Raw genomic sequence first — 113,584 nt, forward strand, 5'->3', positions numbered from 1 at the left:
ACACCACGGGGTGGCATCATGCAGCCAAATTCAACCAATCAATAAAACAATCGGTATCAACAAACATGGCACACTATTGAGTTCTCAAACAACAGGCGCAATTCGATTTGTCTGTAAATAATCTTTCTATTTACATTTCCTCGCTGCGACTTATCTAAAGTTATTCCATCCGCATTATCTTTGTCAAATCCGCAGTATTTCCAGATTTTACAAAAACAACCGAATGAACCGACGAAAATGTACGGTATTTCTGGCTTCTGTGCTGAGCACACGCCGGATCCACCGATGAACTTTTCGAAGGGGTTGGTTGCCACTCAATGGCGGCAACTCAGAAAACATTACACGTGGATCTGGGTGTTCGCAAATCCTCGTGGGCAGGGCCGAGAAGCCCGGGGCTAGACCGGTGCGACGTCGACCGTGGCGAGCGTGCGCTTGCCACGCCGCAGCACCAAATACCGCCCATGCAACAGCGAATCGGGTCCCATCACCGTGTCCGGATCCTGGACCTTCACGTTGTTGACGTAGGCGCCTCCTTCACCCACGGTGCGGCGGGCCGCGGAGTTGCTGGCCGAGAGACCGCTGGCCACCAACAGGTCAATGATGCCCAGGGCATCCGCCGGAACGGTTGCCTTGGGCAGCTCCGCAATCGCCGCCGTCAGGGTGGTCTCGTCCAGGTCGGCCAGTTCGCCCTGACCGAAGAGCGCCGCCGAGGCAGCGATCACCTTTTCGGTGGCGTCCACCCCATGGACCAGGGAGTTCACCTCAAACGCCAGCGCCCGCTGGGCTTCGCGCAAATGGGGACGCTCCTGCGCAGCCCTGCCAAGTTCCTCGATCTCCTCACGCGTCTTGAACGTAAAGACCTTCAGCCGGCCCACCACGTCGGCGTCGGCGGTGTTGAGCCAGAACTGGTAGAAGGCGTAGGGGCTCGTCAGCTGGGCGTCAATCCAGATGGCGTTGCCCTCGCTCTTGCCAAACTTGGTGCCATCCGAGTTGGTGATCAACGGGGTGCCGATGGCGTGAACGCTTTTCCCCTCGGACCGCCTGATCAGGTCGGTGCCGCTGGTCAGGTTGCCCCACTGGTCCGATCCCCCGGTCTGCAGGGTGCACCCGTAGCTGCGGTACAGCTCCAGGAAGTCCAGTCCCTGCAGGATCTGGTAGCTGAACTCGGTGTAGCTGATACCCGCGTCCGAGTTCAGCCGCGCGCTGACAGCATCCTTGGCCAGCATGGTGCCCACCCGGTAGTGCTTGCCGATTTCCCGCAGGAAGTCGATAGCGCTCAGCGGTGCGGTCCAGTCCAGGTTGTTGACCATCCGGGCAGGGTTGTCGCCGTCGAAGTCGAGGTACTTCTGCACCTGGGCCCGCAGCTTCTCCACCCACTCGGCGACCGTCTCGGGTGTGTTCAGTGCCCGCTCCGAGGTGGGGCGGGGGTCACCGATCAACCCCGTGGAGCCTCCGACCAGCCCGAGTGCATGGTGTCCGGCAAGCTGGAGCCGCCTCATGGTGAGCAGTTGCACCAGGTGCCCGAGGTGCAGGCTCGGTGCGGTGGGGTCGAACCCACAGTAGAAAGTCACCGGATCGCCCGCGAGGGCCTTCTCCAGTTCGTCCTCGTCGGTGGAGACCTGGACCAACCCACGCCACTTCAATTCCTGCCAGACGTTGGCGAAGGATGGGTCGTTGTGCTGGTCGCTCAGGAGTGCGGCGAGGCCGGGGTCTGTGGTTTCAGTTAGGTGGGACACAGACTCTAAATTATCAGTCCTCGATGCCTGCCGGTATTTCTCCGGTGGCAATAAGACGCAGCCGCTGGGTGGGGCGGGTCATTGAGACGTACAGGTCGCCGACCCGGATGGACCGGGGGTCGAGCATTTCCGCTGGTTCCAGGACCACGACGCCGTCAAACTCCAGCCCCTTGGCCTCCCGCGGGGTGGTGACCACAATGTCCTGCCCGGTACTGCCGGCGCCGAACCCGACCCGTTGCCCGTAGACAGCGGTCAGGGCAGAGCGCACCTGAGCATGCACACGCTCAGGGGTGATGACAGCAAGCAACCCGCCCTCAATCGCCGCGAGCTCTTCGGGTACCGCGGTCAGCAGCGCCGGGATGAGCTCGGGAACCCGATCCACTACCGGCGCCCAGCGACCCTCCCGCACTGCCTTGGGTGCCGAGACGACCAGTCCGGCGGCGTTGGCCATCCGCGCGGCTGCCTCAGCGATCTGGGCAGGGGTGCGGTAGTTGACGGTAAGTTCCTCGAGCTGCCACCGGTCCCCCACAAACGGTTCCAGCGCCTGCTGCCACGAGTTGGACCCGGCGGCCGAGCTTGTCTGTGCAATGTCGCCGACAATGGTGAAGGACTTCAGGGGGCAGCGGCGCATGAGCACCCGCCACTGCATGGGGGACAATTCCTGCGCCTCGTCCACCACGATGTGCCCGAAGGCCCACGTCCGGTCGACGGAGGCGCGTTCGGCTGCGCTCAGCCGGGCTTCGGTCACGGCGTTGTGGTCAGCGAGGTCCTCGGCGGTCAGCACGCCGTCGACGCCCGAGTCGGCGAGCGACTCGTTGACGTTCTCGAGCGTGCGCTCGGCGTTCGCCAGGTCCCGGCGTCGTTCCTGATCCCGGGCGGCGTTGTCGCGTCCGGCCGACGGGTCCAGATCTCCGAGCAGTTCGGCGGCCTCGTCCAGCAGGGCCACGTCGGCTTCGGTCCAGGGTGCGTCGGCGGGGCGCGAGAGCGCTTCGACCTCGGCGTCGCTGAAACCCGGAGCGGCGGCCGCCAGGATCCCCGGTTTGGTGAGAAGTTCGGCGACGAACTTCTCGGGGGTGAGGGGCATCCATGCCAGGTTGAGGGCAATCCTGACATCCCGGGAACTGCGGACGTCCTCAGCCAGGTAGGACCGGTCTGCGGTGTTGCCCGCCCCCGACGATTCCTCCAGCTGTTCGGTGAGCTGCTCGGTCAGTTCCCTCAGCAGGATCTTGACGAAGGTGACCCGGGCTTCGTTGTGGGGTTTGCCGGTGGCACGGGCACGTTCGCGGGCCTTGCGCACCTGCCGAGGTGCAAGGGTCAGGATCGTGCCTTCGACGTTGAGCCGTTTGTCCTCCGCCGGGACGCGCTGGCGGTTGGCCAAAGCGCGGCGCAGCACATCCACCATCTCAAGGCGTCCCTTGATTTCGGCGGCAGTCTCGGTGGGCTCCTGGACTGCCGTGATGCCTGGCATCAGGCTGCCGATGCTGGCCATCACCACGCCGGTCTCCCCCAGGGAGGGGAGCACCCGTTCGATGTACTTCATGAACGCATTGGTCGGACCAACCAGCAACACACCGGCTGACTTCAGCCGTTCGCGGTGCGTGTAAAGCAGGTAGGCGGCACGGTGCAGTGCGACAGCGGTCTTGCCCGTACCGGGTCCGCCCTGGACGACGACGACGCCCTGTAGCGGCGCCCTGATCACCCGGTCCTGCTCGGCCTGGATGGTGCCGACAATGTCGGACATTTGCCCGGTGCGCTTGGAGTTGAGGGCGGCGAGGAGGGCTCCTTCGCCCTGCAGGGACTCATCCTCGGTGAGCAGGGCAACGTCCAGGACGTCATCCTCGATGGCCAGGACGTTGCGCCGGGAAAGGATCAGATGACGACGGCGGCGCACCCCCATCCGTTCGAAGGCGGTTGCCTGGTAGAAGGTGCCGGCCTCCGGTGCCCGCCAGTCGACCATGAGCTGCTGTAGGTCTGCGGTAGAGAGGCCGATCCTGCCGATGTAGCGCTCGTCCCCGGTGTCGAGGTCCAGGCGCCCGAACACCAGTCGGTCGTCGACGGCGTTGAGCTGGGCGAGCCGATCCTCGTACATGGTGGCGAAGGCATCGCGTTCGGACCGGTTCTGGTGGGATCCGGCTGACAGGGAACGGCGCACCTCGGCGAGCTGCCCGCGCTTTTCGGAGCGGAGTTCATCAAGCCGTTGGTAGAGCCCCGCGACATAGCCGCGCTCGTGCTCCAGCTCGTTGCGGGCCGTGGATGTGTGATGCATAATTCGTTTCCCTCTCGCCAAAGGCAGACCGTCAATTCTACAGGGACGGTGCCGCTTTTGGCATGGTCAGTGAATCCTAGGCGGAAACGGTGGCGTGGACGCGATACCGCGGCACCCGCGCCCGTCCTGTCAATGCTGCGAGCTCGAGGACCACGGCGCACCCGATGACCTCGGCACCGGCGGTTTCAAACAACCGGGTGGCGGCGCCGAGCGTGCCGCCCGTCGCCAAAACGTCGTCGAGCACCAGGACACGGGTGCCGGGAACGACGTCCCCCTGGTGGATTTCCAGGACCGCATCCCCGTACTCGAGGCTGTAGGACTCGGAGAGGACCGACCGGGGCAGCTTGCCGGGTTTCCGGACTGCCATGACACCGGTCCCCGTGGCGTAGGCGACGGCTGCCGCCAGCAGGAACCCGCGCGCCTCGATGCCGGCCACCAGATCGAACTCCCCCGCGAAGGGGCGGACCAGGTCATCGATCACTGCGCGGAACGCTGCTGGATCCCCAAACACCGGAGTGAGATCGCGAAAGCTGATGCCCGGGCGTGGAAAGTCCTGAACCGTGAGGCAGAGCCGTTCGATGTAGTCCTGCGCTGTGATGTCCGAGCCGGCGGGTACTGAAATATTCACCCATTAACTGTACGGGCTACGCGAGGCTTGGCCGCGCGGTAGCGGGACACCGTCGGATCGTCAGTCAGCCAGTAGCGCCACGGGTACGCCGTGCTGCCACCCGCACCCGCTACTCCAACGCGCGGCCCACTCGAGAACGCTGTCTGGTCCACCGGCGTGGCCGGGAGGGTGAGTGCCAGCGGACCGGCGAACAGGTCGGCGCCGTCGAGCGTGCGGTCCAGGCCCAAGGCCTGCGCCAGCCGGGCCGGGCCGCGGGCCAGATCCAGGTCCAGCCGCGGGGATTTGCGGCGCGCCCGGGCCGTCTCGTGGCCCTCGACGATCTCCCCCGCCCGCAGCAATAACCCGGTGGGCTGGCCCGGCTCACCACAGACCACGTTGGCGCAGTAGTGCATGCCATAGGTGAAATACACGTACAGGTGTCCGGGGGCGCCGAACATGCTCGAGTTCCGGGGTGTCTGGCCGCGGAAGGCATGGGATCCGGGGTCGTCTGCGCCAAGGTAAGCCTCCACCTCGGTGATCCTGACCGTGACCCGGCTGACGCCGTCGTCGTGGCTGAACAGACCGCCCAGCAGGGTCGGTGCGACGGCGGTGGCTGGACGGGCCAGCCGGCTTCGGTCGGTGTTCGTTTCCACAGCACAAGACCGTAGCAAACCGCCCCACCCACTGCCGCCACGGTCGTGTCCGATTCCCGCTAGCTGCCGGTGGCCGAACCTGCAACGATGGGGTGATGGACTTCTGGCAGCGCTATCGGGCGATTGACTCGCGCGACACCCGCTTCGACGGACAGTTCGTCACCGCCGTGGCCACCACGAGGATCTACTGTCGTCCCTCGTGCCCGGCCCGCACCCCCAAACCTGCCAATGTGACCTTCTATCAGACCTCGGCCGCCGCCCATCAGGCCGGCTACAGGGCGTGCAAGCGCTGCCTGCCCGAGGCTGTTCCCGGCACCCCCGACTGGAACCTCCGCTCGGACGCGGCGGCGCGGGCCATGCGGTTGATCTCCGACGGCGAGGTGGATCGGACGGGGGTGCCTGGCCTGGCCGCCCGGCTCGGCTACTCGACCCGCCAGCTACACCGGATCCTGCATCAGGAGCTCGGTGCGGGACCGCTGGCCCTGGCCCGGGCAACCCGAGCCCAAACGGCCCGCTCCCTGCTGACCTCGTCAGGCCTGAAGTTTGCGGACATTGCCTTCGCCGCGGGGTTCAGCAGTGTCCGGCAGTTCAATGACACAGTGCAGGAGGTGTTTGCCCTCACCCCAACCGATCTTCGCGCCCGTGCCCGGACTGTCCAGGAGTCTTCCGACCCGGGAGGGGCGGGCACCACGCTGTCACTTCTCCTCCCGTTGCGCGTCCCCTACGATCCGGGCATCTTCGAGTTCCTGCGGGTTCGAGCCGTCGACGGCGCGGAGCACGCCACCGTCGACCGGTACGAGAGGCTGGTGCAGCTACCTGGCGGGCAGGGCTGGTTCAGCGCCCGGCTTGCGACGGCGCCCCGCGGCCTGCCCGCCCTCGCGGTGACCGTGTCAGTGGAAAGGCTGCCCGACCTGCCGGTGCTGCTGTCCCGGATCCGTCGGCTGTTCGACCTGGACGCGGATCCCCTGGCCGTGGACGACGTCCTCGGATCCGACCCGATGCTCGCCGGCAGGGTGCAGCAGATTCCGGGGATCCGCCTCCCAGGATCCGTCGACGCTCACGAGATCCTCATCCGGGCCATGATCGGACAGCAGATCACCGTCAAGGCGGCACGCACAGCCCTGCACCGGTTGGCCGTCCTTGGCACACCGTCGACGCTGGCGCCCCACCGGGCAGGAGATGCGGAGCTCCACCGGCTGTTTCCGACGGCTGAGCAAGTGGCCGACGGCGGTGCGGGCCTGCTGAAGGGTCCGGCCCGCCGGACCGACAGTATCCTCCGGGTGAGCTCCGCGCTGGCCGACGGTAGCCTGCAGATCGGGGTCGAGGACGGCGTCGCCGACCTCGAACGAAAGCTTCTCCCGCTGCCGGGGATTGGCCCCTGGACCGTGAGGTATGTGGCAATGCGGGTACTCGGCGCCACCGATATCCAGCTGACCAACGACGCGGCAATCCGGAATGGCTGGGCGGCCCTCACCGGGCGGGCCAGCCAGGCCCAACCGGCCAACGTCACGGCCACCCTTGAACGTTTCATCCCGTGGCGCTCCTACGCCACCCTGCATCTCTGGCGGGTCGCCGCCAACCATCCACCCGCCCATCCCCGAGCAAAGGCAACACCTTGATGACGCTTCCCGATCCAGCATTGACCACACGGGTTCCGACCGCACCCGCCGCTTCCGCTTCCCGGCAGACGACGGTTTCCACCCCGGATGGCCCGTTCACCATCCTGGAACTGGACGGCGCGGTGCTTGCCTCAGGGTGGACCTCCGATCTGGCCGACCTGACCGGACAGATTCACCCGGCCCTGCGACCGGCAACGGCGCCGATCGTGGTTGACCCTGGCGAGCTGGGGCCGATCACCGCAGCGGTGAGCTCCTACTACGACGGCGACATCACGGCGATCGATGCGGTCCCGGTCCGGCAGGTGTCGGGTCCCTTCCGCAGCCACGCCTGGGACATGCTGCGCACCGTTACCCCCGGCCGCCCGGTGACCTATGCGCAGTACGCCGGGCTTGCCGGAAACGCCAGCGCCGTGCGTGCCGCGGCCGGCGCGTGCGCCAGGAACGCGGCTGCCCTCTTTGTGCCCTGCCACCGGGTGATCCGCACCGACGGTTCACTCGGCGGCTTTCGGTGGGGCCTGGAAGTCAAGACGAGCCTCCTCGCCCGGGAGGCGGGTCACTCAGCAGCGGTGTTGGCCCGGTAGAAGTCCTCGAGCACCCGCAGCTTACGGACGCTGATGTGCGGGGTGTCGCCGTCGAGGTCCACCCCCACCGCGTCGAGGTGAGCGTGCCAGCTGGCCATCAGCGTGGCGGTCTCGCCCGGGTCCTCGACCACGTGCCGTACGGTGAGCATCGTGACGGGGCCGGTGGCGGTGAAATCCACTTCGGCCTGTTCGACCCGTGTCTGCTGGGACGGGTCCGCGGTGAGGGCGTCCTTGACCTTCGGCAGCCCCGCCTCGAAGCGCCGGTCGAAATGGATCATGGTGACGCCGTCGGTGGTCTCCAATTCGCCCATGGTGTGGGAGAGGTGGAACTCTGCGGCGTAGGCGTCGCGGAGCGTGGCCCAGTCGGCGTCCGGACCCGGTGGCCGTCCGGCGGCGACGTGGTCGAGGGCGTCCAGGATGAGCTGCCATCCGGCAGCGCCCTCGGTGAGGAAGGCGGCGGTTTCCGAACGGGCCCGCAGCTGGAACAGCGCACCGCCGTCGCACTCGAGCACCCGCCATTCCAGCAGCGATTCCAGGCCCATGTTGTCGTCCCAGGTGATCTGGAGGCTGGTGGGCGAATTGAGCTGCAGGACGGTGCCGGCCGATAGATCGCCGCCCATGTCCAGCGAATACTCCTTGCCCAGCTCCCACCCCGGGGTGAGCTTGCCGAGCCACCTGGCCACCTGTGCGGGTTCAGTAAGGAGGTTCCAGACGTAGGAGCGTGGATAGTCGAACTGCCGGTCGAACGCCAGCACATACCCGTCTCTCAGCCGTTCAATCCGGCCCAGCGGTTCGGCACGGTGGGACGCCGCTACACGCTGCAACTCGCCGGTGAGTTGAGATTCCATGCTGCCTCCTGCGACAGGGTGATCCCAACCTACCTCAGGCCCCAACCGTTCCGGAAGGGTTTTACCGGGGTGCCACCGCCGCTGGCCACGGGCCGAGGTCCGGGAGACTTACGGTGTCGGCTGCGTCGGCCGCGTCGGTCGCCTCGAGGCCGCCGACCGGTTCACGGCCAGCAAGCCAGGCTGCGATGTCCTGCAGCGTGCCGGTGACGACGACGGTGGCGGTGGTTCCGGTGGTGCCGGTAGCGCCGTTGCCCGCGTCGGTGGCACGCACAATGATCGGTTCCTGGCCCAGCGGGTGCAGCGTCAGCGCGGTGTCCTCGGGGACCCGGGCGGCGAGGAAATCGATCAGGTAGTGGCAGAAGCGGTCGCTCCAGTCGCGGGAGGTGGTGCCGGCGTCGAGGTCGGTGGCGTGGATGACCAGCTCCCGCCACAGGGCGAGAGCACCGTCGGACACGGTACCGTCCCGGTAGGAGATTTTCGCCTCCCAGTGGTCGCGGGCATGCTCGAACGCGCCGACGGCGGCGTCAACCGCTGCCACCAGCGACTGAACCTGCTCCGCCACGGGACGCTGCGCCCGGGCCTCGATCGCCTGCACCCGGCCCTCAAAGCCGCCGTCATACAGCTCGATCAGGCTGCCCTGCGCGGCGTGTTCCACCTGCCGCTGCATGGCCCGGGAAATCCCCTCCGTATGGGCCACAACGTGGGCCCGCGACCAGCCGGGCAGCGCCGTCGGTTCACCGAACGAGTCTTCGTCCAGTCCCTTGACGGTTGCTTTCAGGTCTTCGCCCGCCACGGCGAGCCCGGCTGATACTTCGCGGATGAGGTGTTCAATCACTGCGGGTCCTCTTCGTCTGGCCCTGCGACGGGCGTGTGCGCACGATCCTTGTTCTCGAGGGTACCCCGCACCGCCGGGAGGAAGCTGGCAACGCCGGCAAGCTCATCGCGGAGGGCCTCCAGCTGGCGTTCCACCGCCGCGGGGGCGGTACCACCCTGCGAGTCCCGGCTGTTCAGGGACCCCTCAACCGTCAGCACCTCGCGGACGCCCGGGGTGAGGTGCACGGAAATGGAGGCGTAATCATCGTCGCTGAGATCCCAGAGTTCCACCCCACGGCTTTCAGCCAGCCGGACGGCAGCGCCGGAAAGCTCGTGGGCTTCCCGGAACGGGACCCCCTGGCGGACCAGCCATTCAGCGATGTCCGTGGCCAGGGCGAAGCCCTGCGGTGCCAGGGACGCCATGCGCTCGGTGTTGAACGTCAGGGTCGCGATCATTCCCGAGACGGCAGGGAGGAGCACTTCGAGGGTGTCGGTCGCGTCGAAGACCGGCTCCTTGTCCTCCTGGAGGTCACGGTTGTAGGCCAGCGGCAGCCCCTTGAGGGTGGCGAGCAGCCCGGTGAGGTTGCCGATCAGCCGGCCAGCCTTGCCCCGTGCCAGTTCGGCGACGTCCGGGTTCTTCTTCTGCGGCATGATCGACGACCCGGTGGAGTACGAGTCGTGCAGGGTGACGAAGGAAAACTCCTTCGTCGCCCACAGGATCACCTCTTCACTGATCCGGGACAGGTCTACCCCGATCATCGACGCGATCCACGCGAACTCCGCATAGACATCCCGCGCCGCGGTGCCGTCAATCGAGTTGTGGGTCGCCGAGGAGAAGCCCAGCTCCGCTGCCACTGCCTGCGGGTCCAGGCCCAGCGAGGAACCCGCCAGGGCACCGGAGCCGTAGGGTGATACGGCGGCCCGCTTGTCCCAGTCCTGCAACCGCTGCACGTCGCGTAGCAGTGCCCAGGCGTGGGCGAGCAGGTGGTGGCTCAGCAGGACCGGCTGGGCGTGCTGCAGGTGGGTGCGGCCCGGCATGGGGACCCGCAGGTGGTCCTCGGCCTGCTGCACCAGAGCCTCGATGGTCGCCAGCACCCCGCCGGCGACGATCCGCGCATGGTCCCGGAGGTACATCCTCCCCAGGGTGGCGACCTGGTCGTTGCGGGACCGGCCGGCCCGGAGCTTGCCGCCGAGCTGGACGCCGGCGCGTTCGATCAGACCGCGTTCCAGCGAGCCGTGCACGTCCTCGTCCGACTCGGCGGGCGTGTAGGCGCCGGAACGGACATCGGCGTCGAGCACGTCGAGGGCCGCGAGCATGCCGGCGAGTTCGCCGTCATCGAGCAGGCTTGCACGGTGCAGGACCCGGGCGTGCGCCCGGGATCCGGCAATGTCGTACAGGGCCAGACGCCAGTCGAAATGGGTCGACTTGCTCAGGGCGGCCAGCGCGTCGGCGGGTCCGCCGTCGAACCGGCCGCCCCAGAGGGCTCCCTCGTTGGTGGAGGCTGAAGCCATTGCTACTGACCCGCCCGCTCGTCGCGGCCGGAAGCCACCTTCGAGGACAGGCCGAAGATCTCGATGAAGCCGCGGGCCATCGACTGGTCGAACGTGTCGCCGGTGTCGTAGGTGGCCAGGCTGAAGTCGTACAGCGAGGTGTCGGACTTGCGCCCGGTAACCGTGGCGCGCCCGCCGTGGAGGTCCATCCGGATGTCACCGGAGACGTACTTCTGGGTGTCCTCGATGAAGGTGTCAAGGGAGCGCTTCAGCGGGGAGAACCACTGGCCGTCGTAGACCAGCTCGGTCCAGCGCTGGCCGACGGTCTTCTTGAACCGTGCCTGCTCGCGTTCCACCGTGACATTTTCAAGTTCGCGGTGCGCGGCGATGAGGGCCATGGCGCCGGGCGCCTCGTAGATTTCGCGGCTCTTGATACCGACTAGGCGGTCTTCGACGATGTCGATCCGGCCTACGCCCTGTGCGCCGGCGCGGCGGTTCAGCTGCTCGATGGCCTGCAGCGGGGTGACGGCAAGGCCGTCGATGGCGACGGGGATACCTTCACGGAAGGTGATGGTCGCCTCGTCGGCCGCCGGGGAGAACTCGGGGGAATCCGTGTACTCGTAGACGTCCTTCGAGGGGCCGTTCCAGATGTCCTCGAGGAAGCCGGTCTCGACGGCGCGGCCCCAGACGTTCTGGTCAATGGAGAACGGGTTCTTCTTGGTGGTCTGGATGGGGAGGTTGTGCTCCTCGGCGAAGGTGATCGCCTTGTCCCGGGTCAGGGCCAGGTCACGCACGGGGGCGATGCAGCGCAGGTCGGGGCCGAGGGTCTGGATACCCACCTCGAACCGCACCTGGTCGTTGCCCTTGCCGGTGCAGCCATGGGCCACGGTGGTTGCGCCGAATTCGCGGGCTGCCGCCACCAGGTGCTTGACGATCACCGGACGGGACACGGCGGACACCAGCGGGTAGGCGTCCATGTAAAGGGCGTTGGCCTTGAGTGCGGGCATGCAGTAGTCGTTGGCGAATTCGTCGCGGGCGTCGGCCACGTAGGCTTCGACCGCGCCGCAGTCGAGGGCGCGCTGGCGGATCTCTTCGAGGGATTCGCCGCCCTGTCCGACGTCGACGGCGACGGCGATGACCTCGGCGCCGGTGGCTTCGGCGATCCAGCCGATGGCTACCGAGGTGTCGAGTCCGCCGGAGTAGGCGAGAACAATGCGTTCAGTCATGGGTGTTGCTCCTGGGGTGTAGGGATGTGATCGGTCAAGAAAACGGTTCGGTAGTGGTTCAAGTGGTGGTTCAAGTGGTGGTACTGGTGTCGGATGGTCAGGAAACGGGTTTGTGCATGGGGTCCTGTGCGAATTGCCGGAAGCGGGCCGCCACATCCGGCCCACCGGCCGGGTCGCGGGTCACCAGCATAATGGTGTCATCCCCGGCGATGCTGCCCAGGACCGAGGGCATCACCGAGTGGTCAATGGCCAGGGCCAGGAAGTTTGCGGCACCGGGCGGGGTCCGCAGCACCACGAGGTTCCCGGATGCTTCGGCGGTGACCAGCAGTTCCGAGCAGAGCCGGGACAGCCGGGAGTCGAGGACTTCCTGGGTAACGCCACTCTGCGGTGTCCTGCCGCCGCCTTCGGCCGGGACGGCGTACACGAGGGTGCCCTCGCTGGCGCGGACGCGCACCGCCCCGAGTTCCACCAGGTCACGGGACAGGGTCGCCTGGGTAACGAGGACGCCGTCGTCGGCCAGGAGGGACGCCAGTTCCGCCTGCGACCTGACCGACTGGCCGGTAAGGATGGCCCGGATCCGGGCCTGCCGTGCCGTCTTGGTGGTGGGCTGGAGCTGGGTCATCGCCGGTCCATCAGCCACACCATCAGGGCCTTCTGGGCGTGCAGCCGGTTTTCGGCCTCGTCCCAGACCACTGACTGGGGGCCGTCCATGACGTCGGCGGCGATCTCGTAGCCGCGGTAGGCCGGCAGGCAGTGCAGGACGACGGCGTCGGGCGCGGCGTGCGCCATCGCCGCCGCGTCCACTCCATAGCTGCTGAACAGCTCATAGGTGGCGTCCTTGGCGCTGGCGCTGTCGGGTTCCTGGCCCATCGAGATCCAGGTGTCGGTGGCGACGACGTCGGCGTCGGCCAGGGCGGTCGCCGCATCGGTGGTGACCAGGACGGACCCTCCGGTTTCAGCGGCCCGGGCGGTGGCCAGGTCGATCACCGACTGCTGGGGCAGGTGCCCCTCCGGGCCTGCGACGCGGACGTGCATCCCGGCGGTGACCCCGGCGAGCAGGTAGGAGTTGGCCATGTTGTTGGCGGCGTCACCCAGGTAGGCGAGGGTGAGACCGGCGAGGGTGCCCTTGTGCTCGCGGATGGTCAGCAGGTCGGCGAGGAGTTGGCACGGGTGGTAGTCGTCGGAGAGGGCGTTGATCACCGGGACCTTCGAGGCGGCGGCCATCTCCTCCAGCCCGGCCTGGGCGTAGGTGCGCCAGACGATGGTGGACACCATGCGATCAAGTACCTTGGCGGTGTCGGTGATGGATTCCTTGTGGCCCAGCTGTGACTCCCCCGCCCCGATGATCAGCGGGACCCCGCCCAGGTCGGCGATGCCGGTGGCAAAGGACACGCGGGTGCGGGTGGAGGTCTTGTCGAAGATCACCGCGACGGTCTGCCGCCCCGTGGTGGCGGCTCCGTCGGTGCCGATTCCGGCGTAGGGGCTCCGCGAGTAGGGCGCCTGTTTGAGCTCGGCGGCGAGGTCCAGCACCTCGGTCTGCTCGGCCTGTGAAAGGTCGGTGTCGATCAGGAAGTGGCGGGTCATGGGGTAATGTCCTTTGCGGTCTTCAGGATGCCGGGCAACGCGGCGATGAACGTGGCCGCCTGGTCCTGAGTGAGGATCAGCGGCGGCGCCATGCGCAGCGTGTTGGGGGTGGGTGAGTTCACGATGAATCCCTGCTGCAGCGCCTCGGTAACGGCTGCGGCCGCGTAGTCGCCTTCCAGGTCGAAGCCGATCAGCAGGCCCTCCCCGCGGACCTCGGTGACCTGGTCCACGGCGGCGAGCCGGTCCCGCAGCCAGGCGCCGACGTCGTGCGCGTGGCTGAGGAGTCCAGTGGTTTCGATGGTGTGCAGGGTGGCCAGCGCCGCGGCGGTTGCGACGGGGTTTCCGCCGAAGGTGGTGCCGTGCTGGCCGGGGGCGAACAGGGACGACACCGTGTCGCCGAACGTGACGAGCGCGCCGATGGGGAACCCGCCGCCGAGTCCCTTGGCGAGGGTCATGGCGTCCGGGACCACCCCGCTGGGCTGGTGGGCGAACCAGGAGCCGGTGCGGCCAATGCCGGTCTGCACCTCATCGAGGATCAGCAGTGCCCCGGCTCTGCTGGTGATTTCGCGTGCTGCCTGCAGGTACCCCGGCGGCAACGGCCGGACTCCTGCCTCCCCCTGAATCGGTTCGATGACGACTGCCGCGACCGTTTCGTCGACGGCGTTGACCAAGGCCTCGATACTCCCGAACGGCAGGTGTTCAACACCGCCGGGCAGTGGTTCGAAGGGTTCCCGGTAGGCCTGCTTTGCGGTCAGTGCCAGGGCCCCCATGGTGCGGCCGTGGAACGCGCCGTCGAGGGCGAGGATTCGGGTGCGTGCGGGTTTGCCGTCCTGAGCGGGCGCGCTGTTACGGCGGGCGAGCTTGAAGGCTGCCTCAACGGCCTCGGTGCCTGAGTTGGCGAAGAAGACCTTCGACCCGGCGGGTGCTGCAGCGAGCTGCAGCAACTTTTCGGCCAGGGCAATCTGGGTGGGGCTGGTGAAGAAGTTCGAGACGTGGCCGAGCGTCGCGAGCTGGCTGGTGATCACCGAGGTGACGAACGGGTGAGCATGGCCGAGCGCGTTGACGGCGATCCCGCCGAGCAGATCGAGGTATTCCTTCCCGTCGGCGTCCCACACGGTGCACCCGGTGCCGCGGACGAGGACCCGTTGCGGAGTGCCAAAGACGCCCAACAGGGAAGCGCTGTACCGGGTGAGCCAGTCGGCGCCCGACGCCTGGTGGTCCAGCACGGCGTCGAGCTGTCCGCTGGGGCTGGGATGGTTCGGGCTGGGTTCATTCTGATGAAGATCCGTCATGATCCGTCCTCGTCCGGTACTACCTGGGTGCCGATCCCTGCGGTGGTGAAGGTTTCCAGCAGCATGGAGTGGGCCAGCCTGCCGTCGACAATATGCGCCCGGGCCACCCCGCCGTCGACCGCTGCGAGGCAGGCGCTCATCTTGGGGATCATGCCGGATTCCAGCTGCGGCAGCATGGTGCGAAGTTGGCCGGCGGTGAGGGAGGAAATCAGCGAGGATTTGTCGGGCCAGTTGGCGTACAGCCCCTCGACGTCGGTGAGAATCACCAGTTTGGAGGCGCGCAGTGCCTGGGCCAGTGCGGCGGCGGCCGTGTCAGCGTTGACGTTGAGCACCTGGTTGGTGCCGTCGCCGTCGTCGTCAATTTCCGGGGCGACCGTTGAGATGACGGGGATCCGGCCGGCCTCAAGGATGTCGAGGATCGCGGCCGGGTTGACCCCCACCACCTCGCCGACCAGTCCCAAGTCCACGTCGACGCCGTCGACGACGGTGCCGGTACGGGTGGCCTGCAGCAGACCGCCGTCCTCACCCGAGAGCCCCACCGCGTAGGGTCCGTGCGAGTTGATCAGTCCCACGAGTTCGCGTCCCACCTGGCCGGTGAGCACCATCCTGACCACATCCATGGTTTCCGGGGTGGTAACGCGCAGGCCGCCCTTGAACTCTGACTCAATTCCGAGCCGCTGCAGCATCGAACTGATCTGGGGTCCGCCACCATGGACGACGACGGGCCGGATGCCTACATGGTGGAGGAAAACAATGTCCTCGGCGAAGGCGCGGCGCAGGTCGTCGTTGACCATGGCGTTTCCGCCGTATTTGATCACCATCGTGGTGCCCGCGAACCGTTGGATCCACGGCAGCGCCTCGATGAGCGTCTCCGCCTTATCCTGCGCGGCAATGACTGAGTTCATGACGTCCTTCTGGTGACAGCTGGGGGCGGATACTCGCTACGACGAGTACGCCGAGTTTTCGTGCACGTACTCGTGCGTGAGGTCGTTGGTCCAGATGGTGGCGGTCTCTGCGCCGGCCCGGAGGTCGATCTCCACCGTGACGTCCCGGCCGGTGAGGTCCACCAGGTCCCGCGAGTCGCCGATACCGCCGTCGCGGCAGATCTGCACCCCGTTCATTGAGACGTTCAGCTGGTCCGGTTCGAAGGCGGCATCGGTGGTACCGACGGCGGCCAGCACCCGCCCCCAGTTGGGATCGTTGCCGAAGATTGCCGTCTTGAACAGGTTGGAGCGGGCCACCGAGCGGCAGACCGTTTCGGCGTCGCGCACGGTTGCCGCGTTGACGGCGGTGACCGCGATGTCGTGGCTGGCACCCTCGGCGTCCTTGATGAGTTGCTGCGCCAGGGAATGGCAGACCTCGGTGAGCGAACGGGTGAACTCGGCGGCGTCGGGGGTGACCCCTGATGCGCCTGAGGCGAGCAGCACCACCGTGTCGTTGGTGGACATGCAGCCGTCCGAGTCGGTCCGGTCAAACGTCAGTCGGGTTGCCTCGCGCAGGGCTGCGTCCAGCTGGCTTGGATCCAGTACGGCGTCCGTGGTCAGGACCACCAGCATCGTCGCCAGCCCCGGGGCGAGCATGCCCGCGCCCTTGGCCATGCCGCCGATCGAGTAGCCCTCGCTGGGCGCGTCGGCCGTGGCAGGGTGGCGGGCCTGCTTGGGCACCGAGTCGGTGGTCATGATGGCTTCGGCCGCTGCCAGTCCGCCGCCGGTGGAGAGTTGCGCGATGGCGTCCTTCACCCCGGGGAGGAGCTTGTCCATCGGCAGCTGCTCACCGATCAGTCCGGTGGAGCAGACGAAGACGTCACCCGACGAGATCTGCAGTGCGTCGCCCGCGTACTCGGCGGTGGCGTGGGTGTTCTGGAACCCCTCGGCTCCGGTGCAGGCGTTGGCTCCACCGGAGTTGAGCACTACCGCGTCCACCCGGCCGTCGGAGACTACCTGGCGGGACCAGTGCACCGGGGCGGCGGCGACCCGGTTCGAGGTGAAGACTGCTGCAGCGTGCTGCAGTGGTCCGTCATTGACCACCACCGCCACATCGGACTTGCCCGACGTTTTAAGGCCAGCGGCGGTGCCTGCGGCCCGGAATCCGGCGGGTGCGGTGATGCTCATGGTGCAACTCCCTGCAGTGTGAGCCCGGCGGTCTCGGGGAGACCCAGGGCGATGTTCATGGACTGGATGGCTCCGCCGGCGGTGCCCTTGGTGAGGTTGTCTATCACGCAGGTGACAATTACGCGGCCGGCGTGGTCGTCGAAGGCGAGTTGGAGGTTGGCGTAGTTGGAGCCGAGGACCGCCTTGGTGGCCGGCCACTGCCCCTCGGGCAGCACCGTGACAAAAGGTTCGTCGTCGTAGGCAGCGGTATAGGCGTCCCGGAGCTGCTCGGCGGTGGTGCCGGGGACCACTTTGGCCGTGGCGGTGGTGAGGATGCCGCGGGCCATCGGCGCGAGCGTGGGGGTAAACGACACCTTCACCTGCTGGCCAGCGGCGAGGGACAGCCCCTGCTCGATTTCGGGGGTGTGGCGGTGGGCTCCACCGACGCCGTAGGGGCTCATGCCGCCCATCACCTCGGAGCCCAACAGATGCGCCTTGACCGCTTTACCCGCACCCGAAGTGCCTGACGCAGCGACGATGACGACGTCGTCGGGCTGCAGCAGACCGGCCGCGTAGCCGGGGGCCAGCGCGAGCAGTGAGCTGGTGGGATAGCACCCGGGGACGGCGACCCGGCGGGCACCGCGCAGCAGTTCGCGGTGGCCGGGCAGCTCGGGGAGCCCGTACGGCCAGGTGCCGGCGTGGACGGAGCCGTAGAACTTTTCCCAGGCGGCGGGGTCGGTAAGGCGGTGGTCGGCGCCGGCGTCAATCACCAGGGTGGTGGCCGGAAGCTGGGCGGCGATGTCGGCGCTGGCGCCATGCGGCAGGGCGAGGAAAACGACATCGTGCCCGGCGAGGTTCTCCACAGTGGTTTCCTCGAGCAGGCGATCGCTCAGTGCATGCAGATGGGGCTGCAGCTCTCCGAGCCGGGAGCCAGCGCTGCTGTGGGCGGTGATCGCGCCGATGGTCACGGAGGGGTGGGACGCGAGCAACCGCAGCACCTCGCCGCCGGCATAGCCGCTTGCCCCGGAAACTGCCACCGAAATAGTCATGACTCAACCCTACAACAGGAATATACACAGTCCCACATAAGTATGCACCAATGCCGTGTGTGAGGTTGCGGTCGATCTAGCATGGGGTGAGAGCTTCAGTTATCCCGATGAAGGAGAGTCACGATGCCCACAGCCATTGTTGCCCAGCAGGCCGGCGGTCCCGAAGTACTGGCCGTGGCCGAGGTGGACAAGCCCAGCCCTGCCGGGTCAGAGCTGCTGGTCCGGGTGGCTGCAGCTGGCATCAACTACATCGAGACCTATCAGCGCAGCGGCTACTACCCGGTGCGGTACCCGTTCACGCCGGGCGCCGAGGCCGCTGGCGAGGTAGTGGCGATGGGCCCCGAGACAACGGGATTCGCGGTCGGCGACCGGGTCGCCTTCGCGGAAGGGGTGGGCACCTATGCCCAGTTCACTCTCGTCGAGGCCGATAAGGCGGTGCCCGTCCCGGAGGGGGTCAGCCTCGAGACCGCCGCGGCACTCCCCCTGCAGGGCATGACCGCCCACTACCTGATCAACACCACGTTCAAGGTGCAGCTGGGCCAGACGGTGCTTACCCACGCGGGCGCCGGCGGGGTGGGGTTGCTGTTGATCCAGCTGCTCAAGGCCAAGGGTGCACGGGTCATCACCACCGTCTCCACCCAGGACAAGGAGGTACTGGCCCGTGAGGCGGGCGCCGACGAGGTGCTCCGGTATGACGGGTTCGACACCGCGGTGCGTGAGCTGACCAACGGCGTGGGGGTGGATGTGGTGTACGACGGCGTGGGCAAGGCGACCTTCGACGGGTCGCTCGCGTCACTGCGGAAGCGCGGCACGCTGGTCCTGTTCGGGGCTGCGTCCGGCGCGGTTCCAGCGTTCGACCCACAGCGGCTGGCGTCCGCCGGGTCGGTCTACCTCACCCGCCCGAAGCTGCTCGACCACCTGCTGAGCGTCGAGGAACGGCGCTGGCGCTTCTCCGAGGTCTTCGCGGCCGTGGTGGAGGGCTCCCTGCAGGTCAGGATCGGGGGAACCTATCCACTGGAAGCGGCAGCCCAGGCACACGAGGATCTTGAGGCACGCAAAACGACCGGGAAACTGTTGCTCATCCCCTAGGGCTGCGTGCATCGGGGATGGCCCCGCGCAGGTTTCCCCACCTTCTCGGCAGACCGCGGCGTGTTGAGTCAAACACGCCGCGGGTCTGCGCTTGATGCCGCACAACCTGGGGAAACCTGCACGCCCTAACAGCAGACCCGACCCGGGAAGCTCCGGCGACCAGCCGTGTACAGGCCACCCCACAACGACCAGCCCCGGACAGGCCAGCCCACAACGACCAACCCGAGAACGACCAGCCCCGGACGGGCCAGCCCACAACCGGCTAGCGCTGAACGGCCCCGTGCCGTTCGGCGGCGAGGTGGACTGCCGCGTCGCGGGAGGCACTTGCCTCATCGGCGGTCAGGGTGCGGTCCGGCGCCCTGAACCGCAGCGCGAATGCCAGCGACTTGTGCCCGTCCTCGATGCCCGCACCGTCGTATACGTCGAACAGGTGCACCTCCTCGAGGAGCTCCCCTGCCCCCTCGCGCAGGGTGGACAGAACATCGTCGGCCGGCAGCGAGCCGTCGACGACAAGCGCCACATCCTGGGTGGTGGCCGGGAACGTCGAGAGGTGCTTCGCCACAATCACGTCCGGAGCCGCTTCGAACAACAGGTCGGCGTTGATTTCCAGCGCCACCGTCCGTGCAGGCAGATCCTGGGCAGCGAGTAGCTTCGGGTGAAGCTCGCCGGCATAGCCGACCAGTTCACCGGTCCGCAGCGAAATCCGGGCCGTCCGGCCGGGGTGGAACGCCTGGTGCTCGCCCTGCGAAATCTCAAGGTCCACACCCACGACGTCGGCCACCAGGCGGACCGTATCCAAGGCATCGGCCCAGTCCCATGGGCGTGGCTGGTGGTTGGCTCCGGCTGGTGAGTCATTGCCGGTGAAGACCGCGGCGATGGTCAGCGGCTGGTCGGGCAGCCCGTCGTAGAGCCCGTCAAGGACTTCCGCGGAGGGTCGGGTACCCAGTGGCGGGATCTCGCTGCTGCCCACGGCACCCTGCGGCAGGAACACCAGCCCGGCCTCATAGAGTGCCAGGTCACGGAACCCGCGTGAGTGGTTCCGTTTGGCCACCTCGATCAGACCGGGAAGCACCGAGCGGCGCAGGAAGCCCAGTTCGGCGCTCAACGGATTGGCCAGCTTGACCGACGGCTGCTCCGACCCGTCGGCCGAACCGAAGGTGGTGTTGCTCTCCGAAGACACGAACGGGTAGGACAGCACCTCGGTCAGCCCTGAGTCGGCCAGCGCCTGCAGGACGCGGCGGCGCTGCACCTGCACACGGGATAGGCCGCTGCCCGGAGGAGCGATCGGAAGCCGGGAGGGGATCCTGTCATAGCCCACCAGGCGGGCAATTTCCTCGGTGAGGTCGTCCTTGATCTGGAGGTCCTGGCGCCAGCTCGGCGCGGTGACGGTGTGGCCGCCGTCGTGCGCTACCACCCCCGCTCCCAGATCGGTGAGCGCGCCGGTGATCTGCTCGTCGGTGAAGTCCATCCCGATCCGGCGGGCCGGGTAGCCGGCGGGCAGATCGATGACGACGGCGCCTGGCTGGGTGCCAACGTCTGTTCCGGCGTCCTCGGCGGTGCCGCCGGCGAGCTCGACCAGCAGGTCGACCACGCGCTGGGCTGCGATGCCTGCGACCTGCCAGTCCACGCCTCGCTCAAAACGTTTCGATGCCTCGGACGGCAGCTTGTGGCGGCGGCGCGACCGGGCGATCGACACCTCGTCGAAGTGTGCTGCCTCCACGAGGACCGTACTGGTGGCGTCGGAGACCTCGGTGTCGGCGCCACCCATGACACCGGCGATGCCGATGCCGCCGGAGGCGTCCGCGATCAGGAGGTCTTCGACGTCGAGCTTGCGGACCTTGTCGTCGAGGGTCTTGAGGGTCTCCCCCGCAGTTGCCCGGCGGACCACGATGCCGCCGGAGAGCTTGTCCTGGTCGTAGCAGTGGATGGGCTGACCCAGTTCGAGCATCACGTAGTTGGAGATGTCCACGGGCAGCGAGATCGACCGGATTCCGGCCAGCCGCAGCCGGGAGGCCATCCACGGCGGCGTGGGACGGGTGGCGTCAACGCCCGTCACTGTGCGGGCCACGAACCTGTCGCAACCGGGGCGGCCGTAGATCGGCGAGTCGTCGCTCAGCGTGACGGGGTAACCACCGGACAGTGTTGTCGGCGCACTGACCCGGGTTGCCGGGTCAGTGAAGGCGGTCCCGGTGGCGTGGGCGTACTCGCGGGCGACCCCCCGGATCGAGAAGCAGTAGCTGCGGTCCGGGGTGACGTTGATTTCTGCGGCCTGATCGTAGAGGCCGAGCAGTTCCATCGCGTCCGAGCCGACCTCCGGGTCCAACCCCAGGGTGGAGAGCACAAGGATGCCGTCGTGGTCGTCACCGATGCCAAGCTCGCGCACCGAGGCGATCATTCCTGCCGAGACGTGACCATAGGTTTTGCGGGCGGCGATGCGGAAGTCGCCGGGCAGCACGGCACCCGGCAGGGTGACCACCACCTTGTCGCCCTCGACGAAGTTGTGGGCGCCACAGACAATGCCCTGCACGCCGGAGGGGTCAATGCCCTCGTTGGACAGGGTCTGGGGCTGTCCCTCGGGGACCACCCGGACCTGGCACCAGTTGATGGTTTTACCGTTGGTCTGTGGTTCTTTGACGATCGAGAGCACCTGGCCGACGACGACGGGCCCGGACAGGGTGTCGGTAGGCCGGTGGACCGCTTCTTCTTCCAGGCCAACCTTAACCAGTTCGGCCATCACGTCTTCGGCGGTGGCACCGGCTGGGACCTGTGCGAATTCACGCAACCAGGAAAGTGGAATACGCATGCTTAGATCTCCATCCCGAAGTGCTCGCTGAACCGTACATCGCCCTCAATCATGTCCCGCATGTCCCCTACCTCGTTGCGGAACATGAGGGTGCGTTCAATGCCCATGCCGAAGGCGAACCCGGAGAACTCCTCGGGGTCGATGCCTGCGGCACGCAGCACATTGGGGTGGACCATTCCGCAACCGCCCCATTCAATCCATTGCGGCCCGCCCTTGGCACCGGGGTGCCAAATGTCGAGTTCGGCTGAAGGTTCGGTGAAGGGGAAGAAGTTCGGGCGCAGCCGGATCTGGGCGTCGTCGCCGAACATCAGGCGTGCGAAGTGCTCGAGGGTCCCGCGCAGATCGGCCATGCTGAGGTTCCGGTCGATGGCCAGGCCCTCGAACTGGTGGAACACAGGCGTATGGGTCGCATCGAGTTCGTCGGTGCGGAACACCTTGCCGGGGCACAGCACGTACAGCGGCAAGGGACGCTCAAGCATGGAGCGCACCTGGACCGGCGAGGTGTGCGTGCGCAGGAGCAGGTGCGCTTCCGGGGGCTCGACAAAAAAAGTGTCCTGCATGTCGCGGGCCGGGTGATCCGGCAAGAAGTTAAGGGCATCGAAGTTGAACCACTCCGATTCCAGCTCGGGGCCTTCGGCGATTTCCCAGCCCATGCCGACAAAGATGTCACTGACGCGTTCCTGCAGGGTGGACAGCGGATGGCGGGCGCCGGCACGACGACGTCGCGGGGCTGCCGTGACGTCCACCGCTTCCTCGACGAGGATGCGTGCGTCACGTTCCGCTTCGAGTTCGGCGGTGCGGGCGGCGAGCGCAGCGTTGATCCGACCGCGGGCCGGGCCGATGTTCTTGCCGGCTGCAGCCTTCTCCTCCTTGGCGAGGGCACCGATGCCCCGGTTCGCGAGGCTGAGAGGTGACTTGTCGCCGGTGTGGGCAATCCGGACCTGCTTGAGTGCGTCCAGGTCGGGGGCCGCGGAGATGTCGCTAAGCGCGCGGTCCACCGTGGCACCGATCGCTTCGGCATCCAGCGGCGAAGGAACGTCGACGACGGCGGACGTCGCGTGGGCGGGTCCGCCCGGCTGTGTGGAGTCAGACATCGAGATGTTCATACCTTCAGTGGTGGTGGGCAACAGGTGTTTCACCGCGGATCCGGTGACCGTTGGCAGACGGTGCAAGTCTAGCTAACACCGGCGCAGAGTCCTTAATGGGCACACAGCGCTGGCCCACAGCACCGGTACTAGGATGGCTGACATGACGCCGGCCCACCAGATGCGATGGCTGCTCAACTGGACGAACCTGTCCACTGGGGCCGGACTTCTCCTTGCGAAGGCCAAGGGCTGCGATATCCGCCGCGGCCCCGAGGGCCTCTTCCTGGCCTTCAGCTACACCGGTACCCTCCCGGTGGCGAGTGCTTTCACCGTGGGCAACACCGTGCTGTTTCGTGCCCCTGCAACCGCAGGAATGCCCCGCCCGGGACTGCTGGCCCACGAAGCCCGTCATAGCACCCAGTACGCGCTCTGCCTTGGGCTTCCCTTCCTCCCCCTGTATTTCGCTGCCGCAGCGATTTCCCTGCTGCGCACCGGCGACCCGGCATCACTGAACATTTTTGAACGCCACGCCGGGTTGGCCGCCGGTGGATATGTCGAGCGTCCCGTCCGGCAGCTCTCGACAACGCTCCAACCGCTTCGCCGTCGGGCGCTGGCGGCCATCAACCGATTGGGTGCCCGATGAACACCAGCACTCCAGGTCCCAGTACTCCGGGTCCGACTATCACTGTGACCGGTACCGGCACGGCGAGCGCTCCACCAGACCGTCTCCATTTGCGGATCGAGGTGGAGGTTCGCCGGCCCACCGCGCCCGATGCCTATTTGCGGGCCGCCGACGCCGCGTCCCGGGTTCTTGGGGCGATCGACGCACACCAGATGCCGTCGCTGAAGCGGTCGACCCGGCAGGTCGGCCTGCGCGCGGAGATTGTCTGGGCTGACAACCAGGAGCAGCGGGTCAGCGGCTACGTTGCCTCGCAGGAGCTTGCCGTCACCATCGATAATCCTGCCTCGGCGTCGGCGGTGCTGGACGCCGTGGTGCATGCCGGTGGCGACGACGTCAGGATCAATTCGCTCGTCTTCGGGTTTTCCGACCCGTCAGCCCGAGCGCGGCTCGCGCAGGAGGCGGCGTGGCAGGACGCCCGCGAGCGCGCCCTCCAGTGGGCACAGCTGGCCGGGTGCACCCTCGGCGTGGTCGAAGAAATAACTGAGGGTGGCGGGACGGCCCCTGCCCCCGTGGGCCGCCACGCGGTGCTGGCCGCCGAACAGTCCATGCCGATTGAACCAGGCGCAGCCGAGGTTGTCAGTACTGTCACGGTTCGCTGGAGGATTGCTCCGGCAGACTAGTAGCGCTGAGATGGGCGGTAGATACTGAGACATGTCGGTAGCGATTGCGCCGTGGTTTGCGCTCGGGATCCACATACGGTGGCGGAATGAACCACGGGATGCCCCGCCGCATGTCGATCGTCCAGTTGCCCTGATCCATCAGGTCATGGTGATGACCGCAGAGCAGTACCCCGTTGCTGATCCGGGTTCGCCCGGATGCCGACCAGGGGTCGATGTGGTGGGCTTCGCACCACACCGCCGGAATCATGCAGTCAGGAAAGCTGCAGCCCTTGTCCCTGGCAATCAATGCCCGACGAAGGCCGGGCCCGAAGAACCTACGCGCACGTCCCACATCCAGGATTTCACCACTGCCGCCCAGCACCACGGGGACGATGTCCGCATCGCAGGCAATCCGCCGGACAGTGCCCGGACTGACCGGACCGGCGAAGACAGCGTGACCGGTTCCGTTCACCCTCCCGAGCAGTTCCTCGAAGCCAATGGTCACCATCACCTGCGGCCGGTGACCACCCGTCGCGGGGAGCTCAGAAGTTGTCAGCGCGAGCCGACAGGCGCCGACCAAGCCGTCGAGGAGCATCTGCGCACGGGTGCGCCCATCGGGGGTACGCACTTCTGGGGTTAGACCGTCTGGGGCGGAACCGGCGTCATGATCTGCTTCCTGCGTCTGATTGATTGCTATCCGAGGGTTGGCCGCCGTGTTCATGGCTGTGGTGAGGACTTCGAATTGCCCTTCGGTGGCAACGATTTCGAGCCGGTGGAGACCGCTCCTCATTCCCTTGAGAAATACTCCCTGGCGACTTCTGAGGAGTTCATCGCTGGGCTCCCGTCCATCCTGATCTAGGGCTGCTTCCCAGTGCCGTGCAACAACCCTCAGGACGTCAGTATCTGATTCGACGGCCTGCGCGGTCAGGGCACGCTCCATCGCCGCCAGCAGGTCCTGTGCCTGTGGCGTCGTCGCTGCTGGGCGCACCCGTTCGATGCTCTCGCTGATGATTACCGCCGCTTGGTCGCCGATCTGCCCGTCACCCATCGCCGCACTGAGGTGCTCCAGACGTGGCGTCCCGGTGGTGCCGTTCAGAAACCGGGGAGGTACTACGCTGGCGGCCAGCCGAAGGCGCCGACGTGCCTCAGACCGCCCGATCAGCAGCCGTGCCCGCAGATAGTCAGGCGTGTCCCGGAATTCGCTCACCGTTTGTCCGCCGCCAGCAGCCGGAATGTTCCAGGTTGTTGTCTGGGCAGACTCTCCAGTGGCTGCGATGTTTTGCCAGTCCACAGCCCGGGCACCAAGGACCTGCAGATACTCGACCACGTGCGAAAGTTTCTCTACCGCTGCGACAGTATTAGCCAGCTCAAGCGTGCTCATGAGGCTTGCCTGGTCCGCGAATTTGCCCGCGAAGGCCAGCAGGGTGTCCCGTAGGGACCCGACGACGTCGGCTGGCCGGGGTTCGACGTCCAGATGAGTGATACTCATACTCTATTTTATTCAAATTTATGTTCTATTACCAGAGATTTGGCGCAGCAATAACAGCCGGATAACACCTTTCGTGCTATCAAGTGAGCGGGGTCGGGCTGAATCGGGTGAATTGTGTGTGAAGTTCCTCGCCGGTCGTGGCGACCATCGCTCACTCCCAAACGACTGGCCCTCGGGCTCTCAGGGGCCACCCTGATCCTCGCCGGAACTCTGTGGCCCTTCGATTCGCTCGGGAGCGGCCTCGCCGGATCAGGAATCCTTGAACTGGGACTTTACGGCCTGGGGCTGATCATCCTCGGTACCGCCCTGATTCTGTCGGCGGTGGTTCTCCCCGCCGTAAAGGAAGTGGAGTTTGGATTTCCTCTTGGGATCCGGGTGACTACCGCAGTCTCCAACCGTGAAGACTCGCTGCGGCAGGAGTTCCAGCGGCAGCGAAGCGACCTTGAACTCTGTGCCCACCTTCTCTGCGACGACCCTGCCATGGCCCAGCGCCTGCTGGAGGCTTCCTGGGCCAAGGCAACCGCGGCATGGAGGGGCCCTGTGACCGGCGACCTGCGCCCCTACGTGATCTGCCTGCTCGTGAAGCTTGTCTCGGCTGACCGTCGGTGGAATCGGCGTGAGGTCCGGTCGAACGGCGGCGGCGGATCTCTTTTGGGCGCCCTGGACCTGCCGGAGCGAATCGCCGTCGTGCTCCACGACTTTGCGGGCCTGTCATCGGGCCAGATTGCAACCCTTACCGACCGTTCGATCGACCAGGTCCGCGCCGATCTGCGCAGCGGTACCGCCAGGGCCGAAGAGCTGCATGGCACTCAATGAACAGGCAACTCCGCGAACACCTCGCAGCGGGTGCAGGCGACCGGGCGCACACCTTTCCTGCGTTCATCGACCGCGCACTACGTGACGGTATGCGGGCCTATCAGCGGCGGATCGTACTGGTGTTCACGGCCGCCGTGTCGGCAGTAATCGTCATGAGTGCGGGGGTTGCCTCCATCCCGGGATGGATCGGCGTGCAAGCGGTGCCCGAGGAGGTCGGCAGTCTGATCATCCAGCCGACGGAGGCGAGAGTGGCCCCGGGTGGGACCGTGAACTTCACAGCGTCAGTCATTCTCGAGGGTGGCATGTCCCGGAGCATCGAGGGCCAGCCGGTGTGGGAATCCCTGAATCCCGGGGTCGCCACCATCGACGGGATGGGGCTGGCCACCGCCGTCAGTCCCGGAACGGCCACCATCTCCGGTTCGTCGGACGGCAGGTCAGCCCAGGCCACGCTGACCGTCCTGCCGGCAGACGTGGCCGTCGAGTCAATCATCGTCACCCCCACCAGCCAGGCAATGGACCTGGGCGTGTCCCAGCAGTATCTTGCAGTGGCGCAGTTCAGCGACGGCAGCGCCCAGGAGATCACCGGGGCCGTGCAGTGGGGGTCAGCTGATCTATCGGTGGCGTCGGTGACGGAGACAGGTCAGGCAACGGGGATTGCACCGGGTAAGACCCAGATCACCGCGGAATGGAACGGGTTGCGGAGCTCGGTACCGCTCACGATCCTGGCTCCACCGGATCCTCCGGTCCGTCTGCTCGTGCAGCCGGCTGCCGCAGAGGTCTGCCCCCCGACAGCTCAGCAGCTGAGCGGGGTCGCCGTCACCGCGTCCGGTGAGCCGGTTGACGTGGGAGCGATCGCGTGGGCGTCGGACCGGGATGATTTTCCCGTGGACGCATCAGGCCTGGTTTCTCCTATTCCTAACGCGGAGGGAGCAGCGGTGATCACGGCACAGGCCGAGGGATTGGTGGGTACCGCGACGGTGACCGCCCGCTGCGAACCGATCATCGAGTAATCCAGCGGAGGTCCACCGGGCAGCACCCTAGTGTTCCGCTCCGGCGGCAAGACGCAGGTCCGACGTCGTCGTCTGACTGGTTTGGGCAATGAGGACCAGCGCGTCGGCCATCTCGGCCACCGGCATTCCCGGCGCGCCGTGGACGGCGGCCTGGTCCGGGGTGTACGGCACGTGGATGAACCCGCCGCGCGTACCGTCGCCGCTGGCGGACAGCAGGTCCATCAGCCCGTAGAACACGTGGTTGCAGACGTAGGTCCCAGCGGTTTGGGACACTTCGGCGGCAATACCGGCGACGGTCAGATCCTGCAGCGCCTGTTTGATTGGCAGGGTGGAGAAATACGCTGCGGGGCCGCCGGGACGGATGGGGCTGTCAACGGGCTGGTTGCCGGCGTTGTCGGGGATGCGGGCGTCGTCGACGTTGATCGCTACCCGCTCCAGGGAAATCCTGGCGCGGCCTCCCGCCTGCCCGACGCAAAGGACCAACCCGGGGCGGTGTTCGCTCACCGCTTCCCGCAGCCTGGTGAGGCTTTCCCCGAAGGTACAGGGCAGCTCAACGGCGACAGCCGCACTGCCCACCGCCCGCAGGGCCGCGGCGGCTTCCTGCGCCGCAAGCCAGGAGGGGTTGAGGGCTTCCCCACCGAAGGGCTCGAATCCTGTGAAGAGAATCATGGGTCAAGCCTAGGCGCTGCCCCAACGAGTGGCGGACCCACAGATGAGTGGCTGCCCGACAGCGCGTTTGCCGGTGCGCCACTTTTCTCTCCCGAACCAGCCTGTACCGGGCTAGCCGAAGAACGCGGTCAGACCCTCGATCAACCGCCGTACGTCGTCGAGGTTCGTGTAGGGCGCCAACCCCACCCTCAAGCCACCAGTGTCTCCGAGCCCCAACACGTTCGACGCCTCAATAGCGTAGAAGTTACTCGCTGGCACCAGGATGTCCCGGCCAGCGAGGAACCGGCTGGCGTCGGCGGCGCTTCGATCGGCAAAGGTGAGAAGCAGGGTGGACGTCCGGACTGCGGCCCGGGAGTGGACCGTCACCGCTGGCATCTCGGCGAGCGCCGCCTCGAGGATCTTCAGCAGTGACGCTTCGTGCGCTCCGATGTCATGGTGGGCCGCCTGGAGTTGCTCCCGTCGCGATCCACCGTCCCCGAGGGCGGCAGTGAAGTCAACGGCCGCCGTCGTCCCGGCCAGCATCTCGTAGGGCAGGGTACCCAGCTCGAAGCGCTCTGGCACCGCGTTGGTGGAGGGCAGCAGCTTCTCCGGGACAAGGGTCTCCAGCAGGGCTGGCGCTGCGGCGAGGACACCGCAGTGGGGGCCCAGAAATTTGTACGGCGAGCAGACAAAGAAGTCGGCGCCCAGCGCCTGCACGTCGACGCTGGCATGGGCAGCATAGTGCACCCCGTCCACGTAAAGGAGCGCACCGGAGTCGTGGGTCAGCTCTGCGATGGCGGCAATGTCAGGCATGGTACCCAGCAGGTTGGAGGCGGCGGTGACCGCGACGAGCCGCGTGGCGGGCCTTAGGGCTGCCCTCAGGCCGTCGAGGTCCAGCTCGGAGGTCTGGGGGTCGAAACTCACCCAGCGGACCACTGCTCCCTGCCGTTCGGCGGCCTGGACCCAGGGTCGGACGTTGCAGTCATGGTCGAGGCGGGTGACGATCACCTCGTCGCCGGGCCCCCATCCGGCGCTCAGGTGTTTGGCGAAGTCGTAGGTCAGCGCGGTGGCGCTGCGCCCATACACGATCCCCAGCGGATCCGCGTTGAGGAGATCAGCCATGGCCTGCCTGAAGCCGAGCACCGCCGCATCCGCATTACGCTCCGACGCGACCGAGCTTCCACGGATGGAGAGCGGGCTGGTCAGGGTATCGGCGATCGCCTGCCCGACGACGCCCGGCGTCTGCGTGCCGCCGGGTCCGTCAAAGTGGGCAATCCCCGAGGACAGTGCGGGGAAATGGGAACGCAGACTTTCGACGTCGAGCGGCATGGGGCCCTTTCGGCTAGCTGGCAGGCGTGGGCTCCAGCCTAGGGTGGAACCGGCAAACCTGACGAATGCGGTAGAGCCCTATCCGCTGCGCTGTGGCGCTTGTAGGCTGTGTCCAGTATCCGTCGATGTCAGGTTGACCCGAGGGCAGCGAGCCCCAGGAACGCCGCGGAAACGGCCGTGTCGTTGTCGGCGGGTGGGTGAACGGACGCGCTATGGCTGAAGCATCAGATCCGATCATCGAGGTATGTCGGCTGGAGAAAGACTTCGGCCGAACCCGCGCGCTGGACGGTCTCGACCTCTCGGTCTCTGCCGGTGAGGTGCACGGGTTCCTCGGACCCAATGGCGCAGGAAAATCGACGACCCTCCGAATTCTCCTCGGGCTCATCCGTCCGACCGCAGGAACTGCAAGCGTCTTCGGGACGGATCCGTGGCAGGACCCCGTCCGCTGCCACCGGGACCTTGCCTATGTCCCCGGGGACGTGAGCCTTTGGCCCAACCTCTCCGGCGGTGAGGTGATCGATCTGCTGACCGGATTGCGTGGTGGCGCGGATGAGACCGAGCGCAGCCGGTTGATTGACGAGTTCGAGTTTGACCCCCGTCGAAAGACCCGCACCTATTCAAAAGGTAACCGGCAGAAAGTGGCGTTGATTGCCGCCTTCGCGCGGCCCGCCAAGCTCTATGTCCTGGACGAGCCCAGCGCCGGCCTGGATCCGATCATGGAGAATGCTTTCCGCCGCGAGGTCCGCCGGGTGCATTCCGAGGGCGCAACGGTGCTGCTTTCGAGCCACATTCTGAGCGAAGTGGAACAACTCTGCGACCGGGTCACCATCATCCGTGCGGGTCGGGTGGTGGAATCGGGCACCCTGGCCGACCTGCGACATCTGAAGCTGACCCACTTTCGGGTGGAGGGCGTCAGTGCGGATCTTCTCGCCGCCCTGCCCGGCGTCCAGGAAATCCACGACGACGGCGGCGCTCTGGAGTTCGAGGTCGAGACTCCCTCCCTACCGACCATTCTGGAGGCAGTTGCCGCCGCACGGCCGAGTGGCCTGTCGGTGTCCCCGCCGTCGTTGGAGTCGCTCTTCCTCCGTCACTATGCCGAACCAGCAGCCACCAGTGGGACCCTTCGCCAGCGTCCCGGCGCGGGACAGACCGGCGCTGGCCGGACCGGTGCGGGACGGGCCGGCGACGGACAAACCGGGCGGGATTGACTCATGCCTGGCCTGCTCCGCCTCGCCGTCGCCCAGGTCCGGCGGGACCGGATCCTGTTGCCGATCTGGATCCTCGGTATCGGGCTGCTTGGCTTCGCCACCGCGGGAGCCGTCTCTTCAGAGTTCAGCGAGGAGGGCGACCGGCGGGCGATTATGGCTGTGGCCACCGCCAACCCGTCCCTGCTGTTTCTTCGCGGTCTCCCCGACGGCTCCGGTATGGGGGCTGTGGTGTTCTTCCAGGGCTATGCCTTCACCGCGTTGCTCGCCGGATTGATGAGTACCCTTTTGGTGGTTCGGCATACCCGGGCCGACGAGGAGTTGGGGAGGGCCGAACTGATCGGTTCCACACCACTCCCCCGCTCCGCATCATTGGGCGCGACACTGCTGGTGGGATGCGCGGCGAACCTTATTCTGGCCGGGTGCGTAGCTGCGGGTTGCACCGCTGCGGGCCTGCCTGGCCCCGGTTCCCTGACGGCTGGGGCCGCCGTCGGGACCGTCGGATTGTTCTTCGTGCCCGTCGCCGGGTTAATGGCGCAGCTAATGCCATCGGGGCGGAGCGCCAATGGGGCGGCGGCTTCCCTGGTGGGGGCGGCGTACCTGCTCAGGGGCGTCGGCGACGCCCTCGGGACACCGAACACGGAGCTCACGCGGGTCACGAGCGGCTGGATCTCGGTCCTGTCCCCCATCGGGTGGGGGCAGCGTTCCCGACCCTTTACCGCCCCCGATCTGCTGCCATTGGTCGCGTTGGCGGTGTCCGCTGCAGTGTTAGCGGTGGTCGTCCTGCTCATCCGGGGACGGCGGGATCTCGGTGCCAGCTTGCTGCCGGAACGAGCGGGCCGACCCCGGGCCGGTGCCGGTGGGCGGTCGCTGATTGGCCTGGCATGGAACCTTCAGCGCTCCACATTGATCGGGTGGTGTGTCGGCGCGGCGGTCATGGGAGGCATCGCGGGTGGACTCGGGCCGGTGGTCACGGATGCCGTAGAGGGCAACAATTCGCTAGCGGAACTGATCGGCCGCCTGGTGCCAGGGATCGAAGCCCAGATTGTCTACGTGTTCACCGCTGCGCTGATTGGCATCGCAGGGGTTCTGGCGGCCGCCGCCGGAATTCAGGGGGTGCTGCGGATGCGCGCGGAGGAGGCCGAGGGGAGGGCTGAACTATTGCTGGCCGTTCCCCTGTCCAGGACCAGCTGGCTGACCGCCAACCTGGTGCTGGCGCTCTCCTCAGCGGCGGCGGTCGCGGCGGTTGCGGGCTGTGCGGCTACCCTCGGATTCTGGCTCGCCGGGATGACCGGCACCCCGGGGACCGAGCTGCTGGCCGCCAGCCTGGCACACGTTCCGGCCGCCGCTGTCTTCGTGGCGGCGCCAGCGATTGCCTTTGCGACGATCCCCCGGTGGAGCGCGCCGGTGGGGTGGGGGTTGCTGGTCGCCGGGTTAATCCTTGGGCAATTCGGAGAACTCCTGGGACTCCCCGAGTGGCTTCAGGCGCTCAGCCCCTTCCACCACTCGCCCGCCATGCCAGTAGAGGCCTTCGACCCGGTGCCCGCTCTCAGCATGACTCTCATCGCGCTGGCAGGCGTGGGTCTCGCCGCCTACCTGATCCAGCACCGTGACCTTACGACCTAGCAGGCACTTCGCTTCCAGCGCCAGATCACGTCGCATCCGAAGGTCACATTCCCACCTCAGAGAACGACGTTAGATACCGACGTCGCGCCGGTTCAGCGCCACCGCGCTGAGACCGGCGAGCGCAGCTGAGATCGCCCACAACCAGAAAGCCGCGCCCCAATCCGCGCCGTTGGCGACCGGTGAGTTGCCGTAGGCCCAGTGATAGGGGGAGAGGTTCAACAGCCACTCCAGATCAGGGCTTTGGCGTCCGACGGCGTTCAACACGTAGCCCAGGACGGCCACTGCTGCGCCTGCGGCGGTCCCGTACATCTTCCTGCCGCTCATCGCCCCGACAAAAAGCGCCGTCATGCCACTGAGCAGCGCGAGCCCCGCGAACAGGACCGTGGCGCCGAACAGGTGCGCGGTGTCTATCTCCAGCTGTGCCGGTCCAATCAGCAGCCAGACCAGGCCAAAGACCACAGCCGAGAGCAGTCCGCACCCCGATCGCCAGCGCCCGCTCTAGTACTACCTGGGGCCTGTTCACTGCGTGGGCGAGCGTGAGCTCAAGTTGGCCGGATTCCTCGTCGCCGGCCACCGCCGAAGCGCCCCAGGACACTGAGGCGATGGTCATCAGCAGAAAGCCGATCAGACCAAAAATTGTGGCCTGTGTGTACCCGGAGCCGGAGGCGATCTGATCATAGTTCAGTGCCCGGGTCATCTCCGGAGGGAGCGCGTTGATCAGGTCCTGCATCTCAGCGCTGTTCCCGAGAGAGGGAAACAGCGGCAGGTACAGCATGATGGCCGCGGCGAGCCCCACCGCCCAGGCCACCGTGGAACGCCAGTGATCGAGGAGTGCCCGTCGGAACAGGGGCAGTGTCGAAAGGGGCAGTGCTGACAAAGGCGGTGTCGACAAAGGCGGTGTCTTGGACCGGTCCCGGGCCGCGGGTGCCGAATGAGTCATGGCAGGGTCCGTTCGCCGCCGCGGGTGCCGGCAGCGCCAGCTGCGTGTGCCCCCGGTGCGCGTTCGGCGCTGCCAGCTGCGATTTCCCCAGCGCCGCCCTTCGCGGTTGAACCGTACAGGGTGAGAACCGATTCCTCGAGATCGGGTTCCTCGATGACCAGATCCGCCAGTTGCAGCGGTGCGAGGGCCTGGATCAGCGGCTGGATGGCTCCCTCATGGGTCGCCGAAACCTCCGTGAGCTCCCCGGCGGCGTGGACATGCTTCAGGTGGAGTCCCGGCACGTCCCGGAGCAGCAACTCCACCTCGGCCGGGGGGACGCCAGTCACCGAAATCCTGACCTGCCGGTGGGCACCCTCCCGCAGGTCGGCGACCGATGAGATGCGCACGATGTCGCCGTCGCGCAGGATGGCCACCCTGTCCGCCGCCTGCTGGACCTCGCTCAGGACGTGCGAACTGAGGAAAACCGTCTGACCGTTGTGCTGGACCTCGCGCAGCAGCGAGCGGAACTCCTGCTGGATCAGCGGATCAAGCCCGCTGGTGGGCTCGTCCAGAATCAACACGTCGGGATCATGCATGAAGGCCTGGACCAGCCCGAGCTTCTGCTTGTTGCCCTTGGAAAGCTTCCGGGTATGGCGGTCCAGGTCAAGATTGAACCGTTCCGCGAGTTCGTCAGCCCGCCCCGGCCGAACCGTGCCGCTGATCGCTGCATAGTGCGCCAGGAGCCGTCGCCCGGTGATCCGCTGCTCAAGGAACAGCTCCCCCGGCAGGTACCCGATCCGGCGGCGGAGCCTCGGTCCGGCTGCGCCGGGGTCCTGGCCCAGGATCCTGATGTTTCCGGAACTGGGGCGAATGATGTCCAGCAGGCACCGCATGGTGGTGGTCTTCCCGGCACCGTTGGGGCCGATGACGCCGAATACCTCTCCACGCTCCACCCCGAAGCCGATGCCATGCAGCACCTCCCGGCGCCCGAACGACTTCCGGAGACCATCAACTTCGATCACCTGGCCCATGGCGCAGACCCCCTTCTTACCCTGGACCCACAGCATACAAGTACGCTCCTATCAAATACATTAGAAGATATGTTCTAATGTATTTATGCGATGGGTTGGGCAGAGTACGACGACGACGGCGCCGGTTCCCCAGGAGGCGCTGCTCCCCCTGAGCGGCCTGGTACGGACAGTCAGGACACCCGACTTCGCCGGGATCACCTTCCACGAAGTGCTGGCGAAGTCGGTCCTCAACAAGGTTCCGGGCACCTCCAGCATGCCATTTCACTGGACCATCAACCCCTACCGTGGCTGCTCACATGCCTGCGTCTATTGCTTCGCCCGCAAGACCCACAGCTACCTGAACCTCGATACCGGGCTGGACTTCGATTCCCAGCTCGTGGTGAAGACCAACGCCGGGGAAGTGGTGCGGCTCGAGGTGTCTCGCCGCTCGTGGCGACGCGAACATGTGGCGATGGGCACCAACACCGACCCCTACCAGCGTGCTGAGGGGCGTTACCAGTTGATGCCCGACATCATCACCGCGCTGGCCGATTCGGGGACACCCTTCTCCATCCTCACGAAGGGGACCTTGCTGGCCCGGGACATCCCGCTGTTGAAGCAGGCGTCGTCCTCGGTGGAGATAGGGATGGGCATTTCGCTCGCGATCATTGACCCGGCGCTGGCCCATGCGGTGGAGCCAGGAACACCTACTCCCAAGGCCAGGCTGGAGCTGATCAGTCGGCTCCGTGATGCCGGCCTGCCCTGCGGCGTCCTGGCGATGCCGATCCTGCCGTGGCTAACGGATAGCGATGAAGCCCTTGCTGCACTGTTTGGGGCCCTGGCGGCGGCGGGAGCCAGCGGAGTCTCGGCGGGTGCGCTCCATCTGCGTCCTGGTGCCCGCGAGTGGTACATGGACTGGCTGGCAGCCAACCATCCACAGCTCGTAGGCCGCTATCAGCGGCTCTACCGCGGAGGCAGCTACGCGTCGAAGGAATACCGGACCTGGCTGTCGGGCAGAATCCGGCACCACCGGGCCAGACACGGGTTCACCTCTGGCGCGCAATTCTTCCGTGAGCTTCAGCCCGGGACACCCGACGACGGTGAGGCGGGTTCCCCGACGGCTCTCTCCCCACCATCACGTGCAGCAGGCTCAGAGCCAACACTGTTCTAGTACGGCCCAGTTCTAAGGCAGCCCAGTTCTAGTAGCGCGCAGATCTAGTGTGGGACGCTTACCTGGGTCAGCAGAGCGTCAACGATGGGACGGTCCGCCGGGATCCAGGCCAGGTTCACCAGTTCGTCCGATCCTCCAAGAGGCACCCATGACAGTAGATCGTGATCCTCAAGCGGCACAGGCTCGCCGGTGGCAACCTCGGCGAGCCAGACCCGCATCACGGCGCGCTCGTTGAGCGGCCAGCCCCCGGGAACGGGCCCAACCACCTCTGCCCCCAGCAGAACTGTCACCCCGAGCTCCTCCAGCAACTCCCGGTGGAGGGCAGCGGTGTCCGACTCCCCCGCCTCCACCTTGCCGCCGGGGAACTCCCACATCCCGGCGAACTGTTCGGGAGCCGTCCGACGCGCGGCGAGCAGCCGGGTGGGGCGGACGAGGGAATCAACGATCGCGGCGCCGACGATCTGGCGCGGTAGGTTCTCTGCAGGCACGAACCGAGTGTAGCTGGCGCGTCCAGCGAGTCCAGTTGTTCGCCGGGCGGCCCCGTCAGAGTGCCCGGACCTGGTTGTTCGGCTGGTCACCCTTCGCGCCAGCAGCCATGATCTTCCTTACATCGACAGGTTCGGTCTGCTGCACAGCCTGGGCCGTTGCCGTCACATGGGAAGGCGGCACCAGCCCAGGCAAGGCTAGAGTTGAAATAGACAACGGCGTCGACGCGTTGCGCCCTACAGGACTTCGCCTCCTTCTTCATCCCATGCCGCCGAATCGAGTTCCATGTCTGATGCCCGACGCACCTCCCCCCTGTCCCCCCGGCAGCTGAACCTTGCCATCCTTGCGCTGGCGATGGGCGGCTTTGGCATCGGCACCACCGAGTTCGCCATCATGGGCCTCCTCGCGGAGATGACCGGGGCCCTCAATATCAGCGACAGCGAGGGCGGACATGTCATCTCTGCCTACGCGATCGGCGTCGTCGTCGGTGCACCCCTGCTCGCCGCGCTGGGGGCACGACTGCCCCGCAAAGGAATGGCCATCGGGCTGATGGTCGTCTTCACCGTCGGCAACCTGTCGTCCTACTTCGCCAGCGAATACGGCTGGCTCCTGCTGTCCCGTTTCCTGTCCGGCCTGCCGCACGGCGCCTACTTTGGCCTGGCTGCAGTGATCGCCGCCTCGCTCTCAGCGCCGACCCGTCGGGCGCACGCCGTCGCGATGGTGATGCTGGGTCTGAGCATCGCCAACGTGATTGGCGTGCCGATCGCCACCTGGCTGGGCCAGCTCTTCGGCTGGCGCACCATGTTCCTGCTGGTGGGAGCAATCGGAGTGCTCACCATCGTGATGATCACGCGGAGCGTCCCCCACCTGCAGGTCAAGAAGGGCGCCTCCATCCGGGGCGAACTTGGCGCGTTGAAGCATCTCCAGGTCTGGATGACCCTGCTGATCGGCATCGTCGGCTTCGGCGGCTTCTTCGCCGTCTACTCCTACATTTCCCCCACCATGACCGAAGTGACAGGGCTTCCGTCGGCAACGCTGCCGATCGTCGTCGCCCTCTACGGTCTCGGCATGGTGACCGGAAATATTGTTGGCGGCCGCCTGGCGGACATTTCCGTGATGGGCACCATCTACTGGGTGATGGGCGTCATCGCCCTCACGCTGGTGGCGTTCTCCTTCGCCGTCCAGTGGGCACCGACGGCATTGCTCTTCGTCTTCCTGGTAGGCGCGATTGGCGCAATGCTCATCCCATCGCTCCAGGTCCGACTGCTCGATGTCTCGCCCGACGCCCCGTCGCTCGCGTCCTCCCTGAATCACGCCGCCCTGAACACGGCGAACGCGTTGGGCGCGTTCCTCGGTGGCGTCGTCATCGAACTTGGGTGGGGCTACACCGCGCCGGCCCTGGTCGGTGCGGTGCTCGCGGCAATTGGTCTCGGTGTCGCGCTGGCCAGCGGCCGTATCGACCGGCGCACCCGGGCGGCAGCGGCCGAGCCTGCCGAGCCGGTGTCGGTCAGCTGAGGCGCTGCGCCCTGGCCGACGCGTAGAGGCAGACGGTCGCTGCCGTGCCGACGTTGAGGCTCTCAGCCCGCCCGTAGATGGGCACCGACACCCGGTGATCAGCCCCCCGCAAAACGTCGTCGGGCAGCCCCTGCGCTTCGTTGCCGAACAGCCATGCCGTCCGCGCCTCCAGTTGTGCCGCGTCAGCACCCTGCCCGTCGTTGCCAGGCGCCAGCCGGCGTCGGGCGCTCCCTTCCTGCAGCACGTCGAGGTCCACGTTCCCATACCCGTCGGCCGCCAATACTGTGATCCCGTGTTCCCTCAGGGAGGAGAGCACCAGTTCCAGATCGGCTCCCATCACCACGGGAAGATGGAACAGCGATCCCACGGTGGAGCGAACCGCTTTCGGGTTGTACAGGTCCACGGACGACGACGTCAGCACCACCGCGTCGGCACCGGCCGAGTCGGCCGCCCGAAGGATCGTACCGGCGTTGCCGGGGTCGCGGACCTCAACCATCACGGCGATCAGCCGTGGTTCAGTCGCGAGCACCGTTTCCAGGGACACGTCGACAAAGGCGCAGACGGCGATGACACCCTGGGGGGTCACGGTCGAGGACATGGCGGCGAGGACCTCCTCGGTGACCAGCCGGGGCGCGGGTTGGCCCTCAAAGAGGCCCAGTTCAGCGTGCCGTTCAAGGCACTCCTCGGTGATGAACAGTTCCTCGACCACCGAAGGCTCACCCGCGGCATGCCGAGCCGAATGCAGGCTCAACGCCTCGCGGACGGACTGCGGCCCTTCAGCGAGAAACCTGCCCTGCCTTAAGCGGGCCGGACGCCCCGCGAGTCGTGCCACTTCCTTCACCCGATCAGCTCGGGGGTTGGTCATGGGCGGTGCCGCGGGGCGTCCGGTGTTAGTCATGTACTGATGTTCTCAGTTATTCAGTTTTCCCAGTAATCCGGTCAACCCGGCAGCTGGGGGGCGTTATGCCCAAGCCGTCAGGCTATGCCTTGGCGGGTGCCTTCTTTGGTGCCTTGGCCGATGAGGCCTCGGCGCCAGCGGGTGCCGAAGTGTCGGCAGGCAGCGAATCCTTGGCAATCTGCACCAGTGCGGCGAACGCATTGGCGTCGGAAACTGCAAGCTCGGCCAGCATCCGGCGGTCAACCTGGATCTCAGCGGCCTTCAGGCCCTGGATCAGACGGTTGTAGGTCAGGCCGTTGGCGCGGGACGCAGCGTTGATGCGCTGGATCCAGAGGCGACGGAAATCGCCCTTGCGCTTGCGGCGGTCGCCGTAGCTGTAGACAAACGAGTGCAGGAGCTGCTCTTTGGCCTTACGGTATAGGCGTGAACGCTGCCCCCGGTAACCCTTCGCCCGCTCGAGAATAACCCGACGCTTTTTATGGGCGTTTACCGCCCGCTTCACACGTGCCACGTGCGTACTCCTTCAGTAGATCTACCGGAACATCTTGGTGTTGCCCTGTCCTGCAAACAGCAGTGCACTGGGCCTGTCCCGGTTAAGTTGGTTGGTGAGTTAGATGCCCAGCATCTTTTTGATGACCTTGGTGTCGGCCTTCGAGACGATCTTGTCGCTGCCGAGACGGCGGGTCAGGGTGGAGGGCTTGTGCTCCAGGTAGTGACGGCGGTTGGCCTGCTGGCGCTTGAGCTTGCCGCTTCCGGTCAGCTTGAAACGCTTTTTGACACCGCTGTGGGTCTTCATCTTCGGCATGAGAACCGATCTCCTTTGGTTTCCGCCCGCGACTGCGGGCGGTTCGTACGGCACCCGCGGGGGTGCCTGCGGGTTTATTAGGGCGCCGGGTGGCTCCGGGGATCTGGATCCCTAGTCGGAGGTTCCTGGCTTAGGCCGGCTCGGCGTGCTCCGGGGAGCAGCCTTGCTGGCAGGCTTTGGTGTTGCTGGCTTGGGCATCGCCATTGGCTTCGGGGTTGCCATCGGCTTCGGCGCCGCGGCAGGCTTGGCGGCCGGCGCTGGCTTCTCTGCTGTCTTGGGCTTGGCCGGGGCTTTGGGTGCGTCGGCGGCAGCCTTCTCAGCAGCCTTCGCCGCCTTCGCGGCCTCGGCTGCTGCAGCTTCCTTGTCCGCCTTGTCCTGGACCGCCTTCTCGCGATCGACGATCTCCTGGGCTGCGGCTTCCTTCGCTGCAACCTCGGCGTCGATCACTTTCTGCGCTGCTGCTTCTTCTGCAGCCTCCTGCGAGGCCGTCGTCGAATAGCCGTCAGGAAGCAGGTCGGCGAGGCTCTGCGTCATTGGCGCCTTGTCCGGAGTGGTGTCAACCTTCTCCGTACCAGCCTTCACAGCCTCGTTCGCTGCCTTGGCGTCGGCACGCTGGGTGGCGCGTCGAGCCTCAGCCTTCGCTTCGGCCTTGTTCTTGACCGGACCGATGACCATCACCATGTTGCGGCCGTCGATTCGCGGAGTCGACTCCACGATGCCCACCTCGGCAACGTCTTCCGCGAACTTCTGCAGCAGGCGGATACCCATCTCGGGGCGCTGCTGCTCACGTCCACGGAACTGGATCATGGCCTTGACCTTGTCACCGGCGCCCAGGAAACGCATTGCATGTCCGCGCTTGGTCTCGTAGTCGTGGGTGTCAATCTTCAGGCGGAACCGGATCTCCTTGAGAACGGTATTCGTCTGGTTCTTGCGCGCCTCACGAGCCTTGACGGCGGCTTCGTACTTGTACTTGCCAAAATCCATCAGCTTGGCAACCGGAGGCTTGGCCTGCGGTGCAACCTCAACAAGATCAAGGTCTGACTCGGAGGCAAGACGGAGAGCATCCTCAATACGGACGATGCCTACCTGTTCGCCCGCAGGTCCTACCAACCGCACCTCAGGGACGCGGATACGATCATTGATTCTTGGCTCGCTAATGTGTTGCTCCTGAAATCTTATGAAGTGTTACCCACCGCAACAGAAGAAGGCCCCCGATTGCAGTGCAATCAGAGGCCTCGATGATCGGTGAGCCCACTACAGTGGGGCCGTACTGACAGGAAAGCAATCCCGCGCCGTACGCACCGACCTATTACCCGGCTGCCACCATGCTTCGAAACGAAACACCTGGCAATCGCGGGTGGGAGAGGACTCCGCTTGCAAACTGGAAGTGATCTTTTTCATGCCCCGTGCGGGCGCAGGAAATAGCGACCTCCAGTCGGTCTGTGACAAGCTTACCAGCATGAGCACCCCCGCCAGTAATCCAGACAGCGCCCGCAATGTCTTCCAGTCCCCCGCCGACAACGGCGATTCCGCCAGCGCAGCCAGCGAACCAACGCAGCCGAGCGCTGCCGGGCAGCCAACGGACGACGACGGCCGCCAGGTCCGGCGCGACATTGCCGAGGTAAGCGCCGTCGAATTGATCATGACCAGCGCCCTGCACCTGATGAGTGCCGCCGCGGTGAAGTGCGGCCTGGCCGAAGGCGACGACGCGGAGGAGCTCAAGGATCTGGACGAGGCCCGGAAAATCATCACCGCCCTCGCCGGGTTTGTCACCGCGGCCGCACCAGAGATTGGCGGCCAGCACGCCGGCCCGCTGCGCGACGGCCTGCGGTCGCTCCAGCTGGCGTTCCGTGAGGCTTCGGTCATCCAGGACGCCCCCGGGAAGGGACCCGGGGAGAAGTTCACCGGGGCCGTCAACTAGCTCTCACGCAGCACGTCGGCGTCGTACCTGCTGGGCGCCGAGGCCGAGGACACAGATGGTGACCGCGACTGACCCCACGGTGGTGAACGCGGCGGAGGGTCCCACCGTGTCAATGGTGATACCCGCCAGCGGCGCCCCGAGCGCCACACCTGAGGTGAGCGCCGAGCCGTACCAGCCCATCGCCTCCCCACGGCGTTCCTCGACCACCAGGTCTGCCACCCGTTCCGATGCGGCGGATAGCACCGGTGCGCACAGGAAACCGGGCAGGATCGACAGGAGACACAGTGCCAGGGTGTTTTCTGCGAACCCCATCGGAATGGTGAACAGCCCCATGAGCAGCAACAGCACCAGGGGTGACACTGGCCGGCGCAGCGCTCCGTAGACCAGCCCACCGACCACCGATGCTGCGCACCAGGCGGCGAAGACCAGCCCGAGTTCGCCCTCTCGCCCGGTTTCCTCGAGCGCTGCCACAATCCCGACCTCGGTCCCGGCCAACACCAGTCCTGCTCCGGCGGCGACCACCAGGACCACCGCAACGGCAACTGAGAGCCAGCCGAAGCTCCCGGCCATCCGGTCCTTCAAAGCCGCTGGCCCGGCGGCGGTACGTCTACCCGGATGAAGTTCAGCCGACGCCTCAGTGACATGGGCCGGGGCCGCAGCGACCAGCGCCCCGACGGCGGCAGCCTCGTCTTCGGCCTCGGTAGGCGCGGCCGCGGAGGCGCCAAGCTGCTCGGTACGGGTCGGCGGGTTGAACCACATCAGGAACAGGCCGGCCCCGGCGGTGGCCAGTCCCACGAGGGTAAGTCCCAGCACCGTGGAGACCTGGGTTGCCAGGATCACGCCCAGCGCCGGGCCCACCATGAAGATCATTTCGGTGCCGATGGCGTCGAGGGTGAACGCGGTACGCCGCTTCTCGCCGGTGACCATGACGCCGAGGGACTGCCTGACCACCGAGAACGCGGGCAGGGTGAACAGGCCGCCAACCAGTGCGGCGAGGAGCAGCCATTCGTAAGACAGTTGGGGAGCAACCGACCAGATCACCGCCTCGGCGATGACCGAGGGGATCAGGGCCTTTCGGAGCCCCGCACTGTCGACCCGGCGGCCCCGCCAGGGCGCACCAACGGCGATCCCAATCGTCAGCAAGGCGGCGACGGCGCCAGCCTCGGCGTAGCCGCGATCGAGGGTCTGCACCACGTGCAGGGTCAGCAGGACGCCCGCCGCTGAATGCGGGAACCGGGCGATCATCCCCACGATGAGCAGGCGCCGCACCGGGACGATGCGAAGGAGCTCCCGGTAGAGGGCAAAGTTCACTGTGTTCCCTCTTCTGCGGGTCCGCCCGCACGTTCTCAGCGGGTCAGCACCACCTCAAGTGAGTCGACCCGTTCCACAAATTCTGTATTGCCGCGCAGGTTGTCCTGAAGCCGCTGGACCACTGTGCGGACGGCGTCTTCGGCCAGTCCGTCACGAAGGGTGATCTGGAGTCGCACCTCTGGCCCCGGGCCGCCGCCGGATGCCAGTGTACCGTCTGCCGCCCGGGCCCGAACCCCGCTGCCAGGGCCCACTGCCGCCCGCAGGATGGCCGGTTCCTCGCCGGTAGCCAGGGCCACCAGTTCGGCAATCCGCGGATCCCTGTAGGCGGGCTCCCAGGGAATCTGTTGGGCCAGTGCCCAGAGGGCCGGCCGGCGGACCACGAAGGTGAAATGCGCTCCGGGATCAATGACCAGCAGTTCCGAGTTGTCAGCCACCGCCGAGAGTGCCGCGCGGGGGGCATAGACCGCCACCGGCCTGGCCTCCGGGTGCCATGCGGTGAGCGCTGCGGTGGAGCTGAACACCGGCAGGGCACTTCGGCCATCAGGTGCCTTCAGGGTCACCAGGGCCATGTCGGCTTCCTTGTCCCCACCATGTGCGGGGTCTCCCCCAGCCACCAGTTGGGCGACCACTGGCACGAAGACACGGACTCCGGCCAGCGCAGCGAGCACCGCCGCCTCATCACCGTCTCCGGTCAACAGCCGGTTGACTGCCGCGGTGTAGGCGGGTGGGGCGGCGCCGTCGTCGTCGTCGAAGTTGTGCAGCGGGTTGCCGTCGCCACTCAGGTCACGGCCTTCCCAGGCCTGCCCGGCCGAGTCGGCGGTATTGCCGGCAAGGGCGGCGGCAATGTGCGCCGGGAGGTGCCGTTCGCTCACACGCGCGGCGCCGGGTGGCCGGCGATGTCTAGCGCCTGGGGCAGGGTGAAAGCCCCCGCATACAGCGCCTTCCCGACAATCGCCCCTTCCAGCCCCTGCGGGACCAGCTGGCGCAGCGCCGCGAGGTCTTCCAGGCTGGAGATGCCACCGGACGCCACGACCGGCCGCGAGGTGCGTTCCAGTACCTGCTGAAGGAGTTCGAGGTTCGGTCCGCGGAGCGTGCCGTCCTTGGTCACATCGGTGACGACATACCGGGAGCAGCCGGCGTCTTCGAGGCGCTGCAGAACTTCCCATAGATCCCCGCCCTCCTGGGTCCAGCCGCGGGCTGCGAGGGTGGTGCCGCGCACGTCCAGGCCGACGGCAATCTTGTCGCCGTAGCGGGCGATGGCGGAAGCGGTCCATTCGGGATCTTCAAGCGCCGCAGTGCCAAGGTTCACCCGGTGCGCACCGAGCTCAAGTGCCGCGTCAAGGCTGGCGTCGTCGCGAATGCCGCCGGAGAGCTCGACTTTGATGTCGAGCTGGTCGACCACGCGGCCCAGCAGGTCCCGGTTGGATCCCCGGCCAAACGCGGCATCCAGGTCCACCAGGTGGACCCACTCGGCACCATCGTGCTGCCAGGCGAGGGCTGCTTCGAGGGCGTCGCCGTAGCCAGTTTCACTGCCCGCCTCGCCCTGGACCAGGCGGACTGCCTGACCATCGACGACGTCAACAGCTGGCAGCAGTTCAAGAATGGGTGATTCGGTAAAGGGGCTCATCAGGTGTTGGGACTCTTTCGTAGCTGTCGGATGTCTTCAGGATCAGATGTCGGTGAGGGTCAGCAGGTAGGCGCCGAGCAGGGCCATTCCGGCAAGCACCCAGAAGCTGATGATCAGGAACTTGGGCAATTCCTGCGCCCGGAAGGAGATGGCCCCACCGATCAGCAGGCCAGCAAGTCCCATCAGCACTATGCTCCACATGGCTAACGGAGCCCTGCTGTCCAGTTCGACAGCAGGGCCGCCCCAGCGTCACCCGACTTTTCGGGGTGGAACTGGGTGGCGCTCAGCGGACCGTTTTCGACGGCCGCAATGAACGGTCCACCATGGTCTGCCCAGGTCACCAGCGGCGGCTTCATGGCCGGCTGGGTGACGTCAAACTTCCACTGCTGCACCCCATAGGAGTGCACGAAATAGAACCGTTCGTTGTCGATCCCCTCAAAGAGGCGGGACCCGACAGGTGCCTTGACGGTATTCCAGCCCATGTGGGGGACGACGTCGGCCTGGAGCCGCTCGACGGTTCCAGGCCATTCACCCATGCCTGCGGAGCGGACACCGTGTTCGACGCCCTCGTCGAAGAGGATCTGCAGTCCGACGCAGATCCCCAGGACCGGGCGACCGCCGGCGACCCGTCGACCGATCATCCGGAGGGCATCGACGTCCTTGAGCCCCTTCATCACCGTCGCGAAGGCCCCGACGCCGGGCACGACCAGTCCGTCGGCGTTGAGCACGTCGTCGGGCTTGGCGCTGAGCGTGACGTCGGCCCCGACGTGCTCAAGGGCACGGACCGCCGATCGGATGTTCCCGGAACCGTAGTCCAGGACGGTGACACGTGGGGCACTCATAGCGCCCCCTTGGTAGACGGAATGCCCTCCACCCGTGGGTCAGGCTCCACCGCAGCCCTGAGGGCGCGGGCAAATGCCTTGAACTGGGCCTCAACGATGTGGTGCGGGTCCCTCCCGCCAAGAACGGTCATGTGCAAGCAGATCTGGGCGTGCAGGGTGATGGCCTCGAAGACGTGGCGGGTCAGCGAGCCGGTGAAGTGTCCACCGATCAGGTGGTACTCCTGGCCTGCGGGTTCGCCGGTGTGCACCAGATAGGGCCTGCCTGAGATGTCGACGACCGCGTTGGCCAGCGCCTCATCAAGGGGAACCGTCGCTTCGCCGAACCGGCGGATCCCGGCCTTGCTGCCCAGGGCCTCCCGGAGCACTTCGCCGAGGGTGATGGCTACGTCCTCGACGGTGTGGTGGACGTCAATGTGGGTATCGCCAGTGGCACGGACCGTCAGGTCGATCAGGGAGTGCTTCGCCAGGGCTGTCAGCATGTGGTCGTAGAACGGCACCGAGGTGCTGATCTCCGCTCGGCCTGTGCCGTCCAGATCCACCTGGACGAAGACCGATGATTCGCTGGTGGCCCGCTCCCGGCTCGCAGTGCGTCCGACGGTGGTTTCCACGCTCATGACTGTCCTTCGGTTGGTTCGTTTCGCTTGGTGCATAGCGGATGGGTGCTGGGTGATGCGGTGGTTCGTGTCGCCAACGCGCGATGCCGCTGGGCACGGTCTCCTACCAGTCTAGGAGACGGTCCTGCCCAGCAACGATCCCAGAGTGTCAAGGAACACTGTGGTTTCGGTCTCGGTACCGGCCGTGACCCTCAGATGGCCGGGGATGCCAACGTCACGGATCAGGACGCCCGCGTCGAGCAGGCCCTGCCAGATGCGTTGTGGATCCTCAAGACCTCCGAAGAGGACGAAGTTGGCGTCCGACGGGACCGGTGACAGTCCCAGACCCCGCAGGCTCTCGACGATCCGGTCCCGCTGCGCCTTGATGTTTTCCACATTGGCAAGCAGCTTCCCGGAGTGGGTCAGGGCGGCGTTGGCGGTCGCCTGCGTCACTGCCGAGAGGTGATATGGCAGGCGGACCAGCCGCAGCGCATCAGTAACCTCGGGTGCGGACGCCAGATAACCGAGACGGGTTCCGGCCATGGCAAAGGCCTTGCTCATGGTGCGGGACACCACGAGGCGCTCGCGGCCCTCCAGTAGGGTCAGGGCGCTGACGGTGCCGGTGTGGGCAAACTCTGCGTAGGCTTCATCGACGATCACGATCGCCTGGGCGTCCTCGCTGGCCTCATAAACGGCTTCCACGACGTCCAGCCCAAGGGCGGAACCGGTGGGATTGTTGGGCGAGCAAAGGAAAACGATGTTTGCCCCGGACTGCTGTACCTGGCGGGCAGCATCGCCGGCACTGAGATCAAACTGCCCGTTTCCTTCCCCGGCGATGTACCGGGTGCCGGTGCTGCTGGCAAGGAGCGGATACATGGAGTAGGTCGGCGGGAAGCCAATCGCGGACCGACCCGGCCCCCCGAAAGCCTGCAGAAGGTGCTGCAGCACCTCATTGGACCCGTTCGCCGCCCAGAGGTTGTCCGGAGTCAGCCCGTGGCCCAGGTACCGGGCCAGGTTGGTGCGGAGCTCGGTGAACTCCCGGTCCGGGTACCGGTTCAGGCCGCCGACCTCATGGCTGATCGCAGCGATGATTGCCTCCCGCACCTCGTCCGGGACCCCGTAGGTGTTCTCGTTGACATTCAGGAGGATCGGGACGTCCAGCTGGGGGGCACCGTAAGGGTGCTTCCCCCGGAGATCGTCGCGTAGGGGCAATCGGCTCAACCGCTCAAACTGTTCGCTCACCTCTCAAGGTTAAGCGCGGAGCCCGCCAGTACAGAATCGGGCCACCTGCAAGTCCGCGCTACCACCTGCAAGGCCACGCTGACAGGCAAGTCCATGTTGGCAGGTAAGCGCACAACCGTTGGCGCACCGCGTCGGCGGCCGAAAGCTGGCGGACCGGGTTGGCTATATTGACGGGCCGGCAGTGACCTGACGGGCCGGCAGTGAATTGCGCTGCGAGGGTGCTTCTGCGAGGGTGCTGCGGGTCACCGTCCGGACGGGATGTCCAGCTGCTGCCCAGCCTGCAGTACCGAGGTGCTGAGGCTGTTCAGTTCGACGATCTCGGCCACGACGTCGCGTGGGTCCCGCTCGGGAGCAAACTCGGTGGCCAGGTGCCAGATGGTTTCGCCGGAGGCTACGCTCACGCTGACGGTCTGGGTGAATTCACCGTGTTCGCTGGAGGCCTTCGCCGGGGAGTTGAAGAAGCCGGACAACATGAGGGCGGCTGATGCCAGCAGCACGATCGGCAGGCCGACCAACAGGAGCCTGCCGCGGCGGGTGAGCCGCAGTTTTGCGCGGCTGGTGTCACGGGCGGGGGAATCTTGGTGTGTGGTGATGACAGACATGGATACACCTCTCTGTACTCGAATCAGTCCATTCGATCCCGGCGCTGCGGCCGGGCCCGGCCAACGGGCCGGGGATCCTGTTCGACTGTAAAACCGGGTGAACCCGTTTTGTTCGAACTTATCTTCGAATTACTGCTTGTTTATTTTTAGCACTCATTGACGAACTTTGTCGAGACACGATCGAACAAATGTTTGAAAACGTGTCCTAACTCCCATACCGTTAGGGCAAGGATGATGGTTTGGTTCCAGCAGAAATCAGCACATCATCCGCCACTGACAAAATAAGCTCGGCCCCTGAAAACATCAGGATCCGCCGGGTCACCTGGATTCTTATCGAAGGGACAGCGACCGTGAAAGAGTCCGACGGACCACTGGATGAACAGACCTCCGACCTGGCTCCCACGGCCCTCCCCGCCCGTGGCCGCCCCCGGGGTCGGCAGGTGCCCAAGGGAATGACCGTCCGGCAGAAGAAAATCCTGGAGACCATCCAGCGGGCGATCGGCACCAACGGCTATCCCCCGTCCATGCGCGAGATCGGAGACACGGTGGGGCTGGCGAGCCTGTCAAGCGTCACCCACCAGCTCTCGCAGCTGGAAAGGATGGGGTACCTAAGGCGGGATCCGAAGCGGCCCCGCGCGATGGAGATCCTGCTGCCCCTCACCCTTGATCACGACCAGAAGGGCGCCGCCGCTGGGACCGCTGCGGGAGCTCCAACCGAGATCGGCGGTGCCATTGACGCTGCAATGGTTCCCATGGTCGGCCGGATTGCTGCTGGTGGGCCCGTCCTCGCGGACCAAGTGGTCGAGGACGTCATGCCGCTGCCGCGGCAGCTGGTGGGCCACGGCGACCTGTTCATGCTTCGCGTTTATGGGGACTCAATGATCGACGCGGCGATCTGCGACGGCGACTGGGTGGTGGTCCGTCGGCAGCAGGAAGCCCAGAACGGTGACATCGTGGCAGCACTGCTGGACGACGAGGCGACGGTGAAAACGTTCCGCCAGCGTGACGGCCACACCTGGCTCCTGCCGCAGAACACCCAGTACGAGCCGATCCTCGGCGATCAGGCCACCATTATGGGCAAGGTCGTCTCGGTGATGCGCGCCCTCTAGCGGGGCTCGCCAGCCAGACGCTCCAGGACCCCTAGCGCCGTCGCGCGATCGGTGGTGGACCAGAACGGGGGAAGTGCGGCACGTAGGAACGAGCCGTACCGTGCGTTGGCCAGCCTGGAGTCCAGGATCGCCACCACCCCCTTGTCTTCGGTCGCGCGGATCAGCCGTCCGGCGCCCTGGGCGAGCCGGACAGCCGCATGCGTCGCGGAAACGCTCATGAAGCCGTTGCCGCCAGCCTTGGCCACCGCCCTCGTCCGGGCTGTCATCAGGGGGTCGTCGGGCCGGGGGAACGGAATCCGGTCGATGGTCACGAGTCGGCAGGACCTGCCGGGCACGTCCACTCCCTGCCACAACGACATGGTGCCGAACAGGCAGGTGTCCGGCTCATCGGAAAACTGCTTGACCAGGGCGGACATCGAGGAGTCGCCCTGGCACAGGATGTCGAAGTCGACCCGGGGTCGCAGCGCCTCTGCCGCTTCTTCCGCGGCGCGGCGGGACGAGAACAACCCGAGTGCCCCACCCCGGGAGGCCTTGAGAAGCACCTCCAGCTCATCGAGTTGGGCCGGCGAGGTGCCACGCTCAGGCTTGGGCAGATCCTTCGCCACGTAGAGCACGCCCTGCTTCGGGTAGTCGAACGGACTGCCGACGTCGACCCCGGTCCAGGAGGGCGCAGACGCCCCGGCAAGCCCCAGCGAACCGGCGACCGGTCCGAACTCGGAACCGATGGCGAGGGTCGCCGACGTCAGCACCACCGTGTGGTCGGCGAAGAGCCCCTCCCGCAATTTCCCTGCGACGGAGAGCGGCGCAATGTTGATCGTGGCGGGCGCAGTGTCGTCAGGCTGCGAATACCCGGTACCCGGAGAGAAGGTGCTGGGCCGTGACGCCCACAGCACTTCCCCAGCGGGGGTCGCGGTGAGCAGTCGTTCACACAGTTCAAAGACCGCCATGACATGGGACTTGGCCATCTGCCGGCCACCGTCCGCCGGGGTTGGGCCATCCCCCTTCGCATCCGAGAGCACCGCGCGGCAGGCCTCACGGACCTGCGTGATGGCGGATTCCTGGTCCTCGGTGAGGCCTGCAGCCATCAGGCCGGAAGGGATGCCCTCGACCGTCGACTCGAAGAAGCGGTTCGCTGAATCCAGGGGTTCAGCGCTCACTGACAGGTGTCGGCGCGCCGCTGAGGCAGCGGCGGAGATCATGCCGGTCGAAAGCTGCCCGGAGACCGCGCCCGTGACCCTGTCATGCAGTTCGTGTGCCTCATCAATGACCACCACGTCGTACTCGGGCAGGACGGCCAGCCCTTCGAACGCGCTGATGGCCAGCATGGCGTGGTTGGTAATGACGATGTCGGCGTCCCCCGCCTTCGCCCGGGCCCGCTCGCTGAAACATTCAGCTGCAACAGGGCATTTCTGGGCTCCCAGACACTCCATGCTGCTCACCGACACCTGACGCCAGGCCTGCTCGCTGACGCCAGGGGTAAGTTCGTCGCGGTCACCCGTCTCAGTGTCCTCCGCCCATTCCCGGAGCCGGACCACCTCGCGGCCCAGCGGTGTGGCCGGGCCTGCCGCCGGGTGGGGTGCAGCGGTGTCCTCACCGAGGCTGAAGAGCGCGTCGGGGGCCCCTTCCTCAGGGAAGCCGCCGCCGGTCTTGTGCTTGCAGACGTAGTTCCCGCGGCCCTTGAGGAGGACAACGTCCACCGGGCGCGGCAGTTTGCCGTTCAACGCCTTCAGGAGCCGGGGCACATCCCGGCCGACTATCTGAGCCTGGAGGGCGAGGGTCGCCGTCGACACGATTGCTGGCTTGTCGTGGGCCAGGGCGTGGGAGATCAGCGGAATGAGGTAGGCCAGAGACTTGCCGGTACCCGTTCCCGCCTGGACCAGCAGGTGGTCGCCGGAATTGAGCGCCTCGGCGACCCGCTGCGTCATCTCGTGCTGGCCGGTGCGGTTCTCACCACCCATGGCTTCGACTGCGGCATCGAGGAGTTCCAGCGGCCCGGTGGCACCGCTCTCAGGCATGCTGGCGGAATTCCTCCAGGTCAGCGGCGAGACCCTCGCGCACCATCACGTCGAGCCGGGTTCCCGACTCCATGTGCTCGAGATTGAGGATCTCGGCGTCGGACTGGTGCAGGCGGCTCACGACGTCGCCGCGCTCATAGGGCACCAGAAGGGTCAGCTTCACACTGGGGCGGGGAATGGCGGCACTGATGGCTTCCAGGAGCTCGGGGATGCCCTGCCCGGTGCGGGCCGAGACCACCACGTGCCGTGGTTCGCGCTGACGCAGGCGCTCGATCACAAACGGATCTGCGGCGTCGGCCTTGTTCAGGACGATGATCTCGGGGACCTTGCGGGCGTCGACCTCGGCGAGGACCTCGCGGACGGCGGCGATCTGGCCCTCCGGGTCCGGGTGGGAGACATCCACGACGTGCAGGATCAGGTCGGAATCGGCGATCTCCTCCAGCGTGGACCGGAACGCTTCGACCAGCTGGGTCGGCAGCGACCTGACGAACCCGACCGTGTCGGCCAGGGTGTAGCCGAGTCCGTCGGCGGTTTCCGCCTTCCGAACCGTGGGATCGAGGGTGGCGAACAGGGCGTTCTCCACGAGCACCCCGGCGTCGGTCAGGCGGTTCAGCAGCGAGGACTTGCCTGCGTTGGTGTAACCGGCGATCGCGACCGACGGAATCTCATTGCGACGGCGGTTCGCGCGCTTCGTTTCCCGGGCCGGCAACATGCCGCTGATTTCCCGACGCAGCTTCGCCATCCGGGTACGGATCTTCCGACGGTCCAGTTCGATTTTCGTTTCACCGGGGCCACGGGAACCCATACCCGCACCGGCGCCACCCACCTGGCCACCAGCCTGCCGGGACATCGAGTCGCCCCAGCCACGCAGCCGTGGCAACAGATACTCGAGCTGGGCGAGTTCCACCTGGGCCTTGCCCTCGCGGGACTTGGCATGCTGCGCAAAGATGTCCAGGATGAGGGCGGTCCGGTCGATGACCTTGACCTTGACGATGTCCTCCAGACCGCGGCGCTGGGAGGGCGAAAGCTCGCTGTCGACGATCACCGTGTCTGCACCGGTAGCCACCACGATATCCTTGAGCTCCTGGGCCTTGCCCGAGCCGAGGAAGGTGCCGGGGTCCGGCTTGAGACGGCGCTGGACGATCCCGTCGAGCACCTCGGAGCCGGCGGTGGCCGCTAGGGCTGACAGTTCCCGCAACGAGTTTTCGGCATCCTCAGCGGTGCCTTCGCTCCACAGTCCAGCCAACACCACACGCTCCAGGCGGAGCTGCCGGTATTCGACCTCGGTGACGTCTTCCAGCTCGGTGGACAGTCCCGCGACGCGCCGCAGTGCGCGACGCTCCTCAAGATCCTGCTGATCGCCGTCGTAGGACGACCGCTCATGATCCTGCCCTGTCGCGGCGCTGGCGAATCGGTTGCCCGCTGCCTTCGCGGACGCTGCTTCGTCTTTCGCCAGGATCCTGTCGATGACTGCCTGGATCTCGGCTGGGCCAATCTCCGGTTCCGGCGTGGCCGGTCCCCCGTTACTCGTGGACATACGCTCCCTAAAGTGGTGTCCTTCAATGGTAGTCGCCCACCCGCGGATCGGGTGAGGCAATTCACTGAGCGCGCAATCGGTCATTTGTTCCACCGGCCCGCCGGGTTGCCGTGGTCCCGGGCTGCCAACGATAGGATCTCGGCATGTATTCGGCCCGCCATCACTCCCTGATCCGGGAGCTTCGCGCCCTGCCAGCGCCCTCCTGGCTGGAGACCGTGCTCCTGTCCTGCCTGGAACGGTTGCGGGATGGCGGTCCCACGGAATGGGAGCAGGTACGGGTCGACGACGCGTGGGTTGACGGGGACACCATCTCGATCGTCTATCTGTCCCCCGGTGGGCAGCAGGCCGGGTTGATCAGGGGCCGGTCGTCCCTTTCGGTCGACGACCCGGTCGAGGCGGGCCGTGACATGGCGGATTATGATGTGGCCGAGCCCCTCGGTTCCGTCGCAGCGGATCTCGTCTACGACGCCCAGGGCGTCGGCTGGTGGGGAGGCTGAGCCCCTGGGGTCGCCCATCGGTCCCGTTGGTTACGTCATACGTGAAAGGGCCGGGTGCTCGACTACGCTGGTTTGTTATGGATTCCCACTACTTCAGCGCCCAGCCGTCCGGCCCGGAAATCCGAAAGCCGCTCCGCACGGTCCTGGCCGGAGTGGAGCGCACCCTGGTGACCTCGTCAGGCATTTTCAGCGCGGACGGCCTCGATAAGGGCACCCGCATTCTCCTGGCTGAGGCGCCCGACCCCGAGGGCACCCGCATGCTGGACATTGGCTGTGGCTGGGGGCCACTGGCGCTGACCCTTGCTCTGAAGGCGCCCGACGCCGAGGTGGTTGCCGTCGATGTGAACGAACGCGCCCTGGCGCTCACTGCCGAGAACGCGAAACTGCTGGGGCTGCGCAACGTCGTCGCCCAACGCCCCGAAGAGGTGGACGCCGGTGCCACCTTCGACACGATCTGGTCAAACCCACCGATCCGGGTAGGCAAGGACGAGTTGCATGCGCTGCTGCTGAAGTGGCTCCCCCGGCTCTCCACGGGCGGGTCGGCTTTCCTCGTGGTGCAGAAGAACCTCGGCGCGGATTCCCTGCAGAAGTGGCTGGGCGATCAGCTGGGAGTTGGGTACGAGGTGTCGAGGACTGCCTCCTCGAAGTCCTTCAGGATCATCCAGGTGGAGCGGCTCAGTTCCTGAGATAACCGGCCGGCTTAGACCGGCCTAGAGGAACGTCCCGGTTGCCACCAGGACGGCCGGCCCGCTAAGGCTCACGTGTTCGCGTCCCTCGGGTCCCGCATGGAAACGGACCCCGACGACGCCGCCCGGCACTTCGACGCTCCAGGCGAGAGGGGCCCCTGCACCGGCCCAGAACCGGGTGGCTGCCGCTGCGGCGCACGCCCCGGTCCCACAGGACAGGGTCTCCCCCACGCCCCGCTCGTGGACCCGCATCCGGACGCGTCCGACGCCGTCGTGAACGAGCGGGTCGTGGGGCACCACATACTCGACGTTGGTCCCCTCAACGGGGGCTGGCTCGACGAGTGGGGGCGTGAACAGGCGCGCGGCATCCAGTTCGGAGGGTTCGGCGAGTGCGACCACCGTGTGAGGGTTGCCCATGCTGATGGACAGGGCCGGCCGCGGCACCTCCAGCCCGTCAGTCTCCACCAGCGAATCGGTGGCCCTGGAGGCCGCCTCCCCCGGGAAGATAAACTCCCAGGGGCCCATGTCCACCGAGTAGCCGTCGGCGGAACGCTCCACCACTTTGATGCCACCGCGGGTGGCAATGGACGCCGTCGCACCCTCGGCGAGGGTGAGGAGCCCGGTGGAGACCAGCAGATGGACGAACACCCGGACGCCGTTGCCGCACATCTCGGAGAGCGAACCGTCCGCATTGCGGTAGTCCATGAACCATTCGGCGGACGGGTCGCTTTGGAGCAGCGCGCGTCCCTCGGGCAGATGGTGGGACCTGATGGCCCGGATCAGCCCGTCGGCGCCGATCCCGCGGTGCCGGTCACAGACGGCGACGACGTCGTCGGGACGGATCTGTAATTCACCGTCGGGATCAGTGACCAGGATGAAGTCGTTGCCGGTGCCGTGCCCCTTGGTGAAGGCCACCCCCGCGAGGGCGCTGGGTGCGGGGGAAAGGAGTGCATCGGGTCGTGTAGTCACCTGTCTAGGATAGGCCGAACGTGTGCCGGATGTGATCTGCGGCCCGGGTGGCGAGGAGCGGGTCCTCCCAATCGAGCCAGGTGATGCGCGGGTCGGCCCGGAACCAGGTGAGCTGTCGGCGGGCGAAGCGACGGGTGGCGTCGATGGTGTCACTGGCTGCCTCGTCTGCGGTCCACTCCCCGTCAAGGACGCGCAGGAACTGGGCGTAGCCGAGGGCCCGTGACGCGGTGCGGCCGGTGCGCAGGCCCTGGCTGTCGAGGGTGGCGACTTCGTCGAGTAATCCGTTGTCCACCATGGTGTGGACCCTGGTGGCGAGCCGTTCCCGCAACAGAGCCCGGTCAACCTGCAGGCCGATCTGCAGTGCCGGCTGGTGGTACCGGCGTTGCGGCATGAAGGAGCTGAACGGTCGGCCGGTGACCTCATGGACTTCGAGTGCGCGGATCAGGCGCCGTGGGTCGAGGTCCCGCCCCGCGGACACCGGGTCGACGTCGGCCAGCCGCTCGCGCAGGGGGTCGGCTCCCGCGCGGGCAAGCTCATCCTCCAACCGGGTGCGGATGGCTGCATCCGTGCCCGGAAACTCCAGGACGTCCAGGGCCGCCCGGAGGTAGAGACCGGATCCGCCGACCAGGATCGGCATCCGGCCGCGCCCGCGGATGTCGTCGACCGCCGCCCGCGCCTGCTCCTGGTACGCGGCCACGCTTGCCTCATCCCGCACGTCGAGCGTGTCGAGCAGATGGTGCGGGACCCCGAGCCGTTCCTCAAGGGTCACCTTGGCGGTGCCAATATCCATGCCGCGGTAGAACTGCATGGAGTCCGCGTTGATGATCTCACCGTCGAACCTGCGGGCCAGATCGATGCCGATCGAGGACTTGCCGGACCCGGTGGGACCGACGACGGCGACCAGGGGCGGACCGGTGGGCTCGGTGGTTGGCAACGCTAGGCGCCGCGGACGGGGAGCGTGGGCATTCCCAGCGATACTGCGGCACCTGGCGAGGTCGTGCCGGGAGTGGGCGCACCGCAGGAGTCGGCCTGTGACCTATCCCACGCATCGCCGGCCCGTGACCGCCTGATCTGGATGTCTGCCGCGGTCGCCGGGTCGGCGACCAGGTGGAATGCTGCCGCCTCGGTGACGGTGACTGTGACCAGGTCGCCCGGCCGGGGAGGCGTGACGCCGTCGGGTACCGAGAAGTGGACCAGTCGTTGGTCGCGGGCGCGCCCGGACAGGCGGTGGGTCTCGCTGGCTTTGCGGCCCTGCTGGGCTGTCACCATCAGCTCGACGCTGCGCCCCAGCTGCATCGCGTTCTCCTCGGCGGCGATGCGGTCCTGCAACGCGGTGAGCCGCTCGAACCGTTCCTGCACCACGGCCTTGGGAATCTGCCCGGGCAGGTCGGCGGCGGGAGTGCCCGGACGCTTGGAGTACTGGAAGGTGAAGGCGGTCGCGAAACGGGACTTCTCGACGACGTCGAGCGTGCCCTGGAAGTCCTCCTCCGTTTCGCCGGGGAACCCCACAATAATGTCCGTGGAGATTGAGGCGTGCGGAATCTTTTCCCGTACCCGGTCCAGGATGCCCAGAAACTTGGTGGACCGGTAGGAACGGCGCATGGCCTTCAGGACGCTGTCGGAGCCGGATTGCAGGGGCATGTGCAGCTGGGGCATCACGTTGGGCGTTTCAGCCATCGCGTCGATGACATCGTCGGTGAACGCCGCCGGGTGGGGGCTGGTGAACCTGACCCGTTCGAGGCCCTCGATGCTGCCGCACGCGCGGAGTAGTTTTGCGAAGGCCCCCCGGTCGCCGAACTCTACGCCGTAGGAGTTCACGTTCTGGCCGAGCAGCGTTACCTCGATGGCCCCGTCGGCGACCAGCGCTTCGATCTCAGCGAGAATGTCCCCTGGCCTCCGGTCGCGCTCCTTGCCACGCAGTGCCGGCACGATGCAGAAGGTGCAGGTGTTGTTGCACCCGACAGAGATGGACACCCAGCCGGAGTACACGGCGTCGCGCTTGGTGGGAAGGGTGGAGGGGAAAACGTCCAGGGATTCGAGGATCTCCAGCTGCGCCTCATTGTTGTGGCGTGCCCGCTCCAGGAGAGCGGGAAGTGCACCGACGTTGTGGGTACCGAAGACCGCGTCGACCCAGGGTGCCTTCGCCAGGATGGTTTCGCGGTCCTTCTGGGCCAGGCATCCCCCGACGGCGATCTGCATGCCGGGGTGGGTTTCCTTCACAGAGGCGAGCATCCCCAGGTTGCCGTACAGCTTGTTGTCCGCGTTTTCCCGCACCGCGCAGGTATTGAAGACGACGACGTCGGCCTGCGCGTCGGTGGCAGCGGTATAGCCGGCGTCCTCCAGGAGGCCCGAGATCCGCTCGGAATCGTGGACGTTCATCTGGCAGCCATAGGTGCGCACCTCGTAGGTGCGCCCTACTTCCGAGGTCGGAGCTTCAGCCGCGCCCGCCGACGTGGCGGGGAGACCGGGGGGAAGGGTCGGGGTAATGAGACTCACCTGTTAAGGGTACGTGCGCCCGGCCGACCCCCACAATCGGATCTCAGCCGATCCGGGCGTCTAGTACCAGTTGACGCGCTGGGAGTGCTGCCAGGCGGCGCACGGGGACCCGTAGCGGCCATCGATGTACCCGAGCCCCCATTCGATCTGGGTGCGGTAGTTGGTGCGCCAGTCGGCGCCGGAACTGGCCATCTTGCTGCCGGGCAGCGACTGCGGTATCCCGTACGCCCCGCTGTAGGGGTTGTTGGCACTGGTCAGCCAGCGGGATTCCTTGTTCCACAGGCTGACCAGGCATTGGAACTGGCCGTTGTCCCAACCGAAGGAGGGTAGGCGCGAGGAAGCGTAGGCCTGGGCGCCGGCGGGGTCGTCAACAAGCGGGCCGGGCGCCGGCGCGGGGGCGGGCGCGGGGGCGGGCGCGGGGGCGGGCACCGGCGCGGGAGCTGGGCCCGGCGCTGGCCTGGGAGCGGGCGCTGGGGCGGGGGCCGGTGCCGGCCTCGGAGCGGGAGCAGGTGCTGGTGTGGTCGGAACGGGCGCAGGCGGGGTGGGGCGTGGAGCGGGCGTCGGCTGTGGCGCTGGGGCCGCCACGGCTGGGGGTGCCGGAGCGCGGGGCGGGGCGATGGTGGCCGATAAAGCAGCTGCAGCCTCACGTGCCTTGGCGGCTGCCTCGGCCGCCGCCTGCTGTTCGAGGAAGGCTGCCTGTTCCGCCAGCCCGGTGATGCGCTCGGCTTCCAGGCTGGCGGTGGTGTCCTTGAGCTCGGCCAGTTGTTCGAACAGCTCGGCGGACCGTGACTGGTGTTCCTGCACCGCTGCCCGCGCCGCGGTGTCGTCCTCCTGGGCGTCGGTGAGCCGTTGGGCGGCCTCGGTGGCAAGTTCCCGGTGCCGGTCGGTGGCAGCGTCGTATTGGTCCCTGAGGGACTCAACCTCACGTTCGGCTGCAACGGCGTCGCTGTAGGACCCGGCGGCGCGGTCGGTCACCCTTTCGAGCACCATCATGCGGTCGAGCAGGTCCATGGCCCCCTCAGGATCCAGCAGGACAAGCATGCCCGTGTTGGCGCTTCCGGTCTTGTAGGAGAGGGCGGCCGCGGCGCCCGCAGCCCGATGCAGGTCTTCCGATTCCGCTTCGGCGCCGGCCAGCTGGACGGCGAGGGTATCCGAGAGCCGCTCACTCGCGCGCAGCTCCTGGGCGGCCTGTGCGTGTTCGGTGGCCGAGTGCACCGCAGCGTCTCCCAATTCGGCTGAGTTGGATTGCAGTCCATCCAGCAGGGATTCGATCTCGACGACCTGGGCCTGCTTGGCCGAGGTGTTGTCCTTGGCGGCGCGGATCTCCTCCCAGGTGGGAAAGTCCTGCGCGGCCGCCGGGGCAATGGCCGTCAGGAGCGAGGCGCCAAGAGCCAGCACGGCCAACGCTGCACCAGCGCCCGTCCGTGCAGCAGTCACCCCGCGCCCCAGCCCGATCATAAGGATGTTCAGCCTACAGTTCGGCGATCTGGGTCCGCCATACCTCACCCGGCGGATTAAGGGAACGAATGGGTAACGGCGCGGCGCATCGGGGAGTGCGTGCAGGCCCGGCACCCGAACCGGCGGCCCGACCTGCGCCGGATCTGGCCTGGCCTGGCCAAACCGAGTCTGCCCTGGCTTGGCCTACCGAAAATCGAGCTCCGAGCTGTCGCTGGCCACCGCGTCGAAGCCCTCGTTCTCGTACTCGTCCTCACGCTCGGCCACATCGTCGAGCACAGCCTTCACCACCCCGAAGGCGAGGGACGGACTGTAGCCCTTCCGGGCGAGCATGCTCACCAGCCGCCGGGTTTCCTTGTCACGGCTGGCCCGGTCACCGGCGCTGGCGAGGGGGCGGTACTTGCGGCGTACCAGCTGCTCGGCGGCCTCCCGCTCCTCGTCGTCGCTGACCTGGGCCAGCGCGTCCTCGGCAAGGTCCCCGTGGATTCCTTTCCCGGCCAGTTCCCTCTTCAGGGCGCTGCGTGCCAGCGACCGTGTCGCTGCGCGGCTCCGCACCCACATCATGGCGAACTCGGCGTCATCGATCAGCTCGACCTCCTCGAACCGGTCCAGCACCGCGGCTGCCACCTCGTCCGGCACCTCCCGCTCCGCTAGTTTGGAGGCGAGCTGGTGCCGGCTCTTCGGTGCCAAGGTGAGCTGGCGCAGGACTATCGACCGGGCCGTGGCGTAGGGGTCCGCGTCTGCGGCTCCCCCGCCATCCCCCTTTGGCGCAGACGACTTTCGGGCTGGAGACTTTGGGCCTGGGGACTTAGCAGCCGTGGTCTTTCGGGTTCCCCCGGACGTGCGCTTGGCTCCCAGCCCGCTACTCTGCCCGAATGACCCCTTGCCGGAGCTTTGCCCAAACGATCCTTTGCCGGAGCTTTGCCCAAAGGACCCCTTGCCGCTGTTCTGTCCGAAAGGCACGGCTGCCTAGCGGTTCTCTCCGCTGACCGCCTTCAGCTTGGGCTCCGCCTTTGCCTTGGGTTCAACGGTTGCGTCCTCGGCGGCAGCGCCCACACCCAGCTTCTCCCTGATGCGGCGTTCCAGCTCGTCGGTCAGGTCCGGGTTATCCAGCAGGAACTTCCGGGCGTTTTCCTTGCCCTGACCCAGCTGGTCACCGTCGTAGGTGAACCAGGCACCGGACTTCTTCACCAGCCCGTTCTCCACACCGACGTCGATCAGCCCACCCTCACGGGAGATTCCGTAGCCGTACAGGATGTCGAACTCGGCCTGCTTGAAGGGCGGTGCCATCTTGTTCTTGACCACCTTGGCCCGGGTCCGGTTACCCACCGGCACCGCGCCTTCCTTGAGGGTCTCAATCCGACGGACATCAATGCGGATGGAGGCGTAGAACTTCAGCGCCTTGCCACCCGTGGTGGTTTCCGGGCTACCGAAGAACACACCGATTTTCTCGCGCAGCTGGTTGATGAAGATCGCCGTGGTCTTGCTCTGGGCAAGACGGCCGGTGATCTTCCGGAGCGCCTGGCTCATCAGTCGTGCCTGAAGACCCACGTGGCTGTCGCCCATGTCGCCCTCAATCTCAGCACGGGGCACCAGCGCCGCAACCGAGTCAATCACCACCACGTCGATCGAGCCGGAACCAATCAGCATGTCCATGATCTCCAGCGCCTGCTCGCCGGTATCCGGCTGGGAGACCAGGAGTGCGTCGGTGTCGACGCCGAGCCGCTTGGCGTATTCGGGATCGAGGGCGTGCTCAGCGTCGATGAATGCCGCGATGCCGCCGTTGCGCTGTGCATTGGCGACAGCGTGGAGCGCCAGGGTGGTCTTACCCGAGGACTCAGGTCCATAAATCTCGACGACCCTGCCCCGGGGAAGTCCGCCTATGCCCAGCGCGGCATCCAGTGCGATGGAGCTGGTGGAGATGGTTTCGATGGGGGCGCGCACCTCATCGCCCAGACGCATCACCGAACCTTTGCCATACTGCTTGTCGATCTGCGCGAGTGCTGCTTCGAGAGCTTTCTCGCGGTCTGCTGGTGCGGCCATTCTTCACCTCAGTTGATTGTGGCCGTAGCGGCCGTTTTCGTGTTCAATTCGACGGTAGCCCGGGGCACTGACAAATTGAGAAGCTTCACGGCGTATGTGGATAACCACGACCACCGTCTCTATCAAATGATAGTCCTACCCGAACAAATATTCGAATAACGTGGTGCGGCGTGTCAGGGCTCCGGCGGGACTACTTCGGGGTGATATCCCTGCCCAGGCGCCGCTCCTGGGGGACATCCTGCAGGTCACAGACCGCCGTCCAGACCTCGCGGGGGCTGATCCCTGCCGCAAGGGCCTCCTCGGGCGTCCGGCCGCCAAGACCGGCGAGGACGATGGTGCGGGCCAGGGTGCGGGAGTATCCGCCGCCGAACTCGTCATCCATAAGCCGCCAAAAGGCACTGGTACGCATCTGGTCATCCTCTCATTTTCCCCGGGGCCGGTCGTCCTTCGACGGCACGGAGTGGCACTTTTGGACCCCATTGGTGGGCGATTGTGTCGGAAACCATAGAATGAACCACATGACAGCCGAGCACCGAGAAGCCGACCCCGCCGTAGACACTGCCATTCAGGCGCTTGAACAACAACTGAGCATGCTCTGGCGGAGGGCACGGTCGAACTCCTACAAGGTTGCCCGGCGTGTTCACCCGGACATGGAACCTGCCGCCTACGGGCTGCTGGTGATCCTGCAACGCGAGGGGGCGATGCGCCTCACGGACATCGCCGCGAGCATCGGCGTCGGGAAGCCATCGGTCAGCCGACAGATCGCCATGCTCGAACAGCTCGGGCTGGTACAGAAGGAAGCCGACCCCCTGGATGGCCGGGCCCAGTCGATCACGCTGACCCCTGCCGGGTCGAAGCAGCTCGTGACAGCCCAGACGGCCCGCAAGGAGGCGTTCCATCATCTGATGGAGGACTGGGATGTCAAGGATCTCACCACCCTGGGCACCCTGATCGCCCAGCTCAACGAGACCTACACCAAGGACAACTGGTAGGCGGAACGCACAACACAGCCCACCGGGATGACCCCGGCGGGCTGCGTTTAGCTACTGAAAATACTGCTTCGGGCCTAACGGTTGGTCGTTGCCAGACCGCGGCTGAAATCGTCGGACAGATCATCCGGAAGGTCGCCAACAAACGCGCGGGCGAATTCCTGGGGCACCGTGTCGGGTACTGAAACGCCCTCAGCTTCTGCGAGACGATCGCTGACTTCGCGGAGCATGAGGGATAACGGAACGTCGAGCGCCGTGCAAATGGAGGACAGGAGCTCCGAAGATGCTTCCTTCTGGCCCCGCTCCACCTCACTGAGGTAACCGAGTGAGACTCGAGCACTGTGCGAAACCTCGCGCAGCGTGCGGCCCTGCCGCTGGCGGACATCCCGCAGGACATCGCCGATCTCATGGCGTAGCACTACCATTTTGCGCTCCTTCGGCTTGCGCTGTGCATCTTCCGCCAACCCCACATCCCGCCAACGGACTACGCCGTTTATGGATACGGGTTGCTTTACCATCTGAATCGCCATGCTCCCTCGTTGCATTTGATCCGGTGTCTCCTTAGGGAGCTGGACCGGCTTGGTAGTTTCAAGCCTAAGCTGCCAACCTGTTCAATGGCTGACAGTAATGATAACTGTTCGGTCCTACATTTTGTTCCCGGGGTCCTGCGCCCGGACCCGTGCCCGTAACAGAGCAGCCATCTGTTCGAGGGCGGCGCCGCACGCGAGGGCACGCACAGTCTCCCGGTCGCCGTCGAACAGGTACTCCTGAACGCTGGTGCCGTCCGCCGACGCCACCGCGACAAACACCGTCCCCACCGGCTTGCCGCCGTGGGGTTCGGGACCAGCGGCGCCGGTGGTGGAGACTGCGAGATCGGCACCGAAGACCCGGCGCGCTCCGTCGGCCATCTGGCGGGCGACGTCGGCGTCCACGGCACCGGTGGTGGCAAGCCCCGCGGGGTCGACGCCGAGCACACCCACCTTGATGTCGTTCTGGTAGGTCACGGCCCCGCCCTGCAGCACGGCCGAAGCACCGGGCACCGCGCCCAGCGCGGCGCACACCATGCCGGCCGTCAGGGATTCGGCGGTCGCGAGGGTGAGGCGAAGGCCGGTTGCCAGCCGGACCACCTCAGCAGCGGGCCCGGCGGGGAAGGAGCTGGGCATCGGCGTCGCGGTTACGACGTCGGGTCGCCCGGTTGCCCGGACGCGCGGGCGCTCCGACGCAACCGGATGGCCTGGACGATGTAGTCCAGTCCGGTCACGACGGTGACGGCGACGGCCGCGAGCATCACCGCGACCGCGAGCCAGTTGTACCATTCGCCGACCAGCCCAGCCAGCGGGAGCAGGTACAGGAAAATGGCGAACGTCTGGATCACTGTCTTGAGTTTCCCGCCGCGTGATGCGGGCATCACACCGTACCGGATGACCGCGAACCGCAGCACGGTGATACCGAGTTCGCGGACGAGGGTCACGATGGTGACCCACCACCAGAGTTCCCCGAGGATTGAGAGCAGGATCAGGGCCGCACCGATCAGCAGTTTGTCGGCGATCGGGTCGGCGATCTTCCCGAAGTCGGTGATTAATCCCCGACTCCGTGCCAGGTCGCCGTCGAGCTTGTCGGTGTAGATGGCGACCGCAAAGACCGCCACCGCGAGCCAGCGGAACAACCCACCGGACCCGTCGTCGGCGCTCTCGTCGAGGAGCAGGAACCAGATGAAGAACGGAACCAGCAGGATTCGCACCACCGTCAGGACGTTGGCGATGTTCAGGGTGGGGACCTGTTGGGCCGGAGGAATACTCACGGAACTAGGCTACCTTCCCGTGAGGCTCCAGGCGTCAGTGGAACCGTCATCGTCGTCGTCCGATCCGTCATGGTACTGACCCGCCTGGCGGCGGGACTCGAGGTCGTCGGCCACCAGATCGATCGGCGCGCCGGAGGCACCGGCACCCGCCGCCGGTTCGTCGGGTACCGAGATTGGCCCGTCGCCACGCATGGCGCCGAGCACCCCGGCCAGATCATCCGGTTTGACGAGCACATCGCGGGCCTTCGAACCCTCGGAAGGGCCCACCACCCCGCGGGACTCCAGCAGGTCCATCAGCCGGCCCGCCTTCGCGAACCCGACCCGTAGCTTGCGTTGCAGCATGGAGGTGGACCCGAACTGGGTGGTGACCACCAGCTCGGTAGCCTGCAGGAGGACATCGAGATCGTCGCCGATGTCATCGTCGATCTGCTTCTTGGGCGCCTCGACCGCAACGTCCTCGCGGTAGTTGGCCTTTAGCTGGCCCTTGACGTGCTCAACCACCCGGTGGATTTCCGATTCGGTGACCCAGGCGCCCTGGACGCGCATCGGCTTGGAGGCACCCATCGGCAGGAAGAGGGCGTCGCCCTGGCCGATCAGCTTCTCGGCGCCCGGCTGGTCCAGGACCACCCGGGAGTCAGTGACCGACGACGTCGCGAACGCCATCCGTGAGGGCACGTTTGCCTTGATCAGGCCGGTGACCACGTCGACGGACGGCCGCTGGGTGGCGAGCACCAGGTGGATACCTGCGGCCCGGGCGAGCTGGGTGATGCGCACGATCGAGTCCTCGACGTCGCGTGGCGCCACCATCATCAGGTCGGCGAGCTCGTCGACGATGACCAACAGGTACGGGTACGGGCGCACCACGCGCTTGGAGCCTTCGGGCGGGACCACCTTCCCGTTGCGGACCGCCTTGTTGAAGTCGTCAATGTGCTTGTAACCATAGTTCGCCAGATCGTCATAGCGGGTGTCCATTTCACGGACCACCCACTGCAGCGCCTCGGCGGCCTTCTTGGGACTGGTGATAATGGGGGTGATCAGGTGAGGGACACCCTCGTAGGCGGTGAGTTCCACCCGCTTGGGGTCCACCATGACCATGCGCACCTCATCGGGGGTGGAACGCATCAGGATGGAGGTGATCATCGAGTTCACGAACGACGACTTACCAGCACCGGTGGCACCGGCGACCAGCAGGTGCGGCATCTTGGCCAGGTTCGCGACGACGAAGCCGCCCTCCACATCCTTGCCGACGCCCATCACCATCGGGTGGTCGGTCTTGCGGGCGTTGCCGGAGCGCAGCACATCGCCAAGCGACACGGTCTCACGGTCCGTGTTGGGGATTTCGATACCGATCGCCGATTTGCCGGGAATCGGGGACAGGATCCGGACGTCGGAACTCGCGACCGCGTAGGAGATGTTCTTGGACAGGGCCGTAACGCGTTCCACCTTGGTGCCCGGCGCCAGCTCAATCTCGTAGCGGGTGACAGTGGGACCTCGGGAAAAACCGGTCACCTTCGCGTCGACGTGGAACTGGTCGAGGGTGTGGGTCAGGGCTGCGACCACCGAGTCGTTGGCCTCGGAACGTTCCTTGGGAGGAGTTCCGGCGGGCAGGTAATCGGAGGGCGGCAGGGTGTAGGTGACGTCGCCTGCCAGCTGCAGCTGCTCGGTGCGCTGCGGCATGGGGGTGGGCGGAACCTGCGGCTGGACGGGCGTCGAGGGGACATGCGGCGCGGCGGTGGGCAGGACCGCCATCGCCTCGGTGGCCGGGTGCGCGTCGCTGCCGCCGTCCGGGATCAGGCCATGTTCCTGCTTGATCTTCTCGGTGGCACGTTCCTGCTGGGTAGGGCGGCGGACCCCGGGCGGGACCCGCGGCTCAGCCGGCACGGCTGCAGTGTCGCGGGCGGCCGCCTGGCGGGACGTGAGGCTGCGCTGCGCCTCGTCCGGGCCGTCCTCGTCATCGAGGACGGCGCGTTCAAACGCCTCGTCGCCGACGTAGCCGTCCAGTTCGGCCTGGGTCGGCCCGGCCGGTTTGTCCCGGCCGAAGAGCCGCATTTTCCGCTTGGGCTTCCTGGCGGGCGCCGAGTGCCGCTGGTCGAGGTAGCTCTGGTCATGTTGTTCGGTCGCGTTGTCGTCAGCCGACCCGTTCCCATGCTGCCGGTCCTTCTCGATCAGGTCCTGCCCCATCAGGTGCTCATAGAGGGCACGGAGCCGGGACGGAATGTGACGGAACGGGGTGGCGGTGACTATCAGCACGCTCAGGAAGATCAGCACGCTCAGCAGAATAATCACCGGCCACATGGTGAGGAGGCCGCTCAGCGGACCGGCGACCAGGAAACCGACCACTCCTCCGGCCTGCCAGAGCCGTTCAAAGCCGTCGGCGAGGGCCGGAGCCCCGCCGGAGAAGTGCGCGATACCGGAGCCCGCGAACAGGGCGATGGTCATGCCGATCCCCACCCGGTTGTTGGCCCGGTGGTTTTCGGGGTACCTGAACAGGCGGACGGCACCGATCAGCAGCATGAACGGCACCAGCAGCGCCATCCAGCCGAAGGTGCCAGCGGAGACCGCGTGTACCACGTCGGCACCGGGTCCGGTGAGGGCCCACCACTCGACGGCGGCAACAGCCACACTGAGGATCATCAGGAACAGGCCGGTGCCGTCCCGACGCAGCTCCTTCTCGGGGTGGACATCGTGGCCGAACTTGCGGATGCCGGACGCGACCATGTGGGCGGTGCCCATCCACAGTCCCCTCAGGACGCGCAGGGGCAGCGGCAGGGAGTCACCGGACCCGGTGTCGCTGGGCAGCACAGGCTGCTTTTTGGTCGGTTGCCGGGTGTTGCCACCGCTTTTGTTAGCACCGCTTCGGCCCGAAGTTGAACGCGCAGCAGCCGAGGTGTTCTTACCGCGCGACTGCTGTGAACCACTGGGGCCCGGGGAAGTACGAGTCGCCATAGAGGCAACGGTACCGGACTTGGCCCCGGAATCCCGGGACAAACGCGGCAGGGCCGAACGGCTCTACGCCTCCAGGACCACCGGGATGATCATCGGCCGACGGCGGTAGCGGCGGTTGACCCAGGTGCCGATCACCCGGCGGACCACCTGCTGCAACTGGTAGACCGAGTGGTCCTTGTTGCTCATGACCGCTTCCTCGAGGGCCGCGTTCAGCTTCGGCTTGATCTCGTCGAACACCGAATCGTCCTCGGCGAATCCGCGGGCGTGGATGTCCGGTCCGGAGACGATCTTGCCGGTACTCCGGTTCACCACCGTGACGATGGAGATGAACCCCTCCTCGCCGAGAATGCGGCGGTCCTTCAGGTCGGCGTCGGTGATCTCCCCGATACTCGACCCATCCACGTAGATGAACCCGCACTCCACGGACCCCACAATGCGGGCGACACCGTCCACCAGGTCGATGACCGACCCGTCGTCGGTCAGCAGCACGTTCTCGGCGGGCACACCTGTCTGCTCGGCGAGCCGGGCATTGGCGATCAGGTGCCGGGTCTCCCCATGCACCGGCATCACGTTGCGGGGCTTGAGGATGTTGTAGCAGTACAGCAGTTCCCCGGCGGCTGCGTGGCCGGAGACGTGCACCTTTTCGTTGCCCTTGTGGACGACGTCGGCGCCGAGTTTCAGCAGCCCGTTGATGACCCGGAAAACAGCGTTCTCGTTGCCGGGGATCAGGGAGGACGCCAGGATCACCGTGTCGCCCTTGCCGACGGTGATCCGGTGGTCGCCGTTGGCCATCCGGGACAGGGCGGCCATTGGCTCGCCCTGCGATCCGGTGGACATGAGCACCACCTTGTGGTCAGGGAGGGCGTCGACGTTCTTGATGTCCACGAGGATCCCCTCGGGAACCCTGAGGTAGCCCAGTTTTGCGGCGATGGTCATGTTCCGCACCATCGAGCGTCCGGCGAAGCACACCTTCCTGTCGTGCGCCTCGGCGGCGTCCAGGACCTGCTGCACCCGGTGGATGTGGGAGGAGAACGAGGCGACGATGATCCGCTTGCTGACCTGGCCGAACAACCGGTTCAGTACCGGCCCGATCTCGCGCTCCGCGGTGGTGAATCCAGGCACGTCGGCGTTGGTGGAATCGACCATGAACAGGTCGACCCCCTCCTCGCCCAGCCGGGCGAACGCCCGCAGGTCGGTGATCCGCCCGTCGAGCGGCAGCTGGTCCATCTTGAAGTCGCCGGTGTGCAGGACGTTCCCCGCCGTGGTGCGGATGAAGACCGCCAGGGCGTCGGGGATTGAATGGTTGACGGCCACGAACTCGCATTCGAACGGTCCGAACTGTTCGATCTGGCCCTCGGTGACCGTGAGGGTGTAGGGAGTAATCCGGTGTTCCTGGAGTTTCGCCTCGATCAGGGCCAGCGTGAGCTGCGAGCCGATCAGCGGAATGTCTTTCTTGAGCCGCAGCAAATACGGCACCGCGCCGATGTGGTCTTCATGGCCGTGCGTCAGGACCAGGCCGACGACGTCGTCGAGCCGGTCCTCGATGTAGGAGAAGTCGGGGAGGATCAGGTCGACCCCGGGCTGGGTTTCCTCGGGAAACAGCACACCACAGTCGACGATGAGCAGCTTGCCGTCCAGTTCGAACACCGCCATGTTCCGGCCAATTTCACCGAGACCACCCAGGGGGACGATGCGCAGCACCCCCGCTGCGAGGTCGGGCGGGGTGATGAGCGCCGTGGCAGCGGAAACCGTCATGCCGGCGTTCCATTGTGGCGGCTGGTGCGCGGGCGGGCGAAGTTCATCCCCGCTTCGGCAAGGTCGGCGAGCACGGTTTCCATTTCGACGGCGGAGGGTCCCACAAGGGGCAGCCGAACGACGGCGTTCGGGATGAGGCCCTGCATCTTGAGGATCTGCTTGGCCGACACGGCACCGGGAATGTGGGTCATGACGGCACGGACCACCGGGTCCAGCTCGAAATGGATGCGGCGGGCGGTGGTCACGTCACCGGCGGCTGCGGCGTCCACCAGGGCCCGGAACTGTGCGGTGGCAACGTGGGCGCTCACGCTGACCACCCCGACACCGCCGGCGATCATCCATGGCAAGGTGAGGCCGTCGTCGCCCGAGTACACGTCGAGGGTGGTGTTGGCGAGCACGCGGGTGATTTCGGCGAAGTCCGCCTTGGCGTCCTTGAGCGCCACGATCTTCGGGTTGTCGGCCAACCGGATCATGGTTTCGGTGTGGATGGGAATACCCGACCGGCCCGGAATGTCGTAGATCATGATCGGCAGGTCGGTGGCCCCGGCGACGGCCTCGAAGTGGGCCAGCACACCCGCCTGGGTGGGCTTGTTGTAGTACGGGGTGACCACCAGTTGTCCGTCGACGCCGGCGCGGGCGGCGCGCTGGGCCATCTCGACGGAGTGGGAGGTGTGGTTGGTGCCGGTACCGGCGATGACCTTCGCCCGTCCGCCCACTGCTTCCACGACCACCCGGAACAGGTCTTCCTTCTCCTGATCCTCAAGGGTTGAGGTTTCACCGGTCGTGCCCGAGATCACCAGACCATCGCAGCCGTCGTCGACCAGCGCAGTGGCCAGCTGGGCGGTGGCGTCGAAGTCGACGCTGCCGTCCTGATGGAACGGGGTCACCATCGCGGTGACCAGGGTGCCGAAGGGAAGAGTCTGGGAATTGGTGAGGGCCATGGGTAAAACGTTACCCGGTTCGAAACTGTTAAGTCGCCGCTGCGCCCTTCCGCCGCGGCAGTCAGGGCCGCTGTGAGACGATCAGATCATGGCATCCCCCAAGGTCTCCCGGCGTCTGATCGGGGTCGACGCCGCCCGCGGTATTGCCCTCTTCGGGATGATGAGCACCCACATATTTCCCCTGTACATCGCTGGCACCGCGGATGCCTCCTGGGTGGCACTGGTCTTTTCCGGGAAGGCGTCGGCCTTGTTCGCCGTCGTCGCCGGTCTTGGCCTGGCCCTGCTGACCGGAGGCGACCGGGTCCACCACCGCCAGAGGCTGTCGATGGGCCGGCGGGGCATCGCTGCCCGTGCGGCGGTGATCATGGCGATCGGCCTGATGCTGGGCGGGCTGGAAACCAACATCGCGATCATCCTGTTCCACTATGGGGTGCTCTTCCTGATCGCGCTGCCGTTCGTGTCGCTGCCCGTGAGGCAGCTCGCCTGGTGGGCGATCGGCTGGACCCTCCTGTCCCCGGTTGTCGCGTACCTGCTCCGTCCGTGGATCGCCGAGACGGTTTCGCCGTCCTCGGTGGGCGGTAATCCCCTGTTCGAGACGCTGCTGCAGCCAGCGACGCTGCTGGCTGACATCACGGTGACCGGGTACTACCCGGCGCTGCAGTGGCTGAGCTACCTCCTGATCGGGATGGTGATCGGCCGCCTGCGGCTGCTGGACCTCCGGGTGCAGCTGGGGTTGTTGGCCGGAGGCGCTGCGGTGGCCGTCGCAGCGAAACTGGTCAGCGGCTACCTGCTCGGGCCCCTGGGCGGCCTGGCTGCCCTGCTGGAGACCCCCGACGGCAGCAGATACCCCCTGGGGGCGATGATGAATGTCAGCCTGACCGGGGTGGACCAGTCCGGCTCCTGGTGGTGGCTGGCTGTCAGCGCCCCCCACTCGGGATCTCCACTGGACCTGCTGCACACCGGTGGCACTTCCGCACTGGTCATTGGGCTGTGCCTGCTCGCCACCCGCCGATACGAGTCGGTGTTGCTGCCCTTGTCCGGGCCCGGTGCGATGACCCTGACCCTCTACACCATGCATGTCTGGACGATGAGCGTGGTCGATGCCCAGGAACCCGCGCCCGACCCGTCCCTCGTCTACTGGGGACAGGTGCTGGTGTTTGTCATCCTCGGCATTCTGTTTCTGAGGATCAACGCCCGGGGGCCGCTGGAACTGCTGACCTCGGGCGCGTCCCGGGCGGCGCGGTCGGGACTCAACAGTAAGTAAGTGGTGTGCCCGAAACCGGGGTGTCCGCGCCGGAGCGCAGCTACTGGGCCGTCTTGTACAGCTTTCCGGCAGTCCTCATGGACCGGCGGGCGCGGGTCCGGTCGCCCGCGGCGTCGTAAGCGCAGGACAGCCTGAACCAGCTGCGCCAGTCCTCGGGCGCCGCCTCCACCTCCGCCTGGTAGGCGGGGAACCGTTCGTCGGCTGCGGCACGGACAATCCGCCCGGCGGGGGTCCGTGGCAGGTCGTCGATCGGAAGACCTCCCTCGGCGTCGAGCTCGGTGGCCATTTTCGAGGTCTGCATGCCGAACAGCAGTTCACGGATCATGGCCCAGCCGCCGATCAGGGGCAGCAGCAGGTACGCCACCCCGAGGGCTTTCGCCACCAGGTCCGGGTCGGTGAGCAGGATGACGCTGCGCTGCAGAGCGATGACCAGCCAGAAGATGAGCAGCAGGCTCACCAGGGCCACCCCTACTTTGGCGCGGTGGCGCTTCACCGTGCCCAGAAATCCAACGGGTTCAGCCATGCGGGGTTTCACGCTTCCAGATCGAGGTAGCCGTCCAGCCCGACCGTCAGGCCGGGGCGGGAGGGGACGGTGCGGACGCCCAGCAGGACGCCGGGCATGAAGGACTCACGGTGGTACGAGTCGTGTCGGATGGTGAGCTGTTCCCCGACTCCGCCGAGCAGCACCTCCTGATGCGCCACCAGGCCGCGCAGGCGCACCGAATGCACCCGGACGCCGTCGACGTCGGCTCCGCGGGCACCGGCGCGCTCGCTGGTGGTCGCGTCGGGGCTCGCCGGGACCCCGGCTTCCCGGCGTGCCTGTGCGATCAGGGCGGCGGTCCGGACTGCTGTGCCCGAGGGCGCGTCCACCTTGTCGGGGTGGTGAAGCTCGACAATCTCGACCGACTCGAAGTAGCGTGCCGCCCGGGCAGCGAAGGCGCTGGCCAGCACTGAACCGAGGGCGAAATTCGGGGCGATCAGCACGCCCGTGGCGGGCTGGTCGGCGAGGAGTGCGGCAAGCCGCTCAAGACGCGCCTCGTCCCACCCGGTGGTTCCCACCACCGCGTGGATGCCACGCTCGACGGCGAACGCCACGTTGTCGAATGTGGCATCGGGGACCGACAGGTCGACGATGCACTGCGCTCCCGACGCAACCAGGGTGTCCAGCGAATCCTCGCGGCCGAGGGCTGCGACGAGGTCCAGGTCCGGTGCGGCGTCGATGGCTTTGACGGCCTCCGACCCCATCCGTCCGGTGGCGCCCAGCACGGCCACGGCAAGTTGTTCAGTCATACACCCCAGCCTACTGAACGGCTACTCCCCTGCCCATTTGGGTCAGGAGGCAGTCCCGGTGCCGCCGGCGGTGTCCGTGCCCCCGGCGGTGTCCGTGCCGCCGGCGCCGACCCATTCGACGGTGCCGTCGGTGAAGAACTGTTCCTTCCAGATGGGAACCTGCTCCTTGACGGTGTCCACCAGTTCCGAGCAGGCGGCGAAGGCTTCGCCGCGGTGCGGGGACGCGACCGCTGCCACCAGGGCAGGGTCACCGATCACCAGGGGTCCGATCCGGTGCGCTACCCAGATCCGGACGCCCTCGTATTTGGCGGCCATGGTGTCGGCGATGTCCGCGATGATCCGCTCGGCGCTCGGGTGGGCCGAGTAGCTCAGGGAGGTGACATCCCGGCCGCCGTCGTGGTTCCTTACCACTCCACCGAAACCCACAACGGCACCGCAGTCCGGGGAGTCGACCTCCGCCAGGGCGGCGTCGAGGCTGATGGGCCCGGCCGCCAGGGACACATGCACCACGTGGCTAGTGTTCATTTTTTCCTTCCAGCTGGGAGCAGATGTGCCCCAGCATTGGTTCGAGCACGGCCAGCCCGTCACGCACCCCTCCGGGTGACCCGGGCAGGTTGATCACGAAGGTGCGGCCTACGGTTCCGGCGAAGCCGCGGCTGAGCGCTGCTGTCGGAACCTTCTCGGCCCCCCGCCGGCGAACGGCTTCCATGATCCCGGGCAGGTGGCGCTGCAGGTACGGCTCGGTCTGTTCGGGGGTGGCGTCGTCCGGGCTCAGACCGGTACCGCCGCTGGTGATCACCACTGAGGGCGAATCGCCAAGGACGGCGCCGATCGCCTGACCCACCGGGTCGCCGTCGGGCACCACCCGGGTCTGCTGGGGTGCGAAGCCGTGATCGACGAGCCAGCTCTGGATGAGAGGACCACACTCGTCCTGGTAGATGCCGGCTGCGGCACGGGTGGACGCGATAATCACCGCTGCGGTGCGCTGGGCGCTCATGCCGTCCAGTCCCCGCTTTTCCCGCCGGACTTCGCCAGGACCTTCGTGTCGGTGATGACCGCCCGCTTGTCCACCGCCTTGATCATGTCGTACAGGGCGAGAGCCGCCAGCGACGCCCCGGTCAGGGCTTCCATTTCGACGCCGGTGACGGCGGTGGTCTTGACCGCGCAGCTGATGGTCACGGCAGCGTCCCGGGCGTCGAAGTCCACGGTGATTTTGCTCAGCGGCAAGGGGTGGCAGAGCGGGATCAGCGAGGACGTCTGCTTGGCGGCCATGATGCCGGCGACCCGGGCGACAGCCAGAGCGTCGCCCTTGGGCAGGCCACCGGCGGTGATCAGTCCGACCACCTCCGTTGTGGTGTGCAGGACGGCCTGTGCGGTGGCTTCGCGAGTGGTTTCGGCCTTCGCCGAAACGTCGACCATGTGCGCGCTGCCATCCTCCCGGACGTGGCTCAGTGACGCCGGGCTGGTGTTCTCGGTCATGCTGTCCTTATCAGTTCTCGGTGAGGGGGTCTTCCCACGCTCAGGTGTTCCCGGGCCCGGCCACAGCGAGCGGGTGCGCTGCAGGAATCCCGAACGACGGCGCGCCGTGCATCCCGTCGACGAGCCACACGGAGACCAGGTCCCCCGCCGCGAGGCTTCCGGTGCCGACGGGCAGCTGGACCAGGACGTTCGATTCGGCCAGCGCATGGATCAGGTGTGATCCGGGGCCACCCACCAGCCTAACCGTACCCACCGGCTCACCGGCTGCTGCGCGGGGGGTATACCAGCCACGGCGGACCTGGTGTTTGGCTTCCGGCGAGCTCACCTCCTCCTCAAGGGCAGCGGTGAGGACCACCCGGGGGTGCGGGACACCGGCGACGGCGGTGAGGGCCGGCCGGAGGAACATCTCGAAGGATACGAGGGCACTGACCGGGTTGCCCGGGAATCCGAGGAACGGCACACCGCCGATGGTTCCCAACGCCTGCGGCCCGCCGGGCTGCATGGTGACGGAGAGGAATTCGACGCTGCTGTTGGCCAGCGCCTGTTTCACCACCTCGTACGCACCCTGGCTGATGCCGCCGGTGGTGAGGATCAGGTGGATGCCGCTGTCCGCGACGGCCGCCAGCGCTTCCCGGAGCAGCGTGGGATTGTCATCCATCAGCCGGTGCCTGATCACTGCGGCGCCCGCATCGAGGAGTGCGGTTTCCAACAGGGTGGTGTTGGCGTCGAAGATCTTCCCCGGTTGCCGGGTGCTGCCGGGTTCCTGGACCTCGTCCCCGGTGGTGAGCAGCAAGACGGTGAACTGGCGGCGCACCGGGACCGTGGCGATTCCGCAGGCGGCGAGCAGGCCCAGCTGGGCGGGGCCGAGGAGCGTCCCGGCGGTCAGGGCGGTGGTGCCGGTGGGGATGTCGCTGCCGGCACGGCGGATGTAGGCACCAGGTTCCACGGTTTCGGGTAGGTCGACGGCGAGTTCGGTGTCCGCCTCGTAGTCGGCCGCTGAGTAGAACTGGGCCGGGGTGACCCGTTCGATCGGGACGATGGCACCGGTGTTTCCCGGGATCATCGCGCCGGTCATGATGGGCGCCGCACTCCCCTGCACCAGGTCCGGCGGTTCGATGCCCGCCGGGATGGGCGCTCCCACCCTCAGGCTTCGTCCTGACGTGCCACCGGTTGGGTTCAGGTCGTCGACGTGGACCGCGTACCCGTCCATCTGCGAGTTATCAAACGGGGGCAGGCTGACCGGAGCCTGCAGGTCGACGGCGAGCACCCGGCCGCGGGCGGCCGCCAGCGGGAGCTCGGTTCCGCCGCCGTCCTGGTCCGTCCGGCTATCAGCCGGGTAGCTGCTGCTGTAGCGGAGCAGTCCCAGCACTGCCTGCTGGTGTTCCTCGACGCTTCTGATCATGGGATCCCTACCTGCCGTGACGGTTGCCTCTGGATCTCCACCCTAGGCCCTGCCGACGGCGATGGCTGGGATGAGGCGAGACGTAAAAGACAGGAGATCCGGGCTCCCTCAGGAAACAGTGAAGGTCACCGAGTGCAGACCCGTGGCGCCGTCGGGTGTGACCGGCGCCACGCGGTCCACCTGCACGGCTCCGGTACGGTCGACGGCGCGGACCTGCACCGTATGGGATCCGGGGGCCAGGTCCACAGCGGCGCTGAACTGCCGCCAGGTGTCCCGTGAGATTTCGGCGGCCAGCGCCGCGGGCTGCCAGGATCCCTCATCCACCCTCACCTGGACCGCTTCGATCCCCCGGTGTTGGGCCCACGCGTATCCGGCGATCTGGACCGTTCCCGCGGCCACGCTCGACCGTTCCCGTGGCACGTCGATCCGGGACGAGGTCTTCACCGGGCCCCGCTCGGACCAGCCACGGGTGGACCAGTAGGCGACGTCGTCGTCGTACCTGGTGACCTTCAGTTCGGTCACCCATTTGGTCGCCGAGACGAAACCGTACAGCCCGGGAACCACCAGACGGACGGGGAAGCCGTGCTCAACGGGGAGGGTTTCACCGTTCATCCCGATGGCGATCAACGAGTCCCGGTCGTCAGTCATGGCGTCCAGCGGGGTGCTGGCGGTGAACCCGTCGACGCTGCGCGAAAGCACCATGTCGGCCCCATCCTGCACACCCGCCATGGCCAGCAGTTCGCGGACCGGCCAGCCGAGCCATTTGGCGTTGCCGATCAGGTCACCGCCCACCACGTTCGAAACGCAGGCGAGGGTGATGTAGCTTTCGACCAGGGGCTTGGCCAGGAGTTCGTCGAAGGTCAGCTCGACCTCCCGGTCCACCATCCCGGTGACCCGTAGCCGCCAGGTGCCAGGGTCCACCACCGGCACCACCAGTGCGGTATCGATCCGGTAGTAGTTGTCGTTGGGCGTCACCAGTGGCGGGACACCGTCGACCCTGAGATCCGCGCCCGCCGGGATGACCGCCGCGGCCCGTCCCGCGACGGCGTCGGGTGCCGGTAGCCGGATCTGGTCCCGGGCCTGCGTCACGAGCGACTGGCTGTTCCGGACCAGGGATGCGGCCGTCCCCGCGAGTGCCGCCACCGCGCCGCCCACGCCCACACCCAGGAGGAACCTTCGTCGTGCCACCGGTCCGGGGGTCCCGACGTCGGCCGCCCGGCGGGGCTGCCAGGCCACCAACCGGTCGGTCAGGACGGTGACTAACATGACGCCGAGCACCAGGGCCACCACCGGGGCTGCGAACGCGGCGGTCGAGGACTGCGGCCGCGCAGCGACGGCGGCGATGCCCGCCAGCCCGAAGACCAGCACCAGGGCCGCGCCGCTCCGACGCCACCGGTACTCAAGGATTCCGGCTCCGGCGGCCACCCCCGCAATGATCACAAACATGGTGATCAGGAAGATCAGTTTGTCGGCCGTGCCGAACGTCTCAATCGCCCAGTCCTTGACGCCGGGCGGCAGCACGTCGATCACCGTTGAGCCGACCGCTGTCACCGGGGAGACCGACGGGCTGACCAGAGCGGCGGTCAGTTCGGCGGCGATCACTGCGATCGCCACCGCAACCAGCCCGGACAGTGCCGCCCACCCGTTGATCCGTCCCATACCGGTGCACCGTCCTGTCTCTTCTATCGTCATTAGCCCAACGTCTGCGACCGCCCTTCAGTTCGCCAGGCGAGAATAAGCCCCCACCGAATAGTGGGCTCAGCTGAAAGGGCGTAATCTCGAAAAATGGGAATTGAACTGGGTATGCCGCACATCGGGGTCCAGCGTCCCACGGATGCCGGGCCGGGGCTCATGGACAGTTTTGGTCGCAAGGCCACTGACATGCGCCTGTCGTTGACCGACAAATGCAATCTTCGCTGCACCTATTGCATGCCCGCTGAGGGCCTGGACTGGCTGCAGAAATCGGCGGTTCTCTCCCGGGAGGAGATTGTCCGGCTGGTCCGGATCGGCGTCGACACGCTCGGGGTCCGCGAGCTGCGCCTGACCGGCGGTGAGCCGCTGGTCCGCGCCGACCTGCTGCAGATCATCAGCGACATCCGCGCCAACCACGCGGATCTTCCCATCTCCATGACCACCAACGGGCTGGGACTGGACAAGAAGGCACAGGCGCTCAAGGATGCAGGGTTGAGCAGGATCAATGTGTCGATGGATTCGCTCCACCCCGACACGTTCGCCCAGCTGACCCGGCGCCCGTTCCTCGACCGGGTGCTGCGCGGCATCGAGGCAGCAGCTGAGGTGGGGCTGGGCCTCGTCAAGATCAACGCTGTGCTGATGCGCGGCATCAACGACCATGAGGCACCCGACCTGCTCGAGTGGGCCGTCTCCAAGGGCTTCGAGCTGCGCTTCATCGAGCAGATGCCCCTCGACGCCGACCACGGCTGGACCCGGGACGGCATGATCACCGCCCTGGAAATGCGGACCCTGCTGGAGCAGCAGTTCGTGCTCACCTCCGATCCGCGCAACCGTGACGGCGCCCCCGCCGAACGCTGGGAGGTGCGGCGGATCGCTGCGCCGGACATCGTCGTCGGAACCGTTGGCATTATCGCCTCCGTCACCGAGCCGTTCTGCGCCGACTGCCGGCGGACCCGGGTCACCGCCGAGGGGAAGATCATGAGTTGCCTGTTCTCCCGCGAGGAGACCGATCTGCGGGACCTGTTGCGCTCAGACGCCGACGACGACGCCATCGCCGCCCGCTGGCAGGACGCCATGTGGGCCAAGCCGAAAGCCCACGGGATGGGCCATGTGGGACTCGGCTCGGAGGACTTCGTCCAGCCGGACCGCAGCATGAGCGCGATAGGCGGCTAGATGCTGGTTCGATATTTCGGCGCCGCGCAAGCCGCAGCCGGTGTTGCAGAAGAGCGCCTCGACCTCGCAGCAGGGTCGCTCGACACGGTGCTCGAGCGCATCACCGCCCGGTACCCGCAGCCGGTTCGGGCTGGCAGGCCGGCGATGCCCGAAGTTCTCGCCCGGAGCAGCTTCCTCCTGAATGAGGTGGCCCTCCGGGACCGCGGTCGGGTGCTGACCGCCGACGACGTCCTGGACATCCTGCCGCCCTTCGCCGGCGGGTAGCCTCAGCCCGTCTCCACCCCCGGACCACGCGCTAGACGCGCTCCAACAGCATCGCCGTGCCCTGGCCGACCCCCACGCACATGGTCGCGAGCCCCCGGTCCGCCTGCTCGCGTTCCATCCGTCCGAGCAGGGTGATAGCGATCCGTGCACCCGATGAACCCAGCGCATGCCCGAGGGCGATGGCGCCGCCGTCGCTGTTCACAATCCCCGGGTCGAGACCCAGCCTGCGGATGCAGGCCAACGACTGGGTGGCGAACGCCTCATTGAGCTCCACCGCACCGATGTCGTCGATCCCCCAGCCGGCCCGGGAAAGCACCTTCTCCGTCGCGGGTACCGGACCGATGCCCATGATTTCCGGCGGCACTCCCGCTGATGCGCCGTCCACGACGCGTGCCCGGGGAACCAGACCGAACCGCTTCACCGCGCTCTCGCTGGCGACGACGATGGCGGACGCCCCGTCGTTGAGTGAGCTCGCGTTTCCTGCCGTGACGATCCCGCCCGGCCGCACGACCGAACGAAGCGAGGCCAAAGTTTCCAGCGATGTACCTGGCCGGGGACCCTCGTCCTGGTCGACAACGCCGGTCTTCGTTTCAACGGGCAGAAGCTCCTGGGTGAACCGCCCCGCAGCAATGGCCGCCAGGGCATTCTGATGGGATTTCACCGCGAACGCATCAGCATCTTCCCGGGTGATGCCATCCAGCGACGCCACTTCTTCAGCGGTTTCCGGCATCGACAGCTTTTGCTGGTCGCTGAAGCGCGGGTTGGTGAATCGCCAACCCAGGGAGGTGTCAGCAATTTCGCCGGGCCGGGCGAAGGCCTTCACTGGTTTTTCCATCACCCACGGTGCGCGGGTCATGGACTCCACCCCGCCTGCAATGACCACATCAGCGGCACCGGACTTGATCATCTGGGAGGCGATCAAAATGGCGCTCAGCCCTGACGCGCACAGCCGGTTGACGGTCAGGCCGGGAACCGTGTCCGGCAACCCGGCCAGTAGCGTTGCCATCCGCGCCACGTTCCGGTTGTCTTCGCCGGACTGGTTGACGCAGCCCAGAATCACTTCGTCGACGGCCTGCGGGTCCACGCCCGCACGTTGCAGGGACTCCCGGACCACCAAAGCCGCAAGGTCATCCGGTCGCACCGATGACAGGGCGCCACCATAACGGCCGACAGGAGTTCTCACTCCTCCGACAAGAAAAGCTTCATTCATTGGGTGTCCCTTGGTTGAGGTGTTGGCTGGATGGGCGGGGTCAGGCGAACGCGGAGATGCCGGTGATGTCGCGCCCGATCAGCAGCGACTGGATGGAGTCGGTCCCCTCGTAGGTGTGCACCACCTCCATGTCGGTCATGTGGCGGGCCACATGGTTTTCCAGCAGCAACCCATTCCCACCCAGAATGTCCCGGGCCTGCAGACAGATCCAGCGAGCCTTCTGGGCGGTATGCATCTTCGCGAGTGAGGCCATGGGGCTGGTCATTTTTCCCTGATCCGCGAGGGTGGCAAGGCGGAAACAGATCAACTGCATCGCTGTCAGCTCGGAGAGCATGTTGGCGAGCTTGTTCTGCACCAGCTGGAAGCCCGCGATCGGCTTGCCGAACTGCACCCGCTGCGTGGCATAAGAAACCGCAGCTTCGTAGGCAGCAATGCCGTGGCCCACGGCTTCCCAGGATGCCCCGCTGCGGGTTGCCGTCAGTACCCGGGTCACGTCCCTGAAGGAGTGAGCCTCGGCGAGCTTGTTCTCGGCCGGGATGCGGACGTTGTCGATCATCACATCGGGCTGCCAGATGGCCCGCTTGCCGATTTTTCCGGTGATGAGTTCGGTGGTGTATCCATCCGGGTAGGTGCCGTCGTCATTCTTTTCCAGAATGAAGCCATTGACCTTGTTGTCTGCTTCATCGCGCGCCCAGATGATGACGACGTCGGCGATGTTGGCGTTCCCGATCCACCGCTTGCGGCCGTTCAGGACGTAGTGCTCACCTTCCCGTCGGGCTGTGGTTTCAAGCGCCACCGAGTCCGACCCATGGTCCGGCTCAGTCAGGCCAAACGCGCCAATCTTGTCCAGCGTTGCCATGCCGGGCAGCCACCGCTGCTTCTGTTCCTCGTTGCCGAGCATGTTGATGGTGCCCATCGACAGCCCCGACTGCACTCCGATGAACGTATTGAGGCTGCCGTCACCGCGCGACATCTCAACGGAAACCATTCCCGCGGCCAGCCTGCTCAGCCCGGGGCAACCGTAGCCCTCGATGGTGGAACCAACGATTCCGAGCTGGGCAATGCCGGGGACCAGTTCAAAGGGAAACTGCGCAGCTTCCCAGTAGTCGTTGATCACCGGAAGCACCGATGTATCGACGAAGCCGCGGACTTTCTTCCGGATCAGCACCTCCTCCTCGGACAGGAGCTCATCAAGAAGGTAGTAGTCAACGTTCACGGGATCAGCGCTCTGGGCGGTAGTGCTCATGGGGTCCTCATCTGTCGTCGTCGGGTCTGGGAAAGTTCAGCGGGCTGCGGTGAGCTGCTGGGCAAGCCAGCCGCGCACCAGGTCCGAGCTGGAGCCCAGCATCGGCGGAGCCAAATCGTAGGTGGCAGGCGTCCGGGAGAAACTCACCGGGTGTCGAACGGTCGGAATCTGTCGTTCGTTCTCGCCCGGGAGTACCACTGGATCAAGGCCCAACCTGTCGGCAAGGTCCACCCCGCCCTTCACATCCTGGATGGGCGCACAGGGCAACCCCGCACCGGAAAGGAGGGGGAACCATTCCTCGGCCGAGCGGGCTGCCAGCTGCACTTCGAGGAGGATGCGCAGCTCCGACCGGTGAGCGTTGCGTTGCTCCGCGGAGGAGAACCGTTGGTCCTGCGCCAGTTCGGGTACCTCAAGCACGGCGCAGAGCCGCGCAAACTGGCCGTTGTTGGCTGCGGCGATGACCAGCCGGCCGTCACCGGTCAGCATCGGCTCGTAGGGGTAGAGGCTGGGGTGTTCGTTACCCATCCGGGTGGGAATGACACCGCCAGTGACATAGGCCGCGGATTGGTTGACCATCCCCGACAGGGCTGAGGACAGCAGATTCAGCTCCACATGCTGCCCTTCCCCGGTGGTGGTGCGGTGATGGAGCGCTCCAAGAATTCCCGTGCTGGCGTGCAAGCCAGTGATAACGTCGAACATTGCTAACCCGGCACGGTACGGTTCCGTCTCCTGGCCACCGGTGAGGCTCATCATCCCGGAGGCCGCCTGCACCAGGAGGTCATAGCCGGGGAGCGCGGCGCCCGCACCGGTTCCGAAGCCTGTGATCGAGGCGTAGATGACCGTGGGATTGAGATCGGCAATCGCGGCGTAGTCGAGACCGTAGCGCTCCAGTCCATGGGGCTTGAAGTTCTCGACGACTATGTCGGCCCGGGCGGCCAGCTGCTGTGCGAGGGCAAGGTCTGAGGGCTCGTTGAAGTCCAGGGTGATCGAGTGTTTGTTCCGGTTGACGGAGAGGAAGAACGTGCTCTCGTCGTCGCGTACCGGCGGCTTCCACGTCCGGGCATCGTCTCCGGCCGGAGACTCGACCTTGATCACTGTGGCGCCCATATCGGCGAGCAGCATCGTGCAGTACGGTCCCGCCAGCACCCTGCTGAAATCCGCAACGACCACTCCGCTCAGCGGACCACTCCCGGTGCGTCCAAAGATTTCGTTCAGCGTGTCCGCTGCAGCTTCCGCCATAGTTGATCCTCCATCACATGTGTCGTATGTCACCACCCTCGCAGAGGCCTAAGCTCGCGTCCAATACAAATTGTGTCGTCTATTTTTACGATTTCAGGAATAATCTTTTGACGTTCTTTCCCAGACTTCACCCCGATAGGTCCCTCATTGATAGCTTCCTTAGCTCCAATCATTGACTCTTAGTAACAAGCCCGACAATAATTCAGGGTTATGGAGATACAGCAAGTCCGCGCCTTCCTCGCCGTCGCCCAGGAACTGCACTTCGGCCGTGCCGCGGAACGTCTGCACATCGCCCAGCCACCACTGAGCCGCACCATCAAGAATCTTGAACGCGAGCTGGGTGCAACCCTTTTTGAGCGCAGCACCCGAAGCGTGAAACTCACGACTGCGGGCCAGGCACTGCTGGCCCCGGCAGAGGAGATCATGTCAGCCTGTCGCAGGGCACGATCGGCAGTGACTTCGGCAGGCAAGGGTGAGACCGGGAGGGTCCGGGTGGCTTTCGCGGGTGTGTCCTCCCACGTCATGGTGGGCAAGCTGGCAAAGCTGGTCAGGCAGACCCACCCCGGAATCGACATTGAGCTATACAGCTCCTACTACGCCGTCCCTGCCCTGAATGAGGTCATTGCGGGCACCATGGACATCGGCCTGGGCCGGTGGAGCTTCCTACCATCGGGTATCGAATCGCGGACCGTGGCCCGGGAGACTCTGGTGATTGCGCTGCCGTCAAACCATCGGCTGGCTCACCGGACGTCGGTCCGGATGGCAGATTTTGCCACCGAGGATTTTGTTGCCTTGCCGCCGGACCCGGGGGCAGTTCTCAGGGAACATCTCGATCGGCTTTCCCACGGTGCTGGCTTTGTGCCCTCGATAGTGCAGGCTGCACCCGATACGTCCACACTGCTCTCGTTGGTCGCCGCAGACATTGGCTGCGCCCTTACTGTGTCCTCTGTACCGGACAACGTGTCCTACCCGGGGGTGGTGTTTGTCCCCCTTGAGGATCCGGCCGAACCCATCCTGCTGCGTCTGATCTGGCGCAGTGATGACAGCAGTCCAGCGCTGCGCGAGGTCCTGCGCCTTTCTGAGGCCCTGATGCCCTCGCCGGAGCCGTCCCCGGCCTGAGCGGACTGAATCCCGCCCAGGCCGTACCTCCAGTGGTTACTCTGAGAGCGACTGCAGCCGGCCCTCCGCGTGGGTGGGCGCCGCCGCCGTCGGGGTTTGCCCGTCCTTGCGCAGGGCAATGAAGGTCAGGAGGAGAACCACGCCCAGCAGCACCCCACCGAGGGCCGCGGCGGCCACTCCGGGCATCATCAGGCTGACACCGGCGACAGCGGAGACGACGCGCAGCAGCATCGGCAACCGCCGGCCCATGCCAAGCACCCACCCTTCGAAGGCACAGGCCAGAGCGTAGACACCGATCAGGCTGAGACTGAACGCCATCACAATCTCCGGCAACGGGGCCTGGGCAACCAGCGCCGGATTCAGCGCAAACCCAAACGGCACGATGTACTTCACTGCCCCCAGCTTCATTGCGGAGACGCTGGTTTTCATCGGGTCGGAACCGGCGATCCCGGCGGCCGCAAAGGACGCGAGCGCCACCGGCGGCGTGATGTAGGAGACTGCGGCCCAATAGATGACGAAGAGGTGGGCTGCGATCGGATCGATACCGAGTTCGACGACGGCGGGGACCATGACGATTGCCAGGAACACGTAGGCCGCGGAAACGGTCATACCCATGCCCAGGATGAAGCAGGTCACAGCACCGGCAATGAGCATCAGCACCACGTTGTCCCCGACCAGGACCAGCAGTTCCCTGGCCAGTGAGAGAGTTACCCCGGACATGTTGAGCCCGCCAACAATGAGCCCCACCCCGGCGATGATGCCCAGGATTTCACTGATGGTCCTGCCGCAGTCGAAAAGCATATCGACGAACCGGCGTGGCGTGAGCCTGCCCTCCCGCTTGACCATCCCGTAGAGCACCAGGGCACCCGCTACCCAGAACGGTGCCTGCGTTTCGGTGGTGACCACCAGAAGCGCGGTCAACATGACAAGTGAGGCAAGGTACGGCCAGCCCGAGGCCATCACCGGACCAAACCTGGGCAGTTTGGACTTCGGCAGCCCCGCCAGGCCCTTCCTGGAGGAATAGGCATCAATCTGAAGGTAGATGCCCACGTAGTACAGGATTGCGGGAATAGTCGCGGCGATCAGAATTTCCTTGTAGGGGACACCCACAAAGGAAATCATCAGGAACGCCGCGGTGCCCATGACCGGCGGGGTAATGGATCCGCCGGATGACGCTGTGGCTTCAACCGCCCCTGCGTACCGGGGAGAAAACCCGGCCTTGATCATGGCCGGGATGGTCATGGGCCCGGTGGTGAGCACATTCGAGACGGCGCTTCCGCTCATCATTCCCATGGAAGCGCTGCTGGCCACCGACACCTTGGCGGCGCCGCCGCGTGCACCACCAAACAGGGATTGGGCCAGATTGTGGAAGAACGTGGATCCGCCGGTGTGCCGGAGAATCACCCCGAAGAGCAGGAATCCGATCAGGATGCTGGCTGCGGTCTGCAGCGGCAGGCCCATGATCCCTTCGACGCCCACTGCATGGATCTGGGCAGTGGTCCGGAAATCATGGGAGATGCCCTGCAGAAATCCGAAGGGCATCCGGGAAGAGAACATTGGATACACGGAGAACAGGAACGCGATGACCGCAACCGCTGACCCGGCTGTGCGCCGCAACGCCTCGATCGCCAGCCCCCACAGCACCACGCTGAAGACGGCTGCCAGCGGCGGCGCCGCGTAATCCCATCCCAGATTCAGGATGGTCTCGGCGTTGACGCCGAAGTAGACGGTGACCACCAGCGTCGCGGCGAACAGAACGACGTCGTACCAGGCCAGCGCGGCAGGCCTTGGTCGAGGCCCGACACCACCGTCAGCGGCCGGCAACGTCACGGACTTTGACGCCGGGAAGATGATGAACGCGATGGCCAGGAAGCAGGTCAGCATGTAGTACAGATAGGCGTGCGTGAGCAGTGTGACACCGAAGAGATCCCAAAAGAACACCTGGTTCATGGAGAGCAGGATGCCGAGAACAGTGAACACCACCACCACTGCCCGCCAGGGGCCGTTCAGCCGCGGCGGCGCATCGGTTGTCGTCCCAGCGGGAGGCGCAGTCTCAATCGTCAAGGTGTTCTTCCTTCCATGCGGTCCATTCCTGGGCCAGGTTTTCCTTGTCAGCCGGTCCGATGAATGTTTCCCAGCCTTCCTGCAACGCGGCCTGCCGTTCGACAAGTTCGGCATTGCGTTGTTCAGCCTCTTCGGTCCACATGCCCTGTTCCTCGAGATATCTCACGGTCCCGGGATGAAACGGGACCACCAGGGGCTCGGTGAGCACCTTGTCGAGGGCAAACTCACCAGCGGACGGTGTGGTGTTTTCATAGCGGTCAAAGTTTTCGTCCATGGCTTTCACCAGGTCATAGACCTGCTGCTCATCGGTGTGCGCATAGGTGGAGATCGGGACGGTGTAGGCGAAGTTTTTTGCCGAGTCCCCCTCCTCCATTCCCGGGGCTCCCGAAAACTCGCCGATGGTCACCATCGGGGCGATCGCGTTGACGGCTGCCATCTTTTCGGGGGAATCGTCGTTCATGCTCATCCAGTCGACGTCCACGGTGCTGGCGAGCTCTTCCAGGTTGGAGCCATAGGCACTGCTGAACAGGACATCCAGCCGACCGGTCTTCAGCGCTTCGGTTTGGTCGCTGTAACTGACGTCGACGGGTTCGACGTCATCCCAGGTCAGGCCACCGTAGGCAAGGTAGGCCTCCAGCTTGAGGTTGATTGAGGTGTTGGCTGTGACCCGGGGGAATTTTTTTCCTTTGAGATCCTCGAAGGTTTCGATGCCAGCGTCGGTGCGGGTCATCAGCCCATAATTTCCCATGGGTGCCCACACCACGCGAAGATCCTGGGGGCCCCAGTTCTCGCTGGAGAAGTCCTGGATGCCCTCGAATCCGAAGTAGTATTCGTCCCCCATCCGGCTGAACTGGGCGCTGCCAGCCTTCAGTGGAGCAACCCGCCCGATCGATGTGTCGGAGGTGAGGATACGAACCTGGGTGCCCTGCACACGGGTGAGACTGTCCGATACAGCGGCAAGGTCGTTGTAGGTTCCGGTTCCCACACCGTAGGTAGTCATCACCAGCTGGGAATTCGGGTCAGCGCGGCTGTCGGGCGAACTGCTGGTAACGATGCCAGCGACGAGGACTCCGGCCAGCACGGTACAGGTCAAGATTTTCTTCATTGAAAGCCCCTATGAGATCCGGCTGCCGGCGATATGCCTTACTGCCATGGACCAGTTGCCTGAAAGTGTTATCTACGTCACTCTCGCAGAAAGGTCGCCCATACTTCCAATACCTAATTCGCCGGAGATTTATACCCTGAATGAAGTGATGGACCGGACGCGCTCTCGAAGATTTGTTTTCGATTGGGTATCAATGATGCCCGGCTTTGGTATTGGATTAGCTGTAATACTCCTGAGAGAGTGAGGGCAGTCACTACTTTTTTGAAGGAGACCCCCATGACGGCAGCACTCAACGAATCCCCTGTCGCTTCGGCACTACCGGATGTCGCGAACGTCCCCGACACCTCCGACGTCCTGCAGCTCAACGGTCTACTCAGTACCCAGGAGCTAGCCGTTCAGGCGACGGTCAGGGCATTTGTGGACACCAGGATCAAGCCCAACATCGCCCAGTGGTACGAGAGCGCTTCCTTCCCCACCGAAATAATGCACGAGCTCGGTGATCTGGGCGTGCTGGGCATGCACCTTCACGGGTACGGCTGCCCCGGGCGCACGGCTGTCGAATACGGCGTGGCCGCCATGGAACTGGAAGCCGGTGATTCAGGCATCCGGACGCTCGTCAGTGTGCAAGGCTCACTCGCGATGAGCGCCATCCACAAGTGGGGCTCCGAAGAGCAAAAGAATCATTGGCTGCCGTCCATGGCTACCGGCCGCACGATCGGTTGCTTCGGTCTCACGGAGCCAACCGCAGGCAGCGACCCATCCGCTATGAAGACGTTCGCCCGCAAGGAGGGAGCGTCCTGGATTCTCAGTGGCGAGAAGCGCTGGATTGGTCTGGCGTCTATTGCCCAGGTGGCTGTGATCTGGGCAATGACGGACGACGGTGTTCGCGGGTTCCTGGTGCCCACTGACTCCCCCGGCTTCGTGGCAACCCCGATCACTTCCAAGCTCTCCATGCGCGCCTCGGTTCAGTGCGACATCGTCATGACCGATATCCGGCTCCCCGACACCGCAATCCTCCCCGGGGCAAAAGGCTTGCGCGGCCCGTTCTCCTGCCTGAACGAGGCGCGGTACGGAATTATCTGGGGTGCCATGGGTGCGGCCCGTGACAGCTACCAGGCCGCACTGGACTACTCACAGGGACGTCTGCAGTTCGACAAGCCACTTGCCTCCTATCAACTCACCCAGGAGAAGCTGGTCAACATGGTGCTGGAAATCCAGAAGGGCGTCCTGCTCGCCATTCACATCGGGCGGCTAAAGGACGCAGGCACCCTGCGGCCTGAACAGATTTCAGTAGGCAAACTCAACAATGTGCGGGAAGCCATCGCCATCGCACGCGAGGCTCGGACCGTTCTGGGCGGCAACGGCGTGACCCTCGACTATTCGCCACTGCGCCACGCCAACAACTTGGAGAGTGTGCGCACTTATGAGGGTACTGATGAGGTGCACACCCTGATTCTGGGGAGCCACCTCACCGGCATTCCGGCGTTCAGGTAGAGGCGCCGTCATGGAATTCACCCTGATCAGCGCCGAGTCCACCAACGGGTTGGGCATCATCACCATCAACCGCCCGGAGAGCCGCAATGCCCTCAACCGGGTTGTCCTGGACGAGATCGCCGGCGCCCTGGACCTCTTCCTTGACGACGAAGGAGTGGGCGCGGTGATCTTTACCGGTGCCGGGGGGAAGGCGTTTATTGCTGGCGCCGACATCAACCAGTTAGCCACCTACACCCTGGTTGATGGCCTTTCCGGCAGGATGCAGCGGCTCTACGACACCATCGAGGCTTACGAGCTGCCGACCATCGCCGCCATCAACGGGTATGCGCTCGGAGGGGGGCTCGAACTTGCGATGGCGTGTGACATCCGGATAGCGGCAGAAGGTAGCCGGTTTGCCCTGCCGGAAACCAATCTCGGCATCATTCCCGGCGCGGGCGGAACTCAGCGGTTGTCGAGGCTAGTGGGCCGGGGGCGCGCCGTGGAACTCATCCTGACCGGGCGGCTGGTCGACGCACCCGAGGCTCTGGGCATGGGGCTGGTCACCGACGTCGTCCCGTCGTTGGATCTGATGGATACGGTGAGGAAAACCGCCGACACCATCCTGGCGAAGGGTCCGCTGGCAGTCCGCCTGGCCAAAATGGTGGTGAAGCACGGCTTTGACACCGATCAGCAGACCGGACTTCTCCTGGAGCGGCTTGCGCAGTCGCTCCTGTACACCACCCAGGACAAAGCCGAAGGCACCGCAGCATTCCTCGAAAAACGCTCCGCCAGATACGTAGGAAAGTAGCAATGGAAACGACACCTGATCTTCAGAAAATTCACCACATCCTCGTCGTGGGTGCGGGCGCCATGGGCTCCCAAATCGGATTGGTCGGCGCGCTGGCCGGGTATCAGGTCACCGTCCAGGACATCTCGGAGCGGATGCTGGCGCCGGCGAGTGAGGAGCTCTCACGGCGGCTCGACCGCAGCGTTGCCAAAGGCCGCCTCGAGCGCGGCGCAGCGGACGCTGCGCTGAACCGGATGAGCTTCACCACCAGCCTCAGGGATGCCGCCTCGACTGCTGACTTCGTCATTGAGGCAGCAGTGGAAAAACTGGATATCAAACGGGAGATCTTCCGGGATCTCGATGAGTACGCACCAGCCCATGCAGTGTTGGCTACCAATTCCTCCACGCTGGGCTCATCGAAAGTGGCGGATGCCACCGGGCGCCCGGACCGGGTCTGCAACATGCACTTCTTCAATCCAGCCCTGGTCATGAAATGCGTCGAGGTGGTGCGCCACGAGAGCACCTCCCAGCAGACAGTGGACACCGCAATGGGCCTCGCCGCACGGCTGGGCAAAGCGCCAATCCTGATCAACCGCGAGATCCCCGGGTTCGTCGCGAACCGCCTGCTGGGCGCGTTGCGCACCGAGGCGCTGAAACTGTACGACGGCGGCATAGCGAGTTTTGAAGACATTGACACGGCGGCCAAGACTGCGTTGGGTCACCCCATGGGCCCCTTCGAATTGATGGACCTGGTGGGCCTTGATGTCGCCTACCTGATCAGGCAGGCCCATCATCAGGAGACCGGGGATCCCGCCGACCTGCCGCATCCGGCCCTTGCCGAGCTCTACGAAGCCGGGCACTACGGCCGAAAGACCGGGAAGGGCTGGTACGAGTACACCGAGGGCAGCTAGAGGCACTCCGCTCGCGCCCTGTCACACCGTTCAGTCATGATCCGCAAACGCGCCCCTGCTGAACAGGGGCGCGTTCGAAGATTCTGTTCAGGACCGCTAGTGACCGAAGTCCGCCGGCGTGTCGAACGGTCCGACGACCGTGATGGTGCGCGGCGCGCCAGCCAGCTCGGCCGCCAGTTCCCGCACCTGATCCCCGGTGACCGCGTTGATCCGGGCCAGCACTTCGTCCAGTCCCAGGAACTCCCCCGACACCAGTTCAGCCCTGCCCAGCCGCGACATCCGCGAGCCACTATCCTCCAGCGCCATCACCATGCCCCCGGAAAGCTGCCCAACCGCGCGGCGCAGCTCGTCGGCTGAGATGCCCTCAGCGGCGAGCCGGTCCAGTTCGGCACCGAGCAGGTCGATCACCTGCCCGGTCTTCGCGGGGGAACAGCCCGCGTACATCGCGAAGTACCCAGCATCCGCGTAGGAGGCCGAGAAAGAGTAGGTCGAGTAGACCAGTCCCCGCTTTTCCCGGATCTCCTGGAACAGCCGCGATGACATTCCCCCGCCCAGCACAGCGTTCAGGACGCTCATGACGAACCGCCGCTCGTCGGTCGCGGTAATCGATGGGCAGCCCACCAGGATGTTCGCCTGCTCCACCGCGCGGCGGATCACTCGGATCCCGCCGGTACTCTCGATGGCGACCGGCGTATCGGACCGCCGGGCAACGGGCAGCGCATCCTCGTCGAGGGTCCATCCGGCGGTGCGCAGCGCGTCGAGCACCAGGGAGCAGACCACCTCGTGGTCCAGTCCGCCTGCTGCGGTGACCACGAGTTCGGAGGGACGGTAGTACCTGCGGTAGTGGTCCAGGACCGACTCGCGGGGTACCGCCTTGATCGCCTCGGGTGTGCCGCCGATGGGCCGGCCCAGTGGGTGTGACCCCAGGACCGCCTCGACGAACTCTTCGTGCGCGACGTCGGCGGGGTCGTCGCTGTCCATGGCGATTTCCTCGAGAATGACATCGCGTTCCTGCTCCAGCTCGTCGGCGTCGATCACCGCGCTGGTCACCATGTCAGCGATGACGTCGATCGCCATGGGCAGGTCGGCGTCCAGCACGCGGGCAAAGTAGCAGGTGTGCTCCTTCGCCGTGGCAGCGTTGGACTCCCCGCCCACCTCATCGAACGCCTCGGCAATGTCGAGTGCCGTGCGTCGGGTGGTGCCCTTGAAGAGCAGGTGCTCCAGGAAGTGGGTTGAGCCGTGCTGGCCCGCCGCCTCATCGCGGGATCCGACGCCCACCCAGAATCCGATGGTCGCCGACCGTTGGCCGGGCATCGCCTCGGTGAGGACACGCACACCGCCGGGGAGCACCGAACGGCGCACGACGGCGCCGCCCAGGGTTCCAGCGACAAGGGTCGGGTCCTGCGCCTGGGCCGAGCCGCCGGCCGTGGGCGCAGGGGTGGGCACCAACGGCAGGAGGATGGAGGAAGGGCCGGTGCGATTCTCGTGTGAAACGGCCAACGGCCCCGTTCCCGACGAAGTGTCGGGAACGGAGCCGGAGGCGTTGTTAGCTGATACAGCCATTCGTTAGTTGTCGTCGCCCTCTGCTGAGCCGACCGAGACTGCCGAAGCATCGTCGGCGGCGGCGGCGTCGTCGGCAACCACTGGGGAGAGCGAAAGCTTTCCGCGGTCGTCGATCTTGGTGATTTCAACCTGGACCTTCTGGCCCACCGAGACAATGTCGTCGACGTTGTCGACGCGCTTGCCGTTGGCCAGCTTGCGCAGCTCGGAGATGTGGAGCAGCCCATCCTTGCCCGGGGTCAGGGAGACGAAGGCACCGAAGGTGGTGGTCTTGACGACCGTACCCAGGTACCGCTCGCCAATCTCAGGAACCTGAGGGTTGGCGATGGCGTTCACCGCGGCGCGTGCAGCCTCGGCCGCACCACCGTTGGTGGCGCCGATCAGGACGGTGCCGTCATCTTCAATGGAGATGTCAGCGCCGGTGTCTTCCTGGATCTGGTTGATCATCTTGCCCTTGGGGCCAATGACCTCGCCGATCTTGTCAACCGGGATCTTCACCGAGATGATGCGTGGCGCGAACTCGGAGAGCTCGTCCGGCACGTCGATGGCTGCCTCAAGGACACCCAGGATGTGCAGGCGGGCTTCGCGGGCCTGCTTCAGTGCTGCGGCGAGCACCGAGGCGGGGATGCCGTCGAGTTTGGTGTCCAGCTGGATCGCTGTGACGAACTCGGCGGTACCGGCAACCTTGAAGTCCATGTCACCGAAAGCATCTTCGGCGCCGAGGATGTCGGTCAGCGCCGCGTAGCGGGTCTGACCGTCGACGACGTCGGACACCAGGCCCATGGCGATACCGGCGACGGGTGCCTTCAGGGGCACACCGGCGTTCAGCAGCGACAGGGTTGAGGCACAGACCGAGCCCATCGACGTCGAGCCGTTGGAGCTCAGCGCCTCGGAGACCTGGCGGATGGCGTACGGGAATTCCTCACGGCTCGGCAGAACCGGCATGAGGGCACGCTCTGCGAGGGCACCGTGACCGATTTCGCGGCGCTTCGGCGAACCGACGCGGCCGGTTTCCCCGGTGGAGTAGGGAGGGAAGTTGTAGTTGTGCATGTAGCGCTTGCGCGTTACCGGCGACAACGAGTCGATCTGCTGTTCCATCTTGAGCATGTTCAGCGTGGTGATGCCCATGATCTGGGTTTCGCCGCGCTCGAAGATTGCCGAACCGTGGACCCGGGGCAGCACCTCAACTTCGGCAGTGAGCTGGCGGATGTCGCTCAGGCCACGGCCGTCGATACGGATCTGGTCCTTGAGGATGCGCTGGCGGACAACGCTCTTGGTGACCGAGCGGAAAGCAGCTGAGAGTTCCTTCTCGCGGCCTTCGAACTGCCCGGCGAGGTCAGCGGTGACGCTGTCCTTGAGTGCGTCGGAGGCGAGGTCGCGCTCCTTTTTGTCAGCGATCTGGAAGACCTCGGTCAGCTTGGCTGCTGCTGCCGACTCCACTGCTGCGAAGACGTCGTCCTGGTAGTCGAGGAAGACCGGGAAGTCGACGGTTGGCTTGGCGGCGCGGCCGGCAAGGTCAGCCTGCGCGTCACAGAGGGCGCGGATGTACGGCTTTGCCGCTTCCAGTCCATCGGCCACGATCTCTTCGGTCGGTGCGGTGGCACCGTCTTCCTTGATGAGCTTCCACGAGTTGTCGGTAGCTTCAGCCTCGACCATCATGATGGCGACGTCGTCGCCCTCGGGTCCGCTGACAACGCGGCCGGCGACGACCATGTCGAAGACCGAGTTCTCGAGCTCGGAGTGCTTCGGGAAGGCAATCCACTGGTCTTCGCCGCTGCCGTCGGACACGAGTGCCACGCGGACACCGCCGATGGGACCGGAGAAGGGAAGGCCGGAGAGCTGCGTGGACATCGACGCCGCGTTGATTGCGACGACGTCGTACCGCACGTCGGGGTTGATCGCCAGAACGGTGACGACGATCTGGACCTCGTTGCGGAGGCCCTTCACGAACGCCGGGCGCAGTGGGCGGTCCATCAGCCGGCAGGCGAGGATCGCCTCGGTGGAGGGGCGGCCTTCGCGGCGGAAGAAGGAACCTGGGATACGCCCTGCGGCGTACATGCGCTCTTCAACGTCGACGGTCAGGGGGAAGAAGTCGAAGCCTTCGCGGGGGTGCTTGCCAGCGGTCGTTGCTGACAGGAGTGCGGTGTCTTCGTCGATGTACACCATTGCGGCGCCAGCTGCCTGCTGTGCAAGGCGGCCAGTCTCGAACCGTACGGTGCGCTTGCCGAACCGGCCGTTGTCAATAACGGCTTCGGCGAATTGGATTTCGGGACCCTCCATAGAGAGTCACCTCCGTTTCTGTTTAGCGAGCCTTGCCGGAACCTGCCCACCGTCTTCGCGGTGGGTATCGCATCCGGTCTTCGATCGAGATCCACGGGAACTCACGCATCGTCGGCACCAAAGTGTGCTGGACGTGCCGTCCGCTCCCGGAGACCACTACCGAGGACCGCGAATGCGCGGTGCCTGCCTGGCTCCAATGTGTTGAGTTGTTCGTGTGGCCGGTGGCCACATGTGGAAGGCGGCTCCTTCCCTTCAAGGAAGGCGCCGCCCCACGTGTGTTACTAGCGGCGCAGGCCGAGACGCTCGATGAGCGTACGGTAACGCGTGATGTCAGTCTTGCGCAGGTAGTCCAGCAGACGACGACGGCGTCCAACCATCAGGAGCAGGCCACGACGCGTGTGGTGGTCGTGCTTGTGCATCTTGAGGTGTTCGGTCAGGTCGAGAATACGGCGGGACAGCATAGCAATCTGCACCTCAGGTGAGCCGGTATCGGCTTCCCCGGTTGCATATTCCTTGATGATTTCCTGCTTGATAGCGGCGTCAAGGGCCACAATAAACTCCTAGAGTTGTACCGTGAACAATTTTCCTGGTCTTCACGGCAGCTAGATTCACTTGGAGCTTCGCTGCCGAGCCATGGACACAGAAAGATCCAGCCACCACGGACTGCAGCCGGATCCACGTTCGAGTTTACCTGCTGTGGTGTTGTTCTGTCGAAAGGACCTCGCGCGTGCGTACGACGTCCAGGTGCATTTGTGCGATCAGCGCCTCGGGCCCGGTGTAGGCGACCATTCCCCGGAGCCGCTGGGTGAACTCGACGATGATGATCTGCCCGTACAGGTCGAAGTCGGAGACCTCTTCCTGGGGCCGGTCAATGACGTGGGCTTCAACGTGCCGGCTGACGCCCTCGAAGGTGGGGTTCGACCCCACCGAGATGGCAGCCGGCCAGCGGGTCCCCGCTTCATCCAGCAGCCACCCGGCGTAGATTCCGTCAGCGGGAATGTAGCCTCCGGAGTCCGGGGACAGGTTGGCGGTCGGGTAGCCCAGCTCCCTCCCCCGGGCGGCACCGTGCACCACTTCTCCCCGCATCCGGTGCGGACGCCCGAGGATCCGTGCCGCCGTGGCGACGTCGCCGTCCTCCAGCGCTTCGCGGACCCAGGTGGAGGAGCAGCGCCGGTCGCCGTCGGCCTCGGTGGGTTCGGTGGGGCTGGCACCGAAGTCGTCGATGACGATCACTTCGAAGCCGAGCTTCGCGCCGAGTTCCCGCATGGTGTCCAGGTCACCGCTGTTGTCACGGCCAAACCTGACGTCCCGTCCCACCACGACTGCCCGTGCGTCCAGGGCGTCGACGAAGACCTTGGTGACAAACTCCTCGGGGGTGTTTGCCGCCAGTTCCAGCGTGTAGTGCATCATGACCAATGCCTGGATGCCGGTGGTGGCGAGGGTTTCAATCCGGTCCTCGAGGCCCATGATGAGCTCGGGCGCCTGATCCGGGCGGTGGACCTTTGCCGGGTGCGGTTCGAAGGACACCACCACCGCCGCGGCATGATGCGACTCCGCCGCTGCAACCAGGTGCTGCAACACCCGCTGGTGCCCGATGTGGACGCCGTCGAAGTTGCCGATGGTGACCACAGATGGACCAAAACCATTCGGAACACTGGTCAGGTCATTCCAGTAGTACACGCATCTCCTCTTTCGTTTCTTCGTTCAGTGCTGCCCGGCAGTGCGCCGGCACAGCGTGCCGCCCGTGGGCTGATTAGCCGCGGGCGGCGTACTCGTTGCGGATTTCAGTGGTCTTCGCGATGTACCGGTGCCAGACCAGCAGGGCGGCCGGGAAAGCGAGTTCGATGACCATCAGGATGATCATCATGTAGTGCGGGGTCCCGGAGAATGCCCAGGACAGGACGCGGCCAATCCCGCCGATGAAGACCATCAGGCAGACCATCCACAGCATGTTCGCCCATTCGAACTTCACACCGATGGTGATGAACGCGGCACCAACACCCACCATCATCGCGGCGAAGAACCGGAACTGGCTTTCCAGGGTGGGGCTGGGGGTGCCAATATCGGTGTCGGGCAGGCCCGAGGTCCCGGTGATCAGGTAGTACGCGCCGAAACCGGCGAGGATCAGCCCGACCAGGACGACGACTGTCCGGAAGACGCCCCACTCCCCCTTGGCCGACTTGGGTTTGGTGGCCTTCTTCGAGCTCTTCGCAGCCGTTTTCGGATCCGTTGACGGCGTAGCGGTCCGGGACGATGCTCCGGGGGCGGGGCTCGGCTGGCTCCCAGCAGGGCGTGACTGACCGGGGGCCGGCTGGGAGCCAGCGGGGCGTGACTGGCCAGCCGCTGGGCTGGACGGCTTGCTGCCGGGGCCTGGACGGGTGCTGTCCTGTGGATTGCCGGTGGGGTGATTCTCTGGGCTGGACATGAGGCTCCCTTATGGATGTGCCGCTACTGGTCGAAGGTGAAATCTGTGTGCTGCTGACATACTCTCACGCAGTGGGGCTGGCCCGCTCGGTGGCGGGTTCAGCTGCCCGCCCGCGCCGGTTGAGATAGAGCCACCAGAGCCCCAGCACCGGCAGGAGCAGGGGAACGAAGCCGTACCCGCGTCCAAAGAGCGACCAGACGGTGTCGTTGGGGAACGCCTCGGGGTCGAGGAGGCTGAACAGCCCGATGGTCAGCACACCGACCAGTTCCAGGCCGACCGCGCCCACCGAGATCCAGTACCAACGCCGCCCGGGCATCGCCAGGGACACCGTGGCGAGGACATACACGCCGGCCGCGAGGGCGGTCAGGAGGTAAGCCAGCGGGGCTTCGGCGAACTTGGTGCTGATCTGGAAGACGGCCCGTGCGGTTGCCGCGAGGGCGAAAATACCGTAGACGGCGATCAGTAGGCGACCCGGACCGCTGTTGCGGTGACGGGAGGGCCCTGCCGGGGACGTTTCAGTGCGGCGCGTGCTCACAGGGGCACCCGGTCCCAGATCTGTTCCATCCGGAACAGCATAACGAAGACGGTGATCCCGACGGCGCCGAGTACCACGTTGCTCCATCGGCTGCGCTCCAGGATGGCCCACCAGAACCCGGCCAGCGGGATACACAGCGCGGTGAGGAGGTAGCCCCAGAACTCCCAGGTCTCCCCGGCAATCGGCTCGCCACCGGTCTGCCTGATGATGGCTGCCACACCGTAGACCAGCAGGAACAGTTCGACGGCAGCGACAGAGAGGATGGTGACGTCGTTGGGCGGCTGCCGGATCGCCGCCGCGCCGAAGCAGATGACCGCCGAGACCACGCAAACGATCACGCCGGTAATGAAAAACCCGTCCACGATCATGAGGGGGTGCCGTTCTCACCGGCGGAGGTCTCGTTGCCGGGGGCGAAGACCAGCAGGGGGCGCGCCCGGTCGGCCGAGTTTTTCAGCAGGGCAACCAGGGTGCCGTCGGGAGCGAACGCCGCCACCGGACCGCCGTCGTCCCCGGCCGGGATAAACCGTCCGTGGGACAGGTCGAGCGCCTCGCCAGCGGAGAGTTCCCGCGGGGTGAACAGGACCCGTGCCGCGTCGTTGATAGGGAGGAGCCGCAGGTCGGTGGCGAGCTCCTCGAGGGTGGAAGCCTGGTCCAAAGAGTAGGGCCCCACCTGGGTGCGCCGGAGTGCGGTCAGGTGGCCGCCGACCCCGAGCGCCCGGCCCAGGTCACGGGCCAGGGCGCGGATGTAGGTGCCGGAGCTGCATTCGACGGTGACATCGAGATCCAGCAGGGTCTCGTCGGCGTCCGGGTCTGTCACCGTCCGCATGTCGTGAAGCTCGAACCGGTGGATGGTCACGGGACGGGCCGCGAGGACAACGTCCTCGCCGGAGCGGACCCGGGTATAGGCACGCTGACCCTTGACCTTGATGGCGCTCACGCTGCTGGGGACCTGTTCGATGTCGCCGGTGAGGGCCGCAACTCCAGCGCGAATGGCCTCGCCAGTGATATCGGCGGCCGAGGTGGTGGTGACGACGTCGCCCTCGGCATCGTCGGTCACTGTTGACTGGCCGAGCCTGATGGTGGCCGTGTAGGTCTTGGAGGTGCCCACCACAAAGGTCAGCAGCCGGGTGGCGCGGTTGATGCCGACCACCAGCACCCCTGTCGCCATCGGGTCGAGGGTGCCCGCGTGGCCCACCTTCCGGGTTCCCGCGAGCCGCCTCATCTTGCTCACCACGTCATGGCTGGTCCAGCCCTGAGGCTTGTCCACGATAATCAGTCCTGAGTGGACTTGCCCGGAATTCACGCCTCTCAGTATAGGCGGGATGTAGTGGGCCGCCGTCCGGCGGCGGAGCCCACCGGGACGGATCGGGATCGGCTGCGCCGCCGGGTCGTCGGCGGCCAGCCCGCCCGGGCGGCGATACGCTAGGCCGATGCCGAACATCTCGATCCACGCCGCTGCGCTGCCACCGAACCAGATCCGCGAAATCACGCAGGCCGCCTGGGCCACCCCCGGCGCGATCGTGCTCAGTATCGGGGAACCAGGCTTCGCGGTGGCGCGGCATGTGCTGGAGGCGGGGATGGCCGCGCTTGACCGGGATGAGACGAACTACACACCCAACGCCGGCATCGCACCGCTGCGGGAAGCCTTCGCCAAGCGGTTCGGCGACCAGAATTCAGTCGACGTGGATCCGGCGCGAGTGTACGTGACGGCCGGCGCGCAGCAGGGCCTACACCTGGCGATGAGCCTGTTGCTCGGGGTCGGGGATGAAGTCCTGATTCCGAACCCCGGGTACCCCACGTTCGGGATGACAGCCCGCCTGCTCCATGCGGTCCCGGTGGAGTACCCGCTCCACGCCGGGCACGGGTTCCAGCCACGGGTTGAGGACCTGGAGCGGCTCGTCGGGCCCCGTACCCGGGTGCTGGTCCTCAATTCGCCGTCCAACCCACTGGGCGCGGTGTTCAGCGAGGACCTGACCCGGGCGCTGATGGAGTTCGCCCGGGCGCATGACCTGTGGGTCATTTCCGACGAGTGCTACGAGTCGTTCACCTACGATGTGCCCCACGTCAGCCCAGCACGCTTTGATGGGTCGGGATCCGCTGACGGGTCGGCTGACTGCCCGATAGATTCCTCGGCGCGGGTCTTCACCTCGGTGACCCTGTCCAAGACGTACGGACTGACCGGGATCCGGGTTGGTGCGTTGATCACCCCGCCGGGGATGCAGCAGCGTCTGGACAATGTCATGGAATCGATCGTCTCCTGCGTTGCGGCGTCCTCGCAGTATTCGGCCTTGGCGGCCCTGACCGGGCCCCAGGACTACGTCGCCACCGCACTGGATCATTACCGCCGCAACCGGGATGCTGCGTCGGCGGTCCTGGCAGCGCTGGGAATCGACTTTCTCGACGCGCAGGGCGCGTTCTACCTGTGGGCCGACCTCTCCCACGCCACCGACGGAAACGTCAGGGACTGGGTGCACCGGCTGCTGAGGGAGCAGGGTGTTGCGGTCGCTCCGGGCACCGCCTTCGGTTCGATAGGTGAGGGGTGGATTCGCATCTCGCTGTGTGGCGATACCGATGAGCTGGTGGAGGGTCTGTCGCGACTCCCGGGCCGCCCACCACGCCACCACGACTAGAACCAGCTCAGTTTCTGGCTGACATTTACATCAAAGTTAGCTGGGTCTATCCTGTGAATGTTTCGGTGGTCTACCGTCCCAGAATGACGCTTACGCGGACGATTTGGGGGCATGGGGCGCGCGGCGTTCTCGCCGGAAAAGGGTCTCACGTTGTCACTTTCGTCAATGTTGAGGAGATACACCGTGAAAAAAGCAACCTCCGCCGCGCTCGCATCCATCGCACTTGCGGCGACCCTGGGGCTCGGAGCCGGCCCCGCGCATTCCTGGGAATACAGTAAACCCCTCCCCACCCCGGGTAAGACCACCACCCTGGCCGATGGACTCCTGTCGCCCCTGCGGCTCGCCCTCGGACCTGGGAAATCGTTCGACGTCGCCCAATCCTTCGACGGGACCGTCGACCGCATCGCGGCGGATGGTTCGATCCAGCAACTCGATGCCATGCCCGGCTACTTCTCAGGCTCGGTGTCCCGCTTCGGGGGAACCACCTATTACACGATGACTGTTGGCGCGGGTGAGGGCATACCGGCAGCCAACGAGTCCCTTCTGAAGTCCATTGACAGGCGCGGCAAGGTCAGGACCATCACCGACATCGCCGCGTATGAACGTGCGGCGAATCCTGACGGCGGCACCATCTACGGGTTCAGGGACCTGGACGAGGAGTGCCTGGCCGCACAGGTCAATCTGGGTCCCTTCGCACGGTACCCCGGAGCCCAGGATTCCAACCCCTATGCCACCGTGGCCCTCGGCTCCCAGGTACTCGTAGCGGATGCTGGAGCCAATGCGATCTTCAGGGTTGACCGGTGGGGCAAGGTGTCCACCGTCGCGGTCCTGCCCGCAATCCCCCTCGAAATCAACGAGGAACGGGCGGCGGCGCTCGGACTCGATCCGTGCGCTGTGGGCTCCACCTACTACCTGGAACCGGTGCCCACTGACATCGAGATCGGGTGGAACGGCAAGCTCTATGTGACCTCGCTACCCGGCGGGCCGGAGGATCCGTCGCTCGGAGCCCTCGGCTCCGTGTTCGCCGTCAACCTGTGGAAGGGCACCGCCACCCAGGTGGCTACCGGGCTGGTCACCCCCACCGGGGTGGCAGTGGACGGGGGCGGGAACATCTACGTGGCTGAGCTGTTCGCGAACCGGATTTCGGTCATCCCCCGTGGATCGTCAACGGCGCAGCCGCTGCTGGAGGTCCCCCTGCCCGCAGAGGTCGAGCTGCGGGGGTCGACCCTGTACGCCACCACCGATGTCCTCCCCGGAGAAGGGACACCTCCCGACGGGAAGGTGATCAAGGTGAAGCTCAACGGCGGACACGGCTGGTACCCGTCCGGGCAGGAACCGACCGGTGACACGGCCGACGCCAACCAGGACTGACCAGCAGGAATTCAACCAGTGTTAACGCCGGGAGGGCGGGTCCGCTGCTGCGGACCCGCCCTCCCGTGTGTACTGGCCTAATGTGTACTGACCTACTTGGCGGCGTCGGGATTCGCCGGCTCAGCCTCGTCGTCGTCCTCGTCCGGTTTGCGGTACGGGTCCGCGTCCCCCGCGAACTTTGCGCCCTGGGCGATCGCGGCAACTTCCGCGTCACGCTCCCGGGCAGTCCGCAGCAGCTCTTCGAGATGGCTCGCGTTGACCGGGATTTCGTCGGGAACGAATTCGAGGGTCGGCGTCAGGCGGGCGGTGATGTTCCGTCCCACCTCTGACCGCAGCACACCGCGGGCCGACTCGAGGGCGGTGCGGGTGGCAGCCTGCTCGTCTGCATCGCCGAAGACCGTGTAGTACAGGGTCGCGTGCTGGAGGTCGTTGGTGACCCGTGCGTCCGTGATGGTCACGGCCTCGAGCCGTGGATCCTTGACCCGGCGGCGCAGAGCCTCAGCGACAATTACCTTAATCCGTTGGGCGAGCCGTGAAGCCCGTGCCGGATCTGCCATAACTAACTCCTCTTGCCTAAACAATTACTAAAACGGGTACTTCAGGGACGCCCGGGAACGCCATGGTTGGCTACCGGGCGATCAAATCGCGCAGTCTGTGACGCGCGGCCGTCGTCGATATCCGGCGGCCGGGCCAGACGCCCAACCCGAGCCGTTGGAGAAATCCGGCAGCCCATGGTTGGTGGGCGTCTGAGCGCCCGCCGACCGGAAAACTAAACACCAAGTCCAGAGTGCGGGCGCGAAGTGGGCAAGGGCCGCCGGATTTCTCCTGCGGCCCCAGCAGCGAAATGGGCAAAGGCGCCCCGGATCCCGGGGCGCCCGCCCACAACTTCAACAACCTAGACGCGCGGCTTCTCGCGCATCTCGTAGGTCTCGACAATGTCGCCTTCCTTGACGTCATTGAAGGACCCGAGGCCGATACCACACTCGAAGTCCGTGCGGACCTCGGTGGCATCGTCCTTGAAACGACGTAGAGACTCGACCGTGAGGTTGTCGCCGACAACCGTCCCGTCGCGGACCAGACGTGCCTTGGAGTTCCTGCGGATGACACCGGAGCGGACGATCGATCCGGCAATGTTGCCGAACTTCGAGGACCTGAAGACTTCCCGGATCTCTGCGGTTCCGAGTTGCGCTTCTTCGTACTCGGGCTTGAGCATGCCCTTGAGTGCTGCCTCAATGTCATCGATTGCTGCGTAGATGACCGAGTAGAAGCGCAGGTCGACACCTTCGCGGTCGGCAAGGTCTGCCACCCGCTCGGCTGGCCGGACGTTGAACCCGATGATGATCGCCGAGTCCACGGTGGCCAGGTTGACGTCGTTCTGCGTGATGGCGCCGACGCCACGGTGGATGACCCGCAGCGCAACTCCATCGCCCACATCGATCTTGAGCAGAGAATCTTCGAGTGCTTCGACAGCACCGGAGACGTCGCCCTTGAGGATGAGGTTGAGGGTGTCGACCTTGCCGTCTGCGACGGCCTGGTCGAAGTCCTCGAGGCTGATGCGCTTGCGGCGCTTCGCCAGGGCTGCGTTACGGTCGGCTGCTTCACGCTTCTCGGCGATCTGGCGGCCGGTCCGCTCGTCAGGTGTCACCAGGAAGGTGTCACCGGCGCGCGGGACCGTCGAGAGGCCCAGCACCTGAACGGGGCGGGATGGTCCTGCGACCATGACGTTGTCGCCGTCCTCGTTGAACATCGCCCGGACACGTCCGTGCGCCACACCGGCGACGATCGTGTCGCCGACGTTCAGCGTTCCGGACTGGACCAGCACGGTTGCAACAGCACCGCGGCCCTTGTCCAGGTTGGCTTCGATGGCGATACCGCGGGCGTCCTTGTTCGGGTTGGCCCGCATGTCGAGTGCAGCGTCAGCGGTCAAGAGGACAGCTTCGAGCAGTTCGTCGATGCCTTCACCCTTGAGCGCCGACACGTGGACGAACATGGTGTCGCCACCGTATTCCTCGGGGACCAGACCGTACTCGGTGAGCTGACCCTTGACCTTGTCGGGGTTGGCCCCTTCGCGGTCGATCTTGTTCACTGCGACGACGATCGGCACGTTGGCCGCCTGGGCGTGGTTCAGTGCCTCAACCGTCTGGGGCATGACGCCGTCGTCGGCCGCGACAACCAGGACCGCGATGTCGGTGACCTTGGCACCACGGGCACGCATGGCGGTGAACGCCTCGTGGCCGGGGGTGTCAATGAACGTGATGGCGCGCTCGGTGCCCTCATGCTCGTGGTCGATCTGGTAGGCACCGATGTGCTGGGTGATGCCGCCGTGCTCGCCTTCGACGACGTTCGACTTGCGGATCGCATCCAGCAGGCGCGTCTTACCGTGGTCGACGTGGCCCATGACGGTGACCACTGGAGGACGGGCCTCCAGCTGGGTGTCACCCTCGGCTTCGAGTTCGGCGTCGATGTCGATGTCGAAGTTGCCGAGCAGCTCGCGCTCCTCGTCCTCCGGCGAAACGACCTGGATCTTGTAACCCAGTTCCGTGCCGAGCACCTCGAAGGTGCCTTCGTCGAGGGACTGGGTGGCGGTCGCCATTTCACCAAGGTGGAACAGGACCGTGACCAGTGCCGCCGGGTTCGCATCTATCTTCTCGGCGAACTCGGAGAGTGAGGAGCCACGACGCAACCGGACAACAGTGTTGCCGTCGCCGCGGGGTACGCTGACGCCGCCCAGGGACGGAGCTGACATCTGCTCCAGTTCCTGACGCTTTGCACGCTTCGACTTGCGCTGCTTGCCGCGTCCTGCGCCGCCCTTACCGAAAGCACCGGCAGTGCCGCCGCGTCCGCGACCGCCCTTGCCGAAGCCGCCGCCGGCGGGTGCGCCGCCACCGGCACCGGGTGCGCCACCTGGGCCGCCACGGCCTGGTCCGCCACCTGGGCGCGCCGCGCCGCCACGGCCTGGGGCCGCTGGGCGTTCGGTGCGGTTGGGCATCATGCCCGGCGTTGGACGTGATCCTGGTGCGCCAGCTGCCGGACGGGGACCGCCCGGACGCGCCGAGCCTGCCGCTGGCCGTGGGCCACCAGCACCGGCTGCCGGGCGGGGTCCGCCAGCACCAGCGGCTGGCCGCTGGCCGGCCGCGTCGTCACGGCGTCCCGGACGCGGCATGCCCTGGGATGGCGCGAAGGGGTTGTTGCCGGGGCGGGGTCCGCCGGAGCGGTCGCCGTCGCCGCGACCCGAGCGGGGCATGCCCTGCGAGGGTGCGAACGGGTTGTTGCCTGGTCGGGGAGCACCGGGTCGGGCCGCCGAACCGGAACGCGCGGCAGGAGCCTGCGCCTCGGCCGGCTTGGGTGCCGGGCGTGCGCCCGGCTTGGCTGCCGACGAGGCTTCCGGGGCTGTTGGCTCAGCAGCTGCTGGAGCCGCCGGGGCCGCTGCCGGGGCGGCGGCTGGTTCGGGGGTGGCTGCGGGGGTGTCCTTGCGGTCCTTCTCCGGTGCCTTCGGACCGGGAGTAGCCGGTGAGGCTGACTTCGGCGGGGCAGGGGTGGAAGCCGCTGGGCTTGCTGCAGGTGCCGGCGCGGCCTTGGCGGGCGCCGGATCAGCGGCAGGCTTGGCTGCTGCTGCTGCGGGTGCTGCCGGGAAAGCGCCGCGAAGTTTCTTCACGACGGGTGCCTCGATTGTTGACGAGGCGGAACGGACGAATTCGCCCAGTTCCTGCAGTTTGGCTACTGCATCTTTCGAAGTAATTCCGAGCTCTTTGGCGAGCTCGTGTACGCGGACCTTAGCCACATTTCTCCTGTCTCGGTCCGCACCGAGTCAGGCACGAACCAACTATTTCCTACTGCAGACCACAGCCGCCGGGGCAACTGAAAATCCGATTGCAAAGCTCAACAGATTGTTCATCGTTGGGCACTCATCGCTGGGTACTCATCGGGAATCCATCAGTTTTCTGACCCGCTTTCAGGGGGGACGGTTTCTTTAGGGTGGCTCCGTAGCGAAGCTTCCTTGAGTGTGTGGAGCCGGTCCTCGACTTCGCGAGGGTCAACCTGACCCCGAAAGGCTCGGTTGAAAGCACCCCTCTTGAGGGCCTGCTCCAGGCACGCCGGCGTGGGGTGCAACCACGCACCTCTACCGGAGAGTCGGCGGCGATCATCAATCACGACGACGTTGGAGCCGTCCGGATTTCCTCTCACCAACCGCAGCAAAACAGCCTGGTCATCACGTTTCCGGCAACCGACGCACGTTCTGATCGCGGCACGTTGGGATGGCAATGACCTAAGCCTCTTCCATTCTAGCTCTTTTCGGCAGGCAAGGCCGCATTGGCAGCACTACCCGGTCTTCAGGCCTTGACGGCGTCGGACACAATGTCGATCCGCCACCCGGTCAGTTTCGCTGCCAGTCGAGCGTTCTGACCCTCTTTGCCGATAGCCAGCGACAGCTGGTAATCGGGTACCACCACCCGCGCTGACCGGGTGCTCTCGTCGGTGATGGTGACCGACGAGACGCGTGAGGGCGACAACGAACTGGCAATGAAGGTGGCTGGATCGTCGCTGTAGTCGACGATGTCGATCTTTTCGTCGTTGAGCTCGTTCATGACCGCCCGGACACGGGAACCCATCTCACCAATGCAGGCACCCTTGGCGTTCACGCCTGGAACCTTTGCTTTCACCGCGATCTTGGTGCGGTGCCCGGCCTCGCGGGCCAGCGCGACAATTTCGACCGTGTGGTCGGCGATCTCGGGTACTTCCAGTTCGAACAGTTTCCGGACCAATCCCGGATGCGACCGGGACAGGGTGATTGAGGGACCCTTCATGCCGCGGTGAACGTCGACGACGAAGGCACGCAACCGCGCGCCGTGCAGATACTTCTCCCCCGGCACCTGCTCGGGTGGTGGAAGCAGCGCCTCCACCGATCCGAGGTTGACCTGGATCATGTGCGGGTTGGTGCCCTGCTGGATCATCCCTGCGACCAGCTCGCCCTCTTTCCCGCGGAACTCGCCCAGGATGTTGTCATCTTCCGCATCACGGAGGCGCTGGAGAATGATCTGCCGCGCGGTGCTCGCCGCAATCCTGCCGAAGCCCGTGGGGGTGTCATCGAACTCGCCGACCGGGGCGCCGTCGTCGTCGGTCTCGGTCGCCCAGATGGTGACGTGTCCGCTCTTGCGATCCAGTTCAGCGCGCGCGGTATCCTGCGATCCCGCGGTCTTGTGGTACGCGACCAGCAGTGCCTGCTCGATGGTGGGGATCAGGAGCTCCAACGGGATCTCCCGTTCTCGCTCCAGCAGCCTGAGCGCACTCATATCAATATCCATTTAGTTCTCCGAAGCTGTGGGTGTGGTGGTGGTGGGGCGGGAATCGTCGAAGGTGCCCTCGTCCCCGCTGTCGTCAAGAGGCGATTCATCTGGGTGCGTGTCGTCCAGGTGCGCGAACTCAACCTGCACGGTGCCTTTGCGGATGCCCGCAAGAGGCAGGGTCAGGGGGTCGCCGGTCTTCGGCTTCATCCCCTTCTTCACCGGGATCTGGGGGGTTAGCCGGACGCTGTCCCCGCTGACTTCCAGAAGCCGCCCGGTAATGTCGTCCCCTTTGAGCTGGCGGACAGTGACCATGCGGCCCACGTTCCGGCGCCAGTGGCGGGGCTCTGTGAGCGGTCGGGACACACCCGGTGAGGAAACCTCAAGGCTGTAGGGCCGCCCGTGGTCATGCGGGTCTGCATCCATGGCCAGTGAGACGTCGTGTGCGACGTCGGATATCAGGTCGAGGTTGACGCTGCCGGTCTGATCTTCCGGCAGGTCAACAACCACGTTGACGGTGCGTTCCGATCCAGCGGACTTGATCTCCACGGCCTCAAGGAAGAGCCCGTGCTGCTCGACGGTGGGCTGCAGCAGCGCTGTGAGCCTGGTCGATTCCACCTGGTTGTCCGCGTCACGCGCTTGTTGCTGCAGCGTACTTGCCACAGGCGGACTGTCATTGCCCGGCCGAACCGCCATTGCTGCCTCCCACTCGATGATGTTGTAGCTCTAGCGTAGCGACTTTGAACCAAATACGGGGTACCAGCCGCCGAACGGGCGGGGATCGTGACATCATCAAGAGTTGTGAAGGACTCTTCTGGCCCCCGGCGTTCCGGCCTCGGCGTTGCCCGTGGTGTCGCCCGCGGCGTCGCACACCGGACTGTCCGCACCCTCGCCCTGGTCCTCGCCTTCGTCCTGGTGATCGCCCTCGGGCTAAACCTGGATGATCCCCCCGACCCCGGCCCGCCTCAGCTGTCGCTCACAGAACAGGCCCAGGTGGATGCGGAAGTATCTGCAACCGACCTCGCTGCCGAAGCAACAATTCTTTCCGACGGTGCGGCCGCCGACAGTCCGGGCGTCGGCGACGCCTATGCTGCAACGGCCGATCTGCTGCAGGAGCAGGCCACGGCGCTCCGGCATCCTGTCCTTTCGCCGGTTTCCTCCCCCACCGTTTCCGCCGCCACATCATCCACAGAACCCGCCGGAGGGGAGGGTCGGGACTCCCCCGGGGCACCCGAAGCCAAGGACGGCTCCGCGCCGGCCGGCTCCGCCCCGGCCACAGCGATTTCGAAACCGGCACCCACGCCCACCAGTTTCGTGGCCGACCTGTTCTCCGCTGCACAACAGAACCGGGAGGCCTCGGTCGGCGCGGAACCGGGTATAGCGCGTCTGCTCGCGTCGGTGGCCGTCAGCCAGCGGCATCAGGCGCTGTCCTTAGCAGGACTGCAGGGCCTGGAGGTACCGGAATGGGAGCAGCTGCCAAGGGCCCCTCCCGGCCAGCAGCCCGAGTGCACTGCCACGGACCCCGTCGACCCGCCTGCGGCAGAGCACCTCAGTGCAGCGGTGTCCGCCGAGCACCAGACCGCGTACGCCTACGAGGTTGCAGCGGCGCGCATCGCCGACGGCGCGCCGCTCACCGACCGTGCCGAGCAGCACGCCGTCGCCGCGCTAGCGGGCGAGGGTATCCTCCAGGGGCTGGCGTGCACACAACTGCCGACGCAAATCCCCGCGTACGCCCTCGACGCCGGCTTCTTTGACGACCCGACGGGCACCCTGAACCGGCTGAACACGGAGCTGGTGAGGATGTACGCGGATCTGGTCGGACTAACTGACGGACCCGCACGGCTGTGGGCGGTCGAACGGTTCAGCGACGTCGCCGAGCAGCGGCAGTTGACCACCAGCACCCTTGAAGCATTTCCCGGCATCATCGACTGAGCAGACGAAAGGTAGCCACCATGGAAGAGTCCGGCACGGGCAGGGCAGCAACAGAGGATACCGGTGGCCTGTCGGGGGTCCCAGCCACACTCCACGGAGACGAGCCCCACCGCGGCGACCTGGCCCACCGGCTGAACTGGCTGCGGGCCGGGGTCCTGGGTGCCAACGACGGGATCGTATCGGTGGCAGCGGTGGTGGTCGGTGTGGCAGGGGTGACCAATGCGCCCGGGCCGATCCTCACCGCGGGCCTGGCGGCACTGGTCGGTGGTGCCCTCTCCATGGCGCTCGGCGAATTCGTGTCGGTGAGCAGCCAGAGCGACAGCCAGCGGGCGTTGATCGAAAAGGAGCGGCGGGAACTGAGCGAACAACCCGAGGAGGAGCTTGCCGAACTTGCTGCCATCTATGAGGGACGCGGGCTCACGCCCGCCACAGCACACACCGTCGCCGTGGAACTGACCAGCCACGACGCGCTGGCAGCCCACCTCGACGCCGAATTGGGTATCAAGGAGACCGACGTGGTGAGCGCCTGGAATGCCGCGTTCGCCTCCGCCGCGGCCTTCATCCTGGGCGCCATCCTGCCCCTCCTTGCCATCCTGCTGCCACCGCTGCAGTGGCGGGTTCCGACCACCTTCATTGCCGTCCTGGTAGCCCTGTCGATCACCGGTGCGGTGGGAGCAGCCATCGGTGGCGCGTCCAGGCTCCGCGCGTCCCTGCGAGTGGTCATTGGGGGTGCGTTGGCGCTCGCCGCGACCTACCTGATTGGGTCACTCCTGGGTGCGAGCAACCTCGTCTAGCTCCCCGCCGGGTCAGCGCTCTGAGCCTAGACTGGGGATCGTGGACGTATCAGCGATCGAGCTCCCCTCCGCCCTGGTTCGCGGCGCCCGCGAGCTGCCGTCCGGGCACGGCTGGCTGAACAGGTGGCGGGACCTGGCCCGGACTGCGCTCGCCGAGTGGGGGCTCAGCATCGACTTGCCGGGCGACACCCCGCCCTGGGTCGGTAGCGCGGCCCTGGTAGTGCCGGTCCGCTGCGCCGATGGCAGCGCCGCCGTCCTGAAGATCAGCATCCCCCACGACGAAGCACTCACCGAGCCCGATGCGTTAACCCTGTGGGGAGGCCGGGGCGCGGTGCGGCTGCTCGAGGCGTCCCGCGATGACTACGTGCTGCTGCTGGAGCGGCTGGACGGAGACCGGTCTCTCGCCGGGCTGCCACTGGACGAGACAGCCGCCATCTGGGGTGGATTGGTCCGGGAGCTGGCCCTGACACCGGACGGGAGTGAGCTGTGGCGGGACATTCCGTCGGTGGCCGCCCAGGCGGAGATGTGGACCGACACGATGCCTGCGGACTGGGATCTGCTGGGACGGCCCTTCGACCGGTGGCTCCTTGAATGCGCACTGGAGGTGTGCCAGGTACGGGGAGCCGTGGGGCGACGGTCCGAGCGGGATGTTCTCGTGCACTCGGACCTGCACTACCTCAACATCCTGCGCCGGATGGACTCTGATGCCACCGGATCCGCGGGCTACCTGGCCATCGATCCCAAGCCGCTGGTAGGCGACGCCGAGTTTGCGGTAGCCCCGATGCTGTGGAACCGGATTGGGGATCTGTTCCCGGGCGACCCGGAGGGCCATCTGCGGGAGCGGTGCTCGGATCTGGCATTCGCAGCAGGCCTCGACCCACTTCTGGCACGGGATTGGGCAGTGGTCCGGGAGGTCCAGAACGCCCTCTCCGCCGTGGAAGCTGGACACCGGGACAACGCCCAGCGTTCACTGTGGGTGGCCAGCACGCTGCTGCGCCGTACCCTCCCGGAACTGCCCGCTGCAGCGGATCTGGCCCGGCCCTGAAGCGGGGCTGGGGTCGCTGCCCCGGGCCGGCAGCGCCAGTATCACTGCAGCTCGGAATGACGTCAGCTTGGAATTACTGCAGCTTGAAATTACTGCAGCGCTGGCTGCACGTTTTCCACCCACACGTCGTACCCAAGCTTTGCGATCAGCGCGCTGACCACCACGAGGAAGACGATTCTGATGAATTTGCTGCCCTGGGTGATGGCCATCCGTGACCCCACATAGCCACCGACCATGTTGGCCAACCCCAGCACCAGGCCCAGGCCCCACAGCAGGGAGCCATTGGGGAGGAAGAACATCAGCGCACCAAAGTTGGTGGCAAGGTTCACGATCTTCGACTTGGCGCTGGCGTCGAGGAAGCTGTAACCGAGCAGGGTGACCATCGCGATGATCAGGAAAGAACCGGTCCCCGGGCCGATCAGCCCGTCGTAGAATCCGATCACCAGACCGATCGCTGCGGCCGTCCCATAGTGCCGGCCGCCGGTATGACGCAGTTTGGTCAGGGTTCCGACGGTGGGCCGGAACGCCGTGAACACCGCCACCGCGATGAGTGCGACAACAATGATGGGCTTGAACACTGACGACGGCAACGACGTCGCAATGATCGCACCACCAAACCCGCCGACCAGCGCTATCCCCGCCATCGGCAGAGCCGTCCTCAGATCGGGTTTGGCCCGCCGGTAGTAGGTGATGGCACTGGTGGTGGTGCCGAACAGCGAACCCATCTTGTTGGTGGCCAGCGCCTGGACCGGGGTGATCCCCGGGACCAGGAGCAGTGCTGGCAGCTGGAGCAGGCCGCCGCCGCCGACCACCGCGTCGACCCAGCCAGCAGCGAACCCGGCAACCACCACCAGGAGGATCGTCGCGAGCTGGATTTCCTCCAGCCCGGAGCTCACCCGGCCCTGCTAGGAGTTGACGAGGCGGCGAAGGTGTTCCACGACGTCCGCCACCGCAATGTTCTCTGCCTCACCACTGCGGCGGTCCTTGACCTCCACCACTCCGTCGGCCAGGCCGCGCCCGACCACGACGATGGTTGGCACGCCGATCAGCTCGGCATCACCGAACTTGACGCCCGGGGAGACCTTGGGCCGGTCGTCGTACATGACCTCGAGACCGGCAGCCGAAAGGTCCTCGGCAAGTTGGTTGGCCGCGGCGAAGATTTCCTCGCCCTTGCCCGTGGCGACCAGGTGGATGTCCGCCGGGGCAACGTTCCTCGGCCAGATGATGCCCTTGTCGTCGCGGTTCGATTCGGCCAGAGCAGCAATTGCCCGGGTGACACCTACGCCATAGGAGCCCATCGTGACGGTGGCAAGCTTCCCGTTCTGGTCGAGGACCTTCAGGTTCAGTGCCTCGGCATACTTCCGGCCCAGCTGGAAGATGTGGCCCATCTCGATGCCGCGGGCCGCCTTGAGCGGGCCCGAACCGTCGGGGGCCTCGTCGCCGTCGCGCACCTCCACAGCCTCGATGGTCCCGTCCCAGGTGAAGTCGCGGGAGGCGACCAGGCCGAAGACGTGTTTGCCCCTGACGTTGGCGCCGGTGATCCAGGACGTTCCCGCCACGATGCGGGGGTCCACCAGGTAGGTGATCCCCGTTGACCCGTCGGCGCCGAGCACCGGGGCGTCCAGGCTCACTCCGGGGCCGATGTACCCCTTGACCAGGCCCGGATGCTTCCTCAGGTCCTCGTCGGTGGCAGGCTCCACCATCACTTCGCCGCCCACCTCGAGGTGCGGTGCAAGGTTCGCTTCGATGCGCTTCACATCGACCGTCCGGTCACCCGGCAGGCCGATGATGACCAGCCGGCGCTCACCGGTGGGCAGGATGGCGGCCAGCACCACGTTCTTCAGGGTGTCAGCAGCAGTCCAGGGGCCGCCGTCACGGGCCAGGGCCTCGTTCGCGTGGTTCACCAGGGTGTCGATGGTCGGGGTATCAGGGGTGTCCTTGATTTCTGCGGCTGCGGCTCCGGAGAAATCGACCTCGTCCGGGACGACAGTGGTGACCGCCTCGACGTTTGCGGTGTAGCCGCCCTCGGAAGCGACGAAGGTGTCCTCGCCGATTTCCGAGGGGTGCAGGAATTCTTCGCTCTTGGACCCACCCATGGCGCCGGCGGTCGCCGCGACGGGCACGATGGTGAGGCCGAGCCGTTCGAAGATGCGCAGATAGGCGGCACGGTGCAGCTGGTAGCTGCGCTCCAGCCCGGCGTCGTCGATGTCGAAGGAGTAGGAATCCTTCATGATGAATTCACGGCCGCGCAGCAAGCCGGCACGGGGCCTGGCCTCGTCCCGGTACTTGGACTGGATCTGGAACAGGCTCAGCGGTAGGTCCTTGTACGAGTTGTACAGGTCCTTGACCAGGAGGGTGAACATCTCCTCATGGGTTGGTGCCAGCAGGTAGTCGGCTCCCTTGCGGTCCTGGAGCCTGAAGATGCCGTCGCCGTACTCGGTCCACCGGTTCGTCGCCTCGTAGGGCTCCTTGGGCAGCAGTGCGGGGAAGTGCACCTCCTGCGCGCCGATGCCTGCCATCTCCTCACGGATAATGGTCTCCACCTTGCCAAGCACCCTCAGCCCCAGCGGCAACCAGCTGTAGATGCCGGGGGCTGCCCTCCGGATGTAGCCGGCCCGCACGAGGAGCCGGTGGCTGGCGACCTCTGCGTCGGAGGGGTCCTCGCGCAGGGTGCGCAGGAAGAGGGTGGAGAGTCGAAGGACCACGCGTTAAAATCCGTTTCTTCAGCACTGACTGCCGGGGGCAGCTTTACAATCAGATACCAATCTAACTGTTTCGGGAGGCACCTGATGACACGGGCGCCCGACGGTGCCTTACTGCAGGCTCCGCAGCGCGGCGACCGTCGCGTCGACGAGCTCCTCACCCCGGGTCAGATCCTCCGCGTTGTCACCGGAGCTGCCGACTGTGACGTTGATCGTGGTGGTGCCGATCAGTGCGGTCAGGGAGACGGTCTCCTGAATGGTCCCGGGGATCCGAACCACGGTCCGGACGGCGAAGGTCCTGTCGGCGTTGGTAGTCACCCGTTGCTCGGTGACGGCCGCCGTGACCACTTCACCGGCGATGTCCATCTCGAACTCGGAGCACTCCGCGAGCTGGCTGCGGTTGGCCGCAAGCTGGTCCTGGATGACGTCGTCGGACCCGTGGCTGGTGAGGCTGAGCGAGTCGGGCTGCAGGGAGGAGGCCCCGGCGAAGGTCATGACGGCGAGCGAGGCACTGAGGGCAGGCCCGACGACGTCGGTGTCGGCGAAGACGTTGCATTCCTCGGGGGTCACCGTCAGGTCGCTGGGCGCCTCGGTTCCGGCCCGGTCCACCAGGTCGCGAATGTCCGAGTCAGGAAGAATCACCCCGGCGAGTGACTGCTCCTCATCCACCGCCGTCAGCGCAGCAACCAGTTCCTCGGGGGTGTATTCGGTGTTCGGCTGGGCAATCGTCGTGGGATCGGTCCCGGCCGGTTCCGTACTGGTGGGATCGACAGTTGGTTCGGCGGCCTCAGTGGGTTCGGCTCCGTCGGTCGGTTCGGCTGACAGCGTGGCGGGAGCGGGGAGTTCGTCAATGTCCGGGCCAGCGCTGCAGCCCCCGACGGCGATGAGCGCAGCACACGAGAGCACGGTGAGCGGGCGTCGCCTCCGGTCTTTCACGACAGCGTCACTTTCACAACAGCGCCGCCTTCACAGCAGCACCGTGGCGAAGGTGCCCACTTCTTCGAAGCCCACCGTCCGGTAGGCGGAGAGAGCGCGCGTGTTGAACGAGTTGACGTACAGACTCACCACTGGCGCGCGCTGCTGTGCGGCAATGACGACGGCGGCGAGGTAGCGGGCGCTGAGCCCCTGTCCACGGTAGGCCGGGTTCATCCAGACCCCCTGGATCTGGACGGTGGTGCTCGACACGGTGCCGAGCTCGGCCTTGAAGATCACCTGGCCGTCGTGGTCGAAATCGGCGAGGGACGCCTGCCGGCGAACCAGGGAGGCGACGCGGCGACGGTAATGATCGCCGCCGCCGGTGAAGGGCGAGTACCCGACTTCCTCTTCGAACATGGCGGCACAGGCAGGAACGATCACATCCAGCTCATCCTCGCGGGTGAACCGGAGTCCCGGCGCCGGGTCTACCTTGGGCGTTCCGGTGATGGCCAGCAGCGGCTGCTGGGGCCGCACATCGAACGGCTCCGGGCTGTGCAGCCGCAGGGTCGACCAGATGGCCAGGACCGCGTCGGCTGGCCCGAAGATGGAGGAAAACTTTCGGCCGGAGGCGCCCAGGTGGGTGCCGAGCGCCGCGCCATCGTCCGGGGACACCCCGATCGGCACCAAGTTGACGCCGGCCCAGCAAGCCGAGACGAGTTCCCCTGCCCTGAACATTCCGATCACTTCGCCGCCCGCGTAGGACGGAGACAAGCCACGGGAGGCTTCCAGGTGGGATGCGATGAAGACATTCGACGTCGGGTCCCGGTCAACCAGGCGGCCGAGCGCCTCGTTGTGTTCCTTGTCGAGCGTCAGGAAGCCGTCATCCACTGCGGTACCCGTAGCGGCAGCCCCGGCAGCGTCTGGTCCGGTCGCGTCGGGTTGCTCTGCGTGCGACCTAACTGACGGTAACCATGGGGCCACCCTGGCCAGCAGTCTCGCCATCAGCTTCCCCCATCTCCTCAGCTATTCTCATGGCCTCTTCAATGAGTGTCTCAACAATCTGGTCCTCGGGAACAGTCTTGATGACCTGTCCCTTGACGAAAATCTGGCCTTTTCCGTTTCCGGACGCAACACCGAGGTCGGCTTCACGTGCTTCGCCGGGACCGTTGACGACACAGCCCATCACCGCGACGCGCAAGGGAATTTCCATCCCTTCCAGGCCGGCAGTGACCTGCTCGGCGAGGGTGTAGACATCCACCTGGGCGCGGCCGCAGGAAGGGCAGGACACAATTTCCAGCTTGCGGGGTCGCAGGTTCAGCGACTGCAGGATCTGATTGCCCACCTTGATTTCCTCAACCGGCGGTGCCGACAGGGAGACGCGGATGGTGTCGCCGATGCCTTTGGCCAGGAGGGCTCCGAAGGCTGTCGCCGACTTGATGGTGCCCTGGAAGGCCGGCCCGGCCTCGGTGACGCCCAGGTGAAGGGGCCAGTCGCCGCGCTCGGCCAGCAGCTCGTAGGCACGCACCATGATCACCGGGTCGTTGTGCTTGACCGAGATCTTGAAGTCGTGGAAGTCGTGTTCCTCGAAGAGTGAGGCTTCCCAGACCGCCGATTCGACGAGCGCTTCGGGGGTGGCTTTGCCGTACTTTTCCATCAGCCGCGGGTCGAGCGACCCGGCGTTGACGCCGATCCGGATCGAGGTGCCGGCAGCCTTGGCCGCTGCGGCGATCTCCTTGATCTGATCGTCGAACTTCCTGATGTTGCCGGGGTTGACCCGGACTGCTGCGCACCCGGCATCGATCGCCGCGAACACATACTTCGGCTGGAAGTGGATATCGGCGATGACCGGAATCTGGGACTTCCTGGCGATGATCGGCAGCGCCGCGGCGTCGTCGGCTGACGGGCAGGCGACCCGGACAATGTCGCAACCGGTGGCCGTCAGTTCTGCGATCTGCTGGAGCGTCGCGTTGATGTCGGT

General features: G+C 66.1%; 107 protein-coding genes and 1 pseudogene (1 of these 108 cut by a window edge). 28 read left to right on the top strand and 80 right to left on the bottom strand.

Features of this window, described 5'->3' with window-relative positions; genetic code table 11:
- Positions 1-395: 395 nt before the first annotated feature.
- From tyrS to IWX64_RS05940, 4 genes are all read right to left on the bottom strand, one after another.
- Positions 396-1,736 (bottom strand): tyrosine--tRNA ligase, encoded by a 1,341-nt coding sequence (gene tyrS / locus IWX64_RS05925; protein ID WP_196866236.1) that lies wholly within the window; start codon positions 1,734-1,736, stop codon positions 396-398.
- Between the two features lie 13 nt (positions 1,737-1,749).
- Positions 1,750-4,002 carry a HelD family protein gene (locus IWX64_RS05930; protein WP_196866237.1) on the bottom strand — a complete coding sequence of 751 codons (2,253 nt, stop codon included), beginning with the start codon at positions 4,000-4,002 and terminating at the stop codon, positions 1,750-1,752.
- A 76-nt stretch (positions 4,003-4,078) separates the two neighbouring features.
- A complete protein-coding gene (locus tag IWX64_RS05935; RefSeq protein ID WP_334683182.1) occupies positions 4,079-4,630 on the bottom strand; it encodes an adenine phosphoribosyltransferase in 552 nt (183 codons plus the stop codon).
- On the bottom strand, positions 4,627-5,262 hold the full coding sequence (locus tag IWX64_RS05940) for a DNA-3-methyladenine glycosylase (protein WP_196866238.1): 636 nt from the start codon (positions 5,260-5,262) through the stop codon (positions 4,627-4,629). Before IWX64_RS05940 ends, IWX64_RS05935 begins: the two co-directional genes overlap by 4 nt.
- 95 nt (positions 5,263-5,357) lie before the next feature.
- On the opposite strand from IWX64_RS05940, the gene IWX64_RS05945 reads away from it, so the two are divergent.
- Both IWX64_RS05945 and IWX64_RS05950 read left to right on the top strand, forming a co-directional pair.
- Positions 5,358-6,881, top strand: a complete 1,524-nt coding sequence (locus tag IWX64_RS05945) for an AlkA N-terminal domain-containing protein (RefSeq protein WP_196866239.1) — start codon at positions 5,358-5,360, stop codon at positions 6,879-6,881.
- Positions 6,881-7,462: a methylated-DNA--[protein]-cysteine S-methyltransferase gene (locus IWX64_RS05950; RefSeq protein WP_196866240.1), complete on the top strand. Its 582-nt coding sequence runs from the start codon at positions 6,881-6,883 to the stop codon at positions 7,460-7,462. The genes IWX64_RS05945 and IWX64_RS05950 overlap by 1 nt, the downstream gene beginning before the upstream one ends.
- On the opposite strand, the gene IWX64_RS05955 is transcribed toward IWX64_RS05950, so the two are convergent.
- The 10 genes from IWX64_RS05955 to argC form a co-directional block, all read right to left on the bottom strand.
- Complete coding sequence (locus IWX64_RS05955; RefSeq protein ID WP_196866241.1) at positions 7,435-8,310, bottom strand: SRPBCC domain-containing protein; 876 nt, start codon at positions 8,308-8,310, stop codon at positions 7,435-7,437. The two genes, IWX64_RS05950 and IWX64_RS05955, sit on opposite strands and share 28 nt — an antisense overlap.
- 61 nt (positions 8,311-8,371) lie before the next feature.
- On the bottom strand, positions 8,372-9,145 hold the full coding sequence (locus IWX64_RS05960; RefSeq protein ID WP_196866242.1) for a maleylpyruvate isomerase family mycothiol-dependent enzyme: 774 nt from the start codon (positions 9,143-9,145) through the stop codon (positions 8,372-8,374).
- Positions 9,142-10,635 carry an argininosuccinate lyase gene (gene argH / locus IWX64_RS05965; RefSeq protein ID WP_196866243.1) on the bottom strand — a complete coding sequence of 498 codons (1,494 nt, stop codon included), beginning with the start codon at positions 10,633-10,635 and terminating at the stop codon, positions 9,142-9,144. The genes IWX64_RS05960 and argH overlap by 4 nt, the downstream gene beginning before the upstream one ends.
- A 2-nt stretch (positions 10,636-10,637) precedes the next feature.
- Positions 10,638-11,840 (bottom strand): argininosuccinate synthase, encoded by a 1,203-nt coding sequence (locus IWX64_RS05970; protein ID WP_196866244.1) that lies wholly within the window; start codon positions 11,838-11,840, stop codon positions 10,638-10,640.
- Positions 11,841-11,937: 97 nt separating this feature from the next.
- Positions 11,938-12,462, bottom strand: coding sequence for an arginine repressor (locus IWX64_RS05975; RefSeq protein ID WP_196866245.1), 525 nt, complete (start codon positions 12,460-12,462; stop codon positions 11,938-11,940).
- The gene (gene argF / locus IWX64_RS05980; RefSeq protein ID WP_196866246.1) at positions 12,459-13,424 is read right to left on the bottom strand and encodes an ornithine carbamoyltransferase; all 966 of its coding nucleotides are present in this window, start codon (positions 13,422-13,424) and stop codon (positions 12,459-12,461) included. Before argF ends, IWX64_RS05975 begins: the two co-directional genes overlap by 4 nt.
- Entirely contained in the window at positions 13,421-14,716 is a 1,296-nt protein-coding gene (locus IWX64_RS05985) for an acetylornithine transaminase (RefSeq protein WP_196866247.1), read from the bottom strand. The genes argF and IWX64_RS05985 overlap by 4 nt, the downstream gene beginning before the upstream one ends.
- Positions 14,713-15,621 (bottom strand): acetylglutamate kinase, encoded by a 909-nt coding sequence (gene argB, locus IWX64_RS05990; protein ID WP_196866248.1) that lies wholly within the window; start codon positions 15,619-15,621, stop codon positions 14,713-14,715. Before argB ends, IWX64_RS05985 begins: the two co-directional genes overlap by 4 nt.
- 36 nt (positions 15,622-15,657) lie before the next feature.
- Entirely contained in the window at positions 15,658-16,827 is a 1,170-nt protein-coding gene (gene argJ, locus IWX64_RS05995) for a bifunctional glutamate N-acetyltransferase/amino-acid acetyltransferase ArgJ (protein ID WP_196866249.1), read from the bottom strand.
- Positions 16,824-17,855, bottom strand: a complete 1,032-nt coding sequence (gene argC, locus IWX64_RS06000; protein ID WP_196866250.1) for an N-acetyl-gamma-glutamyl-phosphate reductase — start codon at positions 17,853-17,855, stop codon at positions 16,824-16,826. Before argC ends, argJ begins: the two co-directional genes overlap by 4 nt.
- A 123-nt stretch (positions 17,856-17,978) precedes the next feature.
- Between argC and IWX64_RS06005 the strand changes: the two genes are divergently transcribed.
- The gene (locus IWX64_RS06005; RefSeq protein ID WP_196866251.1) at positions 17,979-18,944 is read left to right on the top strand and encodes a quinone oxidoreductase family protein; all 966 of its coding nucleotides are present in this window, start codon (positions 17,979-17,981) and stop codon (positions 18,942-18,944) included.
- 262 nt (positions 18,945-19,206) lie between these two features.
- Here the strand turns inward: IWX64_RS06005 and pheT are convergent, their stop codons facing one another.
- Together pheT and pheS are read right to left on the bottom strand one after the other, a co-directional pair.
- Complete coding sequence (gene pheT / locus IWX64_RS06010) at positions 19,207-21,747, bottom strand: phenylalanine--tRNA ligase subunit beta (RefSeq protein WP_196866252.1); 2,541 nt, start codon at positions 21,745-21,747, stop codon at positions 19,207-19,209.
- 2 nt (positions 21,748-21,749) lie between these two features.
- The gene (pheS, locus tag IWX64_RS06015) at positions 21,750-22,841 is read right to left on the bottom strand and encodes a phenylalanine--tRNA ligase subunit alpha (protein ID WP_196866253.1); all 1,092 of its coding nucleotides are present in this window, start codon (positions 22,839-22,841) and stop codon (positions 21,750-21,752) included.
- Positions 22,842-22,995: 154 nt separating this feature from the next.
- On the opposite strand from pheS, the gene IWX64_RS06020 reads away from it, so the two are divergent.
- Complete coding sequence (locus IWX64_RS06020) at positions 22,996-23,475, top strand: hypothetical protein (RefSeq protein WP_196866254.1); 480 nt, start codon at positions 22,996-22,998, stop codon at positions 23,473-23,475.
- Positions 23,476-23,519: 44 nt separating this feature from the next.
- Positions 23,520-24,134 (top strand): SIMPL domain-containing protein, encoded by a 615-nt coding sequence (locus IWX64_RS06025; RefSeq protein ID WP_196866255.1) that lies wholly within the window; start codon positions 23,520-23,522, stop codon positions 24,132-24,134.
- On the opposite strand, the gene IWX64_RS06030 is transcribed toward IWX64_RS06025, so the two are convergent.
- The gene (locus IWX64_RS06030; protein ID WP_196866256.1) at positions 24,100-25,602 is read right to left on the bottom strand and encodes an HNH endonuclease signature motif containing protein; all 1,503 of its coding nucleotides are present in this window, start codon (positions 25,600-25,602) and stop codon (positions 24,100-24,102) included. The two genes, IWX64_RS06025 and IWX64_RS06030, sit on opposite strands and share 35 nt — an antisense overlap.
- Before the next feature lie 114 nt (positions 25,603-25,716).
- Between IWX64_RS06030 and IWX64_RS06035 the strand changes: the two genes are divergently transcribed.
- A complete protein-coding gene (locus tag IWX64_RS06035) occupies positions 25,717-26,418 on the top strand; it encodes a hypothetical protein (protein WP_196866257.1) in 702 nt (233 codons plus the stop codon).
- On the top strand, positions 26,415-27,428 hold the full coding sequence (locus IWX64_RS06040) for an Ig-like domain-containing protein (protein ID WP_196866258.1): 1,014 nt from the start codon (positions 26,415-26,417) through the stop codon (positions 27,426-27,428). The genes IWX64_RS06035 and IWX64_RS06040 overlap by 4 nt, the downstream gene beginning before the upstream one ends.
- Positions 27,429-27,455: 27 nt before the next feature.
- Here the strand turns inward: IWX64_RS06040 and pcp are convergent, their stop codons facing one another.
- Together pcp and IWX64_RS06050 are read right to left on the bottom strand one after the other, a co-directional pair.
- Entirely contained in the window at positions 27,456-28,097 is a 642-nt protein-coding gene (pcp, locus tag IWX64_RS06045) for a pyroglutamyl-peptidase I (protein WP_196866259.1), read from the bottom strand.
- A gap of 111 nt (positions 28,098-28,208) precedes the next feature.
- Positions 28,209-29,405 (bottom strand): cysteine desulfurase-like protein, encoded by a 1,197-nt coding sequence (locus IWX64_RS06050; RefSeq protein WP_196866260.1) that lies wholly within the window; start codon positions 29,403-29,405, stop codon positions 28,209-28,211.
- A gap of 212 nt (positions 29,406-29,617) precedes the next feature.
- Here IWX64_RS06050 and IWX64_RS06055 point away from each other — a divergent pair, with 212 nt between their 5' ends.
- Together IWX64_RS06055 and IWX64_RS06060 are read left to right on the top strand one after the other, a co-directional pair.
- Complete coding sequence (locus IWX64_RS06055) at positions 29,618-30,613, top strand: ABC transporter ATP-binding protein (protein ID WP_196866261.1); 996 nt, start codon at positions 29,618-29,620, stop codon at positions 30,611-30,613.
- A 3-nt stretch (positions 30,614-30,616) separates the two neighbouring features.
- Positions 30,617-32,236 (top strand): ABC transporter permease, encoded by a 1,620-nt coding sequence (locus IWX64_RS06060; RefSeq protein WP_196866262.1) that lies wholly within the window; start codon positions 30,617-30,619, stop codon positions 32,234-32,236.
- A 69-nt stretch (positions 32,237-32,305) separates the two neighbouring features.
- Here IWX64_RS06060 and IWX64_RS06065 read toward each other — a convergent pair.
- Positions 32,306-33,089, bottom strand: a pseudogene (locus tag IWX64_RS06065) (ABC transporter permease subunit).
- A gap of 83 nt (positions 33,090-33,172) precedes the next feature.
- Positions 33,173-34,186: an ABC transporter ATP-binding protein gene (locus tag IWX64_RS06070; RefSeq protein WP_196866359.1), complete on the bottom strand. Its 1,014-nt coding sequence runs from the start codon at positions 34,184-34,186 to the stop codon at positions 33,173-33,175.
- An 85-nt stretch (positions 34,187-34,271) separates the two neighbouring features.
- Between IWX64_RS06070 and IWX64_RS06075 the strand changes: the two genes are divergently transcribed.
- Positions 34,272-35,336 carry an Rv2578c family radical SAM protein gene (locus IWX64_RS06075; protein WP_196866263.1) on the top strand — a complete coding sequence of 355 codons (1,065 nt, stop codon included), beginning with the start codon at positions 34,272-34,274 and terminating at the stop codon, positions 35,334-35,336.
- 44 nt (positions 35,337-35,380) lie between these two features.
- On the opposite strand, the gene IWX64_RS06080 is transcribed toward IWX64_RS06075, so the two are convergent.
- Positions 35,381-35,824, bottom strand: coding sequence for a (deoxy)nucleoside triphosphate pyrophosphohydrolase (locus IWX64_RS06080; RefSeq protein WP_196866264.1), 444 nt, complete (start codon positions 35,822-35,824; stop codon positions 35,381-35,383).
- 55 nt (positions 35,825-35,879) lie between these two features.
- Positions 35,880-36,005 carry a hypothetical protein gene (locus tag IWX64_RS16955; protein WP_334683183.1) on the bottom strand — a complete coding sequence of 42 codons (126 nt, stop codon included), beginning with the start codon at positions 36,003-36,005 and terminating at the stop codon, positions 35,880-35,882.
- Positions 36,006-36,107: 102 nt separating this feature from the next.
- Here IWX64_RS16955 and IWX64_RS06085 point away from each other — a divergent pair, with 102 nt between their 5' ends.
- On the top strand, positions 36,108-37,337 hold the full coding sequence (locus tag IWX64_RS06085) for an MFS transporter (RefSeq protein ID WP_196866265.1): 1,230 nt from the start codon (positions 36,108-36,110) through the stop codon (positions 37,335-37,337).
- On the opposite strand, the gene IWX64_RS06090 is transcribed toward IWX64_RS06085, so the two are convergent.
- The 4 genes from IWX64_RS06090 to infC all read right to left on the bottom strand — a co-directional run bounded on the left by IWX64_RS06090 (position 37,330) and on the right by infC (position 40,156).
- Entirely contained in the window at positions 37,330-38,235 is a 906-nt protein-coding gene (locus IWX64_RS06090; RefSeq protein ID WP_196866266.1) for a TrmH family RNA methyltransferase, read from the bottom strand. The two genes, IWX64_RS06085 and IWX64_RS06090, sit on opposite strands and share 8 nt — an antisense overlap.
- A gap of 82 nt (positions 38,236-38,317) precedes the next feature.
- Positions 38,318-38,746, bottom strand: a complete 429-nt coding sequence (gene rplT, locus IWX64_RS06095) for a 50S ribosomal protein L20 (protein ID WP_196866267.1) — start codon at positions 38,744-38,746, stop codon at positions 38,318-38,320.
- Positions 38,747-38,845: 99 nt separating this feature from the next.
- On the bottom strand, positions 38,846-39,040 hold the full coding sequence (gene rpmI, locus IWX64_RS06100; RefSeq protein WP_019483418.1) for a 50S ribosomal protein L35: 195 nt from the start codon (positions 39,038-39,040) through the stop codon (positions 38,846-38,848).
- Positions 39,041-39,151: 111 nt separating this feature from the next.
- Entirely contained in the window at positions 39,152-40,156 is a 1,005-nt protein-coding gene (gene infC, locus IWX64_RS06105) for a translation initiation factor IF-3 (protein WP_395939840.1), read from the bottom strand.
- A 343-nt stretch (positions 40,157-40,499) separates the two neighbouring features.
- Between infC and IWX64_RS06110 the strand changes: the two genes are divergently transcribed.
- Positions 40,500-40,961, top strand: a complete 462-nt coding sequence (locus IWX64_RS06110; protein ID WP_196866268.1) for a DUF1844 domain-containing protein — start codon at positions 40,500-40,502, stop codon at positions 40,959-40,961.
- A 3-nt stretch (positions 40,962-40,964) separates the two neighbouring features.
- Here IWX64_RS06110 and IWX64_RS06115 read toward each other — a convergent pair whose 3' ends face one another.
- The 8 genes from IWX64_RS06115 to IWX64_RS06150 form a co-directional block, all read right to left on the bottom strand.
- On the bottom strand, positions 40,965-42,272 hold the full coding sequence (locus IWX64_RS06115) for an MFS transporter (protein WP_196866269.1): 1,308 nt from the start codon (positions 42,270-42,272) through the stop codon (positions 40,965-40,967).
- A gap of 35 nt (positions 42,273-42,307) precedes the next feature.
- On the bottom strand, positions 42,308-43,144 hold the full coding sequence (locus tag IWX64_RS06120; protein ID WP_196866270.1) for an SseB family protein: 837 nt from the start codon (positions 43,142-43,144) through the stop codon (positions 42,308-42,310).
- Positions 43,141-43,899, bottom strand: coding sequence for a bifunctional 1-(5-phosphoribosyl)-5-((5-phosphoribosylamino)methylideneamino)imidazole-4-carboxamide isomerase/phosphoribosylanthranilate isomerase PriA (priA, locus tag IWX64_RS06125; RefSeq protein ID WP_196866271.1), 759 nt, complete (start codon positions 43,897-43,899; stop codon positions 43,141-43,143). The genes IWX64_RS06120 and priA overlap by 4 nt, the downstream gene beginning before the upstream one ends.
- 42 nt (positions 43,900-43,941) lie before the next feature.
- Positions 43,942-44,082, bottom strand: a complete 141-nt coding sequence (locus tag IWX64_RS06130; protein WP_196866370.1) for a hypothetical protein — start codon at positions 44,080-44,082, stop codon at positions 43,942-43,944.
- A gap of 20 nt (positions 44,083-44,102) precedes the next feature.
- On the bottom strand, positions 44,103-44,741 hold the full coding sequence (gene hisH, locus IWX64_RS06135) for an imidazole glycerol phosphate synthase subunit HisH (RefSeq protein WP_196866272.1): 639 nt from the start codon (positions 44,739-44,741) through the stop codon (positions 44,103-44,105).
- Complete coding sequence (gene hisB / locus IWX64_RS06140; protein WP_196866273.1) at positions 44,738-45,355, bottom strand: imidazoleglycerol-phosphate dehydratase HisB; 618 nt, start codon at positions 45,353-45,355, stop codon at positions 44,738-44,740. The genes hisH and hisB overlap by 4 nt, the downstream gene beginning before the upstream one ends.
- A 111-nt stretch (positions 45,356-45,466) precedes the next feature.
- On the bottom strand, positions 45,467-46,576 hold the full coding sequence (locus IWX64_RS06145; RefSeq protein ID WP_196866274.1) for a histidinol-phosphate transaminase: 1,110 nt from the start codon (positions 46,574-46,576) through the stop codon (positions 45,467-45,469).
- 242 nt (positions 46,577-46,818) lie between these two features.
- A complete protein-coding gene (locus tag IWX64_RS06150) occupies positions 46,819-47,178 on the bottom strand; it encodes a LysM peptidoglycan-binding domain-containing protein (protein ID WP_196866275.1) in 360 nt (119 codons plus the stop codon).
- 452 nt (positions 47,179-47,630) lie between these two features.
- Between IWX64_RS06150 and lexA the strand changes: the two genes are divergently transcribed.
- A complete protein-coding gene (lexA, locus tag IWX64_RS06155) occupies positions 47,631-48,287 on the top strand; it encodes a transcriptional repressor LexA (protein WP_245346162.1) in 657 nt (218 codons plus the stop codon).
- Here lexA and IWX64_RS06160 read toward each other — a convergent pair.
- Both IWX64_RS06160 and hflX read right to left on the bottom strand, forming a co-directional pair.
- A complete protein-coding gene (locus tag IWX64_RS06160; RefSeq protein WP_196866276.1) occupies positions 48,284-50,302 on the bottom strand; it encodes an ATP-dependent DNA helicase in 2,019 nt (672 codons plus the stop codon). The genes lexA and IWX64_RS06160 overlap by 4 nt on opposite strands.
- Positions 50,295-51,839 carry a GTPase HflX gene (hflX, locus tag IWX64_RS06165; RefSeq protein ID WP_196866277.1) on the bottom strand — a complete coding sequence of 515 codons (1,545 nt, stop codon included), beginning with the start codon at positions 51,837-51,839 and terminating at the stop codon, positions 50,295-50,297. The genes IWX64_RS06160 and hflX overlap by 8 nt, the downstream gene beginning before the upstream one ends.
- Before the next feature lie 143 nt (positions 51,840-51,982).
- Between hflX and IWX64_RS06170 the strand changes: the two genes are divergently transcribed.
- Positions 51,983-52,336: a hypothetical protein gene (locus IWX64_RS06170; RefSeq protein WP_196866278.1), complete on the top strand. Its 354-nt coding sequence runs from the start codon at positions 51,983-51,985 to the stop codon at positions 52,334-52,336.
- A 77-nt stretch (positions 52,337-52,413) separates the two neighbouring features.
- The gene (locus IWX64_RS06175; protein WP_196866279.1) at positions 52,414-53,022 is read left to right on the top strand and encodes a class I SAM-dependent methyltransferase; all 609 of its coding nucleotides are present in this window, start codon (positions 52,414-52,416) and stop codon (positions 53,020-53,022) included.
- Between the two features lie 24 nt (positions 53,023-53,046).
- On the opposite strand, the gene dapF is transcribed toward IWX64_RS06175, so the two are convergent.
- The 7 genes from dapF to IWX64_RS06210 form a co-directional block, all read right to left on the bottom strand.
- Entirely contained in the window at positions 53,047-53,991 is a 945-nt protein-coding gene (gene dapF, locus IWX64_RS06180; RefSeq protein WP_196866280.1) for a diaminopimelate epimerase, read from the bottom strand.
- A gap of 4 nt (positions 53,992-53,995) precedes the next feature.
- Positions 53,996-54,925, bottom strand: coding sequence for a tRNA (adenosine(37)-N6)-dimethylallyltransferase MiaA (gene miaA, locus IWX64_RS06185; protein ID WP_196866281.1), 930 nt, complete (start codon positions 54,923-54,925; stop codon positions 53,996-53,998).
- Between the two features lie 2 nt (positions 54,926-54,927).
- Positions 54,928-56,487, bottom strand: a complete 1,560-nt coding sequence (gene miaB / locus IWX64_RS06190; RefSeq protein WP_395939841.1) for a tRNA (N6-isopentenyl adenosine(37)-C2)-methylthiotransferase MiaB — start codon at positions 56,485-56,487, stop codon at positions 54,928-54,930.
- 60 nt (positions 56,488-56,547) lie between these two features.
- Entirely contained in the window at positions 56,548-57,924 is a 1,377-nt protein-coding gene (locus tag IWX64_RS16960) for a lytic transglycosylase domain-containing protein (RefSeq protein ID WP_334683184.1), read from the bottom strand.
- A gap of 204 nt (positions 57,925-58,128) precedes the next feature.
- On the bottom strand, positions 58,129-58,653 hold the full coding sequence (locus IWX64_RS06200; RefSeq protein WP_442859034.1) for a regulatory protein RecX: 525 nt from the start codon (positions 58,651-58,653) through the stop codon (positions 58,129-58,131).
- A gap of 258 nt (positions 58,654-58,911) precedes the next feature.
- Complete coding sequence (gene recA / locus IWX64_RS06205; protein WP_196866282.1) at positions 58,912-59,985, bottom strand: recombinase RecA; 1,074 nt, start codon at positions 59,983-59,985, stop codon at positions 58,912-58,914.
- A 190-nt stretch (positions 59,986-60,175) separates the two neighbouring features.
- On the bottom strand, positions 60,176-60,394 hold the full coding sequence (locus tag IWX64_RS06210; protein WP_196866283.1) for a DUF3046 domain-containing protein: 219 nt from the start codon (positions 60,392-60,394) through the stop codon (positions 60,176-60,178).
- Positions 60,395-60,503: 109 nt separating this feature from the next.
- Here IWX64_RS06210 and IWX64_RS06215 point away from each other — a divergent pair, with 109 nt between their 5' ends.
- On the top strand, positions 60,504-60,977 hold the full coding sequence (locus IWX64_RS06215) for a MarR family winged helix-turn-helix transcriptional regulator (RefSeq protein WP_196866284.1): 474 nt from the start codon (positions 60,504-60,506) through the stop codon (positions 60,975-60,977).
- 74 nt (positions 60,978-61,051) lie between these two features.
- Here IWX64_RS06215 and IWX64_RS06220 read toward each other — a convergent pair whose 3' ends face one another.
- From IWX64_RS06220 to dapA, 6 genes are all read right to left on the bottom strand, one after another.
- Complete coding sequence (locus tag IWX64_RS06220) at positions 61,052-61,492, bottom strand: helix-turn-helix domain-containing protein (protein ID WP_192477265.1); 441 nt, start codon at positions 61,490-61,492, stop codon at positions 61,052-61,054.
- 126 nt (positions 61,493-61,618) lie between these two features.
- Positions 61,619-62,137 (bottom strand): CinA family protein, encoded by a 519-nt coding sequence (locus IWX64_RS06225; RefSeq protein WP_196866285.1) that lies wholly within the window; start codon positions 62,135-62,137, stop codon positions 61,619-61,621.
- Between the two features lie 11 nt (positions 62,138-62,148).
- Positions 62,149-62,775 (bottom strand): CDP-diacylglycerol--glycerol-3-phosphate 3-phosphatidyltransferase, encoded by a 627-nt coding sequence (gene pgsA, locus IWX64_RS06230; RefSeq protein ID WP_196866286.1) that lies wholly within the window; start codon positions 62,773-62,775, stop codon positions 62,149-62,151.
- A 9-nt stretch (positions 62,776-62,784) separates the two neighbouring features.
- Complete coding sequence (locus tag IWX64_RS06235) at positions 62,785-65,721, bottom strand: FtsK/SpoIIIE family DNA translocase (protein ID WP_196866287.1); 2,937 nt, start codon at positions 65,719-65,721, stop codon at positions 62,785-62,787.
- Positions 65,722-65,784: 63 nt separating this feature from the next.
- The gene (locus tag IWX64_RS06240) at positions 65,785-67,476 is read right to left on the bottom strand and encodes a ribonuclease J (RefSeq protein WP_196866288.1); all 1,692 of its coding nucleotides are present in this window, start codon (positions 67,474-67,476) and stop codon (positions 65,785-65,787) included.
- Positions 67,473-68,417, bottom strand: coding sequence for a 4-hydroxy-tetrahydrodipicolinate synthase (dapA, locus tag IWX64_RS06245; RefSeq protein ID WP_196866289.1), 945 nt, complete (start codon positions 68,415-68,417; stop codon positions 67,473-67,475). Before dapA ends, IWX64_RS06240 begins: the two co-directional genes overlap by 4 nt.
- An 88-nt stretch (positions 68,418-68,505) precedes the next feature.
- On the opposite strand from dapA, the gene IWX64_RS06250 reads away from it, so the two are divergent.
- Positions 68,506-69,681, top strand: coding sequence for a heparan-alpha-glucosaminide N-acetyltransferase domain-containing protein (locus tag IWX64_RS06250; protein WP_196866290.1), 1,176 nt, complete (start codon positions 68,506-68,508; stop codon positions 69,679-69,681).
- A gap of 40 nt (positions 69,682-69,721) precedes the next feature.
- On the opposite strand, the gene IWX64_RS06255 is transcribed toward IWX64_RS06250, so the two are convergent.
- The 7 genes from IWX64_RS06255 to IWX64_RS06285 form a co-directional block, all read right to left on the bottom strand.
- Positions 69,722-70,204: a hypothetical protein gene (locus IWX64_RS06255; RefSeq protein WP_196866291.1), complete on the bottom strand. Its 483-nt coding sequence runs from the start codon at positions 70,202-70,204 to the stop codon at positions 69,722-69,724.
- An 8-nt stretch (positions 70,205-70,212) separates the two neighbouring features.
- Positions 70,213-70,971 carry a 4-hydroxy-tetrahydrodipicolinate reductase gene (dapB, locus tag IWX64_RS06260; RefSeq protein WP_196866292.1) on the bottom strand — a complete coding sequence of 253 codons (759 nt, stop codon included), beginning with the start codon at positions 70,969-70,971 and terminating at the stop codon, positions 70,213-70,215.
- A 42-nt stretch (positions 70,972-71,013) separates the two neighbouring features.
- A complete protein-coding gene (locus IWX64_RS06265) occupies positions 71,014-71,496 on the bottom strand; it encodes a molybdenum cofactor biosynthesis protein MoaE (protein ID WP_196866293.1) in 483 nt (160 codons plus the stop codon).
- Positions 71,486-71,968: a MogA/MoaB family molybdenum cofactor biosynthesis protein gene (locus IWX64_RS06270; RefSeq protein WP_196866294.1), complete on the bottom strand. Its 483-nt coding sequence runs from the start codon at positions 71,966-71,968 to the stop codon at positions 71,486-71,488. Before IWX64_RS06270 ends, IWX64_RS06265 begins: the two co-directional genes overlap by 11 nt.
- Entirely contained in the window at positions 71,965-72,450 is a 486-nt protein-coding gene (moaC, locus tag IWX64_RS06275; RefSeq protein WP_196866295.1) for a cyclic pyranopterin monophosphate synthase MoaC, read from the bottom strand. Before moaC ends, IWX64_RS06270 begins: the two co-directional genes overlap by 4 nt.
- A gap of 40 nt (positions 72,451-72,490) precedes the next feature.
- A complete protein-coding gene (locus IWX64_RS06280; RefSeq protein ID WP_196866296.1) occupies positions 72,491-73,852 on the bottom strand; it encodes a molybdopterin molybdotransferase MoeA in 1,362 nt (453 codons plus the stop codon).
- Positions 73,853-73,960: 108 nt separating this feature from the next.
- Positions 73,961-75,544, bottom strand: coding sequence for a molybdopterin-dependent oxidoreductase (locus IWX64_RS06285; RefSeq protein ID WP_334683186.1), 1,584 nt, complete (start codon positions 75,542-75,544; stop codon positions 73,961-73,963).
- Positions 75,545-75,637: 93 nt separating this feature from the next.
- Here IWX64_RS06285 and moaA point away from each other — a divergent pair, with 93 nt between their 5' ends.
- Together moaA and IWX64_RS06295 are read left to right on the top strand one after the other, a co-directional pair.
- Positions 75,638-76,717 carry a GTP 3',8-cyclase MoaA gene (moaA, locus tag IWX64_RS06290; RefSeq protein WP_196866297.1) on the top strand — a complete coding sequence of 360 codons (1,080 nt, stop codon included), beginning with the start codon at positions 75,638-75,640 and terminating at the stop codon, positions 76,715-76,717.
- The gene (locus tag IWX64_RS06295) at positions 76,718-76,981 is read left to right on the top strand and encodes a MoaD/ThiS family protein (RefSeq protein WP_196866298.1); all 264 of its coding nucleotides are present in this window, start codon (positions 76,718-76,720) and stop codon (positions 76,979-76,981) included. It begins immediately after the preceding gene.
- 31 nt (positions 76,982-77,012) lie between these two features.
- Here the strand turns inward: IWX64_RS06295 and IWX64_RS06300 are convergent, their stop codons facing one another.
- The 3 genes from IWX64_RS06300 to IWX64_RS06310 are packed head-to-tail and all read right to left on the bottom strand — an operon-like array spanning position 77,013 to position 80,676.
- Entirely contained in the window at positions 77,013-78,191 is a 1,179-nt protein-coding gene (locus IWX64_RS06300; RefSeq protein ID WP_196866299.1) for a thiolase family protein, read from the bottom strand.
- Between the two features lie 40 nt (positions 78,192-78,231).
- Positions 78,232-79,437 (bottom strand): acyl-CoA dehydrogenase family protein, encoded by a 1,206-nt coding sequence (locus IWX64_RS06305; protein ID WP_196866300.1) that lies wholly within the window; start codon positions 79,435-79,437, stop codon positions 78,232-78,234.
- 36 nt (positions 79,438-79,473) lie between these two features.
- Positions 79,474-80,676: a CaiB/BaiF CoA transferase family protein gene (locus IWX64_RS06310; protein ID WP_196866301.1), complete on the bottom strand. Its 1,203-nt coding sequence runs from the start codon at positions 80,674-80,676 to the stop codon at positions 79,474-79,476.
- 210 nt (positions 80,677-80,886) lie between these two features.
- Here IWX64_RS06310 and IWX64_RS06315 point away from each other — a divergent pair, with 210 nt between their 5' ends.
- Positions 80,887-81,795, top strand: a complete 909-nt coding sequence (locus IWX64_RS06315) for a LysR substrate-binding domain-containing protein (protein ID WP_116778781.1) — start codon at positions 80,887-80,889, stop codon at positions 81,793-81,795.
- Between the two features lie 36 nt (positions 81,796-81,831).
- Here the strand turns inward: IWX64_RS06315 and IWX64_RS06320 are convergent, their stop codons facing one another.
- Both IWX64_RS06320 and IWX64_RS16965 read right to left on the bottom strand, forming a co-directional pair.
- Positions 81,832-83,859 carry a TRAP transporter permease gene (locus tag IWX64_RS06320; protein ID WP_334683187.1) on the bottom strand — a complete coding sequence of 676 codons (2,028 nt, stop codon included), beginning with the start codon at positions 83,857-83,859 and terminating at the stop codon, positions 81,832-81,834.
- On the bottom strand, positions 83,849-84,964 hold the full coding sequence (locus IWX64_RS16965; protein ID WP_245345700.1) for a TAXI family TRAP transporter solute-binding subunit: 1,116 nt from the start codon (positions 84,962-84,964) through the stop codon (positions 83,849-83,851). Before IWX64_RS16965 ends, IWX64_RS06320 begins: the two co-directional genes overlap by 11 nt.
- 276 nt (positions 84,965-85,240) lie before the next feature.
- Here IWX64_RS16965 and IWX64_RS06325 point away from each other — a divergent pair, with 276 nt between their 5' ends.
- Genes IWX64_RS06325 through IWX64_RS06335 form a run of 3 tightly spaced genes read left to right on the top strand, consistent with a single transcriptional unit; the run spans position 85,241 to position 88,135 of the window.
- Positions 85,241-86,458, top strand: a complete 1,218-nt coding sequence (locus IWX64_RS06325; protein WP_196866303.1) for an acyl-CoA dehydrogenase family protein — start codon at positions 85,241-85,243, stop codon at positions 86,456-86,458.
- A 10-nt stretch (positions 86,459-86,468) separates the two neighbouring features.
- On the top strand, positions 86,469-87,245 hold the full coding sequence (locus IWX64_RS06330) for an enoyl-CoA hydratase/isomerase family protein (protein WP_196866304.1): 777 nt from the start codon (positions 86,469-86,471) through the stop codon (positions 87,243-87,245).
- A gap of 2 nt (positions 87,246-87,247) precedes the next feature.
- Positions 87,248-88,135 carry a 3-hydroxyacyl-CoA dehydrogenase family protein gene (locus tag IWX64_RS06335; RefSeq protein WP_196866305.1) on the top strand — a complete coding sequence of 296 codons (888 nt, stop codon included), beginning with the start codon at positions 87,248-87,250 and terminating at the stop codon, positions 88,133-88,135.
- Between the two features lie 96 nt (positions 88,136-88,231).
- On the opposite strand, the gene IWX64_RS06340 is transcribed toward IWX64_RS06335, so the two are convergent.
- The 8 genes from IWX64_RS06340 to truB all read right to left on the bottom strand — a co-directional run bounded on the left by IWX64_RS06340 (position 88,232) and on the right by truB (position 96,376).
- Positions 88,232-89,698 (bottom strand): M16 family metallopeptidase, encoded by a 1,467-nt coding sequence (locus IWX64_RS06340; protein ID WP_196866306.1) that lies wholly within the window; start codon positions 89,696-89,698, stop codon positions 88,232-88,234.
- Between the two features lie 3 nt (positions 89,699-89,701).
- Positions 89,702-91,975, bottom strand: a complete 2,274-nt coding sequence (locus tag IWX64_RS06345) for a polyribonucleotide nucleotidyltransferase (protein WP_196866307.1) — start codon at positions 91,973-91,975, stop codon at positions 89,702-89,704.
- A 281-nt stretch (positions 91,976-92,256) separates the two neighbouring features.
- Positions 92,257-92,526: a 30S ribosomal protein S15 gene (rpsO, locus tag IWX64_RS06350; RefSeq protein ID WP_019483462.1), complete on the bottom strand. Its 270-nt coding sequence runs from the start codon at positions 92,524-92,526 to the stop codon at positions 92,257-92,259.
- A 136-nt stretch (positions 92,527-92,662) separates the two neighbouring features.
- A complete protein-coding gene (locus IWX64_RS06355) occupies positions 92,663-93,655 on the bottom strand; it encodes a bifunctional riboflavin kinase/FAD synthetase (protein ID WP_196866308.1) in 993 nt (330 codons plus the stop codon).
- A 73-nt stretch (positions 93,656-93,728) separates the two neighbouring features.
- Positions 93,729-94,400 carry a DUF4345 domain-containing protein gene (locus IWX64_RS06360; protein ID WP_196866309.1) on the bottom strand — a complete coding sequence of 224 codons (672 nt, stop codon included), beginning with the start codon at positions 94,398-94,400 and terminating at the stop codon, positions 93,729-93,731.
- A gap of 64 nt (positions 94,401-94,464) precedes the next feature.
- Positions 94,465-94,935 (bottom strand): hypothetical protein, encoded by a 471-nt coding sequence (locus IWX64_RS06365; RefSeq protein WP_196866310.1) that lies wholly within the window; start codon positions 94,933-94,935, stop codon positions 94,465-94,467.
- Entirely contained in the window at positions 94,932-95,303 is a 372-nt protein-coding gene (locus IWX64_RS06370; RefSeq protein ID WP_196866311.1) for a hypothetical protein, read from the bottom strand. The genes IWX64_RS06365 and IWX64_RS06370 overlap by 4 nt, the downstream gene beginning before the upstream one ends.
- Entirely contained in the window at positions 95,300-96,376 is a 1,077-nt protein-coding gene (gene truB / locus IWX64_RS06375) for a tRNA pseudouridine(55) synthase TruB (protein ID WP_196866312.1), read from the bottom strand. Before truB ends, IWX64_RS06370 begins: the two co-directional genes overlap by 4 nt.
- Between truB and IWX64_RS06380 the strand changes: the two genes are divergently transcribed.
- Positions 96,366-97,565 (top strand): pyridoxal phosphate-dependent aminotransferase, encoded by a 1,200-nt coding sequence (locus tag IWX64_RS06380; RefSeq protein WP_196866313.1) that lies wholly within the window; start codon positions 96,366-96,368, stop codon positions 97,563-97,565. The two genes, truB and IWX64_RS06380, sit on opposite strands and share 11 nt — an antisense overlap.
- 183 nt (positions 97,566-97,748) lie before the next feature.
- Positions 97,749-98,936 carry a ScyD/ScyE family protein gene (locus IWX64_RS06385; protein ID WP_196866314.1) on the top strand — a complete coding sequence of 396 codons (1,188 nt, stop codon included), beginning with the start codon at positions 97,749-97,751 and terminating at the stop codon, positions 98,934-98,936.
- A 92-nt stretch (positions 98,937-99,028) separates the two neighbouring features.
- Here the strand turns inward: IWX64_RS06385 and rbfA are convergent, their stop codons facing one another.
- The 5 genes from rbfA to rimP form a co-directional block, all read right to left on the bottom strand.
- Entirely contained in the window at positions 99,029-99,493 is a 465-nt protein-coding gene (gene rbfA, locus IWX64_RS06390; RefSeq protein ID WP_196866315.1) for a 30S ribosome-binding factor RbfA, read from the bottom strand.
- A gap of 338 nt (positions 99,494-99,831) precedes the next feature.
- Positions 99,832-102,717, bottom strand: coding sequence for a translation initiation factor IF-2 (gene infB, locus IWX64_RS06395; RefSeq protein WP_196866316.1), 2,886 nt, complete (start codon positions 102,715-102,717; stop codon positions 99,832-99,834).
- A gap of 152 nt (positions 102,718-102,869) precedes the next feature.
- Entirely contained in the window at positions 102,870-103,199 is a 330-nt protein-coding gene (locus IWX64_RS06400; RefSeq protein WP_196866317.1) for a YlxR family protein, read from the bottom strand.
- A gap of 68 nt (positions 103,200-103,267) precedes the next feature.
- Entirely contained in the window at positions 103,268-104,239 is a 972-nt protein-coding gene (gene nusA / locus IWX64_RS06405; protein ID WP_196866318.1) for a transcription termination factor NusA, read from the bottom strand.
- Positions 104,240-104,914 carry a ribosome maturation factor RimP gene (rimP, locus tag IWX64_RS06410; RefSeq protein ID WP_196866319.1) on the bottom strand — a complete coding sequence of 225 codons (675 nt, stop codon included), beginning with the start codon at positions 104,912-104,914 and terminating at the stop codon, positions 104,240-104,242.
- Between the two features lie 105 nt (positions 104,915-105,019).
- Between rimP and IWX64_RS06415 the strand changes: the two genes are divergently transcribed.
- Genes IWX64_RS06415 through IWX64_RS06425 form a run of 3 tightly spaced genes read left to right on the top strand, consistent with a single transcriptional unit; the run spans position 105,020 to position 107,989 of the window.
- The gene (locus IWX64_RS06415; RefSeq protein ID WP_196866320.1) at positions 105,020-106,150 is read left to right on the top strand and encodes a DUF4439 domain-containing protein; all 1,131 of its coding nucleotides are present in this window, start codon (positions 105,020-105,022) and stop codon (positions 106,148-106,150) included.
- Positions 106,151-106,170: 20 nt separating this feature from the next.
- On the top strand, positions 106,171-106,944 hold the full coding sequence (locus IWX64_RS06420) for a VIT1/CCC1 transporter family protein (RefSeq protein ID WP_196866321.1): 774 nt from the start codon (positions 106,171-106,173) through the stop codon (positions 106,942-106,944).
- A gap of 40 nt (positions 106,945-106,984) precedes the next feature.
- Positions 106,985-107,989: an aminoglycoside phosphotransferase family protein gene (locus tag IWX64_RS06425; RefSeq protein WP_196866322.1), complete on the top strand. Its 1,005-nt coding sequence runs from the start codon at positions 106,985-106,987 to the stop codon at positions 107,987-107,989.
- A gap of 89 nt (positions 107,990-108,078) precedes the next feature.
- Here IWX64_RS06425 and IWX64_RS06430 read toward each other — a convergent pair whose 3' ends face one another.
- The 5 genes from IWX64_RS06430 to ispG all read right to left on the bottom strand — a co-directional run.
- The gene (locus IWX64_RS06430; protein ID WP_196866323.1) at positions 108,079-108,885 is read right to left on the bottom strand and encodes a sulfite exporter TauE/SafE family protein; all 807 of its coding nucleotides are present in this window, start codon (positions 108,883-108,885) and stop codon (positions 108,079-108,081) included.
- Positions 108,886-108,894: 9 nt separating this feature from the next.
- A complete protein-coding gene (locus tag IWX64_RS06435) occupies positions 108,895-110,694 on the bottom strand; it encodes a proline--tRNA ligase (RefSeq protein ID WP_196866324.1) in 1,800 nt (599 codons plus the stop codon).
- Positions 110,695-110,802: 108 nt separating this feature from the next.
- The gene (locus IWX64_RS06440) at positions 110,803-111,627 is read right to left on the bottom strand and encodes a hypothetical protein (protein WP_196866325.1); all 825 of its coding nucleotides are present in this window, start codon (positions 111,625-111,627) and stop codon (positions 110,803-110,805) included.
- 30 nt (positions 111,628-111,657) lie between these two features.
- Complete coding sequence (locus tag IWX64_RS06445; RefSeq protein WP_334683189.1) at positions 111,658-112,608, bottom strand: GNAT family N-acetyltransferase; 951 nt, start codon at positions 112,606-112,608, stop codon at positions 111,658-111,660.
- A protein-coding gene (ispG, locus tag IWX64_RS06450) for a flavodoxin-dependent (E)-4-hydroxy-3-methylbut-2-enyl-diphosphate synthase (protein ID WP_171587380.1) crosses the window boundary here: on the bottom strand, positions 112,562-113,584 show its 3' portion. It continues 144 nt past the right edge of the window; the window shows 1,023 of its 1,167 coding nt (coding positions 145-1,167); its start codon lies beyond the right edge, outside the window; it ends in the stop codon at positions 112,562-112,564. Before ispG ends, IWX64_RS06445 begins: the two co-directional genes overlap by 47 nt.

The organism is Arthrobacter sp. CAN_A212, from assembly GCF_015752345.1.
Lineage (GTDB): Bacteria > Actinomycetota > Actinomycetes > Actinomycetales > Micrococcaceae > Arthrobacter_D.

Bases quoted from the DNA above. Each gene is read 5' to 3' on its own strand.
- IWX64_RS05930 (WP_196866237.1), bottom strand. From the start codon at position 4,002: ATGCATCACACATCCACGGCCCGCAACGAGCTGGAGCACGAGCGCGGC.
- IWX64_RS05945 (WP_196866239.1), top strand. From the start codon at position 5,358: ATGGACTTCTGGCAGCGCTATCGGGCGATTGACTCGCGCGACACCCGC.
- IWX64_RS05950 (WP_196866240.1), top strand. From the start codon at position 6,881: ATGACGCTTCCCGATCCAGCATTGACCACACGGGTTCCGACCGCACCC.
- IWX64_RS05955 (WP_196866241.1), bottom strand. From the start codon at position 8,310: ATGGAATCTCAACTCACCGGCGAGTTGCAGCGTGTAGCGGCGTCCCAC.
- argH (WP_196866243.1), bottom strand. From the start codon at position 10,635: ATGGCTTCAGCCTCCACCAACGAGGGAGCCCTCTGGGGCGGCCGGTTC.
- IWX64_RS05970 (WP_196866244.1), bottom strand. From the start codon at position 11,840: ATGACTGAACGCATTGTTCTCGCCTACTCCGGCGGACTCGACACCTCG.
- IWX64_RS05975 (WP_196866245.1), bottom strand. From the start codon at position 12,462: ATGACCCAGCTCCAGCCCACCACCAAGACGGCACGGCAGGCCCGGATC.
- argF (WP_196866246.1), bottom strand. From the start codon at position 13,424: ATGACCCGCCACTTCCTGATCGACACCGACCTTTCACAGGCCGAGCAG.
- IWX64_RS05985 (WP_196866247.1), bottom strand. From the start codon at position 14,716: ATGACGGATCTTCATCAGAATGAACCCAGCCCGAACCATCCCAGCCCC.
- argB (WP_196866248.1), bottom strand. From the start codon at position 15,621: ATGAACTCAGTCATTGCCGCGCAGGATAAGGCGGAGACGCTCATCGAG.
- argJ (WP_196866249.1), bottom strand. From the start codon at position 16,827: ATGAGCATCACCGCACCCGCCGGATTCCGGGCCGCAGGCACCGCCGCT.
- argC (WP_196866250.1), bottom strand. From the start codon at position 17,855: ATGACTATTTCGGTGGCAGTTTCCGGGGCAAGCGGCTATGCCGGCGGC.
- IWX64_RS06005 (WP_196866251.1), top strand. From the start codon at position 17,979: ATGCCCACAGCCATTGTTGCCCAGCAGGCCGGCGGTCCCGAAGTACTG.
- pheT (WP_196866252.1), bottom strand. From the start codon at position 21,747: ATGCGTATTCCACTTTCCTGGTTGCGTGAATTCGCACAGGTCCCAGCC.
- pheS (WP_196866253.1), bottom strand. From the start codon at position 22,841: ATGTCTGACTCCACACAGCCGGGCGGACCCGCCCACGCGACGTCCGCC.
- IWX64_RS06020 (WP_196866254.1), top strand. From the start codon at position 22,996: ATGACGCCGGCCCACCAGATGCGATGGCTGCTCAACTGGACGAACCTG.
- IWX64_RS06030 (WP_196866256.1), bottom strand. From the start codon at position 25,602: ATGAGTATCACTCATCTGGACGTCGAACCCCGGCCAGCCGACGTCGTC.
- IWX64_RS06040 (WP_196866258.1), top strand. From the start codon at position 26,415: ATGAACAGGCAACTCCGCGAACACCTCGCAGCGGGTGCAGGCGACCGG.
- pcp (WP_196866259.1), bottom strand. From the start codon at position 28,097: ATGATTCTCTTCACAGGATTCGAGCCCTTCGGTGGGGAAGCCCTCAAC.
- IWX64_RS06050 (WP_196866260.1), bottom strand. From the start codon at position 29,405: ATGCCGCTCGACGTCGAAAGTCTGCGTTCCCATTTCCCCGCACTGTCC.
- IWX64_RS06055 (WP_196866261.1), top strand. From the start codon at position 29,618: ATGGCTGAAGCATCAGATCCGATCATCGAGGTATGTCGGCTGGAGAAA.
- IWX64_RS06060 (WP_196866262.1), top strand. From the start codon at position 30,617: ATGCCTGGCCTGCTCCGCCTCGCCGTCGCCCAGGTCCGGCGGGACCGG.
- IWX64_RS06070 (WP_196866359.1), bottom strand. From the start codon at position 34,186: ATGGGCCAGGTGATCGAAGTTGATGGTCTCCGGAAGTCGTTCGGGCGC.
- IWX64_RS06075 (WP_196866263.1), top strand. From the start codon at position 34,272: ATGCGATGGGTTGGGCAGAGTACGACGACGACGGCGCCGGTTCCCCAG.
- IWX64_RS06085 (WP_196866265.1), top strand. From the start codon at position 36,108: ATGTCTGATGCCCGACGCACCTCCCCCCTGTCCCCCCGGCAGCTGAAC.
- IWX64_RS06090 (WP_196866266.1), bottom strand. From the start codon at position 38,235: ATGACTAACACCGGACGCCCCGCGGCACCGCCCATGACCAACCCCCGA.
- rpmI (WP_019483418.1), bottom strand. From the start codon at position 39,040: ATGCCGAAGATGAAGACCCACAGCGGTGTCAAAAAGCGTTTCAAGCTG.
- IWX64_RS06110 (WP_196866268.1), top strand. From the start codon at position 40,500: ATGAGCACCCCCGCCAGTAATCCAGACAGCGCCCGCAATGTCTTCCAG.
- priA (WP_196866271.1), bottom strand. From the start codon at position 43,899: ATGAGCCCCTTTACCGAATCACCCATTCTTGAACTGCTGCCAGCTGTT.
- IWX64_RS06130 (WP_196866370.1), bottom strand. From the start codon at position 44,082: ATGGGACTTGCTGGCCTGCTGATCGGTGGGGCCATCTCCTTCCGGGCG.
- hisH (WP_196866272.1), bottom strand. From the start codon at position 44,741: ATGAGTGCCCCACGTGTCACCGTCCTGGACTACGGTTCCGGGAACATC.
- hisB (WP_196866273.1), bottom strand. From the start codon at position 45,355: ATGAGCGTGGAAACCACCGTCGGACGCACTGCGAGCCGGGAGCGGGCC.
- IWX64_RS06150 (WP_196866275.1), bottom strand. From the start codon at position 47,178: ATGTCTGTCATCACCACACACCAAGATTCCCCCGCCCGTGACACCAGC.
- lexA (WP_245346162.1), top strand. From the start codon at position 47,631: ATGACCGTCCGGCAGAAGAAAATCCTGGAGACCATCCAGCGGGCGATC.
- IWX64_RS06160 (WP_196866276.1), bottom strand. From the start codon at position 50,302: ATGCCTGAGAGCGGTGCCACCGGGCCGCTGGAACTCCTCGATGCCGCA.
- hflX (WP_196866277.1), bottom strand. From the start codon at position 51,839: ATGTCCACGAGTAACGGGGGACCGGCCACGCCGGAACCGGAGATTGGC.
- IWX64_RS06170 (WP_196866278.1), top strand. From the start codon at position 51,983: ATGTATTCGGCCCGCCATCACTCCCTGATCCGGGAGCTTCGCGCCCTG.
- IWX64_RS06175 (WP_196866279.1), top strand. From the start codon at position 52,414: ATGGATTCCCACTACTTCAGCGCCCAGCCGTCCGGCCCGGAAATCCGA.
- recA (WP_196866282.1), bottom strand. From the start codon at position 59,985: ATGGCCGCACCAGCAGACCGCGAGAAAGCTCTCGAAGCAGCACTCGCG.
- IWX64_RS06210 (WP_196866283.1), bottom strand. From the start codon at position 60,394: ATGCGTACCAGTGCCTTTTGGCGGCTTATGGATGACGAGTTCGGCGGC.
- IWX64_RS06215 (WP_196866284.1), top strand. From the start codon at position 60,504: ATGACAGCCGAGCACCGAGAAGCCGACCCCGCCGTAGACACTGCCATT.
- IWX64_RS06220 (WP_192477265.1), bottom strand. From the start codon at position 61,492: ATGGTAAAGCAACCCGTATCCATAAACGGCGTAGTCCGTTGGCGGGAT.
- IWX64_RS06225 (WP_196866285.1), bottom strand. From the start codon at position 62,137: ATGCCCAGCTCCTTCCCCGCCGGGCCCGCTGCTGAGGTGGTCCGGCTG.
- IWX64_RS06235 (WP_196866287.1), bottom strand. From the start codon at position 65,721: ATGGCGACTCGTACTTCCCCGGGCCCCAGTGGTTCACAGCAGTCGCGC.
- IWX64_RS06240 (WP_196866288.1), bottom strand. From the start codon at position 67,476: ATGACGGTTTCCGCTGCCACGGCGCTCATCACCCCGCCCGACCTCGCA.
- dapA (WP_196866289.1), bottom strand. From the start codon at position 68,417: ATGGCCCTCACCAATTCCCAGACTCTTCCCTTCGGCACCCTGGTCACC.
- IWX64_RS06250 (WP_196866290.1), top strand. From the start codon at position 68,506: ATGGCATCCCCCAAGGTCTCCCGGCGTCTGATCGGGGTCGACGCCGCC.
- IWX64_RS06255 (WP_196866291.1), bottom strand. From the start codon at position 70,204: ATGGCTGAACCCGTTGGATTTCTGGGCACGGTGAAGCGCCACCGCGCC.
- dapB (WP_196866292.1), bottom strand. From the start codon at position 70,971: ATGACTGAACAACTTGCCGTGGCCGTGCTGGGCGCCACCGGACGGATG.
- IWX64_RS06265 (WP_196866293.1), bottom strand. From the start codon at position 71,496: ATGAACACTAGCCACGTGGTGCATGTGTCCCTGGCGGCCGGGCCCATC.
- IWX64_RS06270 (WP_196866294.1), bottom strand. From the start codon at position 71,968: ATGAGCGCCCAGCGCACCGCAGCGGTGATTATCGCGTCCACCCGTGCC.
- moaC (WP_196866295.1), bottom strand. From the start codon at position 72,450: ATGACCGAGAACACCAGCCCGGCGTCACTGAGCCACGTCCGGGAGGAT.
- IWX64_RS06280 (WP_196866296.1), bottom strand. From the start codon at position 73,852: ATGATCAGAAGCGTCGAGGAACACCAGCAGGCAGTGCTGGGACTGCTC.
- IWX64_RS06285 (WP_334683186.1), bottom strand. From the start codon at position 75,544: ATGACGATAGAAGAGACAGGACGGTGCACCGGTATGGGACGGATCAAC.
- moaA (WP_196866297.1), top strand. From the start codon at position 75,638: ATGGGAATTGAACTGGGTATGCCGCACATCGGGGTCCAGCGTCCCACG.
- IWX64_RS06295 (WP_196866298.1), top strand. From the start codon at position 76,718: ATGCTGGTTCGATATTTCGGCGCCGCGCAAGCCGCAGCCGGTGTTGCA.
- IWX64_RS06300 (WP_196866299.1), bottom strand. From the start codon at position 78,191: ATGAATGAAGCTTTTCTTGTCGGAGGAGTGAGAACTCCTGTCGGCCGT.
- IWX64_RS06305 (WP_196866300.1), bottom strand. From the start codon at position 79,437: ATGAGCACTACCGCCCAGAGCGCTGATCCCGTGAACGTTGACTACTAC.
- IWX64_RS06310 (WP_196866301.1), bottom strand. From the start codon at position 80,676: ATGGCGGAAGCTGCAGCGGACACGCTGAACGAAATCTTTGGACGCACC.
- IWX64_RS06315 (WP_116778781.1), top strand. From the start codon at position 80,887: ATGGAGATACAGCAAGTCCGCGCCTTCCTCGCCGTCGCCCAGGAACTG.
- IWX64_RS16965 (WP_245345700.1), bottom strand. From the start codon at position 84,964: ATGAAGAAAATCTTGACCTGTACCGTGCTGGCCGGAGTCCTCGTCGCT.
- IWX64_RS06325 (WP_196866303.1), top strand. From the start codon at position 85,241: ATGACGGCAGCACTCAACGAATCCCCTGTCGCTTCGGCACTACCGGAT.
- IWX64_RS06330 (WP_196866304.1), top strand. From the start codon at position 86,469: ATGGAATTCACCCTGATCAGCGCCGAGTCCACCAACGGGTTGGGCATC.
- IWX64_RS06335 (WP_196866305.1), top strand. From the start codon at position 87,248: ATGGAAACGACACCTGATCTTCAGAAAATTCACCACATCCTCGTCGTG.
- IWX64_RS06340 (WP_196866306.1), bottom strand. From the start codon at position 89,698: ATGGCTGTATCAGCTAACAACGCCTCCGGCTCCGTTCCCGACACTTCG.
- IWX64_RS06345 (WP_196866307.1), bottom strand. From the start codon at position 91,975: ATGGAGGGTCCCGAAATCCAATTCGCCGAAGCCGTTATTGACAACGGC.
- IWX64_RS06360 (WP_196866309.1), bottom strand. From the start codon at position 94,400: ATGTCCAGCCCAGAGAATCACCCCACCGGCAATCCACAGGACAGCACC.
- IWX64_RS06370 (WP_196866311.1), bottom strand. From the start codon at position 95,303: ATGATCGTGGACGGGTTTTTCATTACCGGCGTGATCGTTTGCGTGGTC.
- IWX64_RS06380 (WP_196866313.1), top strand. From the start codon at position 96,366: ATGCCGAACATCTCGATCCACGCCGCTGCGCTGCCACCGAACCAGATC.
- truB (WP_196866312.1), bottom strand. From the start codon at position 96,376: ATGTTCGGCATCGGCCTAGCGTATCGCCGCCCGGGCGGGCTGGCCGCC.
- rbfA (WP_196866315.1), bottom strand. From the start codon at position 99,493: ATGGCAGATCCGGCACGGGCTTCACGGCTCGCCCAACGGATTAAGGTA.
- nusA (WP_196866318.1), bottom strand. From the start codon at position 104,239: ATGGATATTGATATGAGTGCGCTCAGGCTGCTGGAGCGAGAACGGGAG.
- rimP (WP_196866319.1), bottom strand. From the start codon at position 104,914: ATGGCGGTTCGGCCGGGCAATGACAGTCCGCCTGTGGCAAGTACGCTG.
- IWX64_RS06420 (WP_196866321.1), top strand. From the start codon at position 106,171: ATGGAAGAGTCCGGCACGGGCAGGGCAGCAACAGAGGATACCGGTGGC.
- IWX64_RS06445 (WP_334683189.1), bottom strand. From the start codon at position 112,608: ATGGCGAGACTGCTGGCCAGGGTGGCCCCATGGTTACCGTCAGTTAGG.